Annotated in this window: 110 protein-coding genes, 1 tRNA gene, 1 pseudogene and 1 riboswitch (1 of these 113 only partly in view); of the genes and pseudogenes, 58 read left to right on the top strand and 54 right to left on the bottom strand. The window is 70.3% G+C overall.

What is annotated here, in order from left to right; all coding sequences use genetic code 11:
• The 26 genes from Q0444_RS12550 to Q0444_RS12425 form a co-directional block, all read left to right on the top strand.
• Positions 1-1137, top strand: partial view of a CTP synthase gene (locus Q0444_RS12550; RefSeq protein WP_299023375.1) — the 3' portion only. The gene continues 666 nt to the left of window position 1, outside the view; the window shows 1137 of its 1803 coding nt (coding positions 667-1803); the start codon falls outside the window, past its left edge; it ends in the stop codon at positions 1135-1137.
• A 5-nt stretch (positions 1138-1142) separates the two neighbouring features.
• Positions 1143-1712, top strand: a complete 570-nt coding sequence (locus Q0444_RS12545) for an NUDIX hydrolase (RefSeq protein WP_291085690.1) — start codon at positions 1143-1145, stop codon at positions 1710-1712.
• A gap of 15 nt (positions 1713-1727) precedes the next feature.
• On the top strand, positions 1728-2678 hold the full coding sequence (locus Q0444_RS12540) for a tyrosine recombinase (RefSeq protein ID WP_291085688.1): 951 nt from the start codon (positions 1728-1730) through the stop codon (positions 2676-2678).
• Positions 2679-2752: 74 nt separating this feature from the next.
• A complete protein-coding gene (locus tag Q0444_RS12535) occupies positions 2753-3628 on the top strand; it encodes a ParA family protein (protein WP_291085734.1) in 876 nt (291 codons plus the stop codon).
• Entirely contained in the window at positions 3625-4437 is an 813-nt protein-coding gene (locus tag Q0444_RS12530; RefSeq protein WP_291085684.1) for a ScpA family protein, read from the top strand. Before Q0444_RS12535 ends, Q0444_RS12530 begins: the two co-directional genes overlap by 4 nt.
• Positions 4428-5138, top strand: coding sequence for an SMC-Scp complex subunit ScpB (gene scpB, locus Q0444_RS12525; protein ID WP_291085682.1), 711 nt, complete (start codon positions 4428-4430; stop codon positions 5136-5138). Before Q0444_RS12530 ends, scpB begins: the two co-directional genes overlap by 10 nt.
• Positions 5139-5145: 7 nt before the next feature.
• Entirely contained in the window at positions 5146-5904 is a 759-nt protein-coding gene (locus Q0444_RS12520; RefSeq protein WP_349679633.1) for a pseudouridine synthase, read from the top strand.
• Positions 5901-6617 carry a (d)CMP kinase gene (gene cmk / locus Q0444_RS12515; RefSeq protein WP_291085679.1) on the top strand — a complete coding sequence of 239 codons (717 nt, stop codon included), beginning with the start codon at positions 5901-5903 and terminating at the stop codon, positions 6615-6617. The genes Q0444_RS12520 and cmk overlap by 4 nt, the downstream gene beginning before the upstream one ends.
• A complete protein-coding gene (der, locus tag Q0444_RS12510; protein WP_299023374.1) occupies positions 6617-8083 on the top strand; it encodes a ribosome biogenesis GTPase Der in 1467 nt (488 codons plus the stop codon). The genes cmk and der overlap by 1 nt, the downstream gene beginning before the upstream one ends.
• A 71-nt stretch (positions 8084-8154) precedes the next feature.
• A tRNA-Pro gene (locus Q0444_RS12505) sits at positions 8155-8231 on the top strand.
• A 624-nt stretch (positions 8232-8855) separates the two neighbouring features.
• The gene (locus tag Q0444_RS12500) at positions 8856-10232 is read left to right on the top strand and encodes a glutamate decarboxylase (protein WP_291085732.1); all 1377 of its coding nucleotides are present in this window, start codon (positions 8856-8858) and stop codon (positions 10230-10232) included.
• A 106-nt stretch (positions 10233-10338) separates the two neighbouring features.
• Positions 10339-11040, top strand: a complete 702-nt coding sequence (locus Q0444_RS12495) for a hypothetical protein (protein ID WP_291085673.1) — start codon at positions 10339-10341, stop codon at positions 11038-11040.
• Positions 11041-11119: 79 nt separating this feature from the next.
• Positions 11120-12199 carry a linear amide C-N hydrolase gene (locus Q0444_RS12490; RefSeq protein ID WP_291085670.1) on the top strand — a complete coding sequence of 360 codons (1080 nt, stop codon included), beginning with the start codon at positions 11120-11122 and terminating at the stop codon, positions 12197-12199.
• Positions 12200-12373: 174 nt separating this feature from the next.
• A complete protein-coding gene (gene adhE / locus Q0444_RS12485; RefSeq protein ID WP_291085667.1) occupies positions 12374-14980 on the top strand; it encodes a bifunctional acetaldehyde-CoA/alcohol dehydrogenase in 2607 nt (868 codons plus the stop codon).
• Position 14981: 1 nt separating this feature from the next.
• Positions 14982-15419: an SRPBCC family protein gene (locus tag Q0444_RS12480; protein ID WP_291085664.1), complete on the top strand. Its 438-nt coding sequence runs from the start codon at positions 14982-14984 to the stop codon at positions 15417-15419.
• Positions 15420-15542: 123 nt separating this feature from the next.
• Positions 15543-16682, top strand: coding sequence for a hypothetical protein (locus Q0444_RS12475; protein WP_291085661.1), 1140 nt, complete (start codon positions 15543-15545; stop codon positions 16680-16682).
• 87 nt (positions 16683-16769) lie between these two features.
• The gene (gene secA2, locus Q0444_RS12470) at positions 16770-19067 is read left to right on the top strand and encodes an accessory Sec system translocase SecA2 (protein ID WP_291085658.1); all 2298 of its coding nucleotides are present in this window, start codon (positions 16770-16772) and stop codon (positions 19065-19067) included.
• The gene (locus Q0444_RS12465; protein WP_291085655.1) at positions 19064-19828 is read left to right on the top strand and encodes a CDP-alcohol phosphatidyltransferase family protein; all 765 of its coding nucleotides are present in this window, start codon (positions 19064-19066) and stop codon (positions 19826-19828) included. Before secA2 ends, Q0444_RS12465 begins: the two co-directional genes overlap by 4 nt.
• Before the next feature lie 47 nt (positions 19829-19875).
• Positions 19876-20280 (top strand): glycine cleavage system protein GcvH, encoded by a 405-nt coding sequence (gcvH, locus tag Q0444_RS12460; RefSeq protein ID WP_291085652.1) that lies wholly within the window; start codon positions 19876-19878, stop codon positions 20278-20280.
• 117 nt (positions 20281-20397) lie between these two features.
• Complete coding sequence (locus tag Q0444_RS12455; protein ID WP_291085730.1) at positions 20398-20817, top strand: FHA domain-containing protein; 420 nt, start codon at positions 20398-20400, stop codon at positions 20815-20817.
• Entirely contained in the window at positions 20814-21548 is a 735-nt protein-coding gene (locus Q0444_RS12450; RefSeq protein WP_291085649.1) for a MerR family transcriptional regulator, read from the top strand. Before Q0444_RS12455 ends, Q0444_RS12450 begins: the two co-directional genes overlap by 4 nt.
• A 69-nt stretch (positions 21549-21617) precedes the next feature.
• Entirely contained in the window at positions 21618-22118 is a 501-nt protein-coding gene (locus Q0444_RS12445) for a bifunctional nuclease family protein (protein WP_291085727.1), read from the top strand.
• A 290-nt stretch (positions 22119-22408) separates the two neighbouring features.
• Positions 22409-23008 carry a MerR family transcriptional regulator gene (locus tag Q0444_RS12440; protein ID WP_291085724.1) on the top strand — a complete coding sequence of 200 codons (600 nt, stop codon included), beginning with the start codon at positions 22409-22411 and terminating at the stop codon, positions 23006-23008.
• Positions 23009-23042: 34 nt separating this feature from the next.
• Positions 23043-23139: riboswitch (glycine riboswitch) on the top strand.
• 175 nt (positions 23140-23314) lie between these two features.
• Positions 23315-26209, top strand: a complete 2895-nt coding sequence (gcvP, locus tag Q0444_RS12435; protein ID WP_299023373.1) for an aminomethyl-transferring glycine dehydrogenase — start codon at positions 23315-23317, stop codon at positions 26207-26209.
• Positions 26210-26257: 48 nt separating this feature from the next.
• Positions 26258-27085 (top strand): hypothetical protein, encoded by an 828-nt coding sequence (locus tag Q0444_RS12430; RefSeq protein ID WP_291085643.1) that lies wholly within the window; start codon positions 26258-26260, stop codon positions 27083-27085.
• Positions 27086-27111: 26 nt separating this feature from the next.
• A complete protein-coding gene (locus Q0444_RS12425; RefSeq protein WP_291085640.1) occupies positions 27112-27945 on the top strand; it encodes an alpha/beta fold hydrolase in 834 nt (277 codons plus the stop codon).
• A gap of 84 nt (positions 27946-28029) precedes the next feature.
• Here the strand turns inward: Q0444_RS12425 and Q0444_RS12420 are convergent, their stop codons facing one another.
• The 3 genes from Q0444_RS12420 to Q0444_RS12410 all read right to left on the bottom strand — a co-directional run bounded on the left by Q0444_RS12420 (position 28030) and on the right by Q0444_RS12410 (position 30843).
• Complete coding sequence (locus Q0444_RS12420) at positions 28030-28854, bottom strand: mycofactocin-coupled SDR family oxidoreductase (protein WP_299023372.1); 825 nt, start codon at positions 28852-28854, stop codon at positions 28030-28032.
• Positions 28855-29003: 149 nt separating this feature from the next.
• Positions 29004-30560, bottom strand: a complete 1557-nt coding sequence (locus Q0444_RS12415; protein WP_291085634.1) for a fatty acyl-CoA synthetase — start codon at positions 30558-30560, stop codon at positions 29004-29006.
• A gap of 40 nt (positions 30561-30600) precedes the next feature.
• Positions 30601-30843 (bottom strand): hypothetical protein, encoded by a 243-nt coding sequence (locus Q0444_RS12410; protein ID WP_291085631.1) that lies wholly within the window; start codon positions 30841-30843, stop codon positions 30601-30603.
• A 92-nt stretch (positions 30844-30935) separates the two neighbouring features.
• Here Q0444_RS12410 and Q0444_RS12405 point away from each other — a divergent pair, with 92 nt between their 5' ends.
• Complete coding sequence (locus Q0444_RS12405; RefSeq protein WP_291085628.1) at positions 30936-31337, top strand: YchJ family protein; 402 nt, start codon at positions 30936-30938, stop codon at positions 31335-31337.
• Here the strand turns inward: Q0444_RS12405 and Q0444_RS12400 are convergent.
• The 7 genes from Q0444_RS12400 to Q0444_RS12370 all read right to left on the bottom strand — a co-directional run bounded on the left by Q0444_RS12400 (position 31303) and on the right by Q0444_RS12370 (position 38475).
• Positions 31303-31842 (bottom strand): hypothetical protein, encoded by a 540-nt coding sequence (locus Q0444_RS12400; protein ID WP_291085625.1) that lies wholly within the window; start codon positions 31840-31842, stop codon positions 31303-31305. The two genes, Q0444_RS12405 and Q0444_RS12400, sit on opposite strands and share 35 nt — an antisense overlap.
• Before the next feature lie 54 nt (positions 31843-31896).
• Positions 31897-32841: a TY-Chap domain-containing protein gene (locus Q0444_RS12395; protein ID WP_299023371.1), complete on the bottom strand. Its 945-nt coding sequence runs from the start codon at positions 32839-32841 to the stop codon at positions 31897-31899.
• Between the two features lie 64 nt (positions 32842-32905).
• Positions 32906-33724 carry an NUDIX hydrolase gene (locus Q0444_RS12390; protein ID WP_291085619.1) on the bottom strand — a complete coding sequence of 273 codons (819 nt, stop codon included), beginning with the start codon at positions 33722-33724 and terminating at the stop codon, positions 32906-32908.
• 60 nt (positions 33725-33784) lie between these two features.
• A complete protein-coding gene (locus Q0444_RS12385; protein ID WP_291085616.1) occupies positions 33785-34411 on the bottom strand; it encodes a TetR/AcrR family transcriptional regulator in 627 nt (208 codons plus the stop codon).
• On the bottom strand, positions 34408-34866 hold the full coding sequence (locus tag Q0444_RS12380) for a DUF3817 domain-containing protein (RefSeq protein ID WP_291085613.1): 459 nt from the start codon (positions 34864-34866) through the stop codon (positions 34408-34410). The genes Q0444_RS12385 and Q0444_RS12380 overlap by 4 nt, the downstream gene beginning before the upstream one ends.
• Before the next feature lie 85 nt (positions 34867-34951).
• Positions 34952-37498: an RNA helicase gene (locus Q0444_RS12375; protein WP_299023370.1), complete on the bottom strand. Its 2547-nt coding sequence runs from the start codon at positions 37496-37498 to the stop codon at positions 34952-34954.
• A gap of 41 nt (positions 37499-37539) precedes the next feature.
• Positions 37540-38475, bottom strand: coding sequence for a proteasome assembly chaperone family protein (locus Q0444_RS12370; protein WP_291080046.1), 936 nt, complete (start codon positions 38473-38475; stop codon positions 37540-37542).
• Between the two features lie 263 nt (positions 38476-38738).
• Between Q0444_RS12370 and Q0444_RS12365 the strand changes: the two genes are divergently transcribed.
• A complete protein-coding gene (locus Q0444_RS12365; RefSeq protein ID WP_291080044.1) occupies positions 38739-39839 on the top strand; it encodes a DUF4192 domain-containing protein in 1101 nt (366 codons plus the stop codon).
• A gap of 16 nt (positions 39840-39855) precedes the next feature.
• Here the strand turns inward: Q0444_RS12365 and galE are convergent, their stop codons facing one another.
• Positions 39856-40836, bottom strand: a complete 981-nt coding sequence (galE, locus tag Q0444_RS12360) for a UDP-glucose 4-epimerase GalE (protein WP_299023369.1) — start codon at positions 40834-40836, stop codon at positions 39856-39858.
• Positions 40833-41522: a metal-dependent transcriptional regulator gene (locus tag Q0444_RS12355; RefSeq protein ID WP_291080040.1), complete on the bottom strand. Its 690-nt coding sequence runs from the start codon at positions 41520-41522 to the stop codon at positions 40833-40835. The genes galE and Q0444_RS12355 overlap by 4 nt, the downstream gene beginning before the upstream one ends.
• Positions 41523-41743: 221 nt before the next feature.
• On the opposite strand from Q0444_RS12355, the gene Q0444_RS12350 reads away from it, so the two are divergent.
• Both Q0444_RS12350 and Q0444_RS12345 read left to right on the top strand, forming a co-directional pair.
• Complete coding sequence (locus Q0444_RS12350; RefSeq protein WP_299023368.1) at positions 41744-42976, top strand: acetoin utilization protein AcuC; 1233 nt, start codon at positions 41744-41746, stop codon at positions 42974-42976.
• Between the two features lie 61 nt (positions 42977-43037).
• Complete coding sequence (locus tag Q0444_RS12345; protein WP_299023367.1) at positions 43038-45764, top strand: bifunctional GNAT family N-acetyltransferase/acetate--CoA ligase family protein; 2727 nt, start codon at positions 43038-43040, stop codon at positions 45762-45764.
• A gap of 118 nt (positions 45765-45882) precedes the next feature.
• Here the strand turns inward: Q0444_RS12345 and Q0444_RS12340 are convergent, their stop codons facing one another.
• The 4 genes from Q0444_RS12340 to Q0444_RS12325 form a co-directional block, all read right to left on the bottom strand.
• A complete protein-coding gene (locus Q0444_RS12340) occupies positions 45883-46851 on the bottom strand; it encodes a sigma-70 family RNA polymerase sigma factor (RefSeq protein WP_299023366.1) in 969 nt (322 codons plus the stop codon).
• 127 nt (positions 46852-46978) lie between these two features.
• Positions 46979-47416, bottom strand: coding sequence for a D-aminoacyl-tRNA deacylase (gene dtd / locus Q0444_RS12335; RefSeq protein ID WP_291080030.1), 438 nt, complete (start codon positions 47414-47416; stop codon positions 46979-46981).
• Positions 47413-49026 (bottom strand): class I SAM-dependent methyltransferase, encoded by a 1614-nt coding sequence (locus Q0444_RS12330; RefSeq protein ID WP_299023365.1) that lies wholly within the window; start codon positions 49024-49026, stop codon positions 47413-47415. The genes dtd and Q0444_RS12330 overlap by 4 nt, the downstream gene beginning before the upstream one ends.
• The gene (locus Q0444_RS12325) at positions 49023-49505 is read right to left on the bottom strand and encodes a DUF3099 domain-containing protein (protein ID WP_299023364.1); all 483 of its coding nucleotides are present in this window, start codon (positions 49503-49505) and stop codon (positions 49023-49025) included. Before Q0444_RS12325 ends, Q0444_RS12330 begins: the two co-directional genes overlap by 4 nt.
• Before the next feature lie 57 nt (positions 49506-49562).
• Between Q0444_RS12325 and Q0444_RS12320 the strand changes: the two genes are divergently transcribed.
• Positions 49563-49808 carry a DUF3039 domain-containing protein gene (locus tag Q0444_RS12320; protein WP_007628744.1) on the top strand — a complete coding sequence of 82 codons (246 nt, stop codon included), beginning with the start codon at positions 49563-49565 and terminating at the stop codon, positions 49806-49808.
• Positions 49801-51639 (top strand): DEAD/DEAH box helicase, encoded by a 1839-nt coding sequence (locus Q0444_RS12315; protein WP_299023363.1) that lies wholly within the window; start codon positions 49801-49803, stop codon positions 51637-51639. Before Q0444_RS12320 ends, Q0444_RS12315 begins: the two co-directional genes overlap by 8 nt.
• A 68-nt stretch (positions 51640-51707) precedes the next feature.
• On the opposite strand, the gene Q0444_RS12310 is transcribed toward Q0444_RS12315, so the two are convergent.
• From Q0444_RS12310 to ppgK, 4 genes are all read right to left on the bottom strand, one after another.
• On the bottom strand, positions 51708-51845 hold the full coding sequence (locus Q0444_RS12310; protein ID WP_299023362.1) for a hypothetical protein: 138 nt from the start codon (positions 51843-51845) through the stop codon (positions 51708-51710).
• 41 nt (positions 51846-51886) lie between these two features.
• The gene (locus tag Q0444_RS12305) at positions 51887-52036 is read right to left on the bottom strand and encodes a hypothetical protein (protein ID WP_299023361.1); all 150 of its coding nucleotides are present in this window, start codon (positions 52034-52036) and stop codon (positions 51887-51889) included.
• Positions 52037-52220: 184 nt separating this feature from the next.
• Positions 52221-53603 carry an RNA polymerase sigma factor gene (locus Q0444_RS12300; RefSeq protein ID WP_299023360.1) on the bottom strand — a complete coding sequence of 461 codons (1383 nt, stop codon included), beginning with the start codon at positions 53601-53603 and terminating at the stop codon, positions 52221-52223.
• A 180-nt stretch (positions 53604-53783) separates the two neighbouring features.
• Positions 53784-54629: a polyphosphate--glucose phosphotransferase gene (ppgK, locus tag Q0444_RS12295; RefSeq protein ID WP_299023359.1), complete on the bottom strand. Its 846-nt coding sequence runs from the start codon at positions 54627-54629 to the stop codon at positions 53784-53786.
• 158 nt (positions 54630-54787) lie between these two features.
• On the opposite strand from ppgK, the gene Q0444_RS12290 reads away from it, so the two are divergent.
• Positions 54788-55714, top strand: coding sequence for an inositol monophosphatase family protein (locus Q0444_RS12290; RefSeq protein WP_291084934.1), 927 nt, complete (start codon positions 54788-54790; stop codon positions 55712-55714).
• Here the strand turns inward: Q0444_RS12290 and cei are convergent.
• On the bottom strand, positions 55704-56342 hold the full coding sequence (cei, locus tag Q0444_RS12285; protein WP_291084937.1) for an envelope integrity protein Cei: 639 nt from the start codon (positions 56340-56342) through the stop codon (positions 55704-55706). The two genes, Q0444_RS12290 and cei, sit on opposite strands and share 11 nt — an antisense overlap.
• Positions 56343-56547: 205 nt before the next feature.
• Here cei and Q0444_RS12280 point away from each other — a divergent pair, with 205 nt between their 5' ends.
• A complete protein-coding gene (locus tag Q0444_RS12280) occupies positions 56548-56850 on the top strand; it encodes a DUF4193 domain-containing protein (protein WP_291084940.1) in 303 nt (100 codons plus the stop codon).
• A gap of 4 nt (positions 56851-56854) precedes the next feature.
• On the opposite strand, the gene Q0444_RS12275 is transcribed toward Q0444_RS12280, so the two are convergent.
• The gene (locus Q0444_RS12275) at positions 56855-57361 is read right to left on the bottom strand and encodes a DUF3093 domain-containing protein (RefSeq protein ID WP_291084943.1); all 507 of its coding nucleotides are present in this window, start codon (positions 57359-57361) and stop codon (positions 56855-56857) included.
• A gap of 53 nt (positions 57362-57414) precedes the next feature.
• Between Q0444_RS12275 and dut the strand changes: the two genes are divergently transcribed.
• The 4 genes from dut (at position 57415) to Q0444_RS12255 (ending at position 59964) form a co-directional block, all read left to right on the top strand.
• Positions 57415-57891, top strand: coding sequence for a dUTP diphosphatase (gene dut, locus Q0444_RS12270; RefSeq protein WP_291084946.1), 477 nt, complete (start codon positions 57415-57417; stop codon positions 57889-57891).
• A gap of 78 nt (positions 57892-57969) precedes the next feature.
• Complete coding sequence (locus tag Q0444_RS12265; protein WP_291084948.1) at positions 57970-58830, top strand: DUF3710 domain-containing protein; 861 nt, start codon at positions 57970-57972, stop codon at positions 58828-58830.
• A gap of 25 nt (positions 58831-58855) precedes the next feature.
• Entirely contained in the window at positions 58856-59254 is a 399-nt protein-coding gene (locus Q0444_RS12260) for a hypothetical protein (RefSeq protein WP_291084951.1), read from the top strand.
• A gap of 110 nt (positions 59255-59364) precedes the next feature.
• Positions 59365-59964: a DUF3159 domain-containing protein gene (locus tag Q0444_RS12255; protein ID WP_291085012.1), complete on the top strand. Its 600-nt coding sequence runs from the start codon at positions 59365-59367 to the stop codon at positions 59962-59964.
• Positions 59965-60058: 94 nt separating this feature from the next.
• Here Q0444_RS12255 and Q0444_RS12250 read toward each other — a convergent pair whose 3' ends face one another.
• From Q0444_RS12250 to Q0444_RS12240, 3 genes are all read right to left on the bottom strand, one after another.
• On the bottom strand, positions 60059-60931 hold the full coding sequence (locus Q0444_RS12250; protein ID WP_299023358.1) for a hypothetical protein: 873 nt from the start codon (positions 60929-60931) through the stop codon (positions 60059-60061).
• A gap of 178 nt (positions 60932-61109) precedes the next feature.
• Positions 61110-61634, bottom strand: coding sequence for a carboxymuconolactone decarboxylase family protein (locus tag Q0444_RS12245; RefSeq protein WP_291084957.1), 525 nt, complete (start codon positions 61632-61634; stop codon positions 61110-61112).
• Positions 61631-62227: a peroxiredoxin gene (locus Q0444_RS12240; protein ID WP_291084960.1), complete on the bottom strand. Its 597-nt coding sequence runs from the start codon at positions 62225-62227 to the stop codon at positions 61631-61633. The genes Q0444_RS12245 and Q0444_RS12240 overlap by 4 nt, the downstream gene beginning before the upstream one ends.
• 151 nt (positions 62228-62378) lie before the next feature.
• Here Q0444_RS12240 and Q0444_RS12235 point away from each other — a divergent pair, with 151 nt between their 5' ends.
• Positions 62379-63314, top strand: coding sequence for a hydrogen peroxide-inducible genes activator (locus Q0444_RS12235; RefSeq protein ID WP_291084963.1), 936 nt, complete (start codon positions 62379-62381; stop codon positions 63312-63314).
• 7 nt (positions 63315-63321) lie between these two features.
• Here Q0444_RS12235 and Q0444_RS12230 read toward each other — a convergent pair whose 3' ends face one another.
• The 3 genes from Q0444_RS12230 to gndA form a co-directional block, all read right to left on the bottom strand.
• Positions 63322-64254, bottom strand: coding sequence for a hypothetical protein (locus Q0444_RS12230; RefSeq protein WP_299023357.1), 933 nt, complete (start codon positions 64252-64254; stop codon positions 63322-63324).
• Positions 64251-65447, bottom strand: coding sequence for a DEAD/DEAH box helicase (locus Q0444_RS12225; protein ID WP_299023380.1), 1197 nt, complete (start codon positions 65445-65447; stop codon positions 64251-64253). The genes Q0444_RS12230 and Q0444_RS12225 overlap by 4 nt, the downstream gene beginning before the upstream one ends.
• A 104-nt stretch (positions 65448-65551) precedes the next feature.
• A complete protein-coding gene (gene gndA, locus Q0444_RS12220) occupies positions 65552-67024 on the bottom strand; it encodes an NADP-dependent phosphogluconate dehydrogenase (RefSeq protein ID WP_299023356.1) in 1473 nt (490 codons plus the stop codon).
• Between the two features lie 298 nt (positions 67025-67322).
• Between gndA and Q0444_RS12215 the strand changes: the two genes are divergently transcribed.
• Together Q0444_RS12215 and Q0444_RS12210 are read left to right on the top strand one after the other, a co-directional pair.
• Positions 67323-68087 (top strand): hypothetical protein, encoded by a 765-nt coding sequence (locus Q0444_RS12215; RefSeq protein ID WP_291084974.1) that lies wholly within the window; start codon positions 67323-67325, stop codon positions 68085-68087.
• A 90-nt stretch (positions 68088-68177) separates the two neighbouring features.
• Entirely contained in the window at positions 68178-68615 is a 438-nt protein-coding gene (locus Q0444_RS12210) for a PaaI family thioesterase (RefSeq protein WP_291084977.1), read from the top strand.
• Positions 68616-68688: 73 nt separating this feature from the next.
• Here the strand turns inward: Q0444_RS12210 and Q0444_RS12205 are convergent, their stop codons facing one another.
• The gene (locus tag Q0444_RS12205) at positions 68689-70116 is read right to left on the bottom strand and encodes an NAD(P)/FAD-dependent oxidoreductase (protein ID WP_291084980.1); all 1428 of its coding nucleotides are present in this window, start codon (positions 70114-70116) and stop codon (positions 68689-68691) included.
• Between the two features lie 225 nt (positions 70117-70341).
• Between Q0444_RS12205 and Q0444_RS12200 the strand changes: the two genes are divergently transcribed.
• Together Q0444_RS12200 and Q0444_RS12195 are read left to right on the top strand one after the other, a co-directional pair.
• The gene (locus tag Q0444_RS12200) at positions 70342-71697 is read left to right on the top strand and encodes a class I SAM-dependent methyltransferase (protein WP_299023355.1); all 1356 of its coding nucleotides are present in this window, start codon (positions 70342-70344) and stop codon (positions 71695-71697) included.
• A 48-nt stretch (positions 71698-71745) separates the two neighbouring features.
• On the top strand, positions 71746-72225 hold the full coding sequence (locus Q0444_RS12195) for a nitroreductase family deazaflavin-dependent oxidoreductase (RefSeq protein WP_291084987.1): 480 nt from the start codon (positions 71746-71748) through the stop codon (positions 72223-72225).
• A 5-nt stretch (positions 72226-72230) separates the two neighbouring features.
• Here Q0444_RS12195 and Q0444_RS12190 read toward each other — a convergent pair whose 3' ends face one another.
• Entirely contained in the window at positions 72231-72710 is a 480-nt protein-coding gene (locus tag Q0444_RS12190; protein ID WP_291084990.1) for a MaoC family dehydratase, read from the bottom strand.
• A 65-nt stretch (positions 72711-72775) separates the two neighbouring features.
• Between Q0444_RS12190 and Q0444_RS12185 the strand changes: the two genes are divergently transcribed.
• Positions 72776-73546 carry a thioesterase family protein gene (locus Q0444_RS12185; protein WP_291084993.1) on the top strand — a complete coding sequence of 257 codons (771 nt, stop codon included), beginning with the start codon at positions 72776-72778 and terminating at the stop codon, positions 73544-73546.
• 67 nt (positions 73547-73613) lie between these two features.
• On the opposite strand, the gene Q0444_RS12180 is transcribed toward Q0444_RS12185, so the two are convergent.
• Complete coding sequence (locus Q0444_RS12180) at positions 73614-74321, bottom strand: type 1 glutamine amidotransferase domain-containing protein (RefSeq protein ID WP_299023354.1); 708 nt, start codon at positions 74319-74321, stop codon at positions 73614-73616.
• Positions 74322-74472: 151 nt separating this feature from the next.
• On the opposite strand from Q0444_RS12180, the gene mgtA reads away from it, so the two are divergent.
• Positions 74473-77214: a magnesium-translocating P-type ATPase gene (mgtA, locus tag Q0444_RS12175; RefSeq protein WP_291084999.1), complete on the top strand. Its 2742-nt coding sequence runs from the start codon at positions 74473-74475 to the stop codon at positions 77212-77214.
• Between the two features lie 208 nt (positions 77215-77422).
• Here mgtA and istB read toward each other — a convergent pair whose 3' ends face one another.
• From istB to Q0444_RS12145, 6 genes and pseudogenes are all read right to left on the bottom strand, one after another.
• Positions 77423-78229, bottom strand: coding sequence for an IS21-like element helper ATPase IstB (gene istB, locus Q0444_RS12170; RefSeq protein ID WP_299023353.1), 807 nt, complete (start codon positions 78227-78229; stop codon positions 77423-77425).
• Positions 78226-79224, bottom strand: coding sequence for a Mu transposase domain-containing protein (locus Q0444_RS12165; protein ID WP_299023352.1), 999 nt, complete (start codon positions 79222-79224; stop codon positions 78226-78228). The genes istB and Q0444_RS12165 overlap by 4 nt, the downstream gene beginning before the upstream one ends.
• Before the next feature lie 122 nt (positions 79225-79346).
• Positions 79347-80342, bottom strand: a pseudogene (locus Q0444_RS12160) (IS3 family transposase); the annotation flags it as partial.
• A gap of 25 nt (positions 80343-80367) precedes the next feature.
• Entirely contained in the window at positions 80368-81456 is a 1089-nt protein-coding gene (locus Q0444_RS12155; RefSeq protein WP_299023351.1) for an IS110 family transposase, read from the bottom strand.
• Positions 81457-81648: 192 nt separating this feature from the next.
• Positions 81649-81948 carry a hypothetical protein gene (locus Q0444_RS12150; RefSeq protein WP_299023350.1) on the bottom strand — a complete coding sequence of 100 codons (300 nt, stop codon included), beginning with the start codon at positions 81946-81948 and terminating at the stop codon, positions 81649-81651.
• The gene (locus Q0444_RS12145) at positions 81881-82477 is read right to left on the bottom strand and encodes a hypothetical protein (protein ID WP_299023349.1); all 597 of its coding nucleotides are present in this window, start codon (positions 82475-82477) and stop codon (positions 81881-81883) included. Before Q0444_RS12145 ends, Q0444_RS12150 begins: the two co-directional genes overlap by 68 nt.
• A gap of 246 nt (positions 82478-82723) precedes the next feature.
• Between Q0444_RS12145 and Q0444_RS12140 the strand changes: the two genes are divergently transcribed.
• The 7 genes from Q0444_RS12140 to Q0444_RS12110 all read left to right on the top strand — a co-directional run bounded on the left by Q0444_RS12140 (position 82724) and on the right by Q0444_RS12110 (position 90430).
• Positions 82724-83278 (top strand): TetR/AcrR family transcriptional regulator, encoded by a 555-nt coding sequence (locus Q0444_RS12140; protein WP_299023348.1) that lies wholly within the window; start codon positions 82724-82726, stop codon positions 83276-83278.
• 316 nt (positions 83279-83594) lie between these two features.
• Positions 83595-84503, top strand: coding sequence for a sulfate adenylyltransferase subunit CysD (gene cysD, locus Q0444_RS12135; RefSeq protein WP_299023347.1), 909 nt, complete (start codon positions 83595-83597; stop codon positions 84501-84503).
• Positions 84503-86380 (top strand): adenylyl-sulfate kinase, encoded by a 1878-nt coding sequence (gene cysC, locus Q0444_RS12130; protein WP_299023346.1) that lies wholly within the window; start codon positions 84503-84505, stop codon positions 86378-86380. The genes cysD and cysC overlap by 1 nt, the downstream gene beginning before the upstream one ends.
• A complete protein-coding gene (locus Q0444_RS12125) occupies positions 86373-87206 on the top strand; it encodes a 3'(2'),5'-bisphosphate nucleotidase CysQ (RefSeq protein ID WP_299023345.1) in 834 nt (277 codons plus the stop codon). Before cysC ends, Q0444_RS12125 begins: the two co-directional genes overlap by 8 nt.
• A complete protein-coding gene (locus Q0444_RS12120) occupies positions 87203-88357 on the top strand; it encodes a hypothetical protein (protein WP_299023344.1) in 1155 nt (384 codons plus the stop codon). Before Q0444_RS12125 ends, Q0444_RS12120 begins: the two co-directional genes overlap by 4 nt.
• Positions 88358-88377: 20 nt before the next feature.
• Positions 88378-89550 (top strand): sulfotransferase, encoded by a 1173-nt coding sequence (locus tag Q0444_RS12115; protein WP_299023343.1) that lies wholly within the window; start codon positions 88378-88380, stop codon positions 89548-89550.
• Positions 89551-89605: 55 nt separating this feature from the next.
• Positions 89606-90430 carry an SDR family oxidoreductase gene (locus Q0444_RS12110; RefSeq protein ID WP_299023342.1) on the top strand — a complete coding sequence of 275 codons (825 nt, stop codon included), beginning with the start codon at positions 89606-89608 and terminating at the stop codon, positions 90428-90430.
• Positions 90431-91962: 1532 nt separating this feature from the next.
• On the opposite strand, the gene Q0444_RS12105 is transcribed toward Q0444_RS12110, so the two are convergent.
• Positions 91963-92436 (bottom strand): DoxX family membrane protein, encoded by a 474-nt coding sequence (locus Q0444_RS12105; protein ID WP_299023341.1) that lies wholly within the window; start codon positions 92434-92436, stop codon positions 91963-91965.
• Between the two features lie 61 nt (positions 92437-92497).
• On the opposite strand from Q0444_RS12105, the gene Q0444_RS12100 reads away from it, so the two are divergent.
• The gene (locus Q0444_RS12100; protein WP_299023340.1) at positions 92498-92944 is read left to right on the top strand and encodes a MarR family winged helix-turn-helix transcriptional regulator; all 447 of its coding nucleotides are present in this window, start codon (positions 92498-92500) and stop codon (positions 92942-92944) included.
• A gap of 7 nt (positions 92945-92951) precedes the next feature.
• Here Q0444_RS12100 and Q0444_RS12095 read toward each other — a convergent pair whose 3' ends face one another.
• The 5 genes from Q0444_RS12095 to Q0444_RS12075 all read right to left on the bottom strand — a co-directional run bounded on the left by Q0444_RS12095 (position 92952) and on the right by Q0444_RS12075 (position 98660).
• A complete protein-coding gene (locus Q0444_RS12095) occupies positions 92952-93587 on the bottom strand; it encodes a GyrI-like domain-containing protein (RefSeq protein ID WP_299023339.1) in 636 nt (211 codons plus the stop codon).
• Between the two features lie 93 nt (positions 93588-93680).
• Complete coding sequence (locus Q0444_RS12090; RefSeq protein WP_299023338.1) at positions 93681-94124, bottom strand: PaaI family thioesterase; 444 nt, start codon at positions 94122-94124, stop codon at positions 93681-93683.
• A 28-nt stretch (positions 94125-94152) separates the two neighbouring features.
• Complete coding sequence (locus tag Q0444_RS12085; RefSeq protein WP_299023337.1) at positions 94153-96507, bottom strand: excinuclease ABC subunit UvrA; 2355 nt, start codon at positions 96505-96507, stop codon at positions 94153-94155.
• Between the two features lie 69 nt (positions 96508-96576).
• Positions 96577-98289, bottom strand: a complete 1713-nt coding sequence (locus Q0444_RS12080) for an alpha/beta hydrolase (RefSeq protein WP_291083496.1) — start codon at positions 98287-98289, stop codon at positions 96577-96579.
• A gap of 14 nt (positions 98290-98303) precedes the next feature.
• Positions 98304-98660, bottom strand: coding sequence for a hypothetical protein (locus tag Q0444_RS12075; RefSeq protein ID WP_291083499.1), 357 nt, complete (start codon positions 98658-98660; stop codon positions 98304-98306).
• A 140-nt stretch (positions 98661-98800) separates the two neighbouring features.
• On the opposite strand from Q0444_RS12075, the gene Q0444_RS12070 reads away from it, so the two are divergent.
• On the top strand, positions 98801-99145 hold the full coding sequence (locus Q0444_RS12070) for an RNA polymerase-binding protein RbpA (protein WP_299023336.1): 345 nt from the start codon (positions 98801-98803) through the stop codon (positions 99143-99145).
• Between the two features lie 72 nt (positions 99146-99217).
• Here the strand turns inward: Q0444_RS12070 and Q0444_RS12065 are convergent, their stop codons facing one another.
• The 3 genes from Q0444_RS12065 to Q0444_RS12055 are packed head-to-tail and all read right to left on the bottom strand — an operon-like array spanning position 99218 to position 102504.
• On the bottom strand, positions 99218-99997 hold the full coding sequence (locus Q0444_RS12065) for a polyprenol monophosphomannose synthase (RefSeq protein ID WP_291083504.1): 780 nt from the start codon (positions 99995-99997) through the stop codon (positions 99218-99220).
• Positions 99998-101605, bottom strand: a complete 1608-nt coding sequence (lnt, locus tag Q0444_RS12060) for an apolipoprotein N-acyltransferase (protein ID WP_299023335.1) — start codon at positions 101603-101605, stop codon at positions 99998-100000.
• Complete coding sequence (locus Q0444_RS12055; RefSeq protein ID WP_299023334.1) at positions 101605-102504, bottom strand: amidohydrolase; 900 nt, start codon at positions 102502-102504, stop codon at positions 101605-101607. Before Q0444_RS12055 ends, lnt begins: the two co-directional genes overlap by 1 nt.
• 73 nt (positions 102505-102577) lie before the next feature.
• Here Q0444_RS12055 and Q0444_RS12050 point away from each other — a divergent pair, with 73 nt between their 5' ends.
• Complete coding sequence (locus Q0444_RS12050; RefSeq protein WP_291083513.1) at positions 102578-103513, top strand: precorrin-3B synthase; 936 nt, start codon at positions 102578-102580, stop codon at positions 103511-103513.
• Here the strand turns inward: Q0444_RS12050 and Q0444_RS12045 are convergent.
• A complete protein-coding gene (locus Q0444_RS12045) occupies positions 103505-104755 on the bottom strand; it encodes a cobalt-precorrin-6A reductase (RefSeq protein ID WP_299023333.1) in 1251 nt (416 codons plus the stop codon). The genes Q0444_RS12050 and Q0444_RS12045 overlap by 9 nt on opposite strands.
• Positions 104752-105531 carry an SDR family NAD(P)-dependent oxidoreductase gene (locus Q0444_RS12040; RefSeq protein ID WP_291083519.1) on the bottom strand — a complete coding sequence of 260 codons (780 nt, stop codon included), beginning with the start codon at positions 105529-105531 and terminating at the stop codon, positions 104752-104754. The genes Q0444_RS12045 and Q0444_RS12040 overlap by 4 nt, the downstream gene beginning before the upstream one ends.
• Before the next feature lie 63 nt (positions 105532-105594).
• Between Q0444_RS12040 and Q0444_RS12035 the strand changes: the two genes are divergently transcribed.
• Complete coding sequence (locus tag Q0444_RS12035) at positions 105595-105996, top strand: pyridoxamine 5'-phosphate oxidase family protein (protein WP_291083522.1); 402 nt, start codon at positions 105595-105597, stop codon at positions 105994-105996.
• 38 nt (positions 105997-106034) lie between these two features.
• Here the strand turns inward: Q0444_RS12035 and Q0444_RS12030 are convergent, their stop codons facing one another.
• Positions 106035-107141: a Xaa-Pro peptidase family protein gene (locus tag Q0444_RS12030; protein WP_291083524.1), complete on the bottom strand. Its 1107-nt coding sequence runs from the start codon at positions 107139-107141 to the stop codon at positions 106035-106037.
• A 129-nt stretch (positions 107142-107270) separates the two neighbouring features.
• Between Q0444_RS12030 and Q0444_RS12025 the strand changes: the two genes are divergently transcribed.
• Entirely contained in the window at positions 107271-108200 is a 930-nt protein-coding gene (locus Q0444_RS12025) for a 5'-3' exonuclease (RefSeq protein ID WP_291083527.1), read from the top strand.
• A gap of 34 nt (positions 108201-108234) precedes the next feature.
• Here the strand turns inward: Q0444_RS12025 and Q0444_RS12020 are convergent, their stop codons facing one another.
• The 5 genes from Q0444_RS12020 to Q0444_RS12000 all read right to left on the bottom strand — a co-directional run bounded on the left by Q0444_RS12020 (position 108235) and on the right by Q0444_RS12000 (position 113340).
• Positions 108235-108729 (bottom strand): DUF2231 domain-containing protein, encoded by a 495-nt coding sequence (locus tag Q0444_RS12020; protein ID WP_299023332.1) that lies wholly within the window; start codon positions 108727-108729, stop codon positions 108235-108237.
• Between the two features lie 84 nt (positions 108730-108813).
• A complete protein-coding gene (locus tag Q0444_RS12015) occupies positions 108814-111474 on the bottom strand; it encodes an RNA helicase (RefSeq protein WP_299023331.1) in 2661 nt (886 codons plus the stop codon).
• Positions 111458-112396: a twin-arginine translocase subunit TatC gene (gene tatC / locus Q0444_RS12010; protein WP_291083659.1), complete on the bottom strand. Its 939-nt coding sequence runs from the start codon at positions 112394-112396 to the stop codon at positions 111458-111460. Before tatC ends, Q0444_RS12015 begins: the two co-directional genes overlap by 17 nt.
• 114 nt (positions 112397-112510) lie before the next feature.
• Entirely contained in the window at positions 112511-112897 is a 387-nt protein-coding gene (gene tatA, locus Q0444_RS12005) for a Sec-independent protein translocase subunit TatA (RefSeq protein WP_291083537.1), read from the bottom strand.
• Positions 112898-113004: 107 nt separating this feature from the next.
• Positions 113005-113340: a hypothetical protein gene (locus Q0444_RS12000; protein ID WP_299023330.1), complete on the bottom strand. Its 336-nt coding sequence runs from the start codon at positions 113338-113340 to the stop codon at positions 113005-113007.
• Here Q0444_RS12000 and Q0444_RS11995 point away from each other — a divergent pair.
• Positions 113339-113541 (top strand): hypothetical protein (locus Q0444_RS11995; RefSeq protein WP_299023329.1); only part of this gene is annotated, 203 nt, incomplete at its 3' end. The genes Q0444_RS12000 and Q0444_RS11995 overlap by 2 nt on opposite strands.

The following is a 113541-nucleotide window of genomic DNA, read 5'->3' as shown; positions in this document are numbered from 1 at the left end:
CTGGTGCTGCGGTGCGACCGTGAGGTCCCGGACGGGCTCAAGGCCAAGATCGCGCTCATGTGCGACGTGGACCTGGAGGGGGTCGTGTCCACTCCCGACGCCCCCAGCATCTACGACATCCCCAAGGTCCTCTTCAACGAGCACCTCGACACCCATGTCATCCGCAAGCTCAGTCTCCCGTTCCGCGACGTGGACTGGACGGTCTGGGGCGACCTGCTGCAGCGCGTGCACGAGCCGCGCGAGGAGGTCGAGATCGCACTGGTCGGCAAGTACATCGACCTGCCCGACGCCTACCTCTCGGTCACCGAGGCCCTGCGCGCCGGCGGGTTCGCGCACCGGGCGCGGGTGAACATCCGTTGGGTCGAGTCCGACGCGTGCGGCACCGAGGCCGGGGCCAGGGAGGCGCTGCGCGGAGTCGACGGCATGCTGATCCCCGGGGGGTTCGGCATCCGCGGGATCGAGGGCAAGCTGGGAGCGATCTCGTGGTCGCGGAAGAACCGCATCCCGCTCCTCGGCCTGTGCCTGGGGCTGCAGTGTTCGGTGATCGAGGCCGCCCGCTCCGTGGGCCTCGAGGGGGCGTCGTCGACGGAGTTCGAGCCCGACACCCGGTACCCGGTGATCTCCACGATGGCCGACCAGGTCGACGCGGTCGCGGGTCACGCCGATCTCGGTGGGACCATGCGTCTCGGTGCCTACCCGGCGGTGCTCACCAAGGGGTCCGTGGTGGCCGAGGCGTACGGGGCCACCGAGATCTCGGAACGCCACCGCCACCGGTTCGAGGTGAACAACGCCTACCGCGACAAGATCGCCGAGTCCGGGCTGCGCTTCTCGGGCACGTCGCCGGACGGTAACCTCGTGGAGTTCGTCGAGTACCCGCCGGAACAGCACCCGTTCTTCGTCGCCACCCAGGCGCACCCGGAGTACAAGTCGCGCCCGACCCGACCGCACCCCCTGTTCGCGGCGTTCATCAGGGCCGCGCTGGACTACGAGAACGAGATGCGCCTGCCGGTCGAGCCGTGGCGCGCGGATCGGTCCGATGCCGACCCCGCCGGCGGTGGGGGATCCCGCTCCGGGACGTCCAGGAGCGGCGAGGCGGACCCGGAACTGACCTCCGACGTCCGGACGGACGGGAGCTGACCGGCGTGTCGGGGTCCGGCGCGCCCGGGTCGCACGACTACCGGACGCTCGCCAGCCGCGAGATCTACGACGGCCGCGTGGTGCGGCTGCGCGTGGACACCCTGACGATGCCCGGTGGGGGCACCGCGGACAGGGAGATCGCCGGACACGACGACGCGGTCGCGGTGATCGCGCTGGACGAGCAGGGCGGGATCACCCTGGTGCGGCAGTACCGTCACGCGGTGGGTGAGCGGCTGCTGGAGCTTCCCGCCGGCCTGTGCGACGTGGCCGGCGAGGAGCCGGTGGAGACCGCGCGTCGCGAACTGGTCGAGGAGACCGGACTCGAGGCGGAGTCCTGGCGGCCGGTGATCTCGATCGTCCCGTCGCCGGGATTCTGCACCGAGCGGGTCCACGTGTTCCTGGCCACCGGGCTCCGAGAGGTCGCCCGCCCCGCCGCGGAACACGAGGAGGCCGACATGGAGGTGGTGCGGATGCCCTTCGCCGAGGCCGTGGACGCCGTGCTCGACGGCCGGATCGTCAACGGCATCGCCGTGGCCGGGATCCTCGCCGCGCGCGAGGCGATCGCCCGGTCCTGACGGGGCCCCGCCACGATGACGTCGGTCGGCGGCGCCGCGACCCAGATCCGTGGCTATCTCGACCACCTCGCCGTCGAGAGGGGCGCCTCGGTCCACACGCTCGCCGCGTACCGGCGTGACCTCGAGAAATACCGCGACTACCTCGCGGAATCGGGGATCGGCGACCTCGGCGCGGTGACCGAGTCCCACGTCGAGGGGTTCCGGGCCCGCCTCGCCACGGCGGATCCCGACACCGGTCGGCGGGCGCTCGCGCCCGGGTCGGTCGCCAGGGCACTCGCCGCCGTGCGCGGCCTGCACCGGTTCTCCACCAGGGACGGCATCACCGCTGTCGACGCGGCGGCGTCCGTCACCCCGCCGCGCCCGCCCCGGCGGCTTCCCAGGGCGCTGCCGGTGGACCAGATGGTCTCGGTGATCGAGGCGGCCGGCGGCTCCGACGTCGACACGGACCCGGGCAGACTCCGCGATCGCGCGATGCTCGAACTCCTCTACGCCACCGGGGCGCGGGCGGCCGAACTCGTCGGTCTGGACGTGGACGACCTCGACGGCCTCGACCATCCCGAGGGCGGCACGGTCATCCTCCGCGGCAAGGGAGGCAAGGAACGGGTGGTCCCGGTCGGCCGCCCGGCGTGCGACGCGGTCGGCGCGTATCTCGTGCGGGCCCGCCCCGCGCTGGCGATCCGCGGGGGCCCGGCGTTGTTCCTCAACACCCGCGGGGGCCGGATCACGCGCCAGACCCTGTGGAACGTGGTCGGCGTCGCGGCCGGGCGCGCGGGAGTGGGCTCGGACGTCTCGCCGCACTCGTTCCGGCACTCCTTCGCCACCCATCTCCTCGACGGAGGGGCGGACATCCGGGTGGTCCAGGAGCTGCTCGGACACGCCTCGGTCACCACGACGCAGGTGTACACCCTCGTCACCGTCGACACGCTGCGCGAGGTCTGGACGGAGTGTCACCCCCGGGCACGGTAACGTGACCGGGGGTACGGCCCTGACGGGCGAAACGGCGGCGAAGGGAGACGCGGGTGGCGAAGGACACTGGGGTGATGGATCCCGCGTTGTTCTCCCGCGCGGAACTCCTGGGAGCCGACGACCCGGCGGCCGGCGGAGGATTCTCCGCGATCCCCGAGCCGCAGCCCCTGTCCACCCACGGGCCGGCCACCGTCCTGTCGATGTGCAACCAGAAGGGTGGCGTCGGCAAGACCACCAGCACGATCAACCTGGCCGCAGCCCTGGCAGAGTACGGCCGGAGGGTCCTGGTGGTGGACCTCGACCCGCAGGGTGCGCTGTCGGCCGGGCTCGGCATACCCCACCACCAGCTCGACATGACCGTGTACAACCTCCTGGTGGACAACACGGTCTCCACCGAGGAGGTCCTGGTCCGGACCCGGGTCGAGGGCGTGGACCTCATCCCCGCCAACATCGACCTGTCGGCGGCGGAGATCCAGCTGGTCAACGAGGTCGGGCGGGAGCAGGCACTCGGTCGCGCCCTGTACCCGGTGCTGGACCGGTACGACTACGTCCTGATCGACTGCCAGCCGTCCCTGGGGCTCCTCACCGTCAACGCGCTGGCCTGCTCGGACGGGGTGCTCATCCCGATGGAGTGCGAGTACTTCTCCCTGCGCGGGCTGGCGCTGCTGACGGACACGATCGAGAAGGTGCGCGACCGCATCAACCCGCGCCTGCACCTCACCGGAATCCTCATCACCATGTTCGACCGCCGTACCGTCCATGCGCGCGACGTGCTCAGCCGGGTGGTGGAGGTGTTCGGGGACAAGGTGTTCGACACCCTCGTCACCCGCACGGTGAGGTTCCCCGAGACCACCGTCGCCGGTGAGCCCATCACCACGTGGGCGCCCAGGTCGGCGGGTGCGCAGGCCTACCGCGCGCTCGCTCGCGAGGTCATCCAGCGCGGCAGGTGAGCACTCCCGTGGACGAGGTGCCGGATTCGCGGGCGTTCACCGTCCACCTGACCAACTTCACCGGCCCGTTCGACCTGCTCCTCAAGCTGATCGACTCCCGGCGGCTCGACGTGACCGAGGTGGCCATCCACGCCGTCACCGACGAGTTCATCGCCCACACCCGCCAGCTGGGGGAGGGGGCCGACCTCGAGGAGGTGACCGAGTTCCTGGTGGTGGCCGCGACGTTGCTCGACCTCAAGACCGCGCGGCTCGTGCCGTCCGGCGAGGTGCAGGATCCCGAGGACCTGGCCCTGTTGCAGGCCCGGGACATGCTCTTCGCCAGGCTCCTGCAGTTCCGGGCGTTCCGCCGGGTGGCGGAACTCTTCGCCGAGCTCGACCGGACCGCCCGGCACTCGTTCCCGCGGACGGCGGGCCCGGACGACGAGTTCCTCGATCTGTTGCCCGAGGTCGACCTGGGCGTGGACCCCGGGCAGTTCGCCACCATCGCCGCGGTGGCCTTCCGGCCCCGGCCGCTGGAGGAGGTGGGGGTGGGGCACGTCCACGCCCCCGTCGTCTCGGTTCCCGAGCAGGCCGGCCGCGTCCTCGAGCTCTTGAGGTTCCGGGGCAGGGGCCACTGGGTGGATTTCCGGGAGCTGGTCTCCGGGTGCGACGACTCCCTCGTCGTCGTCGCCAGGTTCCTCGCGCTCCTGGAGTTGTACAGGGCGCGCGCCGTGTCGCTCGCCCAGGACGAGGCGCTCGGCGACCTGTTGGTGAGCTGGACCGGCGAGGACGCCACCGAGGTGACGCGCGGAAGGGACGAATGGACGTGAGGACGGGCGACGACGTGAACGGCGACGGGGGCGGTGTGGGACCGATCGGGGACGACGACGAGGCGGCAGAGCCCTCAGAACCACCGTTGCGGGCCAGGCTGGAGGCGCTCCTGCTGGTCGTGGACCAGCCGACCGGCGAGGGGGCGCTGGCGGCGGCGGCCGGGTCGACGGCCGGGGAGGTCGGCGCCGAGCTGCGGGGATGGCGGGACGATCTCACCGCGGCGGGCAGCGGAATCGACCTGCGCCGGACCGACGAGGGGTGGCGGCTCTACACCCGTCGAGAGCTCGCCCCCTATGTCGAACGGCTCCTCACCGACGGGACCCGCTCCACGCTCACGCGGGCCGCTCTCGAGACCCTCGCGGTGATCGCCTACCGCCAGCCGGTCACCCGCTCGCGGATCGCGGCGGTCCGTGGGGTCAACGTGGACGGCGTCATGCGGACCCTCGTGGCCCGCGGCCTGACGGTGGAATGCGGCACCGACCCGGACACCGGGGGCATGCTGTATAGGACCACGGAGCTATTTCTGGAAAGATTGGGGCTCACGTCGCTCGACGAGCTCCCGGACATCGCTCCGCTGCTGCCGGACGTCGACCTGGTCGACGAGATGAGCGACGATCCCGCGGACGATCCGCGGATACCCGTGGGGCGGCGCAGGAACACCGCGCCCGACCCCACTCCTGACGACGACGAAGAGATGTGACGAACCCATGACAGAGTCCGCTGGCCGAGACGGCGCACCGGTCCGCCTCCAGAAGATCCTGGCCCAGGCCGGAATCGCCTCCCGCCGGGCCTCGGAGGACCTCATCGCCCGCGGGCGGGTGGAGGTCAACGGGAAGATCGTGCGCGAGATGGGGATCAAGGTCGACCCCGCCACCGCCGTGATCCGCGTCGACGGCACCCGGATCGTGCTCGACGACGACCTGGTCTACCTCGCCCTGAACAAGCCCCGCGGCTACCACACCACCATGTCCGACGAGAGGGGTCGGCCCTGCGTGGGAGACCTCGTCGCGGACCGGGTCGATTCCGGGCAGCGGCTCTTCCACGTGGGGCGGTTGGACGCCGACACGGAGGGCCTGCTCCTGGTGACCAACGACGGCGAGCTCTCCCACCGCCTGATGCACCCGTCCTACGAGGTGTCCAAGACGTACATGGCCACCGTGACCGGGGTGGTGGGCAAGGGCGTGGGCAGGAGGCTCCGTGACGGGGTGGAGCTGGAGGACGGCCCGGCCAAGGTCGACCAGTTCTCGATCGTCGACGTCCACGAGGGGCGTTCGTTGGTCAAGGTCGTGCTCCACGAGGGGCGCAAGCACATCGTGCGTCGGCTCCTCGACGAGGTCGGTCACCCCGTCGAGTCGCTCGTGCGGATCCGGTTCGGTGCGGTCGCCCTGGGTGACCAGCGCGCGGGGACCTTCCGCAAGCTCAACCGCAAAGAGGTCTCGGACCTGTACGGGGCGGTGGGCCTGTGAGCTCGTCCACGCCGACGCGCCGGATCGCCATCGACGGTCCCGCCGGTACCGGCAAGTCCACGCTCGCGCGGTTGCTCGCCGAGCGCCTCGGCGGGGCCTACCTCGACACCGGGGCCATGTACCGCGTGGCCACCCTGCAGGTGCTGCGCGCCGGGGTGGACCCGGACGACTCCGCGGCGGTCATCGCGGCCTCGGCGGACCTGCCGATGGAGATCGGGACCGATGCGGGCTCCGAGAGGATCCTGCTGGGTGGCGAGGACGTGAGCGAGGAGATCCGCTCCGCCCGCGTCACCGGCGCCGTCTCGGCGGTCTCCGCCGTGCCGGAGGTCCGGGCCACCCTGGTGGGGGTGCAGCGGCGCCTGGCCTCGGGCGGCGGCACCGTCGTGCTCGAGGGGCGCGACATCGGCACCGTCGTGCTCCCGGACGCCGAGGTGAAGGTCTACCTCACGGCGAGCCCGGAGATCCGGGCCCGCCGCCGCACGGAGCAGGACCTGGCGGCGGGCCGGGACGCCGACTACGCCGAGGTGCTGGCCGCCGTGATCGAGCGGGACCGCAAGGACTCCACGCGTGCGGCGAGTCCTCTCCGGCCGGCCGCCGACGCCACAGTGGTCGACACCTCGACCCTCACCCTCGACGAGGTGCTCGACCGGCTGGTCGCACTCGCCGACAGCACCGACGCGTCGCGCAGCGACACCGCAGAAGGGAACGCATGATGGCGACCACCGAGGGACATCCCGACTTCGACCTGCCCACCGGGCCCGGCGAGGAGACCGTCGAGGACGGCTGGAACGACGACACCGACTGGGACGCCGTGGCCGACGAGTGGGCCGACGAGATCGGTGCCGAGGTCGACGGCGTGGAGATCCTGCCCACCGTGGCGATCGTCGGCCGCCCCAACGTAGGCAAATCCACCCTGGTCAACCGCATCATCGGACGCCGCGAGGCGGTGGTGGAGGACGTCCCCGGCGTGACCCGCGACCGCGTCTCCTACGAGGCGCTGTGGAACGGCCGGACCTTCATGGTGCAGGACACCGGAGGGTGGGAGCAGGACGCAAAGGGGCTGCACCGGTCCATCGCGCAGCAGGCCGAGATCGCCATGGGTACCGCCGACCTCATCGTCCTGGTGTGCGACGGGACCGTCGGCATCACCGCCGCCGACGAGACGGTGGCCAGGAGCCTGCGCCGCGCCGCCACGCCCGTGATCCTCGCGGTCAACAAGGTGGACAGCGACAAGGCGGAACTGGAGGCGGCCGAGTTCTGGGGGCTCGGCCTGGATCAGCCCTACGCGATCTCCGCCGCCCACGGCCGCGGGACCGCCGACCTGCTCGACGAGATCCTCCGGCAGTTGCCGACCAAGGCGAGGATGCGCGAGACCACCGAGGCGCCGCGGCGGGTGGCGCTGGTCGGCAAGCCCAACGTGGGCAAGTCGAGCCTGCTCAACAAGCTCACCGGGGAGGAGCGGTCGGTGGTCGACAACGTGGCCGGCACCACCGTCGACCCCGTGGACTCGCTCGTCGAGCTCGGAGGGCGGGAGTGGCGGTTCGTGGACACCGCCGGACTGCGACGCAAGGTCAACCAGGCCTACGGGCACGAGTACTACGCCTCACTCCGGACCCGGGGTGCCATCGAGGCCGCCGAGGTGGTGGTCCTGCTCCTGGACGCGTCCGAGCCGATCACCGAGCAGGACCTGCGGGTCATCTCGATGGTCGCCGACGCAGGGCGCGCACTGGTGATCGCGTTCAACAAGTGGGACCTCGTGGACGAGGACCGGCGGTACGACCTGGACAAGGAGATCGACAGGGAGCTGTCGAAGATCCTGAGCTGGGCGCACCGGGTCAACATCTCCGCGACGACAGGGCGCGCGCTCGCCAAGCTGGTCCCGGCGATGGACGCCGCGCTGGAGTCGTGGGACAAGCGCATCCCCACCGGACCGCTCAACACGTGGATGGCGGAGGTCGTGGCCGCGACCCCACCACCGATGCGCGGCGGGCGACTGCCCCGCATCCGGTTCTGCACGCAGGCCACCACCCGGCCGCCCACGTTCGTGTTCTTCTCCACCGGGTTCCTCGAGGCGGGCTACCGTCGGTTCCTCGAGCGGCGCCTGCGCGAGACCTTCGGCTTCGACGGTTCTCCCGTCCGTGTGAACGTGCGCGTCAAGGAGCGGCGGGTGCGCAAGTGACCTGCCGATTGGAGTGCCTCCACCGGCGTGCGCTAGTCTGATCCAGTCGCCGCGCGAGTCGCGGAGACGGGCGGGCTGTGGCGCAGCTTGGTAGCGCACTTGACTGGGGGTCAAGGGGTCGCAGGTTCGAATCCTGTCAGCCCGACCAGATAGCCCCGGCGGAATCGATTCCGCCGGGGCTTCGTCGTGTCCGGGGGTGCCGCGTGTGATCCCCCCGCCGGCGCCCCCCGGGGGGACTTCTCCGCGCGCCGCTCGGGCGCGTTTGCGCACCTGACGCGGCGTCAAACCGGTGTGACCGGCACCTCCGCCCCACTCCTGAGGGGTGCCGACGCGGATAAGCTTCTCTTGGCAATAGGATTTGTTTTTGGTGGCGGGGAAGCATCCGGTACCGGATGCCGGGTGTCCGGAACCGGGCGCGACGGCCGATCACGAGGTGGAGCCTCGGGATCGAGTGGAAGGAACAGCCCGAGTTGACACCTCACCCCCAGGCAGGGATCCCGCGGACTCCGCGACCCATCGGCTCGACCAGGGCGAGCCGGCAGGATCCGCGCGGGGTGGCGGTAACCGGTTCACCACCGCGGTCGCGGTGATCGTGGGGCTCACCGTGGCGTTCCCCGCCGCGTCCCCCCGGGCAGCCCGCAGGAATCGTCACGACACCACAGACCGGCCCTACCCGCCGGTCGAGGTGTGACGCTCCTCCCCAAACCACACCAACCCTTTCCACCACATCCAGAGAAACGAGGCCCCTGTGTCTGAGAGATATCGCTATTCCGTGGAGCAGTCGGACGAGGCCCAGCTGGGCATCAACCCGGTGTTCGCGCGGCCGGGCGAGGCCACGACCCTGCCGAAGTTCGAGCTGCCCGAGTCCATGATGGCGGGCGACACGGCGTATCAGATCGTCCATGACGAGGCGATGCTCGACGGGAACTCGCGGCTCAACCTCGCGACCTTCGTCTCGACGTGGATGGACGAGAACGCCCAGAAGATCTACGCCGAGACGGCCGACAAGAACATGATCGACAAGGACGAGTACCCGGCCACGGCCGCGATCGAGGACCGCTGCTGGCGGATCCTCGCCGATCTGTGGAACGTCCCGGACACGGACGACACCATCGGGACCTCGACGGTCGGCTCGTCCGAGGCGTGCATGCTCGGCGGCCTGGCCCTCAAGCGGTTGTGGCAGGAGCGTCGCCGCGCGGAGGGTAAGTCCACCGAGAAGCCGAACCTCATCCTCTCGGCCGGCGTCCAGGTGGTCTGGGAGAAGTTCTGCAACTACTGGGACGTCGAGGCGCGCTACGTGCCCGTCACCGAGGAGCACCTCGTGCTCGACGGCTTCGAGCTCGAGAAGTACGTCGACGAGAACACGATCGGCGTCGTCGCGATCCTCGGCCAGACCTACACCGGCCTGTACGAGCCGGTGAAGGAGATCGCGGAGAAGCTGGACGAGATCCAGGCGTCGACGGGGCTCGACGTCAAGATCCATGTGGACGGGGCGTCGGGCGCGATGGTCGCACCGTTCTGCCAGCCCGATTTGGAATGGGATTTCAAGGTCGATCGGGTCAACTCGATCAGCACGTCCGGGCACAAGTACGGCCTGGTCTACCCCGGCGTGGGGTGGGTCGTGTGGCGGACGAAGGCTGTCTGCCCGGAGAGCCTGATCTTCCACGTCAGCTACCTCGGTGGGGACATGCCCACCCTGGCGCTGAACTTCTCGCGCTCCGGCGCCCAGGTCCTGCTGCAGTACTACCAGTTCCTGCGGCTGGGACGGGAGGGGTACCGGGCGGTTCAGCAGGGGTCGATCGACGTCGCGACGTTCCTGTCCTCGAAGATCGGTGCGATGGAGCCGTTCGAGCTGGTGAGCAAGGGCGATACTATCCCGGTCTTCGCGTGGAAGCTCAAGAGCGGTGACCGCAACTGGGACCTCTACGACCTCGCGGACCGGTTGCGGATGCGTGGCTGGCAGGTTCCCGCCTACCCCATGCCCGACGACATGTCCGACCTCGTCGTGCAGCGGATCGTGGTGAGGCTCGGACTCAGTCGTGACCTGGCCGAGCTGCTCCTGGCCGCGATCGTGGAGGAAGTCGACTTCCTCGAGAACCTCGACGCCCCGATCCCGCGCGAGCGGCAGCGCACCTCCTTCGCGCACTGAGTTCTGCGGGAGGCCCGGCGGTGAGGGCGACAGGGTCGTTCACGTCCTCACCGGCCGGGGCTCCCCGGAGCACCATGGCCCGCATTCTCAGGAAGGTTCCCACTTGATGACCAGATCCCCGGCCGGGACCTCTTCTCGCCGGCAGAGCCCGTTCCTGGCGCCCACTCTCACCAAGCAGAGTGTCTCCTTCATGATCGGCTCGACCTTGTTCGCGGTGGGGACAGCGGTCGGGATCTGGGACCTGGGCTCGTCCAACCTCACCAACATCCTCTGCTTCGTCGGCGCCTGGTTCTTCACCGCGGCCGGTCTGATGCAGTTCGTCCTGAGCGGCGCCTCGACGACCGAGGTCGACTACGGGACCGGCACGATGTTCCGGGCGGTGTGGCTGGCGGCCGCCATCCAGAGCGTGGGCACGATCCTGTTCAACGTCAGCACCAGTGCGGCCCTGTCCGCGCGGACCGTGGCCGCCGAGGAACGGCTGGTGTGGAACCCCGACGCCGGTGGGTCCGTGGCGTTCCTCGTCAGCGCGGCATTCGTCTACGTCGCCTTCTACCGGGAGCGGGGAAGGCTCTGGGAACCCGGCCGGTCGGAATGGTGGGGTTCGCACATCAACATGATCGGATGCGTGGCGTTCGGTATCTCCGCCGTGGGGGCGTTCATCCTCTCCGACGGCTCCCTGGCCGACGCATCGGTGGCCAATTGGGGCACTCTCGTCGGCGCGATCTGCTTCTTCGTGGCATCGGCGATCGCACTTCCTCAGTTGGCGTGGAACCGTCGAGCCGCCCTCGCGGACGAGATGGCCGTGTAACCGACCTGCTCAGTACGCCCACCACAGCACCACCGTAGGTGCCTGGACATAAAGAACATCGAAGGGAAGTTGGCTTCATATGTGTACACGCGTTGTCTGGCCTGACGCCGCCGGTTCGGTCATCGTCGGCCGGAACATGGATTTCCACATGGATCTCCTCACCAATCTCTGGAAGTTCCCCCGCGGGATCGAACGGACCGACGGGGTCGAGGGCGCGCTCGCCTGGAAGTCGAAGTACGGAAGCATCGTCGCCACCGCCTTCGACCTCATCGCCACCGACGGGATGAACGAAGCCGGCTTCGCCGGACACATCCTGTGGCTCGCGGAGTCCGACTACGGCAAGCCCGAGCCGTCGGCCACCCAGCTCAGCCAGTCGGTCTGGCTGCAGTACTACCTGGACAACTTCGCAACCGTGGCGGAGGCGGTCCAGTGGACGGTCGACTCCCAGGTGGAGATCGCCCAGTTGTTCGACCCGACGGGCCACCTCGTGCCGACGCTGCATCTCGCGATCAACGATGCGTCAGGCGACTCGGCGATCATCGAGTACACCGGGGGCAAGCCCGACGTCTACCACAGCCGTGACTACAAGGTCATGACCAATTCCCCGACGTTCGACAAGCAGCTGGAGCTGGTCAAGCAGATCGAGGGACTCGGCGGAGACAAGCAGTTGCCGGGCTCCACCCTGGCGAGCGACAGGTTCGCCCGCGCCTCGTTCTACGTCGAGCACCAGGTCCAGCCGAAATCGCAGCTCGACGCGATCGCCGCGATGTTCAGCATCATCCGGAACGCGGCGCAGCCGTTCCGGACGCCCGAGCCCGGCAAGCCGGACGCGTCGCAGACGATCTGGCAGGTGGTGCTCGACCTCACCAACAAGCGCTACGTCTTCGAATCGACCACCAGGCCGAACATCGTCTGGGTGGACCTCGACGATGTCGACTTCGGCGAGGGCGCGGGGGTCAGCAAGCTCGACCTGGTCGGGCGGCTGGCGCTGGAGGGTGGGCTCGCCGGGAACGTGACCGAGGAGTTCCACGACGTCGGGGAGTTGGGCAGCGAGGTGGTCGCCACCGGCGTGAAGGCTCTGGAGTACATCGCCCGGAAGCAGGACGAGTTCGCCGCTCTGGCGAGCGCCGTGCAGGATCTGGTCGGCTCCAAGAAGTAGAGGGTCCGACGAAGGGGTGCCGGTCCGTGGGACCGGCACCCCTTCGTCTGTGTATTCCGGGTATTCCGGATAGCGCGGAGGCGATTACCCGGTGAGGACTCTCTCACGGGGGTACGGTCGGATCACCAATCGGGCGGCCCAGTGGCGCCGCCGACGCCGTGACCAGGGGGCTCCATGACCGATACCCACGACACCGAGATCCGCCGAGACGCCGACGAGTGGTCGGGAATCGACACGGCCGTGGTCGACTCCGCCGTCGCCGACGCCGTCGGTGCGGCCGAGGCGTTCCGGCGGTTCGACCAGCAGCAGGTCGACGCGATCGTCGAGGCCATGGCTCGGGCGGGTATCCGGGCGGCGGGGGAGCTCGCCGCCACCGCCATCGAGGAGACCGGTTTCGGTGTGTTCGAGGACAAGGTGGTCAAGAACTACGTGGCCACCGAGTTTCTCTACGACTACCTCCGGGACAAGAAGTCCGTGGGCGTGATCGAGGAGGACATCCCGCGCAACATCGAGCGCATCGCCGAGCCGATCGGCGTGGTCCTGGCGATCACCCCGGTCACCAACCCCACCTCGACCGTGCTCTACAAGGCCATCGTCGCGGCCAAGACCCGCAACGCGGTGATCTTCCGCCCGTCGCCCATGGCCGTGCGCTCGTGTGAGCGGACGGTCGAGATCCTGCGGGAGGCCGCGGAGGCGGCCGGGATGCCTCCGGGTGCGCTGCAGGTGCTGCCCCAGGCCGAGCACGAGGTCACCCACTACCTCTTCGCGCATCCCGACGTCGACTTCATCTGGGTGACCGGCGGTCAGAAGATCGTCAGCCTGGCCAACTCCGCCGGCAAACCCGCGCTCGGAGTGGGGCCCGGCAACGCGCCCGTCTACCTCCACCGCACGGCCGACATCAAGGGGGCCGTGGTGGACACCCTGATCTCCAAGACCTTCGACGCCTCCGTCATCTGCCCCGCGGAGCAGACCTGCATCATCGACGACCCGATCTACGACGAGACGGTGGCCGAATTCCGGCGCATGGGCGCACATCTGCTCTCTCCGGACGAGGCCCGGACCTTGGCCGACTTCGCGTTCGGGTGCGGCGACAGGGTGAATCCCGAGGCGTTGGGGCAGCAGGCACCCGAGCTGGCCGCGCGGGCCGGCATCGCCGTCGATCCCGCGACCAAGATCCTGTTGGCCGAGCTCCCGTCCGACCTCGGGGAACTCGCCTCGCACCCGCTCGTCCAGGAGAAGCTCATGCCCGTCCTGGGGCTGGTGAGATCCCCGGATGAGCGTCACGGGATCGACGCCGCCGTCCTGGTGACCGAGCACGGAGGACTCGGCCACACCTCGGCGATCTACGCCCGGGACCCCGGTGTCATCGACGCGTACGGGCTGGCCGTCAGAACCGGCCGGATCCTGGTCAACGCCCCCACCGCCGTCGGCGCGCTCGGCGGTATCTACAACAACCTCACGCCCACCTTCTCTCTCGGCTGCGGAACGTGGGGGGGATCGAGCACGACGGAGAACGTCAACTACATGCAACTTCTCAACATCAAGACGGTGTCCCACCGTCGCACGCCGCCCCAGTGGTTCCGTGTGCCCGCCAACACGTTCTTCAACGCCGGCGCGTTGGAGAACCTGCGCGAGGTGCCCTGCACGAGCGTGGTGGTGATCACCGACGTGCTGAGTGAGCAGCGGGGCGTCGTCGACGAGTTGAGGCGCCACCTCCAGGTGGAGCGGCTGAGGGTGTTCAGCGAGGTGGAGCCCGAGCCGGACGAGGCCACCATCCACCGCGGTGTCGATCTGCTCAGGGAGTCACGACCGGACCTGCTCATCGCGATCGGCGGCGGCTCGGTGATCGACGCGGCCAAGGCGATCAGGCTCTTCTACGAGCATCCCGAGGTCAGCCTCGAGGAGCTCGCTCTGCCGTTCCTCGATCCCCGCAAACGGATGGCCCAGTACCCGCAGGATCCGCACACGTTGCGTCTGGTGGCCGTTCCCACGACCTCGGGTACCGGGTCGGAGGTGTCGCCCGCCGCGGTGCTCACCGTGGGTGACCGCAAGGAGACGCTGGTCGACTACTCGCTGGTGCCGGACATGGCGATCGTGGATCCCGTGCTCACCCTGTCCATGCCCCGCACCCTGACCGTCGACACCGGCGTGGACGCCCTGACCCATGCGCTGGAGGCGGCGGCGTCGATCTTCGCCTCGCCGTTCACCGACGCGTTCTGCGTGCAGGCCGCGCGGCTGATCTTCGACGCTCTCCCGCGCGCCTACGACAACCCGGACGACCTCGACGCGCGGACGGACATGTCCAACGCCGCCACGCTCGCCGGCCTCGCGTTCTCCAATGCGTTCGTCGGGACCAACCACGCCCTCGCACACGCGGTCGGCGCCCGGTTCGGCATCGCGCACGGTCGGGCGAACGGCGTCTTCCTTCCCCACGTCCTCAGGTACAACGCGAGCCTCCCGACCAAGTTCATGCCGGCCCCCGGGTACTCGGCCTATATCGCCCCGGACAAGTACGCCCAGCTCGGCCGCGTGGTGTTCGGCGGACGCGAGCCCGAGGAGAGTCGCGGCAGGCTCTTCGACGGCGTGGACGGCCTCCTGCGCCGATTGGACATGCCACGGACGCTCGCCGAGCTGGGCATCCCCGAAGAGGTGTTCCTCGCGGCGCTGCCGGAGTTGGCGATGACCGCCTTCCAGGACCTGAGCAACCGCACCAATCCACGCATGCCGCTGATCGCCGAACTCACCGAGCTGCTCCGGCTCGGCTACTACGGGAAGGCCTGAGATGCCCACTGATACCGCGCATCGGACGGTGGAGATCGCCGCGCCGTTGTCCACCGTCCTCGACACGATCCGCGACCTCGAGGGCCAGCCCGAGTGGGTCCCGGAGATCCTGGAAGCCGAGGTCCTCGAGGTGTACGAGGACGACGGGCTTCCCGCCACCGCCCGGTTCAAGGCCTCGGCCACGGTCGGCACCGACGCCTACGTCCTGTCCTACGAACACCGTGACGACGGGATGGACTGGTCGATGGTCGAGGGGCGTCTGCAGACCGGGCAGGAGGGGCGGTACGACCTCGTGGAGACCGGTCCGGGTTCGACCTCGGTCTCGTTCCGACTGACCATCCACCACAATCTCCCCATTCCGGGGCTTCTCCGTCGACGCGTGATCAAGGGTCTGGTCGACAACACGGTGAACGGCTTGAAGAAGCACCTCGAAGCCTGAGAGTGTGACCTGCGACCCCTCCTGTGGACGCAGGGAACACGGGGCCTGGGCCCACCGTTGTATCCGGTGAGGTAGACCCGTGACACTTGACGCGCCCACGGGGCGCGGGGCGAGGAGAGGCGCATGGTTGACGAGCGCACGCCGCGGACGGCCCGGGAACGGATCGTGTCCGATGTCGACCGGATGTGCAGGGGAGTGGGGGACGTCCCGGTCGCGGAGTTGTCCGACCGCTCGGCACTGCTGGTGGCGTGCGGTCTGGTGGAGCCGAGGATCACGGACGTCGTGCTCACCCGCCTGCACCAGAACATGGCGTTCCCCACCGTCGGGGGGTTCAACCAGATCCGGATCATCGAAGAGCAGCGTCACGACCTTCGTCGGATCATCGCGACCCCGGTCCCGTCGGTGCTCCGGATGGCGCTGAGGACCCGCCTGGCCGACCTCGACCGTCGGTACCTCCTCCTGCGGACAGGCTTCACCCGGGGCGCCGGCGTCTTCGCCTTCCGCATCAAGGACATCCGGGTCGATCGCCGGCGCGGCGTGCATCTGGACACGGACGATCGCGGACGGCTCTTCGACGCCCTCGCGTCCACGCCCACCATGGCCCCGGTGCCTCTCGTGCCCCGGACCCTCGCCGAGCTGGGAACGGCGGCCGCGGCCTACGGTCAGCGGGAGATGGGGAGGGTCGTCCTGCCCCCGCGTGTCCAGTCGGTCGTCCAATCCCTGCCGTCGCTGCCCCAGATCAGGGCGGATCGCCGCCGGATCCCGGAGATGTACACCGCGATGATCATGGAGGTCGGTGGGCTGTACGACAGGCTGCTGCGGGCCTACGCCCGCGGCGGCCGATCGGTGGAGGAGGTCCGGCTGCAGTTCGACCCGGAGAACGAGGTAGTCGGGCTCGCGGGCGATCTCTGCAGGCTCCGCGAGGCGGCCGCCGCCGCGGGCGTCCCGCCCGCGCGGGACGGATTCACCACGCTCACGGGGATGGGGGAGGCCATCGACGGAGTGTGGGCCGAGGTGATCGAGCGGGCGGTGGCGTTCCGCGAGCTCGTCGAGTCCGTGGAGGCCCGTGCCGCCCTCGCGGTGTCCGAGGCCGCGAGGGTCGACGACATCGCCCGCGAGAACGGGGTGCGACCGCCGTCCGGTGCCTATGCCCCCACCCCTGCGGACCTCGCTGCCGAGCACCTGGCGGCCCGGGCGGGGGATCGGATGCTCTCGACCGACGCGATGCGCAGGTTGCGCGGCCAGCTGGACCCCGACCGCTAGCACCGCCGCCGGTGGGGTGCGCCGCCGGTGGCGTTCCCCCCTGCGTACGGTGGGACCATCTGATCGTCACCGGGAAGGACTCCACGCGTGGGATTCGCCAACCGCTTCTGGAAGCTCATGGGCTCCACCCAAGGCCGGGACACCTCGCGCGCGCAGAGCGCGGTCGAGGCGTCCCACGGGTTCGACGACTGGGCCGGGGGGATAGACGACGACGAGTTCGCCGACGCGGCACACGACCTGCAGCTCTTCGGGGATTCCGCCGAGGATCTCGCCAGGTTCCTCGCGCTGGCCCGGGAGGCGGCCTCCCGGGCTGTCGACATGAGGCCGTTCGATGTGCAGCTCCAGGGAGCGCTGCGCATGTTCGCGGGCGATGTGGTGGAGATGGCGACGGGCGAGGGCAAGACGCTCTCGGGTGCGATCGCCGCGGCGGGTTACGCCCTCCAGGGACACACGGTCCACATCATCTCCGTCAACGACTACCTGGCAGCCCGGGACGCCCGGTGGATGGGGCCCATGTTCGAACTCCTCGGGCTGACCGTCGGTCATGTCACGGAGTCGTCGACCCGTGAGGAGCGTCGGGTCGCGTACTCGTGCGACATCACCTACGGGTCGGTGTCCGAGATAGGGTTCGACGTCCTCCGGGAGCAGTTGGTCACCGATCCGGCGGACCTCATCGCGCCCACAACGGACGTTGCGCTGGTGGACGAGGCGGATTCGGTGCTGGTCGACGAGGCGCTGGTGCCCCTGGTCCTGGCCGGATCGACCTCCGGCGAGGCCCCCACGGGCGAGATCCTCTCGGCGGTCCGGAAGCTGCGTCCGGGGCGGCACTACGAGACCGACTCGGACAAGCGCAACATCTTCCTCACCGACGACGGTGCGGAGGCGATCGAGAACGAACTCGGCATCGGCGACCTGTACGACGCCGACCACGTGGGGACGACGCTGGTCCAGGTCAACGTGGCGCTCCACGCCTGCTTCCTGCTCCGTCGGGACGTGGACTACATCGTCCGCGACGGACGGGTCCAGCTCGTCAACGCCTCCCGCGGACGCGTCGCGGAGCTCCAGAGGTGGCCGGACGGACTCCAGGCGGCCGTCGAGGCCAAGGAGGGTGTCACGGTGTCCGAAGCCGGGCAGATTCTCGACAGCATCACGGTGCAGGCGTTCATCGGCAGGTACGACCGGGTGTGCGGGATGACGGGCACCGCGCTCGCCGCGGGGGCGCAGCTTCGTGAGTTCTACTCACTCGGAGTGTCCCAGATCGAGCCCAACACCCCGACCATCCGTGTGGACGAGGCCGACCGCACCTACATCGACACCGACAGCAAGACACGGGCACTGGTCGAGCACATCGCGCGGATCCACGCGACGGGCCAACCGGTGCTCGTCGGGACCCACGACGTGGCCGAGTCCGAGGACCTGGCGGCGCGGCTGTCGGAGAAGGGCGTCGCGTGCGTGGTCCTCAATGCCAAGAACGACGAGGAGGAGGCGGCGATCATCGCCGAGGCGGGCGACGTGGGCAATGTGACCGTCTCGACCCAGATGGCGGGCCGGGGCACCGACATCCGGCTCGGGGGGTCCGACGAGGCTCGCCGCGACGAGGTGGTCGAGCTCGGAGGTCTGCACGTGGTGGGCACGGGCCGGCACCGGACGGAGCGGCTCGACAACCAGCTGCGCGGGCGGGCGGGACGCCAGGGGGACCCCGGGAGCTCGGTGTTCTTCGCGGCGATGGACGACCCCGTCGTCACCTCGGCCCTGGAGCCGGAGAAGATCCCCGACGCGCACGACAGGATGAGTGGACTGCTCAAGGGCAACCGTGGTCGTGACGCGGTCGACCACGCACAGCGGGTCACCGAGGGCGAGATGCTGGCGATCCACTCCAACACGTGGCGCTACAGCCGGCTCCTCGCCGAGCAGCGGGACATCCTGGCCCGGCGCCGGGGGGCGCTGCTACGCACCGAGAAGGCGTTCGAGGAGCTCACCGCCCATGACCCCGAGAGGAGTGCGGCCCTCGTGGAGGCCCACGGCCGCGACGCGGTGGTCCAGGGGTGCCGGGAGATCATGCTCTGGCACCTGGACCGGGGCTGGGCCCGTCACCTGGAGACGATGAACGACGTGCGTGAGTCGATCCACCTCCGGGCGCTGGGGAGGGAGAACCCCCTGGACGAGTTCCACCGCATCGCGATCGACCATTTCCGCGATCTCGCCGCGGACGCCGTCGCGGAGTCCGAGGCGACGTTCGCTGAGATCGAGTTCACCGACTCCGGAGTCGACCTGGCGGCCAACGCGATGGCGCGGCCCACCTCGACGTGGACGTACATGGTCCACGACAACCCGATGGCGGCGGGGGGCAACGTCTTCTCGGGGATGATGTCCACCTTCCGATGAACGCTGCGCGTGAGGGCAGGCGCGAGACCGACCTCCGGGAATGGCGGACGGGCGAGGGCAAGGTCCTCGGCGCCCGGATTCCGCCGCCACGCGACGGTCACCTCTCGGCCGCGGTCCCGCCGGGGCTCGGGCCCGAACCGCGTCCGGGGGATCCCGAGGTCAGCGACCGCTTCTGGACCCTTCCCAATGTCATCTCGTTGGGTCGCATCGCGCTGATCCCGGTCCTCATCGTGAGCATCCTCGTGTGGGAGGACCCGACGCTCGCCCTGTGGATCCTCGGCGCACTGGTGGTCTCGGACTGGCTCGACGGCAAGATCGCGCGACTGTGGAACATGCGGTCGACCTGGGGAGAACGGCTCGACCCGATCGCCGACCGTGTCCTGGTGGCCTCGGTGCCGGTGGCGTTCGCCGTGGCCGGGTACATCCCCGTGTGGATCGTCGTGATGCTGCTGGCGCGTGACGCGCTGCTGGTGGGGACCCTGCCGCTGTATCGCAGGCGAGGGATCGAGCCCGAGGTCACCTATCTCGGCAAGGCCGCCACGTTCGCGCTGTTCTGGTCGCTGCCGCTTCTCCTGGCCGGGCACGCGGGGGTGCTCGGCGGTGAGGGGCTCCGCATTCTGGGGCAGGCGTGTCTGTACTGGGGCGTGGGGCTGTACACCTGGAGTGGAGCCGTCTACCTGTGGCAGGCGTGGAGGGTCGCGCGAGCCGTATCCCCGGAGCGCACCGGATCGACTGCCGCAGGTCACCGGGACGGTGTGTAATGTCGCCAGGTGGAATCGGAAGTGATCCACGCGAGAAGGGCACGCCAGTGAGCGATCAGAACATCCCCGACCAGCTCCGGTACACCGATGAGCACGAGTGGGTGGAACGGGTGTCGGACACGCGGGTCCGCATCGGCATCACCGACTACGCGCAGTCGAAGCTCGGCGACATCGTGTTCGTGCAGCTCCCGGACGTGGGTGGTGAGACGGAGTCGGGAGAACCCTTCGGCGAGGTCGAGTCGCCGAAGAGCGTCTCCGACCTGTACGCGCCGTTGAGCGGGAAGATCGTCGAGGCCAACACCGCCTTGGAGACCTCGCCGGAGCTCGTCAACTCCGATCCGTACGGTGAGGGGTGGATCGTCGTCCTGGAGATCTCGGATGTCGACGATCTCGAGGCACAGCTCGAGCAGACGTTGGACTCCGACGGGTACGCGAAGATCACGGAGGGCTGATCGGGCCCGCCCGCCCCGCCCGCGGGTGGGCGGTCCGGCATAGAATCATTGCACCGCACGGTGAGCCCCTCGTTGGGCTCGGACGAGGAGAGACGAAACGTGACCGAGAACAAGAACATGCCCGAGGCGACCGCCGAGACCACCTCGGTGTTCCGTGCGGAGCTTCTCAACGAGTCCGATCAGCAGGCGGCCCAGTCGGAGTCGACCGTCACCGGTGTTGAGGGTCTGCCGGAGGGTCAGGCCCTCCTGGTGGTCAAGCGGGGCCCCAACGCCGGTTCCCGTTTCCTCCTGGACCAGGCCACCACGTCGGCCGGTCGGCACCCGGACAGTGACATCTTCCTCGACGACGTCACCGTGAGTCGTCGGCACGCGGAGTTCCGCAGCGAGAGCGGGACCTTCACGGTCGTGGACGTCGGTTCGCTCAACGGCACCTACGTCAATCGCGAGCCCGTGGACTCGGCGTCGTTGTCGAACGGCGACGAGGTCCAGATCGGCAAGTTCCGTCTGGTATTCCTGACGGGTACGCCCGGGCAGTGACCGCCGCCGGACACGGCGCCGCGCACGATGGGCACCTGTCCATCGGCGGCGTCATCGCACTCCTGGTCGCGGAGTTCCCGGACCTCACGGTGTCGAAGGTCCGGTTCCTCGAGAACGAAGGTCTGGTCACCCCGGAGCGGACCGCCAGCGGCTACCGACGGTTCAGTCCCGGGGACCGTGAGCGGCTGCGCTACGTGCTCACCGCGCAGCGTGACCGCTACCTGCCGCTGAAGGTGATCAGGGAGGAACTCGACGCTCTCGATTCGGCGATCGCCGACGGGTCCACCACGGCCCTGCTCCCACGGTCGGGAGCGGAGAGCGTTCCGGGCTCGGCTCCGGACGACTTCCGCAGCGACACGGTCCTGAGGCTGACCCGTGAGACCGTGATCGAGAACTCCGGGGTCGAGGCGGATCTCGTCGACTCCCTGGTGGACGCCGGTCTCATCGTGGCCGGCCCGGGGGGGTTCTACGACCCGGAGGCGGTGCTGGTCGCGAGGACCGCCCGCGACCTTGCCGCCCACGGTGTCGACGTGCGGCACCTCCGGGGGTTCCGGACCGCGGCCGATCGTCAGACGGGTCTCATCACCCAGATCGCCGGGCCCGTCGCGCGTCAGGGGGATGCGGATGCGCGAGACCGCGCGGCCGAACTCGCGCGGGAGATCGCGGCGCTCTCGGTCGCCCTCCATTCCACGCTCGTCACCGTGGCGGTTCGGCACGCGCTGGAACCCTGACCCGCTCGCCCGGCCGTCGATCAGGGTTAGGCTGGGCCCGTGCGAGAGGCGGAGGACATGGGAAAGAACATGCGTGAGGTCGATGTGGTGGGCATCCGCTTCGAGGAACCGGAGTACGCCCCCGTGCTGATCCTGCACGAGAAAGACGGGGGTCGGTACGTGCCGATCTGGATCGGGGCGGCCGAGGCCGCGGCGATCAGCCTGCAGCAGCAGGGGGTGCGACCGGGCAGGCCGTTGACGCACGACCTCGTGGCCACGCTCCTGGAGACCTTCTCCCACCCGCTCGAGCAGGTGGAGATCGTGGGCGTGTCGGAGGGGACGTTCCTCGCCGAACTCGTCTTCGAGGGCAAGCGGGTCTCGGCGCGACCCTCCGATGCCGTGGCGGTGGCGCTCCGCACGTCGTCCCCCGTGCTGGTCAGTCGCGAGGTGCTCGACGAGGTCGGCATCTCGCTGGTGGAGCAGGGCGAGGAGGAGGTCGAGGCCTTCCGCGAGTTTCTCGACCAGGTGAGCCCGGATGATTTCCTCGGTGGCGGGGACGACCCGGAGCGACCGGACGCCTCCACCTCCTGACCGTCTGACCTGGAGGTTCCCTGTCACCACGGGACACATCAGCACCAGTGCGCAGGTCAGGACCATGCCTAAAGTTCAACTTGAGGTTGAGGTTTACCGCGTGTCCTATTGATCGTCGACCTCCGGCGGCCTAGCGTTGGCCCCAGTGAACTACACCGATGGTGTTCACGCGTTCGGGAGTCGGGCTGACCAGCCCGATACTGCGCCGCCATGATCATGGCGGTACCCCACAGCCTGAGGGAGCAATCGTGGCCGACCACACCCGGGATCCGGAGTCGTCCTCCGCCGGCATGCACACGGAGGGTCTCCTCGGAGGCGCCGACGAGGCCACGCAGGCCACGTTCGACGAAGTGCATCCGGGGCTGTTCCCCGATGACGGGATCCCGGACGGCACCAGCGGGTACCGGGTGCCGATCGCGTGCCAGATCGCGGGGATCACCTACCGGCAGCTCGACTACTGGGCCCGGACCGATCTCGTGGTGCCGTCGATCCGCAACGCGGCAGGGTCCGGCAGTCAGCGCCTCTACTCGTTCAAGGACATTCTCGTCCTGAAGATCGTCAAGCAGCTCCTGGACACCGGCATCTCCCTTCAGAACATCCGCAAGGCCGTGGAGCAGATCCGGTCCCGGGGCGTCAAGGACCTCGCCACGATCACCCTCTTCTCGGACGGTCGGACGGTGTTCGAGTGCACGTCCAAGGAGGAGGTGTTCGACCTCCTCCAGGGTGGTCAGGGTGTGTTCGGCATCGGGATCGGCGGCGCGATGCGCGAGCTCGCGGGATCGATCTCGGAGTTCCCCGCCGAAACCGTCTCGGTGGAGGACATCATCGAACCCATGGAGGACGAACTGGCGGCCCGTCGGCGCGCCCGCGCCTCGCGGCGAACGGGTTGATCGACGCCGGTCGTCTAGACTCGGTCCTGCGTTCACGCGACTCACGGGAGAGCCCCGCGGCAACTGCCGCGGGCGCCGAAGGAGCAACTCCTCTCCGAGAATCTCTCAGGCACCCGGACCGTGCAGTCGCTTAACGCCTCTGGAGAGCGGTGGAATCGACCACCCGCCCACGGGGAAAGCAGGGTCCGTTACGGGCCCGGCGAATCTCTCAGGCGCCGGCATCGAGCCGGCAGGGGACAGAGCGGAGAGGGTAGCACCGGCCCGCAGGCCGCCCGTCCGGGTGGCCCCGCCCTTCGAGGAGCACCTGTGACGACGACCCCGCACACCGCACGGACCGGAGGCGAGTTCGTCGCCCGCCATCTGGGACCCGACGCCGACGGCCTGGCCCGGATCCTGGAGACGATCGGGGTGAGGTCGCTCGACGAACTCGCCGAGCAGGCCTTTCCGTCGGTGATCGTCGACGAGCTGGATCGGGATGGTCGGGCGGCGGGGATCGACGCGCTCCCCGAACCGCTGTCGGAGGCCGAGACCCTGGACGCTCTCCGGGAGCTCGCGAACCGCAACACCGTGGCGGTCTCGATGATCGGTCAGGGCTACTACGACCCCCTCGCCCCGCCGGTGCTCATCCGCAACATCATCGAGAGCCGGGCCTGGTACACCGCCTACACCCCGTACCAGCCGGAGATCAGCCAGGGTCGGCTCGAGGCGCTGCTCAACTTCCAGACCATGGTCTCCGACCTCACCGGCATGGACATGGCCAACGCCTCCATGCTGGACGAGGGCACCGCGGCGGCCGAGGCCATGACCATGCTGCGTCGGTCCAACCGGACGTCGAAGAGCCCCCGCTTCGCCGTCGACGTCGACGTCTTCCCCCAGACCGCGGCGATCCTCGCCACCCGCGCCGAGCCGCTCGGCATCGAGCTGGTCACCACGAACCTCGTCGACGGGGGCCTGCCGGAGGGCGAGTTCTTCGGCGCGCTCGTGCAGACGCCGGGCGCGTCCGGCCGCGTGGCCGACGTGTCGAGGCTGATCGACGAGTGCCACGAGCGGGGCGTCATGGTGGCCGCCGGTGTGGACTTGTTGGCCGCGACCGTCCACACCCCGGCGGGGGAGAAGGGCGCCGACGCGTGTTTCGGCACCACGCAGCGGTTCGGCGTCCCGATGGGCTTCGGCGGACCCCACGCCGGCTTCCTCGCCTGCCGCACGGCCCACGCCCGCAACCTGCCCGGACGTCTGGTCGGCGTGTCGACGGACGCGGACGGCCGCGTCGCCTACCGCCTCGCCCTGCAGACTCGTGAGCAGCACATCCGCCGGGACAAGGCCACGTCCAACATCTGCACCGCGCAGGTCCTGCTCGCCGTCCTCGCGGCGATGTACGCCTCCTACCACGGCGCGTCGGGCCTGGCGGCCATCGCCCGGCGCGTCCACGCCCACGCGGCGGTCCTGGCCGACGGTCTCGTCGCCGCGGGCGTGCAGGTGGTCCACGCGGACTTCTTCGACACCGTTCTCGCCCGGGTTCCCGGCGACGCCGACCGGGTGGTCGCCGCGGCGGCCGAGCGCGGCGTCAACCTGTGGAAGGTCGACGACGACACCGTGTCCATCGCCTGTGACGAGGCGACCACCGGTGTCCACGTCTCGCTGGTGCTCGAGGCGTTCGGCGGTCGGATCGAGGACATCGCCGACACCGGGGCTCTCGAGATCCTCGTGGACCCCACCTACGGTGATCGCACCAGCGAGTACCTGCAGCACGAGGCGTTTGTCCGGTACCGCACCGAGACCGCGATGCTCCGGTACCTGCGGGCGCTCTCGGACAAGGACATGGCGCTCGACCGGACCATGATCCCGCTGGGCTCGTGCACCATGAAGCTCAACGCCACCACGGAGATGGAACCCATCACCTGGCCGGAGTTCAACCGACTCCACCCGTTCGCCCCGGCCGCGCAGACCGGCGGTATCCGGTCACTGGTGGCCGACGTCGAGAAGTGGCTGGTGGACATCACGGGCTACGCCGCGGTCAGCCTGCAGCCCAACGCCGGCAGCCAGGGTGAGTACGCGGGACTGCTCGCGATCCGCGCCTACCACCGGTCCCGCGGCGAGGAGAACCGGACGGTCTGTCTGATCCCGTCCTCGGCCCACGGGACCAACGCCGCCTCGGCCGTCATGGCCGGGATGAAGGTCGTCGTGGTGGCCTGCCGTCCCAACGGTGACGTGGACGTCGACGACCTCCGGACCAAGGTCTCCACGCACGCCGCGGAGCTCGCGGCGATCATGATCACCTACCCGTCCACGCACGGTGTGTTCGAGCACGACATCGAGGAGATCTGCGCGATCGTCCACGACGCGGGTGGCCAGGTGTACATCGACGGTGCCAACCTGAACGCCCTCGTGGGGGTCGCCCGTCCGGGTCGGTTCGGTGGCGATGTCAGTCACCTCAACCTGCACAAGACGTTCTGCATCCCGCACGGCGGTGGGGGTCCCGGGGTGGGCCCGGTCGCCGTGGCCGAGCATCTCCGTGAGTTCCTTCCCGGCCATCCCCACGAGGACGGCCTGGGCTCGGGCGGCGTGGTGTCCGCCGCGGCCTTCGGTTCCGCCTCGATCCTGCCCATCACCTGGGCGTACGTCCGGATGATGGGGGCCGACGGACTGCGGCGGGCCACGCTCACCGCCATCGCGAGCGCCAACTACCTCGCCCGCCGGATCGGCGAGCACTACCCGGTGCTGTACTCGGGAGACGGCGGCTGGGTGGCGCACGAGTGCATCCTCGACCTGCGCCCGCTCATCGACTCCGTGGGGATCTCGATCGACGACGTGGCCAAGCGGCTGGCGGACTACGGCTTCCACGCCCCCACGATGAGCTTCCCGGTGCCCAACACCCTCATGGTGGAGCCCACGGAGAGCGAGGACCTGGCCGAGCTCGACTCGTTCTGTGACGCGATGATCGCCATCCGCACGGAGATCGACCGGGTGGGCGCGGGGGAGTGGACGGTGGAGGACAACCCCCTCCGCGGCGCCCCGCACACCGCGGAGAGCGTCTCGGCCGACGAGTGGGGGCACGCCTACCCGCGGAGCGTGGCGGCGTACCCGCTCGGGGCGTCGTGGCGGCCCAAGGTGTGGCCCGCCGTGCGCCGGATCGACGGCGCGTACGGGGACCGCAACCTGGTCTGCTCCTGCCCGCCCCTCGAGGCGTTCGCGGAGGACTGATCCACGGGCGAGCCGGCGTTGTCGTACCCGCATGAGACCGTGCTGGGCATGACGACGACCGGACCCCGCCCCGTCCCCGCCCTCCCCGCGGCCTGCCTCGACTGGTGCCGCGCCCAACCCCCTGGCGTCCTCGTGGCCGACGAGTACGTGGAGATCGACCTCGACCTGTGGAACATCCGGTTGGCCGAGCGCGGGGTCGACCTACGCCTGGTCGCGGGTGGCCCCGACGGCGGGCGGGTGGAGACCGGCTCCGGCTTCCTCCGCAGGAGCGATCTGTGGGCGGCGGGACGGAGGGCTCGCGGCAGTCTCGAGGAGTCGGTGGTCGCGCTCTACATGTGTGCAGCATGGCTTGCCGGCCACCCACTGCGCTCCGGGATCCGACGCGGGCTCCCGGATTTCCGGGTACCGGAGCGGGATCGTCAGGCCTGGCGGTCCCTCTCCACGCACGGCTATCCGCTGGTCCTCCACGACGTGGTGGATTGGCTCGACGCCCCCGCGGAGGCGATGAACCTGCTGCGTAACGGTGCTCCGCACGGATGCGCGGGCAGGGGGGTGCCGGATCTCGGATTCCCGCTCGCCTCCCTGTACCTGTCCTCGCTGGGCATGGCGTGGTCCGAGCAGAGCATCGTGCCGGTGGACCCGGCAGGTATCGCGAGCCTGGTCCACGCGGGGTGGACCGAGGTCGAGTCGTTCGCCCGGATGACCCCACGCCGCTATCAGCGGTACCTCGACGTGGTGGCAGGGTGGGCGGACGTCGCCGCCGTCGATCCGCTCGTGGTGGAGATGTGGCTCGTGCGTGAGTGGCACGAGCGGCGGACACGGGTCGTCCCCTCGGGGTCCTCGGCCCAGAGCCCTCCCGGAAGCCGACCGTGGTGACGGGCGGGACCGTATAGGGTCCGGGCATGGAACCACGGGAGTACACCGTCGACGTCCCGGTCGGCCGGCTCGACGTCCTCGCTTGGGAGCCGGAGGGAGACGCGCGGGACACCGTTCTGGCGCTCCACGGTTTCCCCGAATCGCCGTGGGAGTGGGAATCCGTCGCCGGCCTCCTCGCCGCCCAGGGGATCCGCGTGATCGCCCCGGCGCAGCGGGGGTACTCGCCGGGCGCCCGCCCCGACCGCGTCGAGGCCTACGCTATCGAGCACCTGGCCGCGGACGCGCTGGCAGTGGTCGACCATCTCGGTCTGGAGAGGGTCCACCTGCTGGGTCACGACTGGGGTGCGTCCGTCGCCTGGTGGTTGGCAGCCCATCATCCGGATCGGGTGGCAACACTCACCGCGGTGTCCATCCCGCACCTCGCGGCGTTCACGGAGGCACTGTCGACAGACCCTGATCAGCAGGCGAGATCGGTGTACTTCACCCTCTTCCGCCAGGAGGGGAAGGCGGAGGACGTCCTCCTCGACGGGGACGCCCGCCGCCTGCGTGCGATGTTCGGTGGGGAGGTGTCGGACGGCGTGGTGGACAGGCACCTCGCCCTGGTCGGCGACCGTGCGGGACTGACGGGGGCACTCAACTGGTATCGCGCCATGCGCCGGTACGACCTCCCCGAGGTCTCGGTGCCCACGACGTACCTGTGGGGTGAGGACGACATGGCGGTCGCGCGGTCGGGTGCGGAGTCGACCGCCGACTGGGTGACGGCGGACTACCGGTTCGTCCCGCTCGCGGGGAGGGGGCACTGGCTCCCGGAGCAGGTCCCCGACGTGGTCGCGAGGGAAGTCCTCGCTCGCCTGGGCTGACCGCACCCTGACCGCACGGTCCCGGCGGCCCCGGCGGCCCTGGCGGCCCCGGCAGGCTCGCGGAGTGGGGCACGCCGTGGGCCGTCACTTGATGGCGGCTCCCGCGTCGACCGGGAGGGACACGCCGGTGATGTAGCGGGCCTCGTCGGAGACCAGGAACGCCACCGCGTTGGAGATGTCGATCGACTCCACCCACGGGACCTCGAGCACGTGCATCTGGCGTGCGGCCTCCGCGAAGGCGGCCTTGGGGTCGCCGCCGCCCGCGCCGAACTGGCCCATCGTCGCATCGTTCATGATCATGTCAGTGTCGACGTTGGTCGGGTGCACCGCGTTGACCCTGATCCCCTGCCCGCCGTATTCCACCGCCAGCACCTTCATCAGGCCGAGCATGCCGTGCTTGGCGGAGGCGTAGTGGGCGATACCCGCCAGTCCCTTGAGGCCCGCGAGTGAGCTGGTCATGACGATCGATCCGCCTCCGGAGGCGATGAGGTGGGGTATGGCGACCCGGCACGTGCGCCATACCCCCGAGAGGTTGATCCCCACCATCTCCTCCCACATCTCCTCGGACATGTCGGCGCCGGGGGCGAAGCTGGCGATCCCGGCGTTCGCGCACACGATGTCCAACCTGCCCAGCTCGGCCACGCCCTTGTCCACCGCGGCACCGAGGGCGTCGAGGTCACGGACATCCGCCTCCGCGCCGACGAACCGGCGCCCGAGGGCCTCGACCTGACGCGCGGTCTCCGCGAGATCCTCAGCGGTGGCGGTCGGATAGGGGCACGTGGCCACCTGTGTGGAGATGTCCACCCCGATGATGTCCGCGCCCTCGGCGGCGAGCCGGAGCGCGTGGCTCCGACCCTGGCCCTTCGCCGCGCCGGTGATGAACGCGACCCTTCCCTCGAGCTTGCCCATGTCGACCTCCCGTGCCGCACACGCGCCGCCCGGGTGTGAGCGACGTCACTTGGCGCAAGGGTAGGGCACGCCTCGCCGCCGGGACAGGCCGCGTCCCACCCGTTGGCCGCCGTGACCGCTGGGTGGGACGCCGCGCTGCGCCGGGGGCGTCAGCCCTGGCGAAGTTCGCGCTTGAGGAGCTTGCCGGACTGGTTCCTCGGCAGTTCGTCCACGAACACGACTCGCTTGGGCACCTTGAACGGCGCGAGGTGGGCCCGCGTGCCGCTGATGATCTCCTCCTCCGTCACGTCGGCGCCCTCCTTGAGGACGACGATCGCCGTGACGGCCTCGATCCACTTCTCGTCCGGGGTGCCGATCACGGCGACCTCCGCGACGCGCACGTCCTGGTAGACCGCGTCCTCGACCTCACGGGACGCCACGAGGACGCCGCCGGTGTTGATCACGTCCTTGATGCGGTCGACCACCTCGATGAACCCCTCGGCGTCACGGATCACCAGGTCACCCGAGTGGAACCACCCGTCCCGGAACGCCTCGGCCGTGGCCTCGGGCTTGTTCCAGTAACCCGCGCACAGCTGGGGAGAGCGGTAGACGATCTCGCCCCGTTCGCCGTCCGCGACGTCGGCGCCGCTCTCGTCGACAACGCGGGCCTCGACGAAGAACACGGACCGACCGGCGCTGGCCGGACGGGCGTCGTGCTCCTCGGGGCGCAGGACACAGGCGAGAGGGCCGATCTCGGACTGGCCGAAGCAGTTGTAGAAGCCCAGATCGGGGTACTTGCCACGCAGTCGCTGCAGGACCGTCACCGGCATGATCGACGCGCCGTACTGCGCCTTCCTCAGGCTCGAGAGATCGCGCGTGTCGAGGTCCGGGTGGGAGGCCAACGGGACCCACACCGTGGGGGCCAGGAAGAGGGACCCGATCTTGTCCGCCTCGACCCTGCGGAGGATCTCCGGGACGTCGGGAGCCGCCATGAGGTGCACCGTCGCGCCCAGGGACAGGTAGGGCAGTGCAAAGACGTGCATCGCGGCGGAATGATAGAGCGGCATGGTCACCAGCGGCTCGTCGTCGGCGGTGAGGTCCAGGGTGAGGATGCAGCTCACGTACTCGTGGACCAGCGCGGCATGCGTCATCATCGCGCCCTTGGGGCGCGAGGTCGTCCCCGAGGTGTAGAGGAGCTGGGCCAGGTCACCGCCGGTCGAGGGGGAGTCCACGGGCGCGGGCGGGGTCTGGTCGAGCGCGGAGCCCAGGATCGTCCCCCCGGCGGGCTCACCGGAGCCGGGGAGCAGTGCGAGAGACCGCAGCCGGGGCATGGTCGCGAGGACCTTGTCCAGGGTGGGCGCCTGGGCGGGGTCGACCAGGACGAGGGTGGCGCCGGAGTCCGCCAGCAGGTACTCGAGCTCGCCCCCGGTGAGGGCGTAGTTCACCGGAACGTGGGTGAACCCGGCCCGGGAGGTGGCGAGGAAGGCGATGAGGTAAGCGTCCGAGTTGACGCCGTACGCCGCGACCCGGGTGCCGGCGTCGAGGCCGAGGCCGAGGAGCATCGCGGCCACCCGGTCGACCGCGGAGTCGAGCGCCGCATAGGTCCACCGACGGTCGTCGAAGGTCAGAGCGGTTCGGTCGGGGTATCGCGCCGCGGAGCGACGCAGGACCGCGTCGACCGTCGCGGAACCGACTGCGGAGGGGACAGGCTGAGGGGTACTGGTCATCCGCCCAGCATATAGAGGCACCGGGGCGTCCGGCGCGGGCTCAGTCCTCGCCCTTGACGATCTCCAGCACCGCGGGGGGGATCGCGCCGCTGGCGTCGCGCGGGGTCCAGTGCTCACTCGGAACCCACTGCGACCCGCATCCGCGGCACGCGAACATCTGCTCCCCACGGCGCTGGACCGGGGTTCGGGTCCACTCGCACAGGTCACGGCAGGACCGCACGCGGAGCGGTGCGATGCCGGAATCGGCCTGTCGGCGGGAGAGGGAACGCAGGAAACTCGACATGTCGGGGCCCAGGATAGTCCGCGCCGGCACGCTCCGTGAGTGGAGGTGACGGCCGGTAGCCTGTGTGGACCCCGACCAGGACGGAGCCGGACATGACCGAGTGCCCGTGTGGCAGTGGAACCGGGTTCGCCACGTGCTGCGGGCCACTCGTGGCCGACGGCGTCCCGGCGGCGACGGCCGAGCAACTCATGCGCTCGAGGTACACGGCCTTCGTCCTCGGCAGCGAGGAACACCTCTGGCGGACGTGGCACCCGCGGACCAGGCCCTCCACGGTCGAGGTGGACGACGTCGACTGGACCGGTCTCACCATCCTCGACGTGGTGTCCGGAGGAGTGGACGACGCCACCGGCGCGGTGGAGTTCGAGGCCGCCTTCCGCGGTCCCGACGGGCCGTCGTCCATTCGCGAACGATCGACCTTCGAGCGCCGGGGCGGGCGCTGGGTCTATCTCGAGGGCGAGGTCACGAGGCCATCGGGTCGACCGGCTGGCGGGTGACGGTGACCGAGCCGATGGTCCTCGGTGTGACGAGATCGATTCGACCGATCCGCTCACCCCGGGGCATCTTCCACGCGACCATTCCGCGGATCTCCTCGCCGGGGAAGCTCATCACCGACTGGACCAGCGGATCCTCCACCGTCCCGGTCGGGTTCTCCAGCCGCTCGAAGGGTCGGCCCGAGGGGTCGAACGCGGTGAAGTCCGCCGGCCCGAGCACCGGTTGACCGGACGCCTGCACCGCGCGGACATCCACCACCACGATCGAGTCCGTGTACCCGGACGACGGGACTATCCGCAGGTTGGACAGGGTCACGGTGGCGTCCCACTGGTCGCCGGCCACGGGGAAGGGACGGTCGAACTGCTGCGACGACGGCAGGGGTCCGGCGGGGCTGCCTGTGGGCGCGGGGACGCCGCGGGTGTCGTCGTCGCCGAAGATCGACGGCGAGCAGGCGGTCGTGAACACGGCCGCGGCCGCGAGGACGGCAGCGAGGGCGGCGCGACGCATGTGGCGCTCCTGGGGAGATGTCGTGGGCCGGGCGCGTCCCGGCAGATCCTGATCCTACTGTCCGTCCGTGTGGTCCTCCTCGGCGGCGCGCAGGTCACGCCACCTCTTGCCCGCCACCCGTCGGGCGAGGTCCGAGTAGATGTCGTCGAGTTCCGCGGAGATCTCGGCGAGCTGGATTTTGAAGTTGACGGGCACGAACACCCGGTCGACGAACTCGGACTCGGCGGAGATGGTCTTGCCGTCGAACACATACCGGCACCACAACGAATCCCGGTTGAGGATCGCCACCTCGGTCTCGGCGGCCGACACATCCTCCACCGACGAGACGAGCGGGCTCCGGAAGACGATCAGCGGGAGGGAGCGGTGCGCCCTGACAAAGAGCACGACACATCCGGCGGGGACGGTGAACACGTCATGCTCGTCGGCCTGGACACGACGCTGGTACACCTCGGCGAGAGCCGCGCCCACGGCGCGTGTCGCCTCATCGGGATCGGTGATGGGCAGCGGCTGGAAATCCGCGTCCTGCTGGACAGGGCGTGCAGCCTCGCCGTGGTCGGTGTGGTCGGGGCCCGCCACATCGTGGAGGAACACGGGGTGGGGGATCCCGAAGACCCGCTCCATGGTCCCCGCCACGAGGTGCGCGGCCTCCGAGGCGCGCGACACGGGGAGGGTGACGGACGGGCTGGGAGCGCTCCCCGGGATCGCCTCCGGACTCCCGTCCGCCCAGCCCAGCGAGGTCAGCTGCTCGAGCTGGCCCCGGCGCAACGGGACGGGGAGATCCTCCGACCCACCGCCGGAGACCTCGAGGTGGATCCGCTCGCCTCCGGCCGCGGTGAAGCGGATGTAGGGGGCGCGGGTGGACGGTGCTCCGAGGACCGGCACGGCCAGGTCGAAGGTCGCCCCGGGAACCAGGTCACGCAGGAGGTCGGCCAGGCGGGCGGCGAAGCGTTCCCACCCGGCAGCGATCGACGCGTCGACGTCGAACTCGAAATCCGGCATGGGGTGCAGTCAACCACCGCGCCGCAGCGTCCGTGCGGGGTTCGCGATGTGAGTTCCCGGGGGATCAGTCCCCGGTCCGCGCGTGTCCCGCCTGGTAATCCGACCAGTACTCGTCGGAGCCGTCGAAGCCCACCCGGATCCCGTCCGCGCCGCCGTCGATGATCTCCGGTTCGATCGGCGAGATCTCGCGCTCGCACGCGAGGGCGGAGTCGACGTCGGAGAACTCGGACAGGAGGCGGAGTTGGGTCCACGTGGGGGGCAGGAGCATGGAGCGTCCCGAACGGAAATCCTCGAGCAGGTCGATCGGGCGGGCCCACATGGTGAGGTCGACCTCGGTCGTCAGGTCGTCCGGCTCCTGCCCCTCGGGGAGGGCGGCGAGGAAGAACCGGGTGTCGTACCGCCGGGGCTCCACGGCCGGGGTGATCCAGTGGTCGAAGGGGCGGAGCCGACCCGCGGCGAGGGAGAGATCCTCGTCGGCGAGGAACCGGCTGAAGGTCAGCCGGTGCTCTTCGAGGTCGGCGCGGCTCGAATGGTACCGGCCGGCGTCCGAGACGGGTGAGCCGTCGAGGTGGTCCGCCAGCAGCACGCCGCACTCCTCGAAGGTCTCCCTCGCCGCCGCACACACCAGGCGGCGGGCCCGCGGGACATCGCAATCGAACCGGCCGGCCCACCACTCCGGGGCGGGACCCGTCCAGGCGACGTCCGGATCGTCGTCGGCGGCGTCCACACCGCCACCGGGGAACACGGTCATCCCGCCGGCGAACGCCATGCCGCGGACGCGGCGCGCGACGAACACCTCCGGTCCCTGGTCGGCGTCACGGACCACCATCACGGTGGAGGCGTCTTTGATCGGGCGGGTGGCGGTGGCCTGGAGGTCGGTCATGACGACAGTGTCGCCCGGCGTGATGGGGGGTGGTGCGGTGGGGTGATGAATCCGCCACTTTCAGGGGCTGTCGGGGGTGTGCGCGGGGGAGGTGGGAAGTGCTCCGTGGAGCACCCGTCGGACGTGGAGTCGAAGGTCGGCTCGGTGGTCGCGACCCGGCGTCCGGTCGGTTCCCGACCGCACGATTCCCATGTACAGGACGTCGAAGACGGTCTGGGCCGGGCCCTCGAGGTCGGATCCGGGTGCGCCCGCGGAGTGCCGCGCGAGTATCTCCCCGATGCTCCCGCGCAAGTCCCGGAAGATCCGCTGCGCCTCCTCGCGGTGCGGACCCGGCTCACCGAACAGGGTCTCACGGTGGTAGGCGGCGATGTTCTCGGGCTGGGTCTCGAGCGCGACGAACAGTGGGTCGCAGAGTGTGACGAGATCCTCCACCGGGTCGCCGGTGTCGGGCACGGTGTCGACCATCGCGCGAAGTTGCTCGTTGGCCACCATGCACAGGAGTTCGCCCTTGGACGTGGCGTAGCGGAACAGCGTTCCCGTTCCCACCTCCGCCAGGTCGGCCACCTCCTGGGTGGTGATGGAGGAGTACCCGCGGCGGGAGAACAGGTCCCGCGCGGCGTCCCGGATCCGGCGTTGCTTGTCGGCCTTGTTCAGCTCGCGACGACCCGGCTCGCGGGGCAGACTCACGAGAACCATTCCGTGGGCTTCCCGGCCATCAGCAGCAGAGAGAACACGACGGCGATCACGACCAGCGCCACGAGCAGGGCCACCACAGGGGATCGGAGGGCGAACGCCAGGGCCCGCTCGGGTAGCGAGCGGGGCTGATCCCCCCCGGGGCCGAGGCGCCAGGGGCCCTCGAGGAGGCCCCGGTGCTCGACCGACCGCTCGAAGGGGACCGTGGCGTAGGGGATGACGGCGGAGGCCAGCCCGAGCACGCCGGTCGCGGGGGACCACCGCTTGTCGGTCCACACCGCGAGCGTGGTCGCGGAGTAACAGAGGAACACGAACCCGTGGATGCTGCCGCCGACCATCGTCGCCCAGTCGAGCCCGAACGCGTACTTGCCGATCATCCCCAGGATCAGCAGGGTCCAGGTGATCACCTCCGCCAGCGCGAGCCTCGTGTACAGGATGCGGGGGGTCACAGTCGTCCTCCAGGTGTCGGGTCGATGGTCGATGGTCATCGTACGGTCACCCTTCCGGTCGCCTGGTTCCAGGCTCCGGGCGGGATCAGCCGGACAGGGCCAGTGAGGCGAACCGGACCTCGCCGGCCTCGTCGCTGGCGCCCAGGTCCACCACGCCCTCGATCGCCCAGCCGTGATCGCCCTCGGGGTCGTCGATGACCTGTCGGACGCGCCACGTCCCGGGCTCGAGCCCGTCACCCGATTCCGTGACCGAGAACAGCGCCGGCCCGCGGGCCTGCGGCCCTGCTCCTATCTCGTCGTACTCGTCCCAGTAGGCGTCGATCTCCGCGTCCCAGTCGGGGTGCTGGGGCACGTCCGAGTCGAGTTCGACCAGCCGGTCGATGTCGTCCCTCGACAACAGCTCCACCCGCCGGAACATGGCGTTGCGGACCATCACCCGGAATGCCCGCCGGTTGGCGGTGACGGGACGGGTCGCCCCGGAGGACTGGCCGAAGGCGAGCTCGGCCACCTGCTCCGGGGAGACGTCGGGGTCGGTGAGGAGTTCCCACTCGTCCAACAGGCTCGAGTCGACCTGGCGCACCAGTTCCCCCAGCCACTCCACGAGGTCGTCGAACTCCTCGGTCCTCAGGTCCGCCGGGACGGTCTGGCGGAGCGCCCGGTAGGCGTCGGTGAGGTAACGCAGGACCGACCCCTCGGACCGGCCGAGACCGTATGCCGACACCAGGTCGGAGAACGTCATGCCCCGCTCGACCATCTCCCGGATCACCGACTTGGGCGAGGGCTCGAGCCCGGCGACCCACGGGTGCCCGGCCCGGTACGCGTCGTAGGCGTCGGCGATGAGGTCCGCGAGCGGCTTGGGCCACGAGATCTCCTCGACGATCTCCATCCGCTCGGAGTACTCCACCCCATCGGCCTTGAGGGCGCCGATGGCCTCGCCGCGCGCCGCCCGCTGTTGGGCGTAGAGGATCGGCCTCGGGTCGTCGAGGACGGCCTCGATCACCGACACGAGATCCAGCGCCGGGGTGGGGGAGTCGGGGTCGAGGATCTCCATCGTCGCGATGGCGAACGGCGCGAGCGGCTGGTTGAGCGCGAAGTCCCGCTGGAGGTCGACGGTGAGGCGGACGTGTCGCCCGTCGGAATCGGGCTCCGCGACCCGCTCGACGATGCTGGCGGTCTCGAGGCCTCGGAAGAGCTCGATCGACCGAAGGACGTGATGTCGGGTCCGTGCTCGGGTCTCGTGGGAGGACAACAGGAGGTGGCGCATGTGTGCGTAGCAGCTCCCGGGGCGCGAGATCACGTTGAGAAGCATGCCGTTGCTCACCTCGAAACGGCTGGTGAGCTGTTCGGGCTGCGCCCCGACGAGCTTGTCGAACGTGGCCTGCGACCAGTTGACGAAGCCCTCCGGGGGCTTCTTCTTGGCGGGCCTGCCCTTCTTCTTGGGGTTGGCGGCCACCTTGGCGGCGGCCTTGGAGTTCTCGACCTCGTGCTCGGGGGCCAGCACCACCACCAGTCCCTCTGTGTCGAACCCGGCACGCCCGGCGCGGCCGGCGATCTGGTGGAACTCCCGGGACTTGAGGACGCGCTGGCGGCGGCCGTCGAATTTGGTGAGACCGGTGAACAGCACCGTCCGGATGGGGACGTTGATGCCCACGCCGAGTGTGTCCGTGCCGCAGATGACCGTGAGGAGCCCGTCCTGGGCGAGCCGCTCGACCAGGCGCCGGTACTTGGGGAGCATCCCGGCGTGGTGGACGCCGATTCCGTGCAGGAGGAGCTTGCGCAGGGTCCGGCCGAACGCGGTGGTGAACCGGAACCCGCCGATCTCCGTGGAGATCTCCGCCTTGCGTTCCTTGGAGGCCACCGTGAGCGAGGTGAGTGCCTGTGCCTGCTCGAGGGCGGAGGCCTGGGTGAAGTGGACGATGTAGGCGGGGGCCTTCCCGTCCCGGATCAGGAGTTCGACCGTCTCCTGCACCCCGGCGAGGACGTACTCGAACGACAGGGGAACGGGCCGGTCGGTGCCGCCGACGAGGGTGGACTCGCGCCCGGTGCGGCGGCGCAGGTCCTCGAGCAGCCAGTCCACGTCGCCCAGCGTGGCGGACATCAGCAGGAATTGCGTGTCGGGCAGCTCGATGAGCGGGACCTGCCAGGCCCAGCCCCGGTCGGGATCCGAGTAGTAGTGGAACTCGTCCATCACCACTTGGCCGATGTCCGCGTCGGCCCCCTCGCGGAGGGCGATGTTCGCGACGATCTCGGCGGTGGCACAGACGATCGGGGCGTGCGGGTTCACCGACGCGTCGCCGGTGAGCATCCCCACGTTCTCGGCGCCGAACACGGTGCACAGCGCGAAGAACTTCTCGCTGACCAGGGCCTTGATCGGGGCGGTGTAGTAGCTGCGGACCCCCCTGGCCATCGCGGAGAAGTGCGCGCCCAGCGCCACGAGGGACTTGCCCGAGCCCGTCGGGGTGGCCAGGACGACGTGGCTGCCCGCCGCTACCTCGAGGACCGCCTCCTCCTGCGCCGGGTACAGACTGAGGCCCTGATCGGCGGCCCAGGCCACAAAGGCGTCGAAGACCGCCTCCTCGTGGAGGTCGGAGGGGACGTCGTCCAGGTCAGCGAGGAGTTCGGGCAGATGCACTCTGCCGAGCCTAGCCGCCCGGGCGGACGGGCCCGCCCGGACTAGACGGCGTCCGGATCGTCGTCGCCCGACTGCTGCGCCAGGAAGCGCTCGAACTCGGCGCCGATCTCGTCGCCGGACGGCAACGGTTTGCCGCCGGGGGTCAGCGAATCGGAGCCGTGCCTGGACTCCATGAACGCGTCGTACTGCTTCTCCATCAGTTCCACGGCGGTCCGGATCTCCGGGCTGTCCGAGATCTGCGCCGTGACCTGGGCGGTGAACTCCTCCGCGGACTTCTCCAGCTCGCCCGTCGGCAACTCCAGCCCCGCGATCCGGGAGATGTTCCCCACGAGGTCGAGGACGGCGGCGGGGTAGCCGGTCTGCGCCAGATACTGCGGTACGTGCACGGTGAAGCCGGCGGAAGGGATGCCGTGTTCGGCCATCCGGAGCTCCAGCAGCGAACTCACGTTCCCGGGGACGGAGAACTCCCCCGGCCACGCGGTGAACCCGCGGATGAGGTCGACGTCGCTGGCGTGCGCGCTGGACTGCGTGGGCCGGGTGTGGGGCACACCCAGGGGCATGGCGCCGAGGCCCACCGACATCCGGGCGCCGAACGAGCCGGCGAGGTCGATCACCGCCTCGGTGAAGCCGTCCCACCGAAGATCGGGCTCCAGTCCGGACAGCAGGAGGAACGACGTCCCGGCGGCGTCCTTCACGGTGTGGATCTGGATGGTCGGTTCGGAGTACCCGGTGAAGTGGTCGAAGGAGTACCGCAGGTGCGGCCTGCGCGAGCGGTAGTCGACCAACTCGTCGACGTCGAACTCGACGATCAACTGGGCGTCCAGGCTCTCGCGGAGATGCTCCGTGACGCCCTGGATCGCCTGGCCGGCATCGGAGAAGCCCTGCAGGGCGTGCACCAACACGGGACCCTCGCCGGACTCCGACCGCAGGTCGGGAACGGGCTCGATCAGTCGGTACAGGTTGCTGTGCCTGGCCATGTCGACTCCTCTCGTCACGAACACCCCGGTTCCACCGGACGGGACCGGATGGTCGTCCGACCGGGAAGGGGTGTCACCTCTCTGCCAACGACAGCCGATCCCGGTTGATTCCCCAGCGACCGGTGCGCCTCCACAGACCGCCGGGATCGGGCCGTTCGGGGCCCCGGTGGGGGACCGGGGTGACCGAAGGTTGGTCAGGTGCTCCGGCACCCGCGGACGGCCCCATCGGAGGGATCGACCGCGCGACGAGACGGGTGGACGGCATGACTCACGACGGACGGGGCCGCGGCGACGGACCGGAGGACGGGGACGGGAGGACGACGGTGGTGATCTCCTCCCCGGAGGAACTCATCGCCTCGATACCGGCGATGTTGGGCTTCCCGCCCGGCGCGGGCTCGGTGGTGGTGGTGTGCGGCAGGACCTCCGACGGGAGGCAGGGGCCGGTGGTGAGGATGGACGTCGACGGACTTCTCGACGGGTCCGCCGCCTACTCCGCCGGGGACCACGATGACCCTGACGTCGAGCACGATCTCCCGGCCGCGACGATCGGCGAGGGGCCCGCACGCGGACTGGCGCAGTTCTGCTCGCGAGAGGGGGTGACCGCCGTCCACCTGGTCGTGGTCCACGAGGACTGCGTGGACGGGTACTCGGCCGGGCTCCGCGCGGAGGACGCCGCCGCCGCGTTCGAGTACTGGTTGGGACTGGCGGGGACGCGGGTGGTCACCGCGTACGGCGTCCCCGAGTTCGCCGCAGGGGCTCCCTGGGTCGACCTCTTCGGGATGGTCCGGGGAGTCCAGCTGGATCCCGGCACCACGGAGATCGCGGCGGTCCACGCGTTCGACGGCCGGGTGCAGGCAGGATCGCGGGAGGAGATCGAGCGCCTGTATCTGGCCAGGGACGCGGACGCGTGCGACCGGGACCCGGGCGCCGGCGATGCGGACAGTCAGGCGGGGTCCCTCCCGGTGGAGTCGGGCGTGGACGCCCACGACCGTGCCGCCGAACGGCTGGAGGCGGGGGAGGAGCTGGACGACGACGAGCTGGCCGAGGTCGGCCGAGCCCTGCTCGACATCGGGGTGCGTGATGAGATCTACCGACGTCTCGCCCAGCGGGGGCTGGTCGACGACGACGGTCGCCGCCTGCTGTGGTGGGCGCTGGCCCGTCGTCGGCCCGGACGGGAACGCTCCGTGTCGCTGATGATGTTGGGGGCCGCGGCCTACTTCTCCGGCAGCGGCGTCCACGCCCGGTCGGCGCTCGAGGCGGCGGTGGGTGCGGACGAGAGGAACTCGCTCGCGAGGCTGTTGCTCCACGGCCTGGAGAACGGGCTCGCCCCGGAGCGGCTCCGCCGGGTGGCGGCGGCGGCCTGACCGCCCGGCGGGGTCGTCAGCGCGGGGCGGAGTGGGCGCGGTCGCCCAGCGACGAGGTGAACGCCCAGGCGTCCTCGACCACGGTCCGGAGATCGGTGCGGCTCGGTGCCCAGCCGAGCTCGCCGATCGCCCTCCGGCTGGAGGCGACGAGGACCGCCGGATCGCCCGCCCGACGTGGTGCGACGACGGCCGGGATCGGATGACCGGTGACCTCGCGGCACACGTCGATCACCTCGCGGACGGAGAAACCCTCACCGCTGCCGAGGTTGAGGATGCGGTGGATGCCCGCGGCGTTGGACTCCAGCGCCAGCAGGTGGGCGTCGGCCAGGTCTGCCACGTGGATGTAGTCCCGCACACACGTGCCGTCCGGGGTGGGCCAGTCGTCCCCGAAGATCTTGATGTCGGCGCGGTGCCCCAGGGCGACCTGGAGGACGAGGGGGATGAGGTGGGTCTCGACCACCCGGTTCTCACCCGCCGCTCGGTACGCCCCGGCCACGTTGAAGTAGCGCAGGCTCGTGGCGGCCAGGCCGTGCGCGATCGCATAGGAGGTGATGGCGTGGTCGATCGCGAGCTTCGTGGCGCCGTAGGTGTTGGTGGGCCGGGTGGGCATGTCCTCGGTGATCGGGACCTGCTCCGGCTCGCCGTAGGTGGCCGCGGTGGACGAGAACACCAGGTTGGTGACGTCGGCGGCGCGCATCGCGTCGAGAAGCGCGAGCGAGGTGACGACGTTGCCGTGCCAGTACTCCTCGGGCTTGACCACCGATTCGCCCACCAGGGATCTGGCGGCGAAGTGCAGGACCCCGTCGAACGACGGGTTCAGAACCGTGCTGGCGAGCTCGGCGACGTCCCCCTCGACGAGCGTCGCGCCCGCGGGGACGCCGTCCCGGTTGCCCGTGGAGAAATCGTCCAGCACCACGACCTCGTGGCCGCGCTCGACCAGCACGGTGGCGCAGACCCCCCCGACATACCCGGCGCCGCCGGTGACGAGGAGCTTCACGGCAGGATCTCGACCTGGACCGCGTGCGCGTGGTCTCCGTCGAGCTCCACCGTGAGCCCGTCTCCCGAGTCGAGTTCGACGAGATGGCCCCGACGGGTGGCGGTGACGGTCTTCAGCGGCTCCACCCCCGCGGCCCGGAACTCCGAGATGAGCTCGGTGTCGATCTGGATGTTCTCCCCGATCGCGCGGATCCGGACCCGGTGCGGGATGTCGGAGGCGAGCGCCGAGAGCCGCGTGTACTCCGGCTCGGCGGGGCGGCCGGAGGCGAACCCGATGAGCTCCAGGCCGGGGATGGGGTTGCCGTAGGGGGACGTCCTCGGGTCGTCGAGGACCTCGATGAGGCGCCGCTCGACGTCGTCGCTCATCACGTGCTCCCAGCGGCACGCCTCGGCGTGCACCTTCTCCAGCTCCAGCCCGATCACGTCGACGAGCAGGCGCTCGGCCAGGCGGTGTTTCCGCATGACCCCGACGGCCAGCTCGCGGCCGGTCTCGGTGAGCTGGAGGTGCCGGTCGGGCGCGACGAGCACCAGGCCGTCGCGTTCCATCCGGGCGACCGTCTGGCTGACGGTCGGGCCACTCTGCTCGAGGCGTTCCGCGATCCTGGCGCGGAGGGGGATGACACCTTCCTCCTCGAGCTCATAGATCGTGCGGAGGTACATCTCGGTGGTGTCCACCAGGTCCTTCACTGTGCAGTCCTCCACGTCGGATTGTCGCTGGTCGTCCGGCGCCCCGGGCGCTGGGCACGGTCGGGGTGGATCCGAGCCTACCGTCGGCCCTGGAACCGGGGTGGAGAGCGGGGCGTTCCCGGGTCGCGCGTGACCCCACCGCGTAGATTCGCAGGAGCCACACCCGGGTTCCGCCTGGTGTGGGTGCCGGGAGCGACCCGGCGCGACGGGAGGACTGTGGAATGGCCGGGATCCGGGACGGCGTTTCAGCGAAGGTGGTGTGGAGTCCGTCGTTGATGGACTACCGGCACTCCGTGGACCATCCGATGAGCCCCAGGCGCCTCGACCTGACGATGTCCCTGGCCACCGAACTCGGCGTCCTCCAGGGGGTGGAGATGCTGGACCCGGGGTCGGCGAGCGACGAGGAACTCCTCCGGATCCACACGTCCCGGTACATCGACGCGGTGAAGGCCGCGGGCGACCTGCCGCCCGGCGAGCACCTGGGGATGAGTCACGGGCTCGGTACGGCCGACAATCCGACGTTCCCGGCCATGCACGAGGCCAGCGCCGCAGTCGCCGGTGGGACCATGGCGGCCGCGCGTGCCATCGCCAGCGGTGCCGCGACCCGGGCGGTGTCGGTGGCCGGCGGAATGCATCACGCGATGCCTGCGGCCGCCGCGGGGTTCTGCGTGTACAACGACGCCGCCGTCGCGATCAGCTGGCTGCTCGACAACGGGTACGACCGCATCGCCTACGTGGACATCGACGTCCATCACGGTGACGGCGTCCAGACCGCGTTCTACGAGGACCCCAGGGTCCTGACGATGTCGCTCCACCAGCACCCGGCCACCCTGTGGCCGTCCACGGGGTGGGCCTCGGAGACGGGGGTCGGGCGAGCCGAGGGGACCTCGGTGAATCTGGCGTTCCTCCCGGCGGTCACGGACGAGCTGTGGCTGCGGGGTTTCCACGCGGTGGTTCCGGGGGTGCTGCGCGCGTTCGAGCCGCAGATCATCGTCATGCAGGCCGGATGCGACTCCCACCGGGAGGACCCGCTCGCCGACCTCTCGCTCACCGTCGACGGACACCGCGCGTCCTACCTCGCGCTGATCGCGTTGGCCGACGAGATCTGCGAGGGGCGGATCATCGCGATCGGCGGCGGGGGATACGAGCTGGTCCGGGTGGTCCCGCGGTCGTGGACCCATCTCATCGCGGCGGTGCTGGGGGTGCCGCTCGACCCGTCGACCGCGGTTCCCGAGACGTGGAAGACCCTGGCCACCCGCTTCACGGTTCCGGACCGTGTGCCGGAGACGATGGGGGACGGCGGCGCCGCCACCCACACGCCGTGGGAACCGTCCGGCAGCGACCGCGGGGTCGAGATGGACCGCACGCTGGCCCGTCTGGACCAGTCGATCCTCGACACCCGCCGCTCCGTCTACCCGCTCCTCGGGCTCGACCCGGACGACCCCCGGGACTGACCGCCGCATCCCGGGTACCGAGTACCCACCACCCTCGACGCTTGTCCTTTGGAGGACCAGAATGGCCAACCCCGGTGACGGACCGACCGACGGCGACGTCTCCGTCGTTGACCCGCCCGAACACGCCTCCACCGATACGACGGTGGCCGACTATCCGGAGGGGTATCCGCACGAGTGGGCGGCGGACGTCCTGGGCTCCGACGGCCGGGCGGTGCGTATCCGGCCGATCCTGCCCACGGATTCGGACAAGATCGCGCACTTCCATTCGAGCCTGTCCGAGCGGACCCGCTACCTGCGCTATTTCGGATCCCACGACGTCCTGTCGGACAGGGAACTGCGCCGGATGACCCACGTGGACTACCGCGACCGGATGGCGTTCGTCGCCGAGCTCGGTGCGGAGATCATCGGTATGGCGATCTACGAGCGGCTGCCGGACTCGACCTTCGCGGAGGTGGCGTTCACCATCTCGGACCAGCACCAGGGGAGGGGGCTGGGATCGATCTTCCTCGAGCACCTCGCCGGCTCCGCCGCCGAGTGCGGGATCGACCACTTCGAGGCGGAGGTCCTGTCCGAGAACCGCTCGATGATCCAGGTGTTCCGCAGGGCGGGGTACGAGATCTCGCGCTCCTTCGACGGGTCCACCCTGCACCTCGAATTTGCGATCGACCCGACCGAGGCGCTGACCAACGTCCGGAACTCGCGGGAGGCCGCGGCCGAGGCGAGAAGCGTCGCGCGGGTCCTCACGCCCGGATCGGTCGCCGTGATCGGTGCCTCCGACCAGGTGGGCAAGATCGGCCACACCGTCCTGCGCAACCTCATCGGGAACGGGTTCTCCGGCCCGGTGTACCCGGTCAACTCGGACGCAACCAGTGTCCACTCGGTGCGCGCCTACGCCAGCGTCCGGGACATCCCGGACCCGGTCGACCTGGCGGTCGTGGCGGTTCCGGCGTCCTCCATGTCCGAGGTGCTCGACGACTGCCTGTCCAAGGGGGTGTCGACCCTCGTGGTGATCTCCGCCGGCTTCTCCGACGTCGGCAGCGCGGGTGTGGTGTCGGAGCGTCGACTGGTCAGCGAGGCCCGGGCCCACGGGATGCGGGTGGTGGGACCCAACGCGTTGGGCGTGATCAACACCTCTACAGATGTGCAGCTCAACGCCACCCTCGCCGAGGTGGTCCCGGGCCCGGGACGGGCGGGTTTCTTCTGCCAGTCGGGCGCGCTCGGGATCACGATCCTCGCGGCCGCCGCCCGCCGCGGACTGGGGTTGTCCACCTTCGTCTCCGCGGGGAACCGGGCCGATGTCTCGGGCAACGACCTGCTCCAGTACTGGGACACCGATACCGGGACCGAGGTCGTCCTGCTGTACCTCGAGAGCTTCGGCAACGCCCGCAAGTTCTCGCGGATCGCCCGCCGGGTGGCGAGGAACAAGCCCGTGATCGTGGTCCGGCGCGCCGCCGACGACCTCGAATCCGGGGTGGAGGGACTCACGGCGTCGGCGATCCGCGGATTGTTCCGCGACTCCGGGCTCATCCAGGTCGATTCCATCACCGACATGTTCGACACCGCCACGCTGCTCGCGCACCAGCCGCTCCCGGCCGGGGGGCGGCTTGCGATAGTCGGGAACTCGACCGCCGTCGGTCGACTGGGCGGCGATTCCGCACGCCACCAGGGCTTCACCGTCGCCCATTCCGTCGATCTGGGTGCCGGGGCCTCCCCGGAGCAGTTCCGCGAGGCGATCGCGGACGTGCTGGCCCGCGACGAGGTGGACTCGGTCCTGACCGTGTTCGTCCCTCCGGTCGCCACGGAACCCGACGCCTACGCCGAGGCCATCCGGGCCGCGGCGGCGGACAGTCCCAAGCCGGTGGTCAGCACCTTCCTCGCGGGCGAGGGACTGCCCGAGGGACTCATCGTGACGGACGAGTCGGGCGCGGCGGCACGGGGGTCGATCCCGTCCTACCCCTATCCGGAGCGGGCGGTGTCGGCGCTGGTGCGCGCCCGCCGCTACGCCGAGTGGCTGGACCGCCCCGCAGCGGAGCCGGCGGAGTTCGAGGGCATCGACCGGGCCCGCGCCCGCGACCTCGTGGACTCCCTGTGCCACTCCAACGCGGGCAGGGCGTCGTTCGAACTCACCCAGGGCCAGGTCCGTGGCCTGCTGGAGTGCTACGGGATCGAGATCGTGGACTACCGCGTGGCCGCCGACGTCGACCAGGCCGTCATGGCGGCCGAGGAACTCGGCTTCCCGGTGGCGGTCAAGGCGATGAGCGAGCGATGGCGGAGCCGAAGTGACCAGTCGGGGGTCAGGCTCGACCTGACCGGCGCGGCCGCGGTCCGCGAGGCGTTCGACCATCTGCAGGAGTCGACCGGCTCGCGATCGCTCCACGTGCAGAAGATGGCCACCAAGGGGGTCGCCGTGACCATGCGGATGGCGGATCACCCCATCTTCGGGTCGCTCATCTCGTTCGGGTTGTCCGGGATGCTTTCAGACCTTTTGGCGGACCGGGCGTTCAGTACGCTCCCGATCTCCCCCGGCGAGGCCCGTTCGCTCCTGGACCGGCCACGGGCGGCCCCCATCCTCGACGGCTACGCGGGGGACGCCCCGGCCGATCGCGACGCGCTGGTGGACCTCATGGGGCGCATGTCGTGCCTGGTGGAGGACATCCCGGAGCTACGTCGGATGTCCGTGGATCCGGCGCTCGCGTCCCCCGACGGGGTGTCCGTGCTGTTCGCCCAGGTCCACCTGGGACCGCCCCCGCGGTCCAGCGGCAACGAGGGGCCGCGCCGGCTGCGGTGATCCCCGCGCGGTGCCGTCGACATGGCCGCGACGACGGTCGACACGATGGCCCCGACGGCGCCAAGCCCCGACTCCACGGAGGAGTCGGGGCTTGCGTCACAGGGGCCGAGGCGCCGGGTCAGACGGCGTACGAGCGGAGTTTGTCCGCGCGCCGCCCCTCGCGGAGCTTGGCCATGACCTCGCGCTCGATCTGACGCACCCGTTCACGGGAGAGCCCGAAGCGCTTGCCGATCTGGTCGAGGGTGCGGGGCTGGCCGTCGTCCAGTCCGAAACGCAGGGTGATGACCTGCTGCTCGCGCTCCTCGAGCGTGGCCAACACCGCCCGCACGTCCGAGTGCATGACGTTGGTCACCACCGTGTTCTCCGCGCTGGTGGCCTCGGCGTCCTCGATGAAGTCGCCCAACGGCGCCTCCTCGTCCGCGCCGACCGGCATGTCGAGGCTGACCGGATCACGGGAGTGGTCGAGCAACTCCTCGATCTTGTGGGCCGGGATGCCGGATTCCTCGGCCAGCTCGTCGAGCGTGGCCTCGCGCCCGAGCTGCTGGTGCAGCTCGCGCTTGATCCTGGCGAGCTTGTTGACCTGCTCGACCAGGTGCACGGGGAGCCGGATGGTGCGGGACTGGTCGGCCATGCCCCGGGTGATGGCCTGACGGATCCACCAGGTGGCGTAGGTCGAGAACTTGAATCCCTTGGCGTAGTCGAACTTCTCCATGGCCCGGATAAGTCCGAGGTTGCCCTCCTGGATCAGGTCCAGGAGCGGCATCCCGCGGCCCGTGTACCGCTTGGCCAGCGAGACCACCAGGCGGAGGTTGGCCTCGAGGAGATGCGCTCGGGCCGCTTCGCCCTCGTCGACGATCACCTTGAGATCGGCCTTCCGGGTGGGGCCCATCCGCTTCTTGGTGGCCAGCAGGTGCCGTGCGTAGAGGCCGGCCTCGATACGCTTGGACAGCTCCACCTCGTCCTCCGCGTTGAGCAGAGCGGTCTTGCCGATCCCGTTGAGGTAGACGCGGACCAGGTCCGCGCTCGGGCTCTGGCCGTCCGAATCCGCCTCCGTCCGTCGGTCCGATCGGGTGGTGGCTGACGTCATGTCTCCTCCTCCTGCCCGGCCCGGGCGACATCGGGGCAGGCGGTCGGTTGCTGGTGGACGGATCAGGCGCGTGTCCGGGTCACGGTCACGTACAGCTACAACGGCGGGGGTATCCGGAATGTTCCCGTCAGCGCGACCCGGCGGTCTCCACGATGACGGTGAAGGGGCCGTCGTTGACCGAGTGGACCTGCATCGTCGCGCCGAACGCCCCGGTGGCCACGTTCAGCCCGCGAGCGCGGAGCCCCGTCGCCACCGCCTCCACCAGTGGTTCGGCCCGGGCTCCCGGCGCCGCGCGGGACCATGACGGCCTGCGGCCCCGGGAGGTCGAGCCCAGGAGCGTGAACTGGCTGACGACCAGCACCGGCGCTCCGACGTCGACCGCGCTCTTCTCGTCGTGGAGGATCCGCAGTTCCGAGATCTTGCGGACCATCGTGTCGACGTCCGCCTCGTCGTCGTCGACGGACACCCCCACCAGCACCAACAGTCCGGGGCCCGGAAGGGCACCCACCACCTCGCCGTCGACGGTGACCGACGACTCGGTGACCCGGGCGACGACCGCCCTCATCCGGCGCCCTCGGCGGGAGGCGACGCCACGGCGGTGCCGGGGGGCAGCAGCCCGGGGACACCGGCCGGCACGACGAATCCGTGGAGGAACAGGTCGGCCATGACCCGGCGCACGGGGTCCGCGAGCGCGTCGGGGTCCTCGCCGGCGCCGGCGGCGGCGAGGACGACGAGGTCCTCGAGGGGAAGCGCCCCCATGCGCGCGCCGCGGAGGACGGTGGCGGTGAGCGGATCGATCTCGTGACGCCACCGTGCGCCGGTGACCCGTTCGACCACCGTGGTGCCCGCGAGGCGGGCGCCGGGATCGTCGGCGCCGTCCTCGGGCCGGCCGGGGGCGAGGGACTCCGACATGTGGAGGCGGACGTCGGGGGAGACGGTGAAGACCGTGGCGTCCAGCGCCGGGGCCTGGCCGCCGTGCCGCTCGGCGGCCCCCCGCAGCCATGCGGTCCGCGCGAAGTACGCCTCGGCCTCGTCGCCCAACCCCTCACCGAAGGGATGGGTGAGGTCCTCGCACAACACCGACGACGGGCCGTCGACCCGCCGCAGGAAGACGTACCCGAAGCCGATGCCCGAGACGCCCTCCGCCTGGAAGTGGTCGAGCCAGGCGTCGGCCGCGCGGGCGGTGGACTCGTCCCGCGGGTCCATCCCCTCGTCGGTGAGCCACGTCCACACGTAGAGCTCGGGGTCCGAGGAGTCCCGACGCAGGATCCAGGCGTCCACGCCCTCGGCGGGGACCCACGAGGCGACACGGGACCGCCAGTCGTCGGCGGCGCCCTCCACCCACGACGCGAGGAGGATCGCGGTCCCGCCCTCGGCGAGGTGGGCGGGGGCGCCCGAGATGACGGTCCGGCTGGCGCCGTCGAGCGCCATCCCGGACTCGCGATACGAGTGACCGGGTTGCGAGGGGCCCACGACGAACGGCGGGTTGGCGACGATCCTGTCGAACCTCCGTCCCGAGACCGGCTCGAACCAGGGGCCGTTCAGCAGTTCCGCCTGCAGGCCGTTGATGGCCAGGGTGGCGGCGGCCAGCTCGAGGCAGCGCGGGGTGATGTCGGTCCCCGTGGACCGTCGGCAGGTCTCGAGGGCGTGGACCAACTGGATGCCGCAGCCCGTTCCCAGGTCCAGCACGGTGTCCACGGGGGAGGTCGGCGTGATCCGCAGCAGCGAGAGGGTGGCCTGGCCGATCCCCAGGACGTGGTCCGGCCGCGTGTCGGCGTGGACCATCGACCCGTCGGGATCCGCGAACACCCATCGGGTTCCGTGGCCGGTGTCGACGGGGCGCAGGTCGACCAAGGCGCGGAGCGTCCCGGTGGGCTGCCCGGGCCGGGTCCACAGTCCGGCGGCGATCCCGTCCTCCACGTCGATGCCCCGCAGCGCCGCGGCGACCCCGGCCTCGGGGAGGGCGTCCCCGAGGACGAACAGCCGGACCAGCAGCCCGGCCGGTCCCGCGGCGCGGGCGTGGCGGCGGACGGACGGGGCGTCGGACCGGGCGAGCGCGGAGATCGCCTCCGCCCCCAGCGATTCCGCCAGCCCGTCGACCGTGTACCCGTGGGCGCGGAACGCCTCCGCCAGCATGGGCGCGAGCTCGGCGAGGGTGGGGGAGGGGCGGGTCACGGTGCGGGATCACTCTCGTCGGGGCGCGACGTCCCGGGACCCGGGTCAGCCGCGCCGCCGGGCGAGGTGTCCTGCCCGCCGGCACCACCGCCGGCACCACCGCCGGTGGTGCCCCGGGTCGGGTTCCCGGTGAGTCCGGGCGGCAACGCGTACGGGGTGTGGTTGGAGAGGGCACCCGCGGTGTACCGCCGCGCCTGTCCTTTGGGCAGCGGCGGCCTGTCGTTGGCGCCGATCACCGCTATCCACGGGATGGGGATGGACCCGGCGACTATGGCGAAGGCGATCCACGGGTTGTTCCACAGCGCGAGCGCCCCGGCGGCCAGCAGCAGGGCCGGGATCCGGATGCCCATGAGGAGGAAGTAGCGCTTCTTCCTGGCCGCCAGTTCCTCCTGGTAGGACGCCCGCGCAGCGGTGATGAGGACGGGTGCCGACGTGTCGTCCCGATCCGCGGACCGCTTGCGTCGGAAGTCGGGTGCCATGGCCCCAAGGTACTCCGGGGTTGGCGCGGCGACCGCCGGGTGCGGCATCATGAGGGGGTGAGCACCACCCGGACCAAGACACTAGAGCGCCCCGAGGTCACGACGACCGAGGAGACGCAGGACGATGCGCCCAAGTTCTTCCACTACGTGGACAAGAGCAAGATCGCCGAGAGCGCGGTCATGGGCACCTACGTGATCGCTCTCTGCGGTGAGGTCTTCCCCGTGACCAGGTCCGCCAAGCCCGGTTCCCCCGTGTGCCCCGAGTGCAAGCGCGTCTACGAGACCCTGAAGCCTGGTGAGTGACCCCGGCGCGGTCCCGGGCTCGGAGGAACAGACCGCTGACGCCACGAACCCGGTCACCGGGGGTGCGCCGTTGCGCGCATGGCAGCGGACCGCGCTGCGCAAGTACCTCATGGCGCGGCCCAAGGACTTCCTCGCCGTGGCCACGCCCGGCGCCGGTAAGACGACCTTCGGGCTGCGTGTGGCCACCGAGTTGCTGACGGACCGGACGGTCGACGCGATCACCGTGGTGGCCCCCACCGAGCACCTCAAGTACCAGTGGGCGGAGGCTGCGGCCCGTGCGGGCATAGCCCTCGACCCCGAGTACTCGAACTCCTCGGGGGCCCTGGCGCCGGAGTATCACGGTGTCGTGGTGACCTACGCCCAGGTGGCGGCCCACCCGTTCAAGCACCGTGAACGCACCGCGTCACGGCGGACCCTGGTGATCCTGGACGAGATCCACCACGGGGGCGACGCCAAGAGCTGGGGCGACGGCATCCGGGAGGCGTTCGATGACGCGGAACGTCGACTGTCGCTGACCGGAACCCCGTTCCGTTCCGACGACAGCCCCATTCCCTTCGTCACCTACGAGCCCGACGGGCAGGGCCACCAGAGGTCCAAGGCGGACCACTCTTACGGGTACGCCGACGCGCTGGCGGATGGCGTGGTCCGGCCGGTCGTGTTCCTGGCCTACTCGGGTGAGGCCCGGTGGCGTACCAACGCCGGCGAGGAGTTCTCGGCCCGACTCGGCGAGCCGCTCAGCGCGGACCAGACCTCGCGCGCGTGGCGGGTCGCACTCGATCCCCACGGCGACTGGATGCCCGCGGTGCTCCAGGCCGCGCACACCCGGCTCCGTCAGATCCGGGCCGGCGGCGTGCCCGACGCCGGCGGGCTGGTGATCGCCACCGACCAGGAACGTGCGCGCGAATACGCCGCGTTGCTCACGGAGATCACCGGGCGCGCCCCCGTCGTGGTGCTCTCCGACGATCCCGCCGCCTCCAGCCGGATCGGGACGTTCTCCGACTCGACAGACGAGTGGATGGTCGCCGTGCGGATGGTGTCCGAGGGCGTCGACGTCCCGCGTCTGTGCGTGGGCGTGTACGCGACCAGCGCGTCGACCCCCCTGTACTTCGCGCAGGCGATCGGTCGGTTCGTCCGATCCCGTAGGCCGGGGGAGACCGCGTCGGTGTTCCTGCCGTCCGTTCCCGTGCTGCTCCAGCTGGCCTCCCAGATGGAGGCCCAGCGCGACCACGTCCTGGGCAAGCCGCACCGGGAGGAGGGGCTTGAGGACCAGCTCCTCGCCCAGGCCAACCAGCAACAGGACGAGAACACCGAGGACGAGGAGGACCGCGGGTACATCTCCCTCGGCGCGGACGCAGAACTCGATCAGATCGTCTACGAGGGCTCGTCCTACGGCACCGCTACGTTCGCCGGCAGCGAGGAGGAGGCCGACTACATCGGGCTCCCCGGGCTACTCGGGGCTGACGATGTCAAGGCGCTGCTGCGCCAACGGGAAAAGGAACAGATCCGGCGCGCATCCGGTGAGGCGGGGTCCGCACCGGGCTCGGTCGCGGTTGTTGGCGCCGACCCCGCGGTGTCCGGTGCGACCATCCCCGGGAACGTCGCGGGTCCGGGGGCACACGCGGGCGCAGCGGCCGACAGAGTGGCCTCGGCAGCCGAACTCAAGGACCTCCGCCGCCAGCTCAACACGCTCGTGTCGGTGTACTCGGGCCGGCTGGGCAAGTCACACGGGGCGATCCACACGCAACTCCGCAACTCCTGCGGCGGTCCTCCGGTGCCGATGGCCTCGGCCGAGCAGATCCGCGAACGGATCACCGTGCTGCGGAGCTGGTGACTGCGCCCAGTCACACGTGAACGCCCCGGCCGTCGAGGCCGGGGCGTTCACGTCCGCGGAGCGATGCGTCAGGACGGGTCCGGGGAACCGCCCTCGCTGATGCCGGAGATCGCCTCCGTAATATTTGCCAACGAGCCGACGCCGACTCCCAGGACGCTGCCCAGCACCTTCGCGACGGTACCGAGGATGTTCTCGATCGAGGTCATATGTACTCCTTTGACTATGTATGGGTCGAGAGGGGAGTGGGTCAGACCGGCATTATCTCGTCGGTTGAGCCGAGGACCCGGCCGAGTGACCCGAAGAGGTTGCCGAGGCTACCGTCGAAGAATTCGACGATGGCGAAGAGATCAGCCAACTTTGCGGGGTCTTCTTGGATAAGTGCTGCGAAAGAACCCATAGGGGCCTCCTTGTGCGATCGTGCGATGTGGGATGCCGTTGACATCCCCTTGTCCGGAAACCATAGCTGAATATGAGCTAAGGCACAATTGCACGTGGGTGGCGCCTAGAGTTCCCGCCGGGTCCGGACGCACCCCGGGCCTCCGTCGCACGCGACGGAGGCCCGGGGAGCTGTGAAGCGCTGGTCAGTCCAGGTAGTCGCGCAGCACCTGGGAACGCGAGGGATGGCGCAGCTTCGACATCGTCTTGGACTCGATCTGCCGGATCCGCTCGCGCGTGACCCCGTAGACCTGCCCGATCTCGTCGAGGGTGCGCGGCAGCCCGTCGGTGAGGCCGAAGCGCAGCCGCACCACACCCGCCTCACGCTCGGACAGCGTGTCGAGGACGGAACGGAGCTGGTCCTGCAGGAGTGTGAAGCTCACGGCGTCCACGGCCACCACGGCCTCGGAGTCCTCGATGAAGTCACCGAGCTGCGAGTCGCCCTCGTCGCCGATGGTCTGGTCGAGCGAGATCGGCTCCCGGGCGTACTGCTGGATCTCCAGCACCTTCTCCGGCGTGATGTCCATCTCCTTGGCGAGCTCCTCGGGGGTGGGCTCGCGGCCCAGGTCCTGGAGCAGCTCACGCTGGATACGCCCGAGCTTGTTGATGACCTCGACCATGTGCACCGGGATACGGATGGTGCGGGCCTGGTCGGCCATCGCGCGGGTGATGGCCTGCCGGATCCACCAGGTGGCGTAGGTCGAGAACTTGTAGCCCTTGGTGTAGTCGAACTTCTCGACCGCGCGGATCAGACCGAGGTTGCCCTCCTGGATGAGGTCCAGGAACGCCATGCCGCGGCCGGTGTAGCGCTTGGCCAGGGAGACGACGAGTCGCAGGTTGGCCTCGAGCAGGTGGTTCTTGGCGCGGACGCCGTCGCGCTCGATCCATCGGTAATCACGCTTCTGCGCGGTGGTGAGCTTCTCCCCGCGCTCGGCGACCTGCGCCTGGAACCAGGTGGCGTACAGGCCGGCCTCGATGCGCTTGGCCAGCTCGACCTCCTCCTCGGCGTTGAGGAGGGCGACCTTGCCGATCTGCTTGAGGTACGCGCGTACGGAGTCGGCGGAGGCGGTCAGCTCGGCGTCCTTGCGCGCCTGGCGCAGGGCCTCGGACTCGTCCTCATCCCAGACGAAGTCGCCCGACGCCTTGTCCTTGGCGGTCGGCGCGGCCTTGGTCTCCTCGTCGGCCTCGACGTCCTCCACGTCGTCGACCTCGACCTCGACATCCTCGAGTTCTGCGGTGTCCGGCTCGACCTCGAGCGCGTCGGTGGGCTCCTCCTCGACCGGGGCGTCCCCAGCCACGGCGTCGGCCGGAGCCGCGGTCTTCTTGGCTGCGGTCTTCTTCGCCGCGGTTTTCTTGGCGGCCGTCTTCTTGGCCGGCGCCTTTCGCGCCGCGGTCTTCTTGGCCGCGGCCTTCTTCGCCGGCGCCTTGCGCGCGGCGGTCTTCTTGGCAGGGGCCTCGCTCGTGACCTCGGTGTCCGACGGATCGCCGCTCATCGCGGAATCCGAACTGGTGGTCTTCGTGGCTGCCACAAACGCCCCTTCACAACCGGTAACTCGATGGGAAACGGGGAACGATATCGCGTCGTCTACCGACACACGAGCCGTCCGCCTTGCGGTACCGGGCCCGTCCCCGGCCGGTACGTGTTCCCGGCCTGCGCCATTGTAACGAGGAACGCGCCCGGAGGTCGCATCAGGCGGGGCTGAAATGGGTCAGTAGCTGTCCGGGGACAGTTCGTCCGCGAGATCGACGAGACCAACGTGCGCGGCCGCGTAGAGCGCTGCACCGATGATCCCGGCGTCGTTGAGCCGCACGGCCGCGCGGACGGGGGTGCGGTTGTCCAGGAGGGGAAACCATTCTGAGGCAGACTCGCTGACCCCGCCTCCCAGTACGAACGCCCTGGGCCACAGCAGGTCTTCGATGGAGCGCAGCACGTTGCTCACGTGCGGGGCCCATTCCTCGAAGCTGAGGTCGTCCCGCGCGCGCACGGCTGCGGACGCGAGGTGTTCGGCCTCGTCGACCCCGCGTCCGGCGATGTCCCGGACGAGGAGGTGGCCGAACTCGGTGTTGGGGATGAGGCGACCGTCGAGCAGCAGCGCCGACCCGATGCCGGTGCCGAAGGTCAGCAGGATCACCAGCCCCTCGCTCCCCCCGCCGGCACCGTAGTGGACCTCGGTCAGGCCCGCGGCGTCGGCGTCGTTGAGCATGACCACGGGATGCCCGGGGAGGTGCCGCGCGAATAGGTCGTGCACATCGCATCCGATCCACGCGGGGTCGATGTTGTGGGCGACTCGCGCGACTCCCTCGTGGATGACACTCGGCAGGGCGACCCCCACCGGACCCTCCCACCCGAACTCCTCGACCATCTGGCGGATCGTCTCGGCGATCGCGTCCGGAGTCGCCGGCTGCGGCGTGTCACGGATGAGCCGTTCGCCCATGAGGTCGCCGGAGTCCAGGTCGACCAACCCGACCTTGATCCCGGTGCCACCGACGTCCACTCCCAGCCCGGTCGACGCGACCGGCGGGGAGACGTTCTCGGCAGGGCTGGGGGTGGGCATCGGGGACTCCCGCGGGACTGGCCGTGCGCAGCACGGCGGGTGGGTGGTGGTCACCGGGCCGCCGGGGCACGATGGGGGCGACGAGCGCCCGTTCGTCAGCGTATCCGCCCGGTGCCCCGAGTGGCCGGCATCCGGGGACGACGACGAGGGGAGTCGGTGTGGCGAGGGACACGATCGAAGAGGGTGCGGGAGACACATACACGGACGTGGTCGACGAGCTGAGGGAGTTCGCCGACCGGCTCGCGGTCTCGGGCGGCGACGTGGCCCGTCGGATGTCCCGGGAGATCGCCCCCGGGGGTCTCGGTGCGCGCTCGAAGAGCTCGGTCACCGACCCCGTCACCGTCATCGACACCGCCGTGGAGGAGCATCTGCGCGCCCGGGTGGCCGGCGCCAGGCCCGGGGATCGGGTCCTGGGAGAGGAGGGCGGCGAGCACGCCACGGCGGGAACGTCGTCGTCGTTGTCGTCGTCGTCGCCGCCGTCGGAGAGCCCCGGACGGGTGCGCTGGATCATCGACCCTGTCGACGGAACGGTCAACCTGCTCTACGGGATCCCCTTCACCGCGGTGTCCGTCGCCGCGGAGATCGACGGGGTGGTCGTCGCCGGAGCCGTCCACAACATCGTCACGCGCGAGACCTGGACCGCCGGTCTCGGCCGTGGGGCCACGCTGAGAGGGGTGGACGGGGCCGTCACCGACCTCGCCGCGTCGTCGTGTGGGACGTTGTCCCTCGCGCTGGTGGGGACCGGATTCGCCTATGACTCGGGGGTCCGGGCCGAGCAGGGGAGGGTGGTCGCGGAACTGCTACCCCGGATCCGCGATATCCGGCGGTGCGGATCGGCCGCATTGGACCTGTGCATGCTCGCCACGGGGCGGATCGACGCGTACTACGAGCGCTGCCTGAAACCGTGGGATCACGCGGCCGGGGCTCTGGTCGCCGCGGAGGCCGGTGCGATCGTGGTGGTGTCCACCGACGACGGGGTGCCCACGACCGCCGCGGCTCCCGGGGTGGCCCGGGAGTTCCTCGACGCGTTGATCGCGCTCGGAGGGTATCCCGATCCGGGCGGCCCCCCGCGGCTCAGCAGTTGACGGCGCGCGCCGCCTCCAGCTCGGTGGAGATCGGCTGGCGGCCCACCTTCAGCTCGTCCAGGGCGCCCACGCCCGCCGCCGAGTCGGACAAGCGGGAGAAGATCGTTCCCAGGACCAGGTCGACGGAGGCGTCGTCCCGGCCGTCGGACACCAGCTGCATGCACGGCGCCGCCAGCGAGAGGGACCGGGCCGCCTCGCGGCCGGCCTCGCCGTAGCGGATCTGGCCGTGGCAGTCGAGGTTCTGTGCGTAGACCGGGTCGTTGCCTGTCGCATCCGTCGACGCGGGCCGGAATCCACGCTCGGCGAGCTGGGCGGCCACCGCCCCGGCCTGGCCGCTCTGTCCGTTGGCGTTGAGCACCCTGACCCTCGTGTCGGACAGCAGCGCCGGCTCGACCGCGTCCAGGGCGGCGGCGGGCTGTTCCGCCAGGCCCGCCGCCTCCGCGGCGGGGGTGACCGGGCACGCGGCAGCCTGGGTCGCGGCGTCGCTTCCGCGCAACGCGACCGCCCACACCACTCCGCCGATCACCAGGGCGGCCACGACAAACGCGACGTAGGCGCTGCGGAGGCGGCCCATCCCCTGAACAGGGCTCGGGCTCGGTGTGGCCTGCGTGCTGAGGTGAGCGACCATGAGGGTCCTTCCTGCAGGTGTCACGGTGTGAGAGCCCGGTCCGGGTACGTGGCACCACTGTAAGCGGCCGGGGCCGTTCAGCCCGGGGGAGACACGGCCCGGCAGGGGGGATGATATTCCGGCCGGTTTCCGTTAATATGCGTGCGCCGGTCGGTCCACGATCGAACCGCCCGCCCCTCGTCACCAGACCGTAGAGAAGAGACTCATGGCAACCGACTACGACGCACCCCGCCGGACCGAGGCCGATGAGCTGGCCGGTGATTCGCTGGAGGAACTCAAGGCCCGACGTGCCGAGGGGGCCACCGGGGAGGTCGACGTCGACGAGACCGACACCGCGGAGTCCTACGAGCTTCCCGGAGCGGACCTCTCCGGGGAGGAGCTCACCGTCCGGGTGGTACCCGAGCAGGACAATGAGTTCACCTGCGGTGAGTGCTTCCTCGTCCATCACCGCAGCAGGTTCGCAGTCGAGCGGGACGGATTGCCGATCTGCGTGGACTGCGCCGGCTGACTCGTCAGCTGTAGTGGTTGTCCGGCAGCGCAGCCGCGAGCGCCTCGGGGTCGCGTGTGCTGATCAGCCAGTACGGGGTGGGGTCCAGCGGATCGTCCAGGACGACGATCACCATCGTCGGGATGTAGCCCCGGTGGACCACGAACGCCTCGGGATCCAGTTGGCGTCCCATGGCCGCCTGCTTGGCGGTGGCGGGCACGACGGCGGTCCGTGAGATCGAGTCGAAGGGGAGACGTGCCCGTCCCGCGAACAGGGTCCCGCCCCCTTGGCCATCGGACTCGACCTCGATCCGTTCGCGACCGACGGTGACGAACAACCAGGCGAGCAGTGCCGGGACGACCGCCACCAGCAGCCACATCCACCAGCGGGCACCCACCGTTGCGGAGGTGTAGACGACGAGCGCGGTGACGGCGGCCAGGGCTATCCACCACCACATCGGCACGCGTAGGCGTTCCGAGTGGACCGGTCGGGGGGCGCGATCAGGAGACGGGCGGAGATCTTCTTCGGTCACGGCATCAAGACTATCGACCACCGGGCCACGCCCGGCAGGAGGGAGGCGAGCAGATGAACGACCCTGACCATCCGGGTGATCCCGGGGTACTGCGGCTGCAGAGGCTCGACCCGGGACTCCCCCTGCCGGAACGGGCGCACGCCGGGGACGCGGGGATCGATCTGTACTCGGCGGAGGACCTCGAACTGGTGCCGGGGCACAGGGGTCTGGTCGGGACCGGTATCGCCGTCGCGATCCCTCAGGGCTACGTGGGGCTGGTCCATCCGAGATCCGGACTGGCCGCGCGGGCGGGCCTGTCGATCGTCAACGCGCCGGGCACGGTCGACGCCGGCTACCGCGGCGAGATCAAGGTCAATCTCATCAACCTGGATCCCTCCGCGCCGATCCGGATCGGACGAGGCGACCGGATCGCCCAGCTGCTGATCCAGAGGGTGGAGCTCTGGGACGTGGTCGAGGTCGAGGAACTCGATCGGACCGACCGCGGCGAGGGAGGTCACGGTTCGACGGGTGGCCATCACCGCCTGACCTGACCGGCCACGACGTCGTTCGGTAGCGTCAAGAAGCACGGTCCCGTCCGGGACGGCTTTGCACGCGGAGAGGATTCGACAATGTTCGGACGCAAGAAGGCGGTGACCGGGAACCACGACGCCGCCGACTCCGCGGAGCACTCGGGTTCCGCTCCGGCCACGATGGGGCCTCACGATCGTTCCTCGATCGGGGCCGTGCCGCAGTACTACGCGGACCTCGGATTCGGGCACATCGACCTCGGCGCGATGGTGATCGGGGTACCGGCGGGGCGCGACCTCAACGTGGCCCTCGACCCGAACGGGCAGCCGGAGTTCCACGTAGTGACCACCGTCTCCCGGGTCATCCCGCGGGTCTTTGCCGCGCCCAAATCCGCAGGGCAGTGGCGCACCATGGTCAGCGAGATGGGGGAGCAACTCGAGCAGCAGGGCGCGGAGGTCCGGGTGGAGGACGGCCCGTGGGGCCGTGAACTCGTGGCGGTCATGCCGGGGGCGGTGTTCCGGGCGATCGGGGTCGACGGCCATCGCTGGACGGCCGAGGTCCGCATCATGGCGAGGCCGGAACTCGCGGACGAGGCCGCCGAGGAGGGCAGGGAGGTCTTCGGTCACCTTCTGGTGAACCGCGGTGACGGTCCCATGCCCGTTCGCGAACAGCTGCCCCTGACCATCCCGGACGAGATCCAGCAGGCGTTGACCTCGGCTCAGTCCCAGCTGGCCGCGCAACAGCAGGCGCAGGCCTACCAACAGCAGATGGCCGCGGGTCAGGTCGCACAGGCCCCCGCCCAGGCCCCGCAGCCTCCGGCCCCGAACCCCGACGCGGGAGCGTCCGCGCCGCCGCGAAGCGCGCCGACGCCCCCGTCGCCGGAGCCGACGGATGCCCCGGCGACCCAGCCGCGCCGAGACGGTAGCGCCATGGACCGTCTCCGCACCTCCGACGACCTCTGATCCCCGGCGTAACGGGAGAGCGGAGATGTCTTTCACTCATCGGATCCGGGGATTCTCGGCCCGGCTCACGGAGTCGTTGGACGAGCTCGACGCGGCGGACCTCGTGGGGCTCGTGCACGGACGGGGATGTTCACGCGTCGCGGACGCGCAGCGGGGCGATCTGGTCACGGTCACCGGGCGGGTGAGGACGGTGTTGACCGGTGGCGGTGTGGACTTCCGCGGGGTGACCGCCGAGGTCTACGACGGCAGCGGCGCGGTGGACGTGTGCTGGTTGGGTCGCAAGTCGATCCCCGGTGTCGACACCGGACGGTTCCTCACGGTCACCGGACGGATCGGTACCCGGGACGGCCACAAGATCATTTTCAATCCTCGCTACGAGCTGCTCGCAGGGCGGCCGGGCGTGGGACGTGGAGGAGACGCGTGACAGAGTCCGATCGGTCCGGCGAGCTGATGCCGGGCGAGGCCCCCACGGGCGGGGCCGGGGGCAAGCGCAAGTCCTCCTTCGGGGACCCCGACGCCTCGCTCCTCGAGCAGATGGGCGGCGTCCGCGGCCTGGTCTACTCCTCGATCCCCATCCTCGCCTTTGTCCCGGTCAACGCCTTCTGGGGGCTCACCGTGGCCATCTGGGCGGCACTGGGGGTCGCCGTGGCGATGCTCGGATGGTCGCTGGCCCGCCGCGAGAACCCCCAACCCGCCATCTCCGGGTTCATCGGGGTGGCGATCTGCGTCTTCATCGCCTGGCGCACCGGCAGCGCGAAGGGCTACTTCCTCTACGGGATCATCACGCAGGCGGTCTACGGCGGGGCGTTCGCGCTCTCGGCACTCGCGCGCTGGCCGCTCGTCGGTGTGATCTGGGGTTTCCTGGACGGCAAGGGGATGGCCTGGCGCCGGATCCCCGCCGCCCGTCGGTGGTACGCGACCGCGACCTGGATCTGGGCCGCGCTCTTCGCGATCCGTGCGGTCCTGCAGTTCGCGCTGTATCGCAACGACGAGGTGAACTGGCTGGGGGCCGCGCGGATCGGGATGGGGTGGCCGCTCGCGCTGGTGGCGTTCGCCGGAACGATCTGGGCGGTCCGGCGTGCGATGGTGCACGAGGCCGAGCCGATCGAGTCCCGGTCGGAGACGACGAGTTGACCCGGCGGGGATGAGACTCGAGAGCCCCCGTCGGCCTGATGGCCGGCGGGGGCTCTCGTCGTTCAGCGCGTAGGTCGGGTGCGGGGGAGGGCGGTCAGACTCCGCTGGTGGCCAGGCGTGAGAAGTCGCTCGGGCCGGTGATGGCGCGGTAGGCGACGACCGTGGCCAGCGTGACGACCGGAATGGCGACCAGGAGTCCGACGAACAGCGCCACGAAGCCGGCGATCACCACGAGGATGTTGAGCACGGCGAGCGCGAACAGATTCCCGGCATCGGACTTGATCGCGTTGATGCTGGACTTCATCGCGTCGACGGGAGCCATGTTCCGATCCACCACGAAGTGGAGGGTCCAGTACAGGAGGAACCCGATCACGATCCCGGGGATGATGAGGAGGATGAACCCGACCACCGTCGCCAACCAGACCAGGATCGCCGCGATGACGAAGGGTCCGAAGTTGGTCAGCTTGAAGAAGTCCCCGATCGCCGGCTTATGACCGTCCACCTCGAGTAGCGCGCCCCTGATGACGAAGGCCTGGAAGACGATGCTGACGGCGATCGACAGCAGGCTGGCGAGCGTCGCCACCCCGGTCGAGTTGGAGTTCGAGAGCGAACTCACCACGACGTTGGCGACCGCCATCGCGAGAGTGATGAGCACCCAGGGCAACGGGTTGTTCTTGAAGAGCTGCCATCCGGTGCTGAGGGCGTCCGTGGCGGATACCTTTCCGGTCCCGACGGCGACGCCACCGGGACCCTGCGGGGGATACGCGGTTGCGCCGGCAGGGTCGCCGTAACCCTGCCCGTAGGCCTGTTGCCCGTAATCCTGTTGCCCGTAGGCCGGCTGCCCGTAGCCCTGCTGCCCGTAGCCCTGCTGCGCACCACCCTGAGGCGGGTAGGGCTCGTTCCCGGGGCCCGAGCCGTATGGGTCGTTCGGGAAGCCTTCCCCCGATGGGGTACCTCCGGTAGTCATGGCATCTCCAGATCTCGACTATTCGGCGTGAAGAGAATTTTTCACGGCGTGTCTACGAACCTAGTCCTGTGAGCCGGGATTTGGGAGTGCCAATTCGTGCAGGCGGCTGGTGGACGGACGCCGAGGGCCCCGTCGACTGTATCGACGAGGCCCTCGGCCGGACTGCGGTGCGGTGTTGTCAGATGTTGGCGTCGATCTCGACGGCCTGTGCGACTCCGGAGATCGTGGCCGCGATCTTCACGGCCTCCCAGGCCTGCTCCTTGGTGATGCCCTCCTTGCGGATGACGTCATCGTGGGCGGCGGTGCAGTTCTCGCACCCGTTGATAGTGGACACGGCCATCGACCACAGTTCGAAGTCGGCCTTCTCCACGCCCGGGTTGGCGATGATGTTCATCCGCAGCCCCATCCGGACCTGGGTGTAGTCCTCGCCCAGGAACTCCTTGGCGCGATAGGACACGTTGTTCATCGCCATGACCGACGCAGCGCCCAGGGCGGAGTTGAACGCCTCGTCCGACAGGTGCTGACGCGCCTCGTCCGCGATTTCGGACAGGACGGTCGCGGACCGGGTCGCGGCCGCGGTCGCCAGGAACGTGCCCCAGAGCTGTTGCTCCGTCAGCTCGGTGGACCGCGCGAGCGACCCGAGGTTCAGCTTGAGATCCTTGGCGAACTCGGGGAGTCCGGACTTCAGGTTCTCAATGCTCACTTGATGCCCTCCTGCAGCATGTCCATCTTGTCGATGTTCTTGGTCGGGTCGTTCTTCTGCCAGTTGCAGGCGCAGACCTCGGACGACTGGAGAGCGTCGAGCACGCGGAGGACCTCGTCGACGTTGCGACCGACGGCGTCCGGGGTCACGGAGACGAACTGGATGACGTTGTCCGGGTCAACGATGAACGTCGCGCGGTCGGCCACACCCCCGGCGTTCTCCACACCGAGCTCACGGATGAGCTCGTGCTTGATGTCCGACAGGAGGGGGAACGGCACGGACTTGAGCTCGTTGTTGGTGGCGCGCCAGTTGAAGTGGGCGAACTCGTTGTCGATCGACCCACCGAGGATCTGCGTGTCGCGGTCCTGGAAATCCTCGTCGAGCTTGCCGAACGCGGCGATCTCCGTGGGGCAGACGAACGTGAAGTCCTTGGGGTAGAAGAAGATCACGCGCCACTTGCCGGCGTAGGACTGGTTGGTGATGGTCTCGAAGTAGTCCTCGGGCTGCTGGGCGTTGACCTCCTTGAGGTCGCCCCCCTTGAGCGCGGTGAGCTCGAAATCGGGGAACTGGTCACCGATGGTCAGGATTGCCATGTGGTCTCCTCAGGAAGGGGGCTGTCGGTCTGTCGGGGCTGACTATGCCCGACCCTCAGTGACAGGTAAAGCCTAATGAGGCATAGATCACCCATAGAGGTGTACTAATAATCATCGCCAAGTGGCTATGAGTGGGCCTACACTGATCGATATGGCCGATCAAAGGTTCGTTCCGAGCGTCACGCAGCTCAGGGTGTTCCTCGCCGTGGCGGAGCGGCTCCACTTCCGCAGCGCAGCCGAAGAGCTGCACATGAGTCAGCCCTCGCTCTCCCAGGCGCTGGCGACCCTCGAGGACGGGCTGGGCCTCCACCTGGTGGAGCGGAGTACCCGGACCGTCCTCGTCACGCCGGCCGGACATCAACTCCTGCCCTATGCGCGCGCCGCGGTGTCCGCGATGGATGCGGTCGCGGACGTCGCCACAGGAAGCGGTGGACCGCTGGCAGGAGCGCTCCGGATCGGCGTGATTCCCACGGCGGCTCCCTATCTGCTCCCCGGGCTCCTGCCCGCACTGTCCCGGCACTTTCCCGCGTTGCGGCCCCAGATAGTCGAGGACCAGACGGCTCGTCTGGTGGACGGGTTGCGTACAGGGGCGATCGACCTGGCGATCATGGCTGTCCCGACGAACGCGGCCGGTGTCCACTCCACCCCCCTGTACAACGAGCCCTTCGCGCTCCTCGTCCCGGCGGGGCACGCTCTCGCCGGCCGGGTGGACCTCCCCCTGGAGACGCTGGTCGACCTCCCGCTGTTGCTGCTCGACGAGGGCCACTGTCTCCGCGATCAGGCCGTGGACCTGTGCAGGAGCGTGTCGGCGCCCGTCCTGGGCAGGAGCGAATCCCGCGCCGCCTCGTTGGCGACCGCCGTGCGGTGCGTCGCGGGCGGCCTCGGCGTGACCCTCGTCCCGGAGTCCGCCGTGCGGCCGGAGACCAGGGATCCCGATATCGGTGTGGCGCGGTTCTCCGCCCCGACTCCCGGCCGGACGATGGGCATGGTGCTGCGGACTGCGACGGCGGGAGGGGACGCCTACGCCGAGTTCGGCCGGATCGTCACGGAGGTCGCGGAGGAACTGTTCGGCGCGACGCCGGTGTGACCCGCGCTCAGCCGGCGGGGTGGTGACCAGGCGAGCCGTGCGTCTGAAGCGCATCGACGGCGACGACATACCTGGCCCTCAGGGACTGGGTACGTCGGATCCATCGACGCTGGAAGGCGACGAAGACGGAACGCCCCTCGGCGGTGTCGACCGGGATCGGATCGAGTCCCCAGGCGGAGAGATCGTAGGGGGACGCCCGCATATCCACCTCGCGGGCGTCGAACGCCGCCGACAGGGTGTCGAGCAGGAGTTCGCCCGGGGCTCCGGCCTCCATGGCCGCGACATGCGCGTACAGATCCATTCCGGCGTGCAGACACCCGGGCTGTTCGTCCCGGACCTGACCCTCTCTGGTGAGGGATGCCTGATTGAGGGGTACCGCGGCATCGGTGAAGAACCGGTACGCGTCGAAGTGGGTGCACTGGAGCCTGGAGGCGCGGACCACCGTGTCGACGGTCCGGTGGGGCAGTCGCAGCGGAACCCGCCCGTGACGGTGGTCGACATCGTTCGCGCCGTACACCATGGCCCACTCGTGGAGACCGAAGCACCCGGTGTAGCCGGATCGTGCTGCGGTGGCCTCGACGATCCGGCGGTCCCGATCGATCCTGGCTCCGCAGCGGGAGAGGACGGAAGAGGGGTCCACGACCAGTCCCGTCCTGCCTCGATGGGAGTCCCGCTCGTAGTGTCGCCACTCGGCCCGGTCGGTCAGGTGGGCGTTCTCGAGGAGCATCCCGGGCCCGGGATGCCACCGGCGCGCCGTGGCCACGCTCGTGCGGTAGTAGGTGAAGAGGAAATCCACGACGGGGTGGGACTCTCCGCGTCGTCGACGCTCGAGGTGATCCCGCGTCATCCCGTCGACCGCGGTGGCGTGCCGACGCTCCCGCTCCTTCCAGAACTGCTCGGGAACGACGACCACGGTGGTGCGGCCGTCCACGGGGCTCACGATCGACGCTTCTTCTTGGGCCGGTGCACGCGGGACTGAGACGGGCGTCGGGATCGCGAGGGCGGGGCGGGGTCCCTCCGCCTCATCGGCGGGGCGATCTCGGGACCGAAGAGCGCGGTCAGCGAGGTCGAGGCGACACCGCCGTCCGGGGCCACCAGTTCGACGGCCATTCCGACCTCGCGAGCCTGGGCGCTGATCCGGGCGACCTCGGATGGACGGACGATGGCGGCCACCACCCCGGCGGCGGAGTCTCCACGACCGGTCCGGCCCGACCGGTGGACCAGGTCCTGGATCGAATGGGGGGGCCCGACGTGGATGACGTGGCCGACACCGTCCAGATCGAGGCCACGGCCGGCGAGGTCCGTGGTCACCAGTACGCGCACGGTCCCCGAGGCGAGGTCGGCGAAGGCGCCTGCGCGCCGGGTGGGGGACGCCGACCCCGCCACCCCGGCCGCCGTGACGCCCGTCGCCGCGATCGCGGAGCGTAGCGGCTCCACGGCGTCGCGTCGTGACACGAAGAACAGTGCCCGGCGGCAGCGAGCAGCGAGGGTGATCGCGACACTCTCGGGATCCGGCGTGGACACCACGATGAGGCGGCGTGGGGCCTCCGCCGCGGCGGAGGAGGGTGCCGACGCCGTGTCGACGGGGGCGTCGACCCGGTGGATGCGCAGGCCGCGCCGACGGGCCCGGAGCTGGTCCTCGACCTCGGTGTCGGCTGTCGCCGTGGTCGACAGGAGGACGGCCTCACGACAGCCGTCGAGGAGGATGGCGGTCTGCTCCCCGAAGGACAGGCCCAGCAGGTGGTCCGCCTCGTCGAGCACGATGACCCGGACGTCCGCCGTGGAGACGGTCCCGGTGCGGATCAGATCCACGAGCCGGCCGGGGGTGCCCACGGCCACGTCGACGGGCGCGACGACGGTCCGGCGGTCCTTTGCGATCGGCTGGCCGCCGACGAACGTCGCCACGCGGAGCCCGGCTCCCGCTCCGACCTCCGCGAGCACCTCCGCGTTCTGCACGGCGAGCTCACGGGTGGGTGCGACGACGATCGCCCGAGGCCGCCCGGGGACGCTCGGGGAGCCGGAGAGCCGGTGCACCACCGCGACGGCGAACACGAGTGTCTTCCCCGACCCCGTCGGAGCCACGGCCAGGAGATCTCGGCCGGCGACCGCGTCTGCGAGCGCGGCCGACTGGATGGCACTCGCGGGACCGTCGACGACGGTGGAGACCGCGTGCCGTATCGGGACCGCGACGCCGAGTTCGGTGAGGAGGTGGCCCAGATCCCCGGGGGCCGACCCGGTCAGGCCCGGACCTCAGTACGGTCGCCGCTCCACAGAGTGTGGAAGCTGCCCTCTCGATCGGTCCGAAGGTAGGTGTGCGCCCCGAAGAAATCGCGCTGCCCCTGGATGAGCGCGGCCGGGAGGCGTTCCGTCCGGAGCCCGTCGTAGTAGGCGAGCGCCGCGGCGAAGCCGGGTGCCGGGATGCCGGCGGAGACGGCCGTGGTGACGACCCGGCGCCAGCTGTCGACGCAGTCGGCCAGCGCCTCGGCGAAGTACGGAGCGGCGAGGAGCGTCGGCAGCTGAGCGTTCTCCGCGTACGCCTCCCGGATCCGGTCGAGGAAGGTGGCGCGGATGATGCAGCCCCCGCGCCAGATGGTGGCCAGATCGCCTCGTGCGACGTCCCAGCCGTACTCCGTGCTGGCGGCGGTGATCTGGTCGAACCCCTGCGCGTAGGCGATGATCTTCGACGCGTAGAGCGCGCGGCGGACGTCGTCGATGAACCCCGGTCCGGTCTCGGGAGGGATCGACACCACTCCCGACGGCAGGGTCCGCCCGGCTTCGCGTTGCGGCACCGAACTCGACAGCGCGCGCGCGAAGACCGCCTCCGCGATGCCGGTGACCGGCACCCCGAGGTCGAGGGCGGACTTGACCGTCCACCGGCCGGTGCCCTTCTGGCCCGCGCGATCCACGATCATGTCGACCAGGGGAGAGCCGGTCTCGGCGTCCACCTGGTCGAGTACCTCCGCGGTGATCTCGATGAGATAGGAGTCGAGCTCGCCGGTGTTCCACTCGCGGAAGACGCCGGCCATCGCCGCCGGTTCGATCCCGGCCACGCCCCGGAGGAGGTGGTATGCCTCCCCGATGAGCTGCATGTCGGAATATTCGATCCCGTTGTGCACCATCTTGACGAAGTGGCCGGACCCGTCCTCGCCGATGTGGGTGCAGCACGCGATCCCGTCGACCTTGGCCGAGATGTCCTCGAGGAGCGGACCGACCACCTCGTAGCTGGACGCCGGGCCGCCGGGCATGATGGACGGACCCTCCAGAGCGCCCTCTTCGCCCCCGGAGATGCCCGCGCCGATGAAGCGGATTCCGCGCTCGGCCATCGCCTTCTCGCGGCGGATCGTGTCGGTGTAGAGGGAGTTTCCACCGTCGATGATGATGTCGCCCTCATCGAAGGCGTCCGCGAGGGCGTCGATCACGGCGTCGGTCGGAGCGCCGGCCTGGACCATGACGAGTGCCCGGCGCGGGGATCGCAGGGCCGCCGCGAATTCCTCGATCGTCTCCGTACGGAGGAAGTCCCCGTCGTCACCGTGCTCGGCGAGCAGGGAGTCGATCTTGCCCGCGGAGCGGTTGTGCACGGCGACCGTGTATCCGTGCCGGGCGAAATTACGGGCGATGTTGGAGCCCATCACGGCCAGTCCGGTGACTCCGATATCGGCGGTGCCGGTGGTGCCCGTGGTCGGCTGCGCGTCCTCGCGCTCAGTACTCATGGGCTTCAGGGTAGTCGACGCTCCTCCACGCTGTGGACCAGCATCGATGGGAGTTCGGTTGCCTGCGCGGCACCCATCCGACCCTGAGTTCTTGCTGACAGGTCAGTCGTGCACTGGGTGCACCGATTGGCAGATCGGCCGATTTTCCTTGGATACACGCGATGTTGTGTTGTATCACTGATGAGGGAGTCGGTTGGCCGGAGCAGGCGCGACGCAGGGGATGCGTGCCGGGGGCGAAGGCGATCAGCGGGGCGACCGGCTCGGTAAGAGGGGAATCACGAACGGGGGGAGTACAAGCATGACCATTTCCATACTGTCCACAGAGATGATGGGCACCCGCACGGTCTTCGATGACACTGTGGACGTGCTCGGCGGGTTGAGGCCGGGGTATCCGAAGTTCTACTCGATCGCCGATCTGGGAGCCCAGTCGCGTCGTCGGTGGGTTCCGCTCGAGCGCGCGGTGGACAGCGGCCGGGTCGAGATGATGTTCCGCGACTACTTCGCGGAGTCCGGCGATATCCGGTTCTCGACCTACCTCGTCGCGGACGCGTTCGCTCACGGGGTGATCGGCCGGGCGGTCGCGAGCTTCGTCACCATCGGCAGGGTCTGGGACACGGGCGCCGAGAATCTGGCGGTCCGGACGGACATCGAGGGTGGGCTCGACTGGGCGGGTGTCCGGGACACCTCGCTGCGGATGTTGCCGGACGATCCGTCGGCGGGCTCGCCCGGGACCGTGGTCCTGCCCTGCGAGCAGGCCCTGGCGCACTGGCTCGCCTGCCGTTCGCGGTCGACGCTTGCCCCGGTCTTCGACGGGCTGGCCGAGGTGAGCAGCTGCAGCGTCGAGACCTTGTGGTCGGTGGTCGGGGAGTGTGTCCTGGGTGCAGCGACGATCGTTCCGACGTTCGCCGGAACCAGTACCGAGACAGGCTATCGCCGTGGGCAGTTGGTCCTCCAGGCGCTCCACGACTCGGGTCTGGCGGTCCGGAGGCGCAGCGCGCTCCCGCGCACGCCCGGCTCAGGACCCATCCCGGTTCGTGACCGCGGGTGGCGCTCGGTCCGCTGACCAGGGGACCGTCGTCGACTCTGGCGTCGCGAGGGGTAGCGTCGGATCTCGACTCGCCCGGACGGTCCGGGTCGGGAGAGATGAGGTCCGATGTCCGACGCGACGCCCAACGAGCTGCTCGAGAAGCTCCGACCCACGTCAGGAATAGGTTTCGGTGGTGTGATCGGGATCGAGTACGTGGACATCACTCCCGACAGGGTCGTCGCCTCGGTCGAGGTGGGGCCGCACCTGCATCAACCGCACGGAATCGTTCACGGGGGCGTCTACTGCGCGATCGTCGAGCAGGTCGCCAGCGTGGCGGGCTCGGTGTGGCTCGGGGGTGAGGGGCGCGTCGTGGGGGTCAACAACTCCACCGACTTCCTCCGCGCCGTCACCGAGGGCACACTCACCGCGACCGGCCTCCCCGTCCACCGCGGTCGTTCGCAGCAGCTCTGGCGGGTCGAGATCACCGACGATTCCGGCAGGACCGCCGCAGTGGGCCAGGTCAGGCTGGCCAACCTGGAGCCGCCTGCGGCCCGCGAGAGCTGAACGCTCGCGACGCGCGACGATCGGCGCCCGGCGGGAACTCCCGCCGGGCGCCGTCGCGTGTCATGTGCGCGTGTCAGTCACGTGTGGCCGACGCCGCTTCCTTCGCCTCGGCCAAGGACTGCTCCGCCGATTGCGCGGCTTCGTGGGCTGCCACCCGTTCGATGGCCTGCCGTCCGTAGACCCACTGTTGAGTCGAGGTCAATTGCGAGCGGTGGTCGCCGCCCATGTGCATCCCCCAGGAGAACATCGTGGTGAGGCGATTCTTGAAGCCGATGAGATACGCGAGGTGGACCACCAGCCACATGACCCAGGCGATGAAGCCGGAGATCTCGAGCTTGCCCACCTTGACGACCGCGCTGTACCGGGAGACGGTGGCCATGGAGCCCTTGTCGAAGTACTTGAACGGCACCCGCTCGGCGGGGGTCCTGCCCTTCTCCACCTCGGCGATGATCTGCTTGGCCGCGTATTTGCCGCCCTGGATCGCGACCTGGGCGACGCCGGGCAGGTTGTCGAGGCTCATCATGTCGCCCACGACAAAGATCTCGGGGTGTCCGGGTATCGAGAGGTCCTTCTGCACCAGGACCCGCCCGGCGCGGTCGACCTCGGCGTCGGTCTGGTCGGCGAGCATCCTGCCGAGGGTGCTGGCCTGCACGCCAGCGGACCAGATCTTGCAGGTGGCATCGATCCGGCGGACCGAGCCGTCCGGATCCTTCACCTCGATCCCCAGACCGTCGACGTTCGTGACCATCGCGTTGAGCTGGATCTCCACGCCCATCTTCTCCAGCCGGGCCCGCGCGGCGTTGCCGAGCTTGTTGCCGAACGGCGGGAGCACCGCGGGAGCCGCGTCGAGGAGAATCACGCGGGCCGAGGCCGGATCGATCCGTCGGAAGCTGTTCTTGAGGGTGTGCTGCGCCAACTCGGCGACCTGGCCCGCCATCTCGACACCGGTCGGGCCCGCACCCACGATGATAAACGTGAGCAGTCGGCGCCGCTCCTCGTCGTCCTCGGTGACCTCGGCCTGCTCGAAGCAGCCGAGGATCCGGCTACGCAGCTCCAGGGCGTCGTCGACGGTCTTCATGCCGGGGGCCCAGCGCTCGAAGTGATCGTTGCCGAAGTACGACTGGGTGGCGCCGGCGGCGACGATCAAGCTGTCGTACTCGACGTCGAAGCGGATGTGGCCGGCGGACGCGTACACGGTCTTCGAGGCCACGTCGATCTTGTCGACATCGCCGAGGATGCAGGTGGCGTTTTTCTGATCACGGAGGATGAGCCGCGTCGGTGGGGCGATCTCCCCTACCGAGAGGATGCCGGTCGCGACCTGGTACAGGAGTGGCTGGAAGAGGTGATGACCGGTCTTGGCGACCAAGGTCACGTCAACGTCCGCCTTCTCCAGCTGCTGGGCGGCGAAGAGCCCGCCGAAGCCGGACCCGATGATGACGACTCGGTGCCGCCGGCCGGTCGATGCAGTGGCGTTGACCTGGTCGTGTGCGGGCTCGGTCATGGAGGCTCCTGGTGGGGGTGTGTCTGGTGAGACGGGCACGGTGGCTCATCGGTCAGAGCCCGGGCGGATCGCGCGCGGGCACGGACACCCAGGATAGTGGTCTGCCGCGGCGCGTGCACACGGAGCGGGTCCGCTGCGGCGCGGGGTCCCCCCGACGCGCCTGACGAGCCCGTGCGACGGACGGCGGTACCGTCCACCTCACGACACGCCCCAGAGGAGGAACCGGTGGTCAGACTCGAACCCCAGACCGTCGACCTCGACCGTTGGCCCGGCCTGGCGGAACCGGAGGGGATCGGGGGCCAGGCCGCGGTGGAGGTCGCCCGGGCGCTGCGCAGGTCGGCCCGGGAGCTCGGACTGAGGATCGACTACCCGGATTCGTCCGCGGCCGGGGATTATGACGCCCCCGTCCGCATCGTCCTGGGCGATCCGGAGCGCTTCTGGGCCAGGCTCGCCTCCTCCGGGGTGCTGGGACTGGGCGAATCGTTCATGGCCGGCGAGTGGACGACCCCCGACCTCGGATCGGCCATCGGAACCCTCGGTCCGTGGATCTCGACGAACGCCGACTGCGCCCACCCGGGCGAGCGCGCGTTCGGGCGAGAGGGCCGCGGGACCACCGGCACCGGTCGGCGACGCGGGGGGCCGGCGCCCGCCGCCCTGGAGGACTCCGTCCCGGGAGCTCTCACCTCGCTCTACACGGACGAGACGATGTCCACCTCGGGCGCGGTCTTCGCGTCGGGGGCGCGGACACGCGTGCGGGCGGGTGACGGAACCGATGTCGTCCACCTCGAGGCCCCCTCGACCCCGCCCGGGCGGGGTGATCTCGGGGACGCGCAGCGACGGGCTGCGGACACGCTCCTCGCGCTGGCCGGGGTCGGGGAGGGATCTCGAACCCTCGTCGCGACGCCGGGCTGGGGTGAGTTGCCCATGCGGGCCGCCGAGCGGGGCGCACACGTCCGGACCATGACGGCCTCGACGGAGCGGTTGTCGACGTTGGGTTCGAGGTTCTCCGCCGCGGGACTCGACGACGAGATCGCGCTCTTCCTGGGAACTCCCGCGGACTCCGGTGGGGTCGTCGACGCCATGCTGGCGGTGGAGCCGGGAGTCACCTCGGGGCTCGCGGGGTACGCGGAGGTCGTGCAGGTCGCCGACCGTCTCCTCGCCCCCGGTGGTCGGCTCGTGATGGCGGGGGTCGTGGCGCCGGAGCGGCCCGGGCCGGCGGTCGGCGAGGCCGCGGGGGGGGGGGCGCGGCACGAGGCGGGGGGGGGGGGGCCCGGCGCCCGGGTGGGCCCGGGGGGGGGGCGCTGGGTGTGGGAGGGGGGTCCGGCGGGCTCCTGGTCGGACCTGGTGGCCGAGGTCGACCGTGCGTCGCGCCTGCGGCTGCGTGGCCGGGTCGAGTCGACGGCACACCACGCGGAGACGGTCCGGTTGTGGTCCGAGACGTTCGCGCTCCGTGGGCGCGATGCGGCCGCCCTCGGATTCGATGCGGTCTACCGCCGGATGTGGGCGTTCCACCTCGCGGCCGTGGAGGCGGGACTCCGCCGGGGTTGGGTCGAGTCGGTACAGGTGCTCGTCACCGCGTAGCGGACCCTCGCCCGCCGCGGCGAGCCGGCGACATCCTAGAGTGCGTGCATGGGCAACATTCTCACCCCGCTCGCGATCTGGTTCGGGCGTCAGGACGCGACGCGGGAGAACTCGCATCTCGTGGTGACGGTCGACACGTGGATGTCGCGGGTGACTCGCGGCCGGATCCCCCTTCTGCGGGTGGCGGGCCTGCCGACCCTCACGCTCCACGTGCCCGGGCGCAGGAGTGGCGCCCTGCGCAGCACCCCGCTCCTGTGCGCCTCCTGGCGCAACGGCCTCGTGATCATCGGCTCCAACTGGGGTGGCGAGAAGACGCCGGCCTGGGTCCACAACCTCCGCGCGGCGGGGGAGGGCGAGGTCGAGATGTCGGTCTACGGCGCTCGACTCGTCGTGGACGTACGAGAGGTCCCGCGGGACGAGCGGGACTCGGCGTGGGCCGCAGCCGTGCGGGTGTGGCCCAACTACGAGATCTATGCGGGACGTACCGACAGACTGTTGCCGATCTTCCACCTCACCCCGAGGCTCTGACCTCCTCAGCGGCGGGCGACCATGTTCAGGGCGGTCGCGGTGAGGACCGGGTCCCCGTCCTGGTTCAGCAGGGTGACATCCGTGGTGAGTACCCCGCGGTCGGGCTTGCTCCTCGAGGGGCGGACACCGGTCGTCTCGCAGACCAGGGTGAGCCGGTCGCCCGGGCGCAGCGGCCGGACCCAGCGGAGTTCGTCGATCCCGGGGGAGGCCAGGCTCGCGACGCTGGTGAGGTAGTTGTCGGCGAACAGGCGCATCATGAGGGCGGCCGTCTGCCAGCCGCTCGCGATGAGCCCCCCGAACGGGCCCTCGGCAGCCGCCTCGGGATCGGTGTGGATGCTCTGCGGGTCGTACCGACGGGCGAACTCCACGATCTCCTCGGCGTCGACCGACTCCTCGCCGAACCGGTAGGTCGCGCCCTCCGTGTAGTCGTCGAGGTACCTGTCGTCGATCGGGGTCGCGAACTCGTCGGATGTCGTGTCGTCCATGGTGCCTCCCGGGTGCCGGTGTGTACCCTCCCAGTTAATCATCACTCACCGACTGGAGACCGCGGATGGCGTACTTCGAGCGACTGGGTCCGGGGACGTTCCGCCCGACGGATCACGTCAGCGGGGCCTGGGACTCCTCGATGCAGCACATCGGCCCCGCGCTCGGCCTGCTCGTCCACGCCGTCGAGTCCGACTGCGCCGGCCGCCGCGAGGATCCGATGGTCCTCTCGCGCCTGTCGTACGAGCTGCTGGGCGTGGTCCCCATGGACGTCGTGGACGTGAGGGTCGAGGTGATCCGCCCCGGCCGGACCATCGAACTGGTGGAGGTCACCTACGGCCACGGCGACCGGGCGGGGATTCGCCTGCGCGCGTGGTTGCAGCAGCCGCGCGACACCACCGGCCTCGCGGGGGACGGGTTCGATCCGATCCCGCCGCCTGCCGCCATGGATCCCTGGGATCCCACGACCCTCTGGCGGGGCGGGTACCTGGCATCCGCGCAGGTCCGGCGGGCCTCGGCGGGGCCCGGCCGGTCGAGGTACTGGGTGCGCACGGAGGTGCCGCTGCTCGCCGACGACGAGGAGGTGAGCACCCTCGCGCGGATGGCCGGGCTCTTCGACATCGCCAACGGGATGGCCGTGCGCGCGGATCCCGACCGGGTGCACTTCCCGAACATCGACCTCACCGCGCACCTGGTGCGGCCGCCGCAGGGGGAGTGGCTGGGGTTCGACACCCGCGTCACGTTCGGTCCCGGCGGTCTGGGTCTGACCGCCAGCGTGATCCACGACGAGGACGGTCCGCTGGGGACCGTCGCGCAGTCCTTGACGGTCCGACCGTAGGGATACCGGACGGGCGAGCGCGGCCGGCCGGGGTGGCGAGGGGGAATACCCAGTCCTCGAGAGGGCCTTACGCTGGGTGGCCGAGGTCGGCGACGAGCCGCTCGGCGAGCTCGGCGGAGGAGTTCGGGTTCTGGCCCGTGTAGAGGTTGCGGTCCACCACGACGTGCGAGTCCCAGGGATCGGCGGCCGCGGAGAAATCCGCTCCGAGCTCCTTGAGCTTGGCCTCGAGCAGCCAGGGAGCCTTCTCCGCCAGGCCCACCTGCTCTTCCTCGATGTTCGAGAATCCGGTCACCCGGTAGCCGGCGAACGGCGAGGACGCCGGATCGTCGGAGGCGGCCAGGAGTGCGGCGGGCGCGTGGCACAGCAGCGCCAGGGGCGTGCCGGCGGTGACCCGCTCGGCAAGGATCGCCCCGGAGGTCCGGTCCACGGCGAGGTCCTCGAGCGGACCGTGGCCGCCCGGGTAGAAGACCAGGTCGAAATCGGTGTGGTCGACGGCGGCGAGGTCGGCGGGGGAGTCGAGAACCGGCGTGAGGCGCTCGAGGGAGGCCTTGAGCTTCTCGAGGGTCTCCGGATCGCCGGCGCCCTCGGCGAGGCTGGCCCGGTCGAACGTGGGCGCGCGGCCGCCGGGGGTGGCGAGGGTGACGGACCAGCCCTCCCCCGTGAACGCCTCGTAGGGCGTGACGAACTCCTCCGCCCAGAACCCGGTGGGATGCGTCGTGCCGTCCGCCAGGGTCCAGTGGTCGGCGGCGGACAGGATCATGAGGACAGTGGTCATGATGGCGACCCTACGGCGGTCGGGGCGGAGCGCAACTGGTCGGGGACACCGCCGGATACCGCGTCGCGTGCGTCCGGGTGACTCGGGCATCGTCGACCCGGGTTCGCCGGCGGTCTAGGCAAAGACGCCTGCCGGTGACAAACTCAGTTCCGTGGCGCGACAGTACGGGGGCGGGTCGGGAACCGAGGCGAAGGCACGTCACCTGACCCTGGAGCAGGCCGCAGTCCTACCGGCACCGGACGTGCTGAGCGCGCTCGGGGTGTCGGGCTCCGGTCTGGCCGAGGAGCGGGCGGCTGAGCGTCTGGCGGCCGATGGCCCCAATGAGCTGCCCGGGCACCGGTCGACCGGGTGGAGTGTGCTCCTGCGGCAGTTCGCCAATCCCGTGTTGCTGCTCTTGCTCATCGCGGCGGGCCTGTCCTTCGCCACCGGGGATCAGGTCAACGCGCTGATCATCGGGGCGATCATGACGGCCAGTACCGGGCTGGGGTTCGTCAACGAGTACCGGGCCGAACGCACCGCCCAGGACCTGCACCGGCAGGTCAGCCACAGTGTGGTGGTGGTCCGGGGCGGACGGGATCGTTCCGTGGACGTCAAGGACCTGGTGGTCGGAGACCTCGTGCGCGTCGGTCTGGGATCGATCGTGCCTGCCGATCTCCGGGTGGTGGAGTGCAACGAGCTCGAGGCCGATGAAGCGGTGCTGACCGGGGAGTCGGTGCCGGTGGCCAAGTCGCCGGCACCGGTGGAACCGGGGGCCGCACTGGCGGACCTGGGGTCGTGCCTGCTGATGGGCACGGTGGTTCGCCACGGGGACGCCCTCGCCGTGGTGGTCGCGACCGGCGCGGACGCCCAGTTCGGCAGGATCGCACAGGGGCTGGGGGAGCGGGCACCGCGCACGGGTTTCGAGATGGGGCTGACGCGGTTCTCGATGATGCTGCTGTGGATCGGCGTGGCGCTCATGGTGGGGATCCTGGTGATCAACCTGCTGTTGCGTCGCCCATTCCTCGATGCGCTGCTGTTCTCGCTGGCGATCGCGGTCGGCATCACCCCGCAGCTGTTGCCGGCGGTGGTGAGTACCTCCCTGGCGGCTGGATCACGGCTGCTGGCGAGAGAGAAGGTGCTGGTCAAGCGATTGACGAGCATCGAGGATCTGGGCAACATGGACGTGCTGGTCACGGACAAGACGGGCACGCTGACCGAGGGGAGTATCACCTTCCTCGAGGCGGTGCCCGCCGGACAGGACCGGGCGGACACGCTGAGGTGGGGCCTGCTGTGCTGCGAGGCTGATCCTGCCGTCGGGGGCGCCGGGGCGGGGCAGAACGCACTGGACGCGGCGCTGTGGCAGGCCGCGGGGCCGGGAGCTCCGGGCCAGGTCGACGTGGCGGGAATCCGGAGGGTTGCCTACCGTCCCTTCGACCATGACTCCCTGACCTCCTCGGTGCTCCTGGATCTGCCGGACGGTCATCGATGGGAGACCCTCAAGGGGGCTCCCGAAGTGGTGACCTCCCGGTGCTCCCCGAACGAGGGCGAGGGGCGGGATGCGCTGGACGCGCTGTTCGAGCAGGGGCTGCGGGTGGTGGCGGTGGCTGTGCGTCGAGCGGACGGCGAGACCGAACTGGCGTCGAGGCCTCCGTCCGGGTTCCGTCTGGCCGGCTTCCTGTGCTTTCTCGATCGCCCCAAGTCCGACGCCGCCGACGCGCTCCGGGCCCTGGCGCAGCTCGGGATCGGGGTGAAGGTCACCACCGGTGACAACGCGGTCGTCGCGATCAAGGTGTGCCGGGACCTCGGGCTCACCGATGACGCCGGCATGGTCCCGGCCCTGACCGGGCACCAGGTCGACGCCCTCGACGACGAGGCCCTGGCCACCGTCGCGGCCACGACGATCGTCTTCGCCCGGGTGTCCCCGGAGCAGAAGGCCCGGATCATCCGTCTCCTGCGCGCCCGGCACGCCGTCGGCTACCTCGGCGACGGGGTCAACGACGCCCTGGCCCTGCATGAGGCCGATGTGGGGATCTCGGTGGACACCGGCACCGACGTGGCCAAGGATGCCGCCGACGTGATCATGCTCCACAAAGACCTCGGCACCCTGGCGCGGGGGGTGGTGGGCGGTCGGCGGATCTTCGCCAACACCATCAAGTACGTCCTCATGGGGACCTCGTCCAACTTCGGGAACATGTTCTCCGCCGCCGCGGCGAGCGCGTTCCTGGCGTTCCTGCCGATGCTGCCCCAGCAGATCCTGCTCAACAACGTCCTCTACGACTGCTCTCAGCTGGCCATTCCCACCGATCGAGTCGACGAGGAGCAGTTGCGCAAACCCTCGCACTGGGATCTGGGACAGATCCGCCGGTTCATGCTGGTCTTCGGCCCGGTCTCCTCGATGTTCGACTTCGCCACCTTCGCCCTCCTGTTGGGCGTTCTCAATGCTGGTCCGGAGGAGTTCCGCACGGGCTGGTTCGTGGAGTCTCTGGCGACCCAGACCCTGATCGTCTTCGCGATCCGCACCCGACAGGTCCCGTTCCTCCGCAGTCGGCCTTCCTGGGCCCTGACGGGGGCGGTCCTGACGGTTGTCGCCGTGGGCGTGGTGCTGCCGTTCACCGCGGTCGGCGCTCTGCTCGGGTTCGTGGCATTGCCGGCCCCGTTCTATGCGGCGCTGGCGGCCATGGCCGTGCTCTACCTGGCGCTGATCGAGACCGTGAAGAGCGTCTTCTTCCGGGTCGAGGCCGAGCGTTCCGCCGCGCTGCCTCAGCGTCGTCGCACCCATCCGCACCCCGCGATCGGCGTGCACAGGCGGGCCACCGGCTTCGCCGCCCAACGGGGCGCCCCGGCCCGGGTGTCGTATGGTCGTCGGCGGTCTCCGGACTCCGGGGGGAACGGACCGGGTGAGGCCGCCGCGTAGCGGTTCCGGGGGCCGGTGCCGCTTACTTTACATAATCGAACATTATCGGCGCGGCGGTCTGATAGCTGGCAGCCAGTGCCACCTGCCACGGGTAGATGCCTCTTTTGAGAATGACAAGCCCATTTGGCCCCGCTGTGCTGTTTTGATTTGGCCCCACCCTCGTGATGGGTGAGGGGTGGGCGCGCCGGTGGTCGGCGGCCCGGGCGTGTCAGGTGGTCGCGGGCTCCTTTCGGTGGTGGGCTGCGGTGGCGGCCAGGCGGTAGGAGGCGGTGCCGGTCTGGATGATGTGGGCGTTGTAGGTCAGCCGGTCGACCACGGCTGCGGCCAGTCGGGGGTCGGTGAAGGTGGTGCCCCATTCGCTGAACGGCGCGTTGGAGGCGCACGCGATCGAGGCCCGTTCCTCTCGTGCGGTGATGATCTGGAACAGCAGTTCGGCGCCGCGTGGATCGAGGTGGACGTAGCCGACTTCGTCGAGGCACAGCAGATCCAGGCGGGCATACCGGCCGACCACGCGGGACAGTTGCTTGTCGTCGGCGGCTTCGACCAGCTCGTTGACCAGGGCCGCGGTGGTGACGTACCGGACTCGTCGACCCTGCTCGGCCGCCGCGGTGCCCAACGCGATGAGCAGGTGCGTCTTGCCGGTGCCGGAGTCGCCGAGCAGGACCAGTGGCTCCCCGGCGTCGATCCACGCCCCGCCGGCCAGGTGCGCCAGGGTCGCTGGTGGTAGGTCGGGAAGCCGTGCGGGATCGAAGTCGGCGAGCCGTTTGGTGCGGGGAAATTTGGCCTCGTTGACTCGGCGCATTCGTCGGCGGGCATCGCGTTCGTCGCACTCGGCCGAGAGCATCTCGGCCAGGAACGCTTTGTGGGTCAGGCGCTGTTTGGCGGCCGCTTCGGCCATGGGTATGGCCTGGTCGCGGATGGTGGGTAGGCACAGGGTCTTGGCGGCGGCACCGATGGCGGCTTCGGCGGCCGCGTCGGTCAGCGCCGTCATCGCCGGCGGGTTCTTGGCGCTCATGCGATGGCCTCCTCAAGCGGGCGCTGGTTGGTGGTGGTCAGGAGCTGGTCGTAGCCGGCCAGTGACGGGGCGGGCCTGTGGTCGGCGGCCGACGGGGCGGCCGTGGCCGGCAACGTGATCGGCGGGGTGGCGGCCCGCCCGCAGGTGGCGCTGCGGGCGTGCACGGCGACCAGGTCGGCATCGAACACCCCGTCGGCGATGGCGGCGGCCATCCCGGCGGCCACCGCAGATGGGGTCATGGTGCGATGCAACAGCAGGACCCCGATCAGGGCGCGGGTGCCCGCGCCATCGCCCAACGCGGTGCGGGCGGCGGTCCAGAACCGCTGATGGCAAGAGGTGAACACCCCCGACGCTTTAGCGCTGGCCAGGGCGGTCGACCCGGCCAGGGCGCCGGGTTTGCGCACCAGCACCTCCAGGTAGTGGTCCAGGACCAGGTCCTCGGTGCCCTTGTGCAGTGAGCGGGTGTGCTCGGCGAGGACCTTGCCGTGCGCGGCCGGGTCGAGCACGCGGATGCTCGTGGCGCCCAGACGGACCTCGAGACGACGCCCGACGTGGCGTGCGGGCACCGAGTAGTAGGACTGGCGCACGCACACCCGCGCTTTGGCATCGACGCGGCACGACAGGACGGCGGCCACATCGAAGTCCTCGTCCGGTAGCGGCCGCAGCAACGGTAGTTCTCGGGCCGCGGCGGCGCCGACGGTCTCGGCGCGGGCGCCGATACGGCGGGCATCATCGCGGGCATCGCCGGCGGCGATGAGCTCGTTGAGTTCGGCCAGGGAGCCCACTTTCGGTACCGGGGTCAGGTGCCGGCGCCTAAACCGGCCGATCTCGCCCTCCACCCCGCCCTTCTCGTGAGCGCCGTCCTTGCCGGGCAGGCAGTAGAACGAATCGAACCCGTAGTGCGAACGCAACGCCACGAAACGGGGGTGTTCGAACCGGTCCCGGCCAAGCGCGACCCTGGTCACCGCCGGTTTGAGGTTGTCGTAGCGGATCATGCCGACAGGTACCCCGCCGAAGGCGGCGAACGCCCGGACGTGGCCGTCGAAGAACGATTCCTGGGCCTGGTTGGCGTAGGCGAAATGGAACGCCTTGAACCGCCCCAGGTTTTCCGCCGCTCCTATGTGGGTTGAAGCTCTCGGTTGAGAGCGGCGTAGTAGCTCTGCTCGAACTCGATGGGCGGGACGTAACCCAGGGACGAGTGAAGCCGTTCATTGTTGTACCACTCGACCCACGCGGCAGTGGCGTACTCCACGTCGGAGATCGTCTTGTACGGTCCGTCCCGGAAGATCGACGAGCGGATGCACTCGGCCTTGTACAGCCCGTTGATCGTCTCCATTAGTGCGTTGTCATATGCGTCACCGACGCTGCCGATCGATGGCTCGATGCCCTCGAGGGCGAGTCGTTCGGTGAACGCTACAGATGTATATTGACTGCCTGCATCCGAGTGACTGATAAGCGACTTCGGCTCGATCGGATGCCCCTCGCGGTCGCGTTGCCACAACGCCATTCGCATTGGGATCGTGACCAGATCAGCGTGCTTGGTGGTGGCCGCGTTCCAGGCCACGATGCGCTGGGCGAAGACGTCGACGACGAACGCGACGTAGACGAAACCCGCCCAGGTTCGTACGTATGTGAAGTCGGCTACCCATACTCGGTCGGGCCGGTCGGAGGTGAAGTCCCGGTCGAGGAGGTCCGGTGCTCGAACAACGTCGGGGTCGGCGACGGTGGTGTAGACCTTTTTCGCCCGCACCACCCCGGATAGCCCCAGCGTGCGCATCACTCTGTCGACAGCCCCGGGGCTCGCGGCGGCCAGGCCGGTCCGGCGAACCTCGGCGAGCATCTTGCGACGCCCATACAGGCCCGCAGGCTGCATCTTCCGGCGCCCCTGCTCATCGGGCTGCCACACCAGCTTCCGGATGACGTCCTCGACTTCGGCATCGCTGACGGTTCTGGCTGCGACTGCTCGTCTCGGCGACGTCCACTCGCGGTAGGTCCGTGCGGCGATCTGCAGGCCTGCTTTGCGCAGGCCCCGGCAGATCGACTCGACCGCATGCCCCTCGGAGCGCATCTGGTCGATGAACTCGCAGATCACCGGTTGCGGGGGTCGAGTTCCCCGATGCTCCTATGTCAAGTCTTCGTTAAGCGGCCGTCTGGAGCGCAGCGATTGGAGATTGCGGTGCTGCAGGTGGAGGAGGTGACGTGGCGTCGAGCACGGCCCGTGTTTCGTCTGCCCGCATCGCTGCGAACACCCGATCGGATATGCGGGGGCGCAGCAGGCGCAACGCCTCGGTTCGGGTCTTGCCGGAGGCGATGAGCTTGTCGAAGTAGGCGGTACCTTCTGCGCCGAGTCGCAGCTGGGTCACCGCGGCCATGTGCAGCGCGGTATTGATGCGCCTGTTGCCGCCCCGGGACAGCCTGACGCGGACCTTGTTGCCCGACCAGACGGGAATTGGGGCGGTGCCGTTGAAACGGGCGAAGGCGTCTTTGGACTTGAACCGCCTGACCCCGGCGGTCTCCCCGATAATTGTGGCCGCGCCGAGAACCCCGAGGCCCGGGACCTCGAGCAGACGTGGGTGATCCGCGCGCACCAGCTTGGTCAGGCGGCTCTCGATCTCATTGATCCGCCGAGTGAGTGACCGAATGTCCTCCAGGAGATCCCGGGCAATCTCGGCCACCGCCCCGGTGTGTTCGTAGAGTCGTGCGATTAGCTCATCCAGCAGGTGGTAGCGACGCAGTGCCCGGGACGGTATCTGCAGGTCAGGATCAATCTCGTGCAGGAACCAGCGGACCTTGGATTGCATAGCAGTACGTCGAGCGACCAGGCTACGACGATGGTCGGACAACAGCTTGATCTCCCGCGCCGGGCCGGGCAGCTCGGCCGTCGGTAGGTCATCTTCGCGCAGAGCAACGCGTGCAACGGCTTCAGCGTCGATCGGATCAGACTTGCCGTGTTCACGACCCGAGCGGCGCATACCTGCCATCAACCTGGTGTGGACTCGCACCACCTTGTGCCCTGTACCGAGCAGGTCAGCTTCCAGACGACGGGTCAGATGCCGGCAGTCCTCGACCGCAATGCAGACGCCGTCGAACTGCTCGAGCCACGCCATGATCTTCTGATGCCCAGCAGCCCGAGCCTCGACCGTGAGGACATCGATTCTCTTGCCGACCTCGTCGACCGCGACGAGCGTGTGCCAATTCTTGTGTGCATCAATTCCAATGACAGTCATCGCCGACCTCCTGATGTTGCGTGCAGTACGGCACCGCCGTTCGAGATCGGGCACGCCTCAGTGGGGCAGGACGAGCGAGCAAGCTCCTATCAGGCCACGACCTCCAACGGCGGTGCTAGCCCGGCGGAGCGGCACATCGGGGACAAGCCACCTACGGCAGCGAAGAAACGAGCCAACTCCACCGAGCCACTCTCATTCTGGTACTGACGCGAAGAAAATCGAGGCCCTGCGCATGATCTCCAGGTCCTCGGTCAGCCGCCGGTTTTCGGCCTTGAGGCGCTTGATCTCGGCGCTCTCCTCGGTGCTGACGCCGGGGCGGGCGCCGGCGTCGATGTCGGCCTGCAGGGCCCACCGACGCACTGTCTCTTTGCCTAGCCCAAGGCGGCGGCCCACCTGGTCACAGCAGGCTGTCAGTGATGCGTACTCACTGCGGTGCTCGGACACCATCCGCAGGGCCCGCTCTTTGACCGCGGGATCGATCTTCTTCGGCATGCAGCCATCCTCCTCGACTCGAAAAGGATGCGGCGGGAAACCTGGGGCGGTTCACCTTGCCCGAATGCGACAGGCGCATGCAGAACATGAATATCTTCATCACCACCCCGGCAATGGTGACGGTGAACTCGCCGAAGTCGACCTCGGCCTCCTCGGCCGGCGGATGAGTTTGAGGCACCATCACCTCTTTCGGCCCGCTGATCTCGGCGCGGAGCTTGGCCACCAGGTTGCGCACGCTCGACTCGGCCACCTCCACTCCTTCCTCCTCCATCAGGCGCTGCCACACGCGGCGAGCGGTGTGACGTTGCTTGCGCGGCGCCTCGAGGTCCTCGGTCAACCAACGCCGGATCGTCGCCTCATGCGGACCCAGAACCGGCGCCTGGCGTTCCGGGGTCTTACGTGGTGGCGGCACCGCATCGGCCAACGCCGCGCGCACCGTACGGCGGTGCACCTTGTGCCTAGCGGCGAGCGCCCGGATGGACAGGCCTTCGTCTCGGGCGTCTCGTCGGATACGTTCGAACTGCTCCACTCTCGATCTCTCCTTCAACCCCTTGCCTCTCGTGAACGTCTTTGGTCGGACGACACGAAACATAGGGTCTGATTGATCGAGGGTGGGGCCATTTCAGACCAGCACTACGCCTCCAAGTGGGGCCAATTCAGACTGGCACACTCACCTGGGGGCGTGGTGTGGCAGTGGCCATGGTGGCCAGGCCTGGATGGCAGGAGCGGATGTGGGCGCAGCTCCCCGCCGGCGGGGCAAGGATAAGGTCGTGACATGACTGCCGGTGCACGCAAGTACGACAGCTCTCGCCGGCAGCAACAGGGGCGGGAGCGCGTCCTGAACGCTGCGCTGGATCTGGCGCGGGTCAGCAGCGGGTGGAACTGGGCAGACATCACGTTCAAGGCGGTGGCCGACTCCGCTGGGGTGAGCGAGCGCACCGTCTACCGCCACTTTCCGACTCAGCGAGATCTCCACGACGCGCTCATGGTCCGGATCAATCAGGACGCACAGATCTCCTACGATGACCTGGCCATCGATGATGTGGCGGAGGTGGTCAACCGTTTGTTCACCTCGCTCAGCACGTTCGATCGAGCACTCGAGACACAGCCCAGGCCCTCTGAGGCGGCCATTGCCATGAACCGCGAGCGGATGCAGGCGCTGCTCGACGCCAGCGGGGGCGACCGTCGTCTGGCCGGCCTGCTGGACGTGCTGTGGAGCACGGAGGCCTACGAACGGCTGTCATCGGTCTGGAAGATGTCCACCGACGAGGCCATCGACTCCGTCACCTGGGCAATCGATCGCCTCACCCCGCCGGCCGACACGGCCTGAGCGCGTCGCGTCCCACTCGCGCAGGCCGCTTGCCGCGCCCGCACACCGCGGTGACGCCCGAACCGACCACCCGTCCCGCCAGTCGCTAGGGGCTGCCGACCCTGGTCGCCAGGGCGCGCCGCCGAGCGCCGTCGACCGAACCCTCGATTCGAGAAGCTGCCGCCTTACGTCTTGCTGCCGCGTGAACAGCACTAATCGTCGTCGGCAGTACCTGGGCGGTCTGATTGGCTCGCCAGGTCGTCGCCGGGGGTTGTGCGCCCTGCAGATTTCGTGTCATAGTACTGACATGAAATCGGATCTGAGGAGAGTGACGAGCGTGACGGCTGTCTATGAGCAGACGGATCTCGACCGGCTGGAGTCGGAGTCAGTGCACATTTTTCGCGAGGTGGCCGCTACGGCTGAGCGACCAGCGTTGCTGTTCTCGGGCGGCAAGGACTCGGTGGTGATGTTGCATCTGGCGATGAAGGCCTTCTGGCCGGCCCCGGTTCCGTTCCCGGTGATGCACGTCGACACCGGGCAGAACTTCGACGAGGTGCTCGACTACCGCGACGCCACGGTCGAGAGGCACGGACTTCGGTTGCTGGTGGCCAGTGTCCAGGATGACATCGACGCCGGCCGGTCCCAGGAGGAGTTTCCCGGCGCCCCCCGCAACCGTCTGCAGACCACCGCCCTGCTGCGCGGCATCACGGAGAACAGGTTCGGTGCCGTGTTCGGCGGCGCCCGCCGTGACGAGGAGAAGGCCCGCGCCAAGGAGCGGATCTTCTCGTTCCGCGACGAGTTCGGCCAGTGGGACCCGCGCAATCAGCGCCCCGAGCTGTGGAGCCACTACAACGGTCGCCACCGCAAGGGCGAGAACATTCGTGTCTTCCCGCTGTCGAACTGGACCGAGCTCGACATCTGGTCCTACATCGAGCGCGAGGGCATCGAGTTGCCGAGCCTGTATTACGCCCGTGAGCGCACCGTCGTCGAGCGCGACGGGATGCTTCTCGAGGTCAACCGCTTCATCCAGCCGACTCCGGACGAGACCCCGTTCGTGTCGATGACCCGGTTCCGGACCGTGGGTGATGCGACCTGCACCGGATGCGTGGAGTCCGAGGCCGCCACCCCGGCCGAGGTCGTCGCCGAGGTGGCGGCGGTCCGGGTCACCGAACGAGGCGCCACCCGCGCCGACGACCGCATTTCCGAGTCCGGAATGGAAGACCGCAAGAAGGAAGGGTACTTCTGATGAGCGAGATGCTCCGCATCGCCACCGCAGGCTCTGTCGACGACGGCAAGTCCACCCTCATCGGGCGACTGCTCTACGACTCCAAGGCGATCTTCGCCGACCAGCTCGACGCGCTCGAGGTCACGAGTAAGGCCCGCGGATCCGAAGCCCCCGACCTGTCACTGCTCACCGACGGCCTGCGCGCCGAACGAGAACAGGGCATCACCATCGATGTGGCCTACCGCTACTTCGCCACCCCCAAGCGCAAGTTCATCATCGCCGACACCCCGGGCCATGAGCAGTACACGCGCAACATGGTCACCGGCGCCTCCACCGCCGACGTGGCGATCATCCTCATCGACGCGCGACACGGGGTACTCGAACAGTCCCGCCGCCACGCCTTCCTCGCCTCACTGCTGGCCATTCCGCACCTCATCGTGTGCATCAACAAGATGGACCTGGTCGACTACTCGCAGGAGGTCTACGAACAGATCCGCCAGGACTTCGAGCAGTTCGCCGCGAAACTCGAGGTCTCGGACCTGTCATTCATCCCGATCAGCGCGCTTACCGGCGCCAATGTTGTCACCCGCAGCGAGGCGATGGGCTGGTACACGGGGTCCGCACTGCTCGACAAGCTCGAAACCCTGCATATCGCCTCTGACCGCAACCTCATCGACGTGCGACTGCCCGTGCAGTACGTCATCCGGCCGCACGCCTCCCGCGACGCCGGGCTCCACGACTTCCGTGGGTATGCCGGGACCGTCGCCGGGGGAGTGATCAAGGCCGGCGACGAGGTCACCGTCCTGCCCGCGGGGAAGACCACGACCGTGTCGACGGTGTGGGGTCCGGGCGGTGCCCGGCTGGAGGAGGCCTTCGCGGGCCAGGCCGTGACCGTGGAACTCGCCGACGACATCGACATCGCTCGCGGCGACATGATCTGCCGCCCACAGAACCGCCCCTTCGTCACGCAGGACCTCGACGCGATGGTGTGCTGGCTGACCGAGGAATCGGAGCTGGACCCCGAGCGTAAGTACGTCATCCAGCACACGACCCGGTCCACCCGAGCCGCGGTGGAGAAGATCGACTACCGACTCGACGTCAACACCCTTCACCGCGACATCGGCGTGACGTCACTCGGGCTCAACGAGATTGGCCGGGTGACGATCCGCTCCCAGCAGCCCCTGATGTTCGACTCCTACCGGCGGAGTCGGGAGACGGGATCGTTCATCCTCGTGGACGAGGCGACCAATGCCACCGTCGCCGCGGGGATGATCACCGGTCCGGCCGTGCGTCAAGAGAACGTGGTGTGGCAGGACAATGCGGTCGATAGGAACGGGCGTCCCGCGCCCACCGGGGCGGCCGGCCTCACCATCTGGCTGACCGGTCTGTCCGGGTCCGGCAAATCCACCATCGCGATGGAGACCGAGCGGCAGCTGGTCGAGCAGGGACGGGCGGCCTACCTCCTGGACGGCGACAACCTGAGGCACGGACTCAACTCCGACCTCGGGTTCTCGGCCGCCGACCGCGCGGAGAACGTCCGCCGGACCGGTGAAGTCGCCCTGATCCTGGCCGACTCCGGCCAGGTGGCGGTGGTCTCCCAGATCTCGCCCGACCGCGGTACCCGGGAGGCGGTCCGCCGTGCGCACGAGGAGGCCGGCCTCCGGTTCGTGGAGGTCTTCGTGGACACCCCGCTCGAGGTGTGTGAGCAGCGAGACCCCAAGGGCCTCTACGCCCGTGCCAGGGCGGGGGAGATCTCCGGGTTCACCGGGATCGACTCGCCGTACGAGGAACCCCTCGATCCCGAGCTGCACCTGACGGGCGCAGACGGCACCGTGGAGGAAATGGCCCGACGGGTGCTGGCAGCCGTCGAGGGCATGGCGGCGACCGTCCATGGCTGACCCCGGGAAGCGGCGACCTGTCCCGACCCCGCCACCCGGCGTTCTCAACGACGACCACCGGTTCGCCGCGTGGGCGGCCGAGGCCGCCGGCGCCGTGCTGCTCGAGCTGCGTGGGTCCGGGCTCGCTGGTAAGGAGCTCAAGGACGCCGGGGATCTAGCCTCACACGAGCTGCTCATGGAGCTGCTCGCGACCTACGCGCCCGGGGACGCGGTGCTCTCGGAGGAGGGGCACCGCGGCACAGTCGGCCGTCACGACCGCCACACGTCCCGGCGGGTCTGGATTATCGACCCGGTCGACGGGACCCGGGAGTACTCGGAGCCCCCGCGCGACGACTGGGCCGTCCACGTGGCGTTGTGGCAGGACGGCGAACTGGCCGCAGGGGCGGTAGCCCAGCCGGCCCTCGGCCGTACCTTCCACACCGGTGCCCCCGGCGCGGCGCCGGGCCCCGCCTCGTCGCGGCCGCTCATCGCGGTCTCCCGCACCCGGCCCCCGGCCTTCGTGACCGAGCTGGCCGCGCACCTCGATGCGGAACTGGTCCCCATGGGCTCGGCCGGGGTGAAGGTCCTCTCGGTGGTCCGTGGGATCACCGACGCCTACGTCCACGCCGGGGGACAGTACGAATGGGACTCCGCGGCACCGGTCGCCGTGGCCCGCAGTGCCGGGCTGTTCACCAGCCGGCTCGACGGGACCCCGCTGACCTACAACCAGCCCGACGTGCTGCTGCCCGACCTGGTGGTGTGCCGGCCTGAACTCGCCCCGGCGATCCTCGCCTTCCTCGCCGAGAATCCGGGCGTCCCCCACGACCGCAAGGAGACAGTGTCATGACCCACGACTGGACCGAGAACTTTCGTCAGGCGGTCGCCGAGGCCGAGGCCCTCATCGCGGATCCGCCCTTCGAGGTCACCGAGCAGGAGCGCGCCGAGGGGTACGACTACCTCGCGGGCAACATCCGCTCGGCGATCCAGGCGGCCTTCAGCTACGACCTCGTCCACCCGGTGTTGATGAACGGCACTCACCAGTACTCGCGCCAGGGGCTGGACAACCCGGACGCGATCTACTTCAACGCCTACCTCGACGAGGGCGGGACCTACCAGGTCACCGGTACGCGGGGGACGACCTCCGACTTGTCGTTCCAGCTGATGGACGGCAGTTACAGCGCTACCGGCGCCCCGACCACGCTGGCGGCATTCGACGACCGGGAGCTGGACATCGCCGCCGACGGCAGCTTCTCGTGGACATTCGGGCCCGAGCCCGGCCTGAAGAAGGGGTCCTGCCTCATCATCCGTGAGGTGTATAGCGACTGGGTGGACGAACGCCGTGGCACCATCCGCATCCAGCGCCTGGACACCGCCGGGACCCCCCGCGTCCCACTGACAAGCGAGGGTGTCCAGAAACGTTTCGACGTGGCCGCCAAGGCGCTGACCAGCCGGATCCGTACGTGGTTCGAGTTCCCCAAGTGGTACACCTACACCCAGCCGGTCAACACCCTCACCGCACCTGCGCAGACCCCCGGCGGATTGGCGAGCCAGTACTCCTCGCTCGGGCACTACGAGCTGGACGACGACCAAGCGATGGTCGTCACCGTGCCCGTATGTGAGGAGGCTGCGTACCAGGCCATCCAGCTCGGCTCGAAGTGGTACGTCTCCACCGACTACGAGCACCGGCAGTCGTCTCTGACCGCAGCGCAGTCCCAGGCCGATCCGGACGGGAAGTTCCGGTACGTCATCTCCACCCGCGACCCGGGCATCGCGAACTGGCTCGACACCACCGGCCACCGCACGGGCGTGATGATGATGCGCTGGCAGCACATCAGCCGCGAGCTCAGCGCCGGCGACGGCCCGTCGGTGGAGCTCGTGTCCTTTGACGACCTGCCCCGGCACCTGCCGCACTTCGACCACAACCGCGTCACGCCCGAGCAGTACGCAGCGCGCATCGCCGACCGACAGGTGGGCATCGCGCAGCGGATGATCTCGTGACACCAGAAAGGATCACTGCAATGACACCCACCGGGACGAGTGACAACATCATGGCGCGCGAGCGGGCCGAGGTCGGGTCGTACGAGGACATCGTCGCCGCCGCCGTGCGCTCCACGGGGCTCTCGGACTTCGGGTCCGGCGCGCACGAGGAGGGGCTGCGGGTGATCGTCGACGATCTCAACTCGCCCGAGGCGGGGCTGACGCCACGGGGCCGCGCCTTCCAGCGCTCGGAGGTCAAGAGCGCGCTGACCGGTGTCCTGCTCACCGAGGCGGCGTTCGCGGCCCACCCCGAACACGACCGGGTCCGGATCGAACGCCCGATCTTCCTCATGGGCCTCCCACGTACGGGGACCACGATCCTGCACCGCCTACTCCACGCCGATCCGGGAGCGCAGGGGCTCGAGATGTGGCTGACCCAGTTCCCCCAGCCACGCCCCCCGCGGGAGACGTGGGAGTCCGATCCCCGGTTCGCCGCGATGCAGCGGGGCTTCGCCGCCCACCATGCCGCCTCCCCGGACTTCAAGGGCATCCACTACATGGACGCCACGGTGGTCGAGGAGTGCTGGCGACTCCTGCGTCAGACCGGCAAGTCAAACTCGTACCAGTCCACGGCGAACCTCCCGCGCTACACCGAGTGGCTCGCGGGCCGGGACTGGACCGATGCCTACGCCCGTCACCGCCGCATCCTCCAACTGGTCGGGCTCAACGATCTCGACAAGCGCTGGGTGCTCAAGAACCCGTCCCACATGACCGCGCTCGACGCCCTCATGACGGCGTACCCCGACGCGCTCATCGTCTACACCCACCGCGACCCGGTCACCTGCATCGCCTCCGCGTGCTCCCTGGCCGCCGCCGCATCGGACGGGCACTCCGAGACCTTCGTGGGTGAGACCATCGGTCGCACTCAACTCGACCTCTGGGCGACCTCCTACCAGGCGTTCCACGAAGCACGGGGCAGGTACGACCAGGCGCAGTTCGTCGACGTAGCCTTCAGGGACCTGGTCCGCGACCAGGTCGGCACCGTGCGGAAGGTCTATGAGGCGTTCGGTATGGACTGGACCCCCGAGGTCGAGCAGGCGGTCGCCGAGGCCGACCGCGAGGCCAGGCACGGCGCCGCCGCACCCCGGCACAGCTACACACTTGCCGACTACGGGTTGACCGACAAGCAGGTCCTGAGCGCCTTCGATCGCTGACCCCGGCCCGCCCGCCCCGCGATAGTCGCGGATCCACTCATCACAGGAGAACGCAATGAACACCCCCGTCGAGCCTGCCACCCAGAACCGGGCCCCGGTGCCCCCGCTACTGCAGGGAAAGGTCGTGTTGGTGTGCGGGGTGGGCCCGGACCTGGGCCGCTCCCTGGCCGTCCGGTCCGCGCAGGCCGGCGCCGACATTGTCCTCGCAGCCCGCAGCGCCGACAGGCTCAACCTCATCGAGCAGGAGATTTGCGACCTCGGCCGCCAGGCACTTGCGGTGCCGACGGACATCACCAACGCCTCCGCCCGCCACGAACTCGCCCGGGCCGCCATGGACTCCTTCGGTCACGTCGACGTTTTGATGAACGCGGCCTTCGCCCACCCGCCGTACGTCAAGCTCCTCGAAGCCGATCTGGACGAAATGCGCCAGCAGACCGACCTCAACGTCCTGGCATCAGTAGGCCTGGTTCAGGAATTGGCCGATACCCTCACAGCACGCAGCGGATCAGTCGTACTTATCAACTCCCTCGTCCTTCGTAACCGCCTGCCAGGTGTCGGCAGCTACCGCATGGATAAGGCAGCACTCCTGGCAGCGGCACGAAGCCTGTCCATCGAGTTGGGCCCCCGCGGGGTGCGGGTCAACTCTGTCGCGCCGGGGTACATCTGGGGCGACAAGCTGCGCGACTTCTACGCCTGGCGCGAGGCGAACGGGGGAGCGACCGCCGCGGAGAAGTACGCGGAGAAGGCACAGCAGACAGACCTACTCCGCCTGCCGACCCCGGACGAGATCGCCGACGCTGCAGTCTTCCTCGCCTCCGACTTCGCCAGCGGCATCACTGGGCAGTGCCTCGACGTCACCTGCGGACAGAGCCACCACTGACTCCTCGATTGCCGTCCCACGCTGGACTCAACAGACCAGGGCGGGGCAAGAGCTTGCGCCGCTCTTATCCGTTCCCAGAGACCAGTCGTCACTGTCCAAGAAAGACACGGAGTTCAGCCTTGCGTCACCGGCCCAAGACGCTGAAGCGATGACGAGCTCATTCTTGCTTCGATGGACCGGCTCTGACCGCCGAGCAGATCGACAAGGCCGCGACCGCATCGGTAAGAGGGATGTCCGTCGGCGATCGCCTGAGATTTGGGAGTGGGTCGATCCACGCTCTACCGCGCACTTCAGCGTCAGAAGTAAACGGCGCTTGTTCGTCGCGTGAGCCCACCTGTTGCGCGACGAAGCTGGTGCCACGCTCTTACGCGACACCGAAGTCGCGGTCCTTGCGTCGTGATGCCGCCGTCGGAAATTCCCGCTACGGCAAGGACGATGAGGGTTCGAGTACGCGTCAGTGAGTGCCGGTATCGAGACCATAGGGTTCTTTCGACTTTACATAAGACCTGGTTACCGGCTGGAATGGCGCCGGCCTGGGGGACCGTCTTCAGGTTGCGGTCAGAGAGCGGCTGTCATCAACGTGGCGGGGGCTAACGTGGCCGCCATGATCTGGGTATGGATACTCGCCGTGCTAATAGTCGTGCTGGTCGGGGCTGCCGTCCTGCCTCGGCGAGCCTCGCAGCCTCGCAAGGGCTTCCCGTGGTTCTGGCTGTCCTTCCCGACGGCGATGTTCTTGGTGGCCGGGTCGCTCCACATGTGGCTCCCTGCTTTCGGCGAGCCCGGTGGCTGGTGGAGGTACATGCCGCTGACGAACAGACAGGCTGTGATCGGTGTCGTGGGCACTGATTATTACTGGCTGATGCAGGCTCGTTCGGTGGGGGCATGGATTCTCCCGATACTTTCACTGACCGCGGTGGGGCTCTCCGTATGGGGGTGGAAGCGCGGCCGAGTGTGAATCGATGGCCTTGACGTACCGGGGCGACCGGACTGGGCCTTTACCCTCCGCTGATTCCGCGCTTGTCCTCGGAGAGCACGCGTGACGCCAGGCGACCGAGGAAGGGTTGAGTTTGAGCGATTTACAGCTCGACACCGCCAGCTTGTCATAATGTAGATTATCGGCACTTGGGAGAGGGCTGGGCGGGTTTCGATCCGCAGCCATCCGCACAGGGTGCTACTCCGAATGTCATGTGAGGCGGCACCGTGCCGCCCGGTAGCGAAAGGTACGACATCATGCGCGGATCGGTCGAGAACGCTTTCATGTTCATCCACAACCCTCTGGTCGATCTCTACCAATGGCTGCTCAGTGTCCTCCCGGCGGACATGGCCTGATGCCCGTGGCGGCCCGGTGCCGCCGAGCCTGCCGTGAGGTCCCGGGTCGAGCAGGGCGTGAGGACGCCTCGCGACGCCGCCCGGGGCCTCACGTCTGTGTTGCCAGCCGTCCCCCTGGCGTGGGGGGGATTCGTCACAGTGACGTTTCGGACGGGGTGCCCCCGGTGTGACGCTGCCCTCGGGTGCGAGCCCGGCCGGGGCGATCAGCGGGTGGTTCGGTTCCGCCACGCGCGCCAGGCGCCCGTGGACCACAGGGCCCACGCCACGAGGACCGGTTGGAAGAACAGCCGGATGAGCCGATCGCGATCGGTGTCGAGGCCGAACGCCGCCGTGCCGGTGACGTACTGCGAGATGTTGCCCGGGAAGATCGCGATGAAGAACGCCGCCGTCACGCCGCCGACCGCCGGACGGTAGCGCCTCGGCGCGAGGATCAGGGTCGCGCCGAGTCCGAGTTCGACGACGCCGGACGCGACCACGACGACGTCCGGGTCGAGCGGGACCCAGGTCGGGACCTGGGCCTGGAACTCCTGCCGCATGGTCGTGAGGTGACCGGTCCCCGCGACGAGCAGCGCTGCGCCGAGTGCCCACCGGCCGAGGTGCCGCACCGCCTCCCCCGCGCGGCGGCGGGCGGGTGCGATGTCGGCGGCGGGCGTCCGGGACTGCGTGTCATCATTCATTCTCGAAGTATTGCGCACAACTTAATTGTGCACAAGCGTCAAGAACGGCGATACTGGATCCATGGACTCCGATCTCCGTCTGGAAGAGCAGGTCTGCTTTGCCCTCTACGCGGCCTCCCGCGCCTCCACGTCGGCCTACCGGCACGCCCTGGCCTCGGTCGGGCTCACCTACCCGCAGTACCTCGTCCTGCTCGTGTTGTGGGAGGAGGACGGTCTGACGGTCCGGCAGCTGGGTGACAGGCTCCTGTTGGATTCGGGAACCCTCTCCCCTCTCCTGGCGCGACTCGAACATGCCGGGCTGGTCGCGCGATCCCGCTCCGCCGGTGATGGCAGGAGCGTCCACGTCCACCTCACCGAGGCGGGCGGGAGGCTCCGCACCGAGGCGGAGACGATCCAGTGCTCCCTGCTCGACAGGGTGGACATGCCCCAGGAGGACCTGGTCCAGTTGCGGACCCTCGCCCAGCGCCTCGTGGCCTCGCTCGAGGACACCGACCGGGCCGAGTACTAGACCCCCCTCAGGTGAGCCTGACTGGCTGTCGCAGGATCGTCTTGAGCCGCGCGGGATCGACCCTGCGAGGGTCGGAGAGGTAGATCTCGTGGTGGTGCCCGGACAGGACCGCGCCGTGTGCTGGGATGACCTCCTCGTGCATCCGCGCGATGACCGGGCCCTCGTCGTCGTAGGGGCCCACGTACAGCGTCTGCACCGCGGACCCCTCGGCGAACCGGGAGAACCGCACCCGCTCGCGGGCGTCCGGCACCCTCGTCGTCGTCACCTCCTCCAGCGCCGCGGAGACGAGTTCCGGTGTGATCCAGTCGGGCTGCCAGATGAGCATGGTCCACCTCCACGCGGCCTTGTCGCGTGCGGTGAACACGCGTGGGTCGTCGGCGTACCAGAGGCCCTCGAGCGGGCCCACCGTGTGGACCCGACCGAGCTCGGACCTGGCGGCCGCCCGCACGGCGTAGGACGTCGCGTACAGCGCCTCGACGGCGGTCCTGTACTCCGGCGCGCTGGAGGGATCTCCCCGACCGTCGACCATGAGGAACTGCATCGGCGGGACCTGGACGAGGTCGAACCGGCCGACCTTGCCGCTGTACAGGTCGCGGCGGTCCTTCTTGATGTCGGCGTTCGCGGCCGACCGGCTGCCGGTCATGGTGCGAATCTACTCCCGGCCGGGGGGATCGAGGGCCGGCCGCCGGCCCGCCACGTCCGGCCCGCCACGCCCGGGTTCTGAGCGCCCGGGTTCTCAGCGCCCGGGCGTGGCGGAGGTGTCCGGCCTGGGCACGTTCTGGAGCCGGAGTTGGCCCCGGGCGAGCACGGCTCCACCCTCGGCCTGGCTGATCACGACATCCCACAGTTGCTGGCTGCGCCCCTGGAACAGCGCGCGGGCGGTCACCTCGACCCGCCCGCCGGTGGACGGCCGGAGGAAATCGGTCCCGTTGTGGACTCCCACCGCGATCTGGCCCCGGTCGGCGACCGCGAACCCGGCGCCCGCGCCGCCGGCGGACTCGACGATGCTGGCGTAGACGCCGCCGTGCACCGTCCCCCACGCGGTGAGGTGGTCACCGCCGAGCTGCGCGTGCCCCCTCAGGGTCGTGGGGGTCACCTCGTCGACGACGAGCCCGGAGAGGCGGACGAACGCACTCGCGCTGTGGGAGGCGGCGTCGGGGAATTCGGTGGAATCGGCCATGGGTCCTTTCTACCCGCCGCCCGGCCGGCTACTCCCGGCCCGCCACGTACCGCGCCAGATGCTCCCCGGTGAGAGTCGAGGCATCGGCGACGAGGTCGGCCGTGGTGCCCTCGAACACGATCCTGCCGCCGTCGTGGCCCGCGCCGGGACCCAGGTCGATGATCCAGTCCGCGTGCGCCATGACCGCCTGGTGGTGCTCGATGACGATCACCGACCTGCCCGAGTCGACCAACCGATCGAGCATCCCCAGCAGCGTGGCGACGTCGGCCAGGTGCAACCCGGTCGTCGGCTCGTCCAGGACGTAGACGTCGGCCTTCTCCGCCATCTGGGCGGCCAGCTTGAGGCGCTGCCGTTCGCCGCCGGACAGGGTGGTCAGCGGCTGCCCCAGGGTGATGTAGCCGAGTCCGACGTCGCGGAGCCTGACGAGGATCTTGTGCGCGGCAGGGATCCGGGAGCCGCCCTCCCGGAAGAACTCCTCCGCGCCCGCCACCGACATGCCCAGAACCTCACCGATGTTCCTGCCGCCGAACTCGTACTCGAGGACCGCGGCGTGGAAGCGCCTGCCCTCGCAGTCGTCGCAGGTGGTGGCCACGCCGGCCATCATGCCGAGATCGGAGTAGATCACGCCGGCGCCCTTGCAGGTGGGGCAGGCGCCCTCGGAGTTGGAGCTGAACAGGGCCGGCTTGACCCCGTTTGCCTTGGCGAACGCCTTGCGGATCGGGTCGAGCAGGCCGGTGTAGGTGGCGGGGTTGCTCCGCCGGGACCCCCGGATCCCGGACTGGTCTATGGCCACCACGCCTGCGCGGGGCGAGACCGACCCGTGGATCAGGGAGCTCTTCCCGGATCCGGCCACGCCTGTCACCACGCACAGCACCCCGAGCGGGATGTCCACGTCCACGTCCCGCACGTTGTGGGCGGTCGCGCCGCGCACCTCGAGGACCCCTGACGGGGTCCGCGGGCTGCTCTTGAGTGCGACCCGGTCGTCGAGATGCCGGCCTGTCACGGTGTCGCTGGCGCGGAGGCCCGCGACGGAGCCCTCGAAGCAGATCTCCCCGCCCCCGGAACCGGCCCCGGGGCCGAGGTCCACGACGTGGTCGGCGATCGCGATGATCTCCGGCTTGTGTTCCACCACCAAAACGGTGTTGCCCTTGTCCCGCAGCCGCAGCAGCAGACCGTTCATCCGTTGGATGTCGTGGGGGTGCAGGCCGATCGACGGCTCGTCGAACACGTAGGTCACGTCGGTCAGGGCCGACCCGAGGTGGCGGATCATCTTCACCCGCTGCGCCTCGCCGCCCGACAGCGTGCCCGCGGGCCGGTCCAGGGAGAGGTAGCCCAACCCGATCTCCACGAACGAGTCGAGCGTGTGCTGCAGCGCCTCCAGCAGGGGCGCGACCGCCGGCTCGTCCACGCCACGCAGCCACCCGGCGAGGTCGGTGATCTGCATCGCGGAGACCTCGGCGATGTTCAGCCCGTCGATCCGCGAGGACCGGGCATCCTCGTTGAGACGGGTGCCGTCGCACTCGGGGCAGGTCGTGAACACCACCGCCTGCTCGACGAACGCCCGGATGTGGGGCTGCATGGCCTCGACGTCCTTGGCGAGCATCGACTTCTGGATCTTGGGGATGAGGCCCTCGAAGGTGACGTTGATGCCCTCGGCCTTGACCTTGACCGGCTCCCTGCGCAGTAGATCGTGCATCTCCTGCTCGGTGAACTCCCCGACGGGCTTGTCCATGTCGAAGAACCCAGACCCGGAGTAGATGCGGCCGTACCAGCCCTCCATCGAGTACCCGGGGACCGTGAGGGCGCCCTCCGCCAGGGACCTGGAGCGGTCGACGAGGGCATCCACGTCGAAGTCCGACACCGACCCGCGGCCCTCGCAGCGCACGCACATGCCGCCGGTGACGGAGAATTCGGCCTTCTGCCGGGTCCCGTCCGCCTTGGTCAGGGTCCCCACCCCGCTCGCGGAGGCGACGTTGAACGAGAAGGCCTTGGGCCCGCCGATCGAGGGCCGGGCCAGCCGGCTGAACAGGATCCGCAGGAGTGCCCCGGTGTCGGTGACGGTGCCCACCGTCGAGCGGGGGTCGGATCCCATGCGCTCCTGGTCCACGACGATCGCCGTGGTGAGACCTTCGAGGAGGTCGACGTCGGGCCGCGCGAGCGTCGGCATGAAGCCCTGGAGGAACGCGCTGTAGGTCTCGTTGATCATCCGCTGGGACTCGGCGGCGATGGTGGCGAAGACCAGTGAACTCTTGCCGGACCCGGACACGCCGGTGACCACCGTGAGGCGGCGCTTGGGGAGGTCGACGCTGATCGACTTGAGGTTGTTCTCCCGGGCTCCGTGGACCCGGATCACGTCGTGGGTGTCGGCGATGTGCTCGTTCACGGTGGTCCCCCTCGTCCCGTCTCCTGGGGCCACGGTAGATGATCGCCACCCGCCGGGGCGAGCGGGACCTCAGCCCCTGTCCTGCTGCTCCATCGCGGTGGCGAGCAGCCGGGCGTATCGCCGGAACTCGTCGTCGTCCCACCCCGGACGGTCCGTGGCCGCAGCCCACCCGTCGAGGATCTGGCTGTCGTAGAGGTGGCCGTATCCCTCCGATCCGCCGATCGCGTTGCCGAGGTCGGCGGTGACCTGGAAGAAGGTGATGACCGGGAGGTAGACCATTCCGGGATGGCGGCCCTTCCCCGGCGGCTCGGTGAGCCACGCGGGACGGTCGAACAGGAGATCCGGGCTCCACCACACCACGGGGTCGGTGGCGTGCTGGACGTAGAGCACGCGGGGCGGGAGCCAGGGGCCGACGTCCGATCGGTACTCGGCGGGGTCCTCGGTGAAGCGCACGAGCAGCCCGCCGGCATAGACCGGATCGGTCATGGTGGACCCGGGGTCCCGGCGGTCGACCAGCGAGCGCCAGATCCGGTTGGAGCCGGGCGGACCCATCCACAACACCCCATCCACGGTGGCCCGGATATCGCGGATTCCGGAGAACGCGGCCTCCCCCGCCTGGGTCCCCAGGCTCTCTCCGTAGATGTAGAGGGCCGGTCGCGGCCTGTCCGGCGGCAGGGAATCGCGCCACGAGACCACGGCCTCGATGAGCGATCGCCCGGCCGATTCCGACTTCTCCCGGTCGGCGAGGAAGGAGATCCAGCTGGGGAGGTAGGAATACTGCGTGCCGACGATCGCCACGTCTCCCCCGGAGAGGAGCTCGATGGCCTGCGCGGCGTACGGGTTGATCCATCCGGTGCCGGTGGTCGGTGCCACCACCACGGCGCCGCGCTCCCATGCCCGCGTGCGCTCGAGCTCGTCCACCACCAACTGCGCACGCTCGTCGTCGGTCGGCGCGGACCCGAGCCCCGCGTACAGGCGGATCGGTTGGCGTGCTTCCTCCCCCGTCAGCTCGCTCAGCCGGTCACGGCCCAGTCCCCCGCTGACGAACCGGCGGCCCTGCAGCCCCAGGTCCGCGAAGTCGACGGCCGACCCCGGGGCCCCGGATCTCTCGGGGTCGGTCGGGGCGTCGGCGTCGGGAAGGTCCTCGTCGTTGGCCGCGCTGTAGATCCGGTTGGCGCCGTCGAAGAACAGGCGCGGCACGACGCCGTGCGCGATCCCGAGCAGGAGCGCCGCCACCGCGATGATCCCGGAGATCCGGGCGGTGTACTCGCTCACGTCGACGCGGCGGCGGACGGCTCGGGCGAGCGCGCGGTACGCGGCGCGGAGCGCCCGGAACGCCATGAGGAGACCCACGAAGACCGCCAACGCCACCCAGGGGATGCGCATGTAGTCCCCCCACGGCGGCCTGGGCGACCCCACCAGGTCCGAGACCTGGTCCTGCCATCGGATGGCGGTGGCCGTGGCGGTGACGAGGTAGACCACCACGACGTAGGGGGCGGACAGGCGGGCGAAGGACAGGAGGGCGTCGCCCAGCTCGGTCAGGGTGGGATGAAGTTCGATCCGGGGGGCGACGAACCGGTGCCACGCCGTGCGCACCGCCACGCCCGTTCCGTACCCCATGAGCATCGACAGGCCGGTGATGATCCCCTGGTAGGACCACCCGCGCGGCACGAGCGACGGCAGGAGGGAGGACCACGCCGCCAGCCCCGCCACGACAAGCCCGGTGACGGACAGGTGCCAACGCTCCCACCACTCCCGGAGCGCCCGGCCGGCCGGCGTCACCGTGGTCCCCCGGCTCAGCGCAGGCGCTCGGCGCGCCTGGCCGTGGACACCAGTCCGTCCGACATGCGGGCGAGCTCGGCGGGGTCCTCCCCCTCGGCGATGGCGGTGTGCAGGTCCTCGCATGCGCACCGGAGCTGGAACAGGCGGTCCATGAGGTCGGCGGACTCCGACTCGGAGAGCACGACCGTCCCCTCGGGCAGGTCCTGCATCCGGAGCGCCTGACGTTGCTCGTAGGCGCGTTGGCGGCACGAGCGGCGGCAGTAGCGTCGCCGCCTCCCGGTGCCGCCCTCGTTCACCGGACGACCACACCACGCGCAGGAGGCCTCGCCCCGCCGCGGCGGGGCGGGCTCGGCCGTGACGTCGGATTCCACGGGATCAGGGTACCGAGGCGGTCCCCGACTGGCCTGCCGCACCGGCGCGTGGGAACATTTCGGGGGTCACCCGGCGTTACATCATCAGGCACCACAGAGCGTCGTGTCCCGGCGCGACGAACACGGCAGAAGGAGTTCGCATGGCAGTTCGAGTCCTCAGGGGCAGCCGCCTCGGTGCGGTGAGCTACGAGACCGACCGGAACACCGATCTCGCGCCACGGCGGATGGCCAGGTACCAGACGGAGAACGGCGAGGTCTACGAGGTCCCGTTCGCGGACGACGCGGAGATCCCGGGCGCGTGGATGTGCAAGAACGGCCAGGAGGGCCAGCTCATCGACGGCCCCGCCGTGGAGGTCAAGAAGGGCAAGCCGCCGCGTACCCACTGGGACATGCTTCTCGAGCGTCGCTCGCTGGAGGACCTGGAGGAGCTTCTCAAGGAGCGGATGGATCTGCTCAAGAAGCGTCGCCGCGCAGGCGCCCGCTGATCCCCACCCGCGTGTGACACGCCCCGACCCCGTCACGGGGCCGGGGCGTTCCTCGTCCGGCGGGGTGGCGGATCAGCGCCGGACGAGGGCCCGGAGCTGCCGGCGGCGCTTCTCCCAGCCCCACCGCGCCACGTTGACGGCGGCCTCGCGGAAGATCGACTCGCTCATCTTGGACTGTCCCACGGTGCGTTCGGTGAAGGTGATGGGCACCTCGACGACCGATCGGCCGTTGCCGAGCAGCCGCCACGTCATGTCGATCTGGAAGCAGTATCCCTTCGACTCGATGGAGTCGAGGTCGAGCTCGGCGATCGCCCGGGCGCGGTAGGCGCGGTACCCGGCGGTGATGTCCTTGATGCCCACACCCAGCAGGAGGCGGGAGTAGACGTTGCCGCCCCGTGAGATGACGTGGCGCCGCCACGGCCAGTTCACGACGGCGCCGCCCGGCACGTACCGGGACCCGATCGCGAGGTCCGCACCCGCGTCGACCGCCGCGAGCATCGCGGGCAGTCGCTCGGGCGGATGGCTCCCGTCGGCGTCCATCTCCACCAGCACCGTGTAGCCGCGCTCCAGTCCCCACCGGAAGCCGGCGATGTACGCGGCGCCGAGTCCCTCCTTGCTGGTCCGGTGCAGGACGGAGATCCGACCCCGGGTGTCGTCGGCGGCGAGCCGGTCGGCGACCTCCCCCGTGCCGTCGGGGCTGCTGTCGTCTGCGATGAGCACGGCGACGTCGGGCGCGGCGGTGAGCAACCGCTCCACGACCCCCGGCAGGTTCTCCCGCTCGTCATAGGTCGGAATGATCACCAGGGTCCGCGCGGACGGCACGTCGCTGCCGGGTGTCAACGGGTCGGTCACTTAGATCTCCTCGGAGTCGGTCGCGGGCCGCGGCCGGGCGCGCAGGAGCGCCCAGGCCAACCCGACGAGCCCGATGAGGCAACACACCGCCTGCGGGATGCCACCCAGTCGGGTTGCCATCGTACCGGCACCCCCCACCTCGACCTGCACCGCCAGTATCCCGGGCTCGAAGATCCCGGTCTCCTGCCGGACCGTGCCGTCCGGTCCGATCACCGCGCTGACACCGCTGGTGGCGGAGATGAGTACCGGGACATGGTGCTCCACGGCCCGGACCCGCGACATCGCGAGCTGCTGGTAGGTCATCGGCGAGCGGCCGAAGGTGGCGTTGTTGGTGGGGACGGTGAGGATCTGCGCCCCCCGGGCGACGGGCTCGCGGGCGGCGGCGTCGAACGCGACCTCGAAGCAGATGGCCACGCCCAGCTCGACCCCCGCCGCGGTGACGAGGCCGTCGCCGTCGCCGGGGACGAAGTGCCCGGCGGTCCGGGCGATGGGGAAGACGGCCTCGAGCGGCGCGCGCAGCGGCAGCCACTCGCCGAAGGGCTGGACGAACTTCTTGTCGTGTCGGTCGACCAGCCGGTCGCCGCCGTCCCACACGAGGTAGGAGTTGGTGGCCTCGGGGCCGTCCCCCACGGGCAGGACGGTGCCCACGAGGATCGGGGCCCCCAGGCGCCGGGACAGCGCGGTGATCTGAGCGCCGGCGCGCTGGTCGGCGAGCGGGGAGATGTCGGAGGCGTTCTCCGGCCACAGGACGAGGTCCGGCCGCTCGCGGGTTCCGGCGTCGACCCCGTCGGCCAGCTCGGCGGTCACCCGGAGGTGGTTGTCCAGCACCGCGCGACGCTGGGAGTTGAAGTCCAGGCCGAGGCGGGGGACGTTGCCCTGGATGATCGCGACCTCCACGGTCTCCCGCCCGTCCCCGTCCCCGGTCCCGGTCCCGACGGCGGCCCCGGCGACCAGTCCCGCGGTGACCAGCGGGACGGTGAGGAGCCCGGTGGCCGCCACGAGGGGGCGGTCTCGTCGCGCGAGCAGGATCGCGCCGACCCCGATCGAGGCGCCCAGGGACGCCACCGCGAACCCGAGCAGCGGGGTCCCGCCGAGCGAGGCGAGCGGCAGGAGCGGACCGTCGGCCTGACCGAACGCCAGCCGGCCCCACGGGAACCCGCCCCACGGCCACGAGGAGCGGATCCACTCCCACACCGACCACCAGCCGGCCACCCCGAGCACCGCGCCGACCGCGCCGAGCCCCGTGCCCGGGCCCGCCCGCCGGCCCGCCCGGGGCCGCCGCGCGAGCCCGGCCCCCAAGATCACCACCGCACCGGCCCCGAACGCCGCGAGGTAGAGGGCCTCGACCAGGGCCAGGCCCCACGCCGCGTAGGCGCCCACGTACAGCCCCACCCACGGGACCAGCAGAAGGAAGAACACCAGGCCGGCGGTGAACCCGAGGAGGGCCCCCGCGCGCGCCCGGGGTGCGGGGCCCCGTAGGGGCGAGAGGACGACGACGAAGAGGGCGATCGCCGCCGGCGCCGCCCACCACAGGTCGACGGGCGGGAACGAGGCCGCCAACAGCGCGCCGGCCGCGGCCGCCCCGGCCAGCCGCGCCAGGAGGGGCATCACTCCGCGGGGCCGGCGGGTGTGCCGTCCACCACGAGCGCCCGGAGAACGGGGTCGGGACCGGAGAGGTCGGGCATCGGGGGCACCCCGGACCGGGGATCGGTGGACCACCGCTGGACGGCGTCGTCGGCGGCGACCACGGCGAGCTCCCCCGTCCGCCAGCGGGCGAACGTCGCCGCGGCGCCCGGGGTGAGCGTTCCGGCGGTCCCGTCGCGGGCACCGGCGGCACGGCGGGCACCGCGGGTGACCGCGGTGAACGCGGCCCGCGGGGACAGGCCCCGGCCGCCGGCGACGGAGGTGAGCGCGCGCAACGCATCCCACGGCCGCAGCTCCCCGCCGTCCCGGGACGAGGCGGCCAGGGCGACGCCGGACGCGGCGATGCGCACCAGGTCGGTGCCGGCGAGGTCGTCCACCAGCGGTCGGAGCAGGAGGACGGTTCCCACGGCCGCCAACGCGGCGAGGGTGGCCTCGTCGAGCGTGCCGGACGTGCCGACGAGCACCGGCGTGCACCTCGCCACGGCGGGGCCGCCGGGCGCGGCGGCGAGGCGGGTGAGTGCGGCGGCGCCCTCGCCGGGATCGACGCCGGTGTCGACCACCACGCGGCCCCCCGCGCGGACACGGTCGGCCACCGCCCCGACCGGGTGTGGCTCGGGGAGCGCGGCGGGGACCGCGCCGCGGGCCGCGACCCGGCGGAGGTCGAGCCCCGGGGTCAGACACTCCACGAACGCCGGCGCCACCCAGTCCCCAGCGAGGTCGATGCGCTCGGCGTCCGGGAACAGCGCGGGGCCCGGGGCGTCGGAGCCGGCCCACACGACCAGCCCGTCCTCGTACGCCAGGGCGGTGGCGTCACGGGAGGCGGGAGTGAGGACGCGGCCGCCGCTGGCCAGGCATGCTGTCATGCACCCGAGTATCCCTGAGCCGCCCCGCGGCCGTCCGGCCCGCCCGGCTCCCCCGCGCCTAGGCTGTGCACCCATGACCGACTCGTCGTTCCGCACGGCCGCCCACTTCCCCGGCGGTCGGATGACGCCCGGGGACTGGAGCACGCTGGCCGGGGTGGCCGCCCGCCACGGGGGCGAGGTGGTGCTCACCCCGCGCGGCGGCATCCGGGTCCGACGGGCCGGCGGGGACACCGTGCCCCGGGACCGACTGGTCGCGGAGGGGCTGCCGCGGCGCATCGGCGATCACCGGCTCCCCCGCATCCTCGCCTCCCCCATGGCCGGGCGGATCGACGGGCACCACGACCTCGCCGACCTGCCCGAACGACTGGACGCGGAGCTGGCCGCCCGGCTCGGTGACGCCGGCCCCGCCGGCGCGACCGACCCGGCGCCGTCCGGCGCTCGCCTGCTCCTGGGTCTGGACGCCGGGGCCGGCGACATCTTGGCGCACGCCCCCGACCTGGCGGCGGTGGCCGGCGGCGCCGGCGACGCGCTCCGCGTCCACGCGGCCGGGCGCGACACCGCGGTGGGGATCGGGGCGGCCGACGCGGCGGCCGTCCTCGCCGACGTGACCGCCGAGCTCGCCCGGCGCCTCGACGACCGTCCCGGGGTGCCGGACTCCGGCGACCTGCACGACCTCGTCGTCGTGATCCTGGACGGCCACCCGCTCACCGTCGCGGTGGGGTCACCGGCGCCGCTCACCACTCCCGCCGAGATCCCGAGGGTCGGGTGGATCGACTCCGCCGACGGGCTGGTGAGCCTGCTCGCCGTGGTCGCGGACGGGGTCGTGCCGGCGCGGCTCGCCGAGTTCCTCGGGGCGGTGGACCGGCCGAGCACGGTCTCCCCCGACCGGGTGATCGGCCTCCACGGGCTCACCGAGGGGATGGCGGAGCAAGTGGTGCGCGTGCTGGCGCCGATGGGCATGATCTTCGACGCGACCTCCCCGTGGGCGGACCCGACGCGCTCAGCGTGAACCGAAGCGGCGGACCAGCCACAGCGCGGCGTCGTCCACCGACGTGACCGTGTCGGTGCCCGGCGTCGCCTCCGGCCGGTCCACCATGACCACCGGGATCCGCAGCTCGCGCGCGGCCTGCAGGGTGGCGGCGGTCGACTCCCCGCCGCTGTTCCTGGCCACCAGGACGTCGATCCGGTGGCGGGCCATGATCGTGCGCTCGGAGTCGACCCCGAAGGGGCCGCGGTCCAGCATGAGCAGGTACCGGTGCGGCAGCGGCCCGGTGGGCGGTTCCGCGCACCGGATGAGGTACGACCCGCGGGTGTCACCGGAGAACGCCACCGCGCCCCGCCTCCCCACCGTGAGCATCGGTCGGCGGAACCGCTCCCGCACGCATCGCGCGGCGGCCGCCGTGTCGGCGACCCGGATCCACTCGTCCCCGTCCCGCGGCTCCCACGGCGGGCGGAGCACCCGCAGCAGGGGCGTGCCCACCTCGCGGGCGGCCCGGCGGGCGACGTCCGAGACGTCCGTCGCGAAGGGATGGGTCGCGTCGATGACGGCGCTGACGTCGTTCGCGCGGAGCCACGAGGCCAGCCCCTCCGGCCCACCGACGTCGCCGATCCCCACCTCGCCGCGCGGCAGCCGCGGGCGGGCCACCTTCCCGGCGAGCGAGGTCACCACGTCGAGCCCCGCCGTGACCATGAGGTCGGCGAGCCGGTCGGCCTCCCCCGTTCCCCCCAGCACGAGGATCCGACCGGGCGCCGCGGAGGGCATCGGGGCGGGCGTGGGCCGCTCGGTGGGTGCGGGGGCGGGGGCGGGTGCGGGTGCGCGGGACGCGGCGGACGCCGGGTCAGGATCGGGCGGCGTCACCGGGGCCGGGTCCGCGCCCGGGGTCGCCGGGAGCCCGGGGACCAGGTCCCAGGAGCTCCCCTCGGCGTCCAGCGCGCGGGTGACCTCGTCCGCCGCGGGGTGCTGCGACGGATCGCCGGGAAGCAGCAGGACCACGCGGTCGCCGCGGGCATGGGCGCCACGCACCTCCCCCATCACCTCGGCCGGTGACACCCCGGACGTGCCCACCACCCGGGCGGTCGCCGGGCACAGGGCCAGCACCTCGGGGGCGATCGCGCCGCTCTCGTGCAGGCACGTCCCGCAGCGTGTGATGAGGCGGGTGGCGCGGACGGTGAGCAGGTCGACGGGCCCGGGGCCGACGCCGACGAGGTGGACGGTCACATTGCCCGCACCGGGCGGTCGAGCGGGGGTCACCGCGGCATCCGCCTCCACACCGGCTGCGGCACCAGCCGGGCCACCGCGAACATCACCCGCAGCTGCCACGGGATCCATACCACGCCGGCTCTCCGGGCCTGCACCCGCGCGACCACCGCGTCGGCCACCTGGTCGGGGGTCGAGGAGAACGGGGCCGGATCCATGCCCTCTGTCATCCGACCCACCACGAAGCCGGGCCTCGGGATGACCAGCGTGACCCCGGTGCCGTGGAGGGCGTCGGCCATGCCGGAGGCGAAGCCGTCCAGCCCGGCCTTGGCCGAGCCGTACACGTAGTTGGCGCGCCGGACCCGCTGGCCCGCCACCGAGGAGAAGGCGACGAGCGTCCCGCGGCGGCGCGGCTTCATCCGCTCGGCCAGCACGGTGAGCAGGGCTGCCTGCGCCACGAAGTCGGTGTGCAGGATCCGGGCGGCGGCCGAGGCGTCCCGCTCGGCGAGCGCCTGGTCGCCCAGGATCCCGAAGGCCAGCACCGCCACCGTGATCTCCCCGATCCGGGACTCGATGTCCGCCACGACGGCGGCGTGCGAGTCGAGGTCGTCGGCGTCGAAGTCCACGAACTCCACCGCCGCCGCACCGGCGTCCGCGAGCGGTGCCCCGAGGGCGGAGGTGTCGGCGCCGGGCCGGCTCGCCAACACGATGGTGCGGCCGGGCGCGAGGCGCCGGGCGACGGCCAGGCCGATCTCGCTGCGGCCGCCGAAGATCGCGACGACCTCGCCGCCGGACGCGGGCGGGGGCGACGGGGTGGCGGGGGTGGACATGCGCCCAGTCTCCCACGCAGCCGGTCGGTCGCCGCGTCGGCTCGCTGTGGCAGGCTCTGCGCCATGGCCCACACCCTGGCACAGCTCTCCGACGAGGCGCTCGAGTTCCTGGCCGAATACCATCTCGGGAGCCTGACCACACTTCGGCGTGACGGCTCGCCCCACGTGGTGGCGGTGGGCTTCACCGTGGACACCGAGGGCGGTCTCGCACGGGTGATCACCCGGCGCGGATCGCAGAAGGCGGCCAACGCGCGGCGCGGCGGACGCGCGGCGGTGTCCCACGTCGACCGCGGGCGCTGGCTGACCTTCGAGGGGCCGGTGCGGCTGCTGGACGATCCCGCGTCCGTCCGCGAGGGCGAGCGCCGGTACGCCATGCGCTACCGCGAGCCGAGCCCGAACCCCGAGCGCGTGGTGCTGGCGATCGAGGTGGACCGCGTGCTGGGTTCGGCCCAGATGTTCCTCTGACCGCGGTCAGAGGACTCGCAGACCCCGCTCGGCCGCGGTCAGAGGACTCGCAGACCCCGCTCGCCGGTGTTGAGGTCGCGGCGGCCGTCCGCCGTCACGGCGACGATGTCCTCGAGCCGGGCACCCCACGCCCCCGACCGGTAGATCCCCGGCTCGACGGAGAACGTCATCCCCTCGGCCAGCACCGTGTCCCCGCCGGGCGTGACGAACGGCGGCTCGTGCAGCCCGAGGCCGATCCCGTGCCCGGTGCGGTGGATGAAGTACTCGCCGAGCCCCGCGGCCGCCAGGTGCTCGCGGGCAGCGGCGTCGACCTCGCCGATGGCGATCCCGGGGCGGACGGACTCCCGGGCCAGCCGCTGGGCCTCCTGGAGCACCGCGTACTCGCGGGCGACCTGCGGGTCGGGCTCGCCCATCGAGTACGTCCGGGTGCAGTCCGAGTGGTACCCGCTGGCCACGGGGCCGCCGATGTCCACCACCACGATGTCGCCCTGCTGGACCACCCGGTCGGAGACGCCGTGGTGGGGGTCGGCGCCGTGGGGTCCCGAGCCCACGATCACGAACTCGGCACGGGTCAGGCCCTCCTGCTCGATCGCGGCGGTGATGTCCTCGCCCACCTGCGACTCGGTACGGCCCACCCGGAGGAACTCGCCCATGCGGGCGTGGACCGCATCGATACGCCGGGCGGCCTCGGCGAGCTCGTCCACCTCGTGCGGCGTCTTGACCGCCCGCACGTGGTCGATCACCTCCGAGGCCAGAACCACCTCGCCGTCGACGCCCGCCTGGAGCGGGACCAGGTGGAGCGCGGGCATCGCGGTGGACACGGCCACCCGGCCGGCCACCGACCCGGTGACGAGCGCGACGGCGTCGGTCCCGTCCGACCAGGGGTGGACGGTGGCGCCCACGCGGTCGGCCGCGCGCCGGGTGACGTCGGTCAGTTCGAGCGACGGCAACACGAGCAGCGGCGCGCCGCCGTCGACCGGCACGACCAGCGCGGTGAGCCGTTCGTGGGAGTCCATCCGTTCGCTGGTGAGGTAGGACATGTCCTCCCCGGAGTACACCACCACGTGGTCGATCCCGAGGTCGCGGGCGCGTCCGCGGACGGCGGCCAGGCGGCGGGCGTGGGTCTCCGGGGTGCTGGTGCTCATGCCCACCACAGTAGGACGTCGGCCGGATGCCGGGGCTCCGGCGCCCGACGCCGGCGCGGACTCCCTGGGCGACGACTACTCTTGCGCCGAGGTCGACCCCCGGCCCGCCCACGATCCCCAGGAGGCGCGATGTCCCAGGGCCCGCTCATGGTTCTCGACAGCGCCGGACTGTGGTTCCGCGCCTTCCACTCCGTGCCCGAGAAGATCACCGGCCCCGACGGCGCGCCCGCCAACGCCGTCCGCGGCTTCTGCGACATGGTCGCGGTGCTGGTCGAGGAGTACTCCCCGAGCGGTCTGGTGGCGGCCCTCGACCGCGAGTGGCGTCCCGACTGGCGCGTGGGGTTGCTGCCCTCGTACAAGGCGCACCGCGTGGGAGACGACGGCGAGGAGGACGCCCCCGCCGCGCTCGGCCCGCAGGTCGGGGTGATCCGCGAGATCCTCTCCGCGGCGGGCATCACCCAGTCGTGGGCGGACGGCGCCGAGGCCGACGACGTGCTGGCGGAGTTGGCGGCGCGCGACCGCGAGGTGCTGGTGGTGACCGGCGACCGCGACCTGTTCCAGCTGGCCTCGGCGAGCACCACGGTCGTGTACGTGGGGGCCGGGATGCGCAAGCGGCTCGCCTACACCCCCGAGGTGGTGGCCGAGCGCTTCGACCTTCCCGCCGGCGAGGATGCCCGCGTGTACGCGGACTACGCGGTGCTCGTCGGGGACGCCTCCGACGGGTTGCCGGGGGTGGCGGGGATCGGTGCGAAGACCGCGGCGGCCCTGCTGCGGGGGTACGGCGACCTCGACGGGATCGTCGCCGCCGCCCGGGACGAGCGGTCGGGGCTCACCGCCCGTCAGCGGACCGCGGTGGTGGAGTCCGCCGACTACCTCACGGCCGCCCGCGGCGTGGTCCGGCTGCGGGAGCGCCGGTTCGAGCTGGGGTTCGAGGGCAACGTGGACGGCCGCCGCGGGACCGTGGACGCCGAGCGACTGGACGCGCTCGGCGTGTCCACGGGGCAGTCGCGCGCGATCGGCAGGCTGGTCGAGGCGACGGCCCTGCTCGACGGGGCCTGACGGTCCGCGCCCCCCGGAAGCCGGACGAGGCCGCTCACGAGGTGAGATCGGACCACACCATGCTCGCCCCCGTGTGGCCGGCGTCCACGGTGAGGTAGACGACGGCGACCCCGGCGATCACGGCGAGGACCGCGCCGACGATCCCGACCCACGGCGCCTCGAGGAGGCTCAGGCGCTCGCGCAGGCGGGCCGCGGCGGTGCCGTGGACCAAGGACAGCGCGACCGCCACCAAGACCAGCGCCCCCGCCGCGACGACCGTCTGTTCACCGAGCTCGGCGTGGGCGTTCACCGCGGCCCGGTTGGTGTCCGGGAGTGTCTCGACCACGCGCTCGAGCGACTCCCCGGCGCCCTCGGCCAACTTGGCGGCCCCGGCGGCGATCAGCGCGAGGACCGGGGAGACGATCCCGATCCGCGCCCGGGCGGCGGGCCAGACGGCGTAGGCGACCACGACGAGCGCGGCCAGGGGGAGCAGGACCACGGCTGCGTGGACGAGGAGAGGATGGGCGGGCAATCCGGCGATGGTGTTCATGGGTGAGAACCTAGGCCCCCCCCGCTGAAGGGACGCTGGGGAAGGTTTTCCTCACCTCACCCGGGGTGGCCGGGCCGGGCGGACTCACACCAGGTGGTCGAGGACGACCCCACGGCGCAGCGACCCCACGGCGGACCGCGCGACGCGGGCCAGGTCCGGCTCGGCGACCTGCCCGATCTGGGCGAGGACGTCCACCACGAGTCGGGCCGACCGGACGAAGTCCCCGGCGGTGAGCTCGACCCCCTCCTGCCACGAGGCGGCGAGGATCGACGCGAGCGCGCCCCCCGACACCCAGTGGTGCATGACCGGGGCCAGCCCGGCGTCGAGGTCCGGCGTCGGGGGCAGCTGGTGGGACTCCTCCACCGCGGCCAGCTCGGCGGCGGCGCGCTCGGTCCGGGCCAGTGCGGACCGCAGGGACTCGTCCGTGGGTTCGCGCACCGCCGAGTCGCCGCGCGGGTGCGCGACCACGGTGGCGATCACCGCGGCCAGGCCGGCGGGGTCGAGCCCACGCCAGACCCCCCGCCGCAGGCATTCGGCCACGAACAGATCCTGTTCGGTGTGCACCCCGGCGAGCAGTCTCCCGGAGTCCGTGGCGCGGAGCGCGCCGTCCCGCTGCTCGAGATATCCGAGGTGCTCGAGGAGGTCGACGATCCGTCGGAAGCGGCGGGCCAGCGAGTCGGAGTCGGCGTCGACCCCGGCGGCGAGGGCGGTGGTGTCCGCGTCCGCGCGGGCCCACCGCTCGTGGAGCCGGGCGAGCCGGTCGATGCCCGGATCCTCGTGCAGGGGGTGCTGCCGGAGCGCGCGTCGGGCGGGGGCGATCCGTGGATCCTTGCGCACCGGCTTGCCCCCGGCGCCCTTCAGCCTGCCCTTGGCCTTGCCGCGCATGCCCTCCATCCGGTGGAGCAGCGCGCTCTTGGCCCGGCCGTCGAGCTTGCGTCTGCCCCTGGGCAGGTCGACCCGACCGACCGGAACCGGGGGCGCCGCGAAGTCGTGACGCCGCAGCCACCCCGTCCAGCCGGTGTCGGTCAGGCACAGTAGCGCCGGGTCCGCCGGAATGTCGGTGCGCACCTGGAGCACGGTCGCCACCATGCCGAAGCGCTTCCGACCCACGGTGATCACCGATCCCGGGGTCTGCTTGAGCATCGCGGCCCGGACGGCGTCGAGCCGGTCGTCCCGCGTCGTCTTCTCGGCGCTGCGCTCCAGCCTGCTCAGGTCGGCACGAAGCGCCATGTACTGGTCGAGGTCGGGGCCGCCGCCGGCCGCCTCGAGATCCGCGCGCAGGCGATCGCGCTCGTCCGCGCGGCGCTCGACCGCACGCGAGCGCGAGACCAGGGTGCGGTCGGTCTGGAACTGGGCGAACGACCGACCGATCAGGGACGTGGCCTCCGCGACGCCGAGCTGCTCGACCAGGTTGACCGCCATGGAGTAGTCGGGTGTGAACGCGCTGCGCAGCGGGAACCGCGGGGTGTCGACGAGGGCGGACAGCGCATCCAGGTCCAGGTCCTGCTGGTCGAGCACGACCGCGGTGCCCTTGGTGTCGATCCCCCGCCGGCCGGCGCGCCCGGTGATCTGCGAGTACTCCGCGGAGGTGAGCATGGCGTGCGTGTCGCCGTTGAACTTGGTGGTCTTCTCCAGGACCACGGCGCGGGCCGGCATGTGGATGCCCAGGGCGAGGGTCTCGGTGGCAAAGACGACCTTGATCAGCCCGGCCGAGAACAACTCCTCCACGATGGTGCGGAAGAGCGGGAGCATGCCCGCGTGGTGGGCGGCGATCCCGCCGACCAGACCCGCCCGGAACGCGGTGAAATCCAGCGCGTCCAGGTCGTGGTGCGGGACCGGGGCGCACGCGGCGTCGACGTGGGCGGCGATGCGACGCGATTCCTCCACCGTGGTCAGCCGCAGGCGGGCCCGCCGCATCTGCGACACCGCGCCGTCGCAGCCGGCGCGGGAGAACACGAAGTAGATGGCGGGCAGCAGACGCTCGTCGTCGAGCTTCTCGATGACGTCCTGCCGGCGCGCCCACTGGGCTCGGGGTCGGGCGGCCATCCGCTCGTCGTGGTACCCGCTCCGGCTCCGGCGGCGGTGGTCGGCCGCGGCGCGCACGGGGATCAGCTCCCCGTCCGTGTAGAGCATGTGGGCCAACGGAACCGGCCTGTGGTCGGACAGGACCACGGCGGTGTCACCGCGGATCTCGGTGATCCAGTCCCCCAGCTCGTCCGTGTTGCTGAGGGTGGCGGAGAGCCCGACCAGCCGCACGGCCGGGTCGAGGGTGAGGATGATCTCCTCCCACACCACGCCCCGGGAGCGGTCTCCCAGGTAGTGGATCTCGTCCATCACCACGCAGTCGAGGTCGTGGAGCGCCGGGGACCCGGAGTAGATCATGTTCCGGAGGACCTCGGTGGTCATCACCACGACGGGGGCCTCGGGGTCGATCGAGTGGTCACCGGTGAGGAGACCCACGTTCTCGGGTCCGAAGCGCGCCCGGAACTGCCGGAACTTCTGGTTGCTCAACGCCTTGATCGGCGTGGTGTAGAAGCATCGCCCGCCGCCCGAGAGCGCGCGGTGGGCGGCGTACTCGCCGACGAGGGTCTTGCCGGACCCGGTCGGGGCGGAGACGAGGAGGTTACGCCCCGCGTCGAGTGCGGAGAACGAGTCGAGCTGGAACGGGTCCGGGTCGAAGCCCTCGGCGGACAGGAACGACTCGAGGAGGGAGTCCGGGTGGTCCGGGTCAGATCGTGTCGTCATACGCCGCCCCACCCGAGGGAGCCTGGAGGGGCTGCGTACCTCCGAGCGGCGCGGGCGCGGGGAGCGGTCCGGTGGATCGGACGGCATCGGATCCCTCGAGGCCGTCGGCGGGTGCGATGGTCGACGCGGACTCGTCGTCCACGTCGAGCCACTCGGCGCGGTCCTTCTTCCGACGCCTGTCGTGCAGGCGGGCGAACTGGATGGACACCTCCACGAGCACGCACACCGCGACGGCCAGCGCGAGCATGGAGAACGGGTCCTGTCCCGGGGACGCCACGGCGGCAAAGACGAAGACCCCCATGACGATCCCGCGCCGCGACCTGGCCAGCACCTCGTAGCTGAGCACCCCCGCGACGTTGAGCATGGCGATCAGGAGGGGGATCTCGAAGCTCACCCCGAAGATCAGGATGAGGTGGATGAGGAACGAGAAGTACTGCGTACCGGACAATGCGGTGGTCTGGACGTTGTCGCCGATCGAGAGCAGGAACTCGAGGGCGTGGACGATCACGACGTAGGCCAGGACGGCACCGCCGACGAACAGCAGCGCGGCGAGGATCGTGAAGACGATCCCGTAGCGCTTCTCGTTCCGGTGCAGCCCGGGCGTGATGAACGCCCAGAGCTGGTAGAGCCACACCGGGCTCGCGAGGACGATCCCGGCGGTGGCGGCCACCTTGAGCCGCAGCATGAACTGCTCGAACGGCCCGGTCGCGAGCAGGCGACAGTCGTCCCCGTTGGCGCCGAGCTGCAACCGGGCGCCCGGAGGGATGTCGCAGTAGGGTCCGGTGAGGATGCTGCCGAGGGAGGGGACCCCGAGGAATCCGCTGCCGTACCACCAGAATCCGAATCCCAGGGTCAGCACGATCGCCCCCACGGCGATGAGCAGCCGGGTCCGCAACTCGTAGATGTGCTCGAGGAGCGGCATGGTGCCGTCCGGGTTGCGGGGCCGGCGCCTGCGCTTGGACAGCACCCGGCCGGCGCCGCCCTTCCGGGTGGCGCCGGCCTTCTCGGTCCCGGTCTGAGTCATCGGCGAGGCGGCCTACTGCCCCTGGGTCGACCCCGCGCCGCCGTTGTACGGGGCGGTGGGATCGGTGTGCTGCTGGGGCTGCTGGTACGGCTGCTGTGGCGCCTGCGGATAGCCCTGGGGCTGGGCCTGGGGCTGCTGCGGAGCCTGCGGCTGGACGAACTGGGCGGCGTTCGGCTGGGCCACATTCGGCTGGGCCGCATTCGGCGGGGTGACCGGCGGCAGGGCCTGGGGTGCGTCCCCGAGCGGCTTGTCGTCGTTCTGCATCTCCTTGATCTCCGACTTGAAGATGCGCATCGAGCGACCGAGACCGCGGGCGGCGTCGGGAAGCTTCTTTGAACCGAAGAGAAGCAACACCACCGCGAGGACGATGAGCCAGTGCCAGATGCTCAACGCACCCATGTCAACCTCCGTTTGTGTGACGACTCGACCATGCTAACGCAACGGGCCCGGCGGGCGTCGCACCGGTCGGGATGGGTAGGCCGATGACCTGCGCGTTCGCCCGCGACTCAGGGCTCCGGGGCGGGCTCGTCGGCCGAGTGGTAGAGCTCCAGGCCGGCGCTCGCCCGGGCTGCGATCTCCGCGGCGAGTCCGGGATCGGCGGGCGTGACCACGTCCGCGTGCCCGAGCAGGAATCTCAGCAGCCACGCCCGGTCGTGGTAGGCGATCACCACGTCGAGGTCGCCGTCCGGGCGCCGGGTGACGTCGTGGAACCCGAACTCGTCGAGGAACCACGCGGCGGAGGCGGGGACGACCGCACGCTCGAGGCTCGTGTCGCCCTCGCCGTCGTCCTGGGGTTCCGGTCCCAGCGCGCGGCGCGGGCCCACGTCCTCGACCCCGCTCATGCCCACCGGGGGCAACCTGACGCTGACGATTCTGAACAGCCGCAAGCCGCGCATCTATTTCAAGGACAGCGCCAACACGGTCTTCGTCAATTCGGCCGTGCTGGCCAACGCCTTGCCTACGGGGGCCCTGCGGCTGGTGCGGGGGGGCACCCTGGTGGCCGGGTACTTGCGGGTTGGTGTGAGCCGGACGCAGGAGGCACG

Origin of the sequence: uncultured Dietzia sp., from assembly GCF_937873725.1 — a bacterium.
Taxonomy (GTDB): domain Bacteria; phylum Actinomycetota; class Actinomycetes; order Mycobacteriales; family Mycobacteriaceae; genus Dietzia.
The sequence above is the reverse complement of the archived record's forward strand: the minus strand, read 5'-3'. Positions and strand labels throughout refer to the sequence as shown.

Bases quoted from the DNA above. Each gene is read 5' to 3' on its own strand.
- Q0444_RS12540 (WP_291085688.1), top strand. From the start codon at position 1,728: ATGACGTCGGTCGGCGGCGCCGCGACCCAGATCCGTGGCTATCTCGAC.
- Q0444_RS12535 (WP_291085734.1), top strand. From the start codon at position 2,753: ATGGATCCCGCGTTGTTCTCCCGCGCGGAACTCCTGGGAGCCGACGAC.
- scpB (WP_291085682.1), top strand. From the start codon at position 4,428: ATGGACGTGAGGACGGGCGACGACGTGAACGGCGACGGGGGCGGTGTG.
- Q0444_RS12520 (WP_349679633.1), top strand. From the start codon at position 5,146: ATGACAGAGTCCGCTGGCCGAGACGGCGCACCGGTCCGCCTCCAGAAG.
- der (WP_299023374.1), top strand. From the start codon at position 6,617: ATGGCGACCACCGAGGGACATCCCGACTTCGACCTGCCCACCGGGCCC.
- Q0444_RS12495 (WP_291085673.1), top strand. From the start codon at position 10,339: ATGACCAGATCCCCGGCCGGGACCTCTTCTCGCCGGCAGAGCCCGTTC.
- Q0444_RS12490 (WP_291085670.1), top strand. From the start codon at position 11,120: ATGTGTACACGCGTTGTCTGGCCTGACGCCGCCGGTTCGGTCATCGTC.
- adhE (WP_291085667.1), top strand. From the start codon at position 12,374: ATGACCGATACCCACGACACCGAGATCCGCCGAGACGCCGACGAGTGG.
- Q0444_RS12480 (WP_291085664.1), top strand. From the start codon at position 14,982: ATGCCCACTGATACCGCGCATCGGACGGTGGAGATCGCCGCGCCGTTG.
- Q0444_RS12475 (WP_291085661.1), top strand. From the start codon at position 15,543: ATGGTTGACGAGCGCACGCCGCGGACGGCCCGGGAACGGATCGTGTCC.
- Q0444_RS12465 (WP_291085655.1), top strand. From the start codon at position 19,064: ATGAACGCTGCGCGTGAGGGCAGGCGCGAGACCGACCTCCGGGAATGG.
- Q0444_RS12455 (WP_291085730.1), top strand. From the start codon at position 20,398: ATGCCCGAGGCGACCGCCGAGACCACCTCGGTGTTCCGTGCGGAGCTT.
- Q0444_RS12445 (WP_291085727.1), top strand. From the start codon at position 21,618: ATGCGTGAGGTCGATGTGGTGGGCATCCGCTTCGAGGAACCGGAGTAC.
- Q0444_RS12440 (WP_291085724.1), top strand. From the start codon at position 22,409: ATGCACACGGAGGGTCTCCTCGGAGGCGCCGACGAGGCCACGCAGGCC.
- Q0444_RS12430 (WP_291085643.1), top strand. From the start codon at position 26,258: ATGACGACGACCGGACCCCGCCCCGTCCCCGCCCTCCCCGCGGCCTGC.
- Q0444_RS12425 (WP_291085640.1), top strand. From the start codon at position 27,112: ATGGAACCACGGGAGTACACCGTCGACGTCCCGGTCGGCCGGCTCGAC.
- Q0444_RS12420 (WP_299023372.1), bottom strand. From the start codon at position 28,854: ATGGGCAAGCTCGAGGGAAGGGTCGCGTTCATCACCGGCGCGGCGAAG.
- Q0444_RS12415 (WP_291085634.1), bottom strand. From the start codon at position 30,560: ATGACCAGTACCCCTCAGCCTGTCCCCTCCGCAGTCGGTTCCGCGACG.
- Q0444_RS12410 (WP_291085631.1), bottom strand. From the start codon at position 30,843: ATGTCGAGTTTCCTGCGTTCCCTCTCCCGCCGACAGGCCGATTCCGGC.
- Q0444_RS12405 (WP_291085628.1), top strand. From the start codon at position 30,936: ATGACCGAGTGCCCGTGTGGCAGTGGAACCGGGTTCGCCACGTGCTGC.
- Q0444_RS12400 (WP_291085625.1), bottom strand. From the start codon at position 31,842: ATGCGTCGCGCCGCCCTCGCTGCCGTCCTCGCGGCCGCGGCCGTGTTC.
- Q0444_RS12395 (WP_299023371.1), bottom strand. From the start codon at position 32,841: ATGCCGGATTTCGAGTTCGACGTCGACGCGTCGATCGCTGCCGGGTGG.
- Q0444_RS12390 (WP_291085619.1), bottom strand. From the start codon at position 33,724: ATGACCGACCTCCAGGCCACCGCCACCCGCCCGATCAAAGACGCCTCC.
- Q0444_RS12370 (WP_291080046.1), bottom strand. From the start codon at position 38,475: ATGGCCAGGCACAGCAACCTGTACCGACTGATCGAGCCCGTTCCCGAC.
- Q0444_RS12365 (WP_291080044.1), top strand. From the start codon at position 38,739: ATGACTCACGACGGACGGGGCCGCGGCGACGGACCGGAGGACGGGGAC.
- Q0444_RS12350 (WP_299023368.1), top strand. From the start codon at position 41,744: ATGGCCGGGATCCGGGACGGCGTTTCAGCGAAGGTGGTGTGGAGTCCG.
- Q0444_RS12345 (WP_299023367.1), top strand. From the start codon at position 43,038: ATGGCCAACCCCGGTGACGGACCGACCGACGGCGACGTCTCCGTCGTT.
- Q0444_RS12340 (WP_299023366.1), bottom strand. From the start codon at position 46,851: ATGACGTCAGCCACCACCCGATCGGACCGACGGACGGAGGCGGATTCG.
- dtd (WP_291080030.1), bottom strand. From the start codon at position 47,416: ATGAGGGCGGTCGTCGCCCGGGTCACCGAGTCGTCGGTCACCGTCGAC.
- Q0444_RS12325 (WP_299023364.1), bottom strand. From the start codon at position 49,505: ATGGCACCCGACTTCCGACGCAAGCGGTCCGCGGATCGGGACGACACG.
- Q0444_RS12310 (WP_299023362.1), bottom strand. From the start codon at position 51,845: ATGACCTCGATCGAGAACATCCTCGGTACCGTCGCGAAGGTGCTGGGC.
- Q0444_RS12305 (WP_299023361.1), bottom strand. From the start codon at position 52,036: ATGGGTTCTTTCGCAGCACTTATCCAAGAAGACCCCGCAAAGTTGGCT.
- ppgK (WP_299023359.1), bottom strand. From the start codon at position 54,629: ATGCCCACCCCCAGCCCTGCCGAGAACGTCTCCCCGCCGGTCGCGTCG.
- cei (WP_291084937.1), bottom strand. From the start codon at position 56,342: ATGGTCGCTCACCTCAGCACGCAGGCCACACCGAGCCCGAGCCCTGTT.
- Q0444_RS12280 (WP_291084940.1), top strand. From the start codon at position 56,548: ATGGCAACCGACTACGACGCACCCCGCCGGACCGAGGCCGATGAGCTG.
- dut (WP_291084946.1), top strand. From the start codon at position 57,415: ATGAACGACCCTGACCATCCGGGTGATCCCGGGGTACTGCGGCTGCAG.
- Q0444_RS12265 (WP_291084948.1), top strand. From the start codon at position 57,970: ATGTTCGGACGCAAGAAGGCGGTGACCGGGAACCACGACGCCGCCGAC.
- Q0444_RS12260 (WP_291084951.1), top strand. From the start codon at position 58,856: ATGTCTTTCACTCATCGGATCCGGGGATTCTCGGCCCGGCTCACGGAG.
- Q0444_RS12255 (WP_291085012.1), top strand. From the start codon at position 59,365: ATGGGCGGCGTCCGCGGCCTGGTCTACTCCTCGATCCCCATCCTCGCC.
- Q0444_RS12250 (WP_299023358.1), bottom strand. From the start codon at position 60,931: ATGACTACCGGAGGTACCCCATCGGGGGAAGGCTTCCCGAACGACCCA.
- Q0444_RS12240 (WP_291084960.1), bottom strand. From the start codon at position 62,227: ATGGCAATCCTGACCATCGGTGACCAGTTCCCCGATTTCGAGCTCACC.
- Q0444_RS12235 (WP_291084963.1), top strand. From the start codon at position 62,379: ATGGCCGATCAAAGGTTCGTTCCGAGCGTCACGCAGCTCAGGGTGTTC.
- gndA (WP_299023356.1), bottom strand. From the start codon at position 67,024: ATGAGTACTGAGCGCGAGGACGCGCAGCCGACCACGGGCACCACCGGC.
- Q0444_RS12215 (WP_291084974.1), top strand. From the start codon at position 67,323: ATGACCATTTCCATACTGTCCACAGAGATGATGGGCACCCGCACGGTC.
- Q0444_RS12210 (WP_291084977.1), top strand. From the start codon at position 68,178: ATGTCCGACGCGACGCCCAACGAGCTGCTCGAGAAGCTCCGACCCACG.
- Q0444_RS12205 (WP_291084980.1), bottom strand. From the start codon at position 70,116: ATGACCGAGCCCGCACACGACCAGGTCAACGCCACTGCATCGACCGGC.
- Q0444_RS12195 (WP_291084987.1), top strand. From the start codon at position 71,746: ATGGGCAACATTCTCACCCCGCTCGCGATCTGGTTCGGGCGTCAGGAC.
- Q0444_RS12190 (WP_291084990.1), bottom strand. From the start codon at position 72,710: ATGGACGACACGACATCCGACGAGTTCGCGACCCCGATCGACGACAGG.
- Q0444_RS12185 (WP_291084993.1), top strand. From the start codon at position 72,776: ATGGCGTACTTCGAGCGACTGGGTCCGGGGACGTTCCGCCCGACGGAT.
- Q0444_RS12180 (WP_299023354.1), bottom strand. From the start codon at position 74,321: ATGACCACTGTCCTCATGATCCTGTCCGCCGCCGACCACTGGACCCTG.
- istB (WP_299023353.1), bottom strand. From the start codon at position 78,229: ATGAGCGCCAAGAACCCGCCGGCGATGACGGCGCTGACCGACGCGGCC.
- Q0444_RS12165 (WP_299023352.1), bottom strand. From the start codon at position 79,224: ATGATCCGCTACGACAACCTCAAACCGGCGGTGACCAGGGTCGCGCTT.
- Q0444_RS12155 (WP_299023351.1), bottom strand. From the start codon at position 81,456: ATGACTGTCATTGGAATTGATGCACACAAGAATTGGCACACGCTCGTC.
- Q0444_RS12150 (WP_299023350.1), bottom strand. From the start codon at position 81,948: ATGCCGAAGAAGATCGATCCCGCGGTCAAAGAGCGGGCCCTGCGGATG.
- Q0444_RS12140 (WP_299023348.1), top strand. From the start codon at position 82,724: ATGACTGCCGGTGCACGCAAGTACGACAGCTCTCGCCGGCAGCAACAG.
- cysC (WP_299023346.1), top strand. From the start codon at position 84,503: ATGAGCGAGATGCTCCGCATCGCCACCGCAGGCTCTGTCGACGACGGC.
- Q0444_RS12125 (WP_299023345.1), top strand. From the start codon at position 86,373: ATGGCTGACCCCGGGAAGCGGCGACCTGTCCCGACCCCGCCACCCGGC.
- Q0444_RS12120 (WP_299023344.1), top strand. From the start codon at position 87,203: ATGACCCACGACTGGACCGAGAACTTTCGTCAGGCGGTCGCCGAGGCC.
- Q0444_RS12115 (WP_299023343.1), top strand. From the start codon at position 88,378: ATGACACCCACCGGGACGAGTGACAACATCATGGCGCGCGAGCGGGCC.
- Q0444_RS12110 (WP_299023342.1), top strand. From the start codon at position 89,606: ATGAACACCCCCGTCGAGCCTGCCACCCAGAACCGGGCCCCGGTGCCC.
- Q0444_RS12105 (WP_299023341.1), bottom strand. From the start codon at position 92,436: ATGAATGATGACACGCAGTCCCGGACGCCCGCCGCCGACATCGCACCC.
- Q0444_RS12100 (WP_299023340.1), top strand. From the start codon at position 92,498: ATGGACTCCGATCTCCGTCTGGAAGAGCAGGTCTGCTTTGCCCTCTAC.
- Q0444_RS12095 (WP_299023339.1), bottom strand. From the start codon at position 93,587: ATGACCGGCAGCCGGTCGGCCGCGAACGCCGACATCAAGAAGGACCGC.
- Q0444_RS12090 (WP_299023338.1), bottom strand. From the start codon at position 94,124: ATGGCCGATTCCACCGAATTCCCCGACGCCGCCTCCCACAGCGCGAGT.
- Q0444_RS12070 (WP_299023336.1), top strand. From the start codon at position 98,801: ATGGCAGTTCGAGTCCTCAGGGGCAGCCGCCTCGGTGCGGTGAGCTAC.
- lnt (WP_299023335.1), bottom strand. From the start codon at position 101,605: ATGCCCCTCCTGGCGCGGCTGGCCGGGGCGGCCGCGGCCGGCGCGCTG.
- Q0444_RS12055 (WP_299023334.1), bottom strand. From the start codon at position 102,504: ATGACAGCATGCCTGGCCAGCGGCGGCCGCGTCCTCACTCCCGCCTCC.
- Q0444_RS12050 (WP_291083513.1), top strand. From the start codon at position 102,578: ATGACCGACTCGTCGTTCCGCACGGCCGCCCACTTCCCCGGCGGTCGG.
- Q0444_RS12040 (WP_291083519.1), bottom strand. From the start codon at position 105,531: ATGTCCACCCCCGCCACCCCGTCGCCCCCGCCCGCGTCCGGCGGCGAG.
- Q0444_RS12035 (WP_291083522.1), top strand. From the start codon at position 105,595: ATGGCCCACACCCTGGCACAGCTCTCCGACGAGGCGCTCGAGTTCCTG.
- Q0444_RS12030 (WP_291083524.1), bottom strand. From the start codon at position 107,141: ATGAGCACCAGCACCCCGGAGACCCACGCCCGCCGCCTGGCCGCCGTC.
- Q0444_RS12025 (WP_291083527.1), top strand. From the start codon at position 107,271: ATGTCCCAGGGCCCGCTCATGGTTCTCGACAGCGCCGGACTGTGGTTC.
- Q0444_RS12020 (WP_299023332.1), bottom strand. From the start codon at position 108,729: ATGAACACCATCGCCGGATTGCCCGCCCATCCTCTCCTCGTCCACGCA.
- Q0444_RS12015 (WP_299023331.1), bottom strand. From the start codon at position 111,474: ATGACGACACGATCTGACCCGGACCACCCGGACTCCCTCCTCGAGTCG.
- tatC (WP_291083659.1), bottom strand. From the start codon at position 112,396: ATGCCGCTCCTCGAGCACATCTACGAGTTGCGGACCCGGCTGCTCATC.
- tatA (WP_291083537.1), bottom strand. From the start codon at position 112,897: ATGGGTGCGTTGAGCATCTGGCACTGGCTCATCGTCCTCGCGGTGGTG.
- Q0444_RS12000 (WP_299023330.1), bottom strand. From the start codon at position 113,340: ATGAGCGGGGTCGAGGACGTGGGCCCGCGCCGCGCGCTGGGACCGGAA.